This is a genomic window from Cupriavidus phytohabitans, from assembly GCF_000426345.1.
Lineage (GTDB): Bacteria > Pseudomonadota > Gammaproteobacteria > Burkholderiales > Burkholderiaceae > Cupriavidus.
Genome location: NZ_AUFE01000012.1, coordinates 55,552 through 156,709, shown reverse-complemented (window position 1 = coordinate 156,709; position 101,158 = coordinate 55,552). Strand labels below are relative to the sequence as shown.

At 67.0% G+C, this 101,158-nt stretch carries 100 protein-coding genes, 1 tRNA gene and 1 pseudogene (1 of these 102 cut by a window edge); 56 read left to right on the top strand and 46 right to left on the bottom strand.

What is annotated here, in order from left to right; translation table 11 throughout:
- The first annotated feature begins 536 nt into the window (after positions 1-536).
- The 3 genes from K309_RS0112215 (at position 537) to K309_RS0112205 (ending at position 2,946) form a co-directional block, all read left to right on the top strand.
- Positions 537-923: a DUF488 domain-containing protein gene (locus tag K309_RS0112215; protein WP_029046681.1), complete on the top strand. Its 387-nt coding sequence runs from the start codon at positions 537-539 to the stop codon at positions 921-923.
- 56 nt (positions 924-979) lie between these two features.
- On the top strand, positions 980-2,224 hold the full coding sequence (locus tag K309_RS0112210; RefSeq protein ID WP_029046680.1) for a nucleoside recognition domain-containing protein: 1,245 nt from the start codon (positions 980-982) through the stop codon (positions 2,222-2,224).
- A gap of 443 nt (positions 2,225-2,667) precedes the next feature.
- The gene (locus K309_RS0112205) at positions 2,668-2,946 is read left to right on the top strand and encodes a DUF1488 family protein (protein WP_029046679.1); all 279 of its coding nucleotides are present in this window, start codon (positions 2,668-2,670) and stop codon (positions 2,944-2,946) included.
- 63 nt (positions 2,947-3,009) lie between these two features.
- On the opposite strand, the gene K309_RS0112200 is transcribed toward K309_RS0112205, so the two are convergent.
- Positions 3,010-3,480, bottom strand: a complete 471-nt coding sequence (locus K309_RS0112200) for a universal stress protein (protein WP_029046678.1) — start codon at positions 3,478-3,480, stop codon at positions 3,010-3,012.
- Between the two features lie 225 nt (positions 3,481-3,705).
- On the opposite strand from K309_RS0112200, the gene paaA reads away from it, so the two are divergent.
- From paaA to K309_RS0112165, 7 genes are all read left to right on the top strand, one after another.
- On the top strand, positions 3,706-4,722 hold the full coding sequence (gene paaA / locus K309_RS0112195; RefSeq protein ID WP_029046677.1) for a 1,2-phenylacetyl-CoA epoxidase subunit PaaA: 1,017 nt from the start codon (positions 3,706-3,708) through the stop codon (positions 4,720-4,722).
- A gap of 40 nt (positions 4,723-4,762) precedes the next feature.
- Positions 4,763-5,050 (top strand): 1,2-phenylacetyl-CoA epoxidase subunit PaaB, encoded by a 288-nt coding sequence (gene paaB, locus K309_RS0112190; protein ID WP_022536879.1) that lies wholly within the window; start codon positions 4,763-4,765, stop codon positions 5,048-5,050.
- Between the two features lie 12 nt (positions 5,051-5,062).
- On the top strand, positions 5,063-5,905 hold the full coding sequence (paaC, locus tag K309_RS0112185; RefSeq protein WP_029046676.1) for a 1,2-phenylacetyl-CoA epoxidase subunit PaaC: 843 nt from the start codon (positions 5,063-5,065) through the stop codon (positions 5,903-5,905).
- Positions 5,906-5,936: 31 nt separating this feature from the next.
- Positions 5,937-6,497, top strand: a complete 561-nt coding sequence (paaD, locus tag K309_RS0112180; protein WP_029046675.1) for a 1,2-phenylacetyl-CoA epoxidase subunit PaaD — start codon at positions 5,937-5,939, stop codon at positions 6,495-6,497.
- 27 nt (positions 6,498-6,524) lie between these two features.
- A complete protein-coding gene (gene paaE, locus K309_RS0112175) occupies positions 6,525-7,613 on the top strand; it encodes a 1,2-phenylacetyl-CoA epoxidase subunit PaaE (protein ID WP_029046674.1) in 1,089 nt (362 codons plus the stop codon).
- Between the two features lie 234 nt (positions 7,614-7,847).
- Complete coding sequence (locus tag K309_RS0112170) at positions 7,848-8,642, top strand: DUF1835 domain-containing protein (RefSeq protein ID WP_029046673.1); 795 nt, start codon at positions 7,848-7,850, stop codon at positions 8,640-8,642.
- An 11-nt stretch (positions 8,643-8,653) separates the two neighbouring features.
- Entirely contained in the window at positions 8,654-9,271 is a 618-nt protein-coding gene (locus tag K309_RS0112165) for a TetR/AcrR family transcriptional regulator (protein ID WP_029046672.1), read from the top strand.
- Positions 9,272-9,307: 36 nt separating this feature from the next.
- Here K309_RS0112165 and kefC read toward each other — a convergent pair whose 3' ends face one another.
- Positions 9,308-11,122 (bottom strand): glutathione-regulated potassium-efflux system protein KefC, encoded by a 1,815-nt coding sequence (gene kefC, locus K309_RS0112160; protein WP_029046671.1) that lies wholly within the window; start codon positions 11,120-11,122, stop codon positions 9,308-9,310.
- Positions 11,119-11,673 (bottom strand): glutathione-regulated potassium-efflux system oxidoreductase KefF, encoded by a 555-nt coding sequence (gene kefF / locus K309_RS0112155; protein WP_029046670.1) that lies wholly within the window; start codon positions 11,671-11,673, stop codon positions 11,119-11,121. The genes kefC and kefF overlap by 4 nt, the downstream gene beginning before the upstream one ends.
- Positions 11,674-12,006: 333 nt before the next feature.
- Between kefF and K309_RS0112150 the strand changes: the two genes are divergently transcribed.
- Complete coding sequence (locus tag K309_RS0112150) at positions 12,007-12,705, top strand: GNAT family N-acetyltransferase (protein ID WP_029046669.1); 699 nt, start codon at positions 12,007-12,009, stop codon at positions 12,703-12,705.
- Positions 12,706-12,790: 85 nt separating this feature from the next.
- On the opposite strand, the gene K309_RS0112145 is transcribed toward K309_RS0112150, so the two are convergent.
- The 5 genes from K309_RS0112145 to K309_RS0112125 all read right to left on the bottom strand — a co-directional run bounded on the left by K309_RS0112145 (position 12,791) and on the right by K309_RS0112125 (position 17,049).
- Entirely contained in the window at positions 12,791-13,285 is a 495-nt protein-coding gene (locus tag K309_RS0112145; RefSeq protein ID WP_010813460.1) for an Lrp/AsnC family transcriptional regulator, read from the bottom strand.
- Positions 13,286-13,702: 417 nt separating this feature from the next.
- The gene (locus K309_RS0112140; RefSeq protein WP_029046668.1) at positions 13,703-14,299 is read right to left on the bottom strand and encodes an EF-hand domain-containing protein; all 597 of its coding nucleotides are present in this window, start codon (positions 14,297-14,299) and stop codon (positions 13,703-13,705) included.
- Between the two features lie 154 nt (positions 14,300-14,453).
- A complete protein-coding gene (locus K309_RS0112135) occupies positions 14,454-15,185 on the bottom strand; it encodes a type II secretion system protein N (protein WP_029046667.1) in 732 nt (243 codons plus the stop codon).
- A 96-nt stretch (positions 15,186-15,281) separates the two neighbouring features.
- Positions 15,282-16,502, bottom strand: coding sequence for a globin domain-containing protein (locus K309_RS0112130; protein ID WP_029046666.1), 1,221 nt, complete (start codon positions 16,500-16,502; stop codon positions 15,282-15,284).
- 94 nt (positions 16,503-16,596) lie between these two features.
- The gene (locus K309_RS0112125; RefSeq protein WP_029046665.1) at positions 16,597-17,049 is read right to left on the bottom strand and encodes an RrF2 family transcriptional regulator; all 453 of its coding nucleotides are present in this window, start codon (positions 17,047-17,049) and stop codon (positions 16,597-16,599) included.
- Positions 17,050-17,257: 208 nt separating this feature from the next.
- On the opposite strand from K309_RS0112125, the gene gspG reads away from it, so the two are divergent.
- The 11 genes from gspG to gspF all read left to right on the top strand — a co-directional run bounded on the left by gspG (position 17,258) and on the right by gspF (position 28,823).
- Positions 17,258-17,731, top strand: a complete 474-nt coding sequence (gene gspG / locus K309_RS0112120) for a type II secretion system major pseudopilin GspG (protein WP_029046664.1) — start codon at positions 17,258-17,260, stop codon at positions 17,729-17,731.
- A gap of 27 nt (positions 17,732-17,758) precedes the next feature.
- Positions 17,759-18,256: a prepilin-type N-terminal cleavage/methylation domain-containing protein gene (locus K309_RS0112115; RefSeq protein ID WP_029046663.1), complete on the top strand. Its 498-nt coding sequence runs from the start codon at positions 17,759-17,761 to the stop codon at positions 18,254-18,256.
- The gene (gspI, locus tag K309_RS0112110; RefSeq protein WP_029046662.1) at positions 18,253-18,651 is read left to right on the top strand and encodes a type II secretion system minor pseudopilin GspI; all 399 of its coding nucleotides are present in this window, start codon (positions 18,253-18,255) and stop codon (positions 18,649-18,651) included. The genes K309_RS0112115 and gspI overlap by 4 nt, the downstream gene beginning before the upstream one ends.
- A complete protein-coding gene (locus tag K309_RS0112105; RefSeq protein ID WP_029046661.1) occupies positions 18,629-19,336 on the top strand; it encodes a PulJ/GspJ family protein in 708 nt (235 codons plus the stop codon). Before gspI ends, K309_RS0112105 begins: the two co-directional genes overlap by 23 nt.
- The gene (gene gspK / locus K309_RS0112100) at positions 19,333-20,367 is read left to right on the top strand and encodes a type II secretion system minor pseudopilin GspK (protein WP_029046660.1); all 1,035 of its coding nucleotides are present in this window, start codon (positions 19,333-19,335) and stop codon (positions 20,365-20,367) included. Before K309_RS0112105 ends, gspK begins: the two co-directional genes overlap by 4 nt.
- A gap of 219 nt (positions 20,368-20,586) precedes the next feature.
- On the top strand, positions 20,587-22,047 hold the full coding sequence (gene gspL, locus K309_RS0112095; RefSeq protein WP_029046659.1) for a type II secretion system protein GspL: 1,461 nt from the start codon (positions 20,587-20,589) through the stop codon (positions 22,045-22,047).
- A gap of 19 nt (positions 22,048-22,066) precedes the next feature.
- Positions 22,067-22,675 (top strand): type II secretion system protein M, encoded by a 609-nt coding sequence (locus K309_RS0112090; protein ID WP_029046658.1) that lies wholly within the window; start codon positions 22,067-22,069, stop codon positions 22,673-22,675.
- Positions 22,675-23,511, top strand: coding sequence for a type II secretion system protein N (gene gspN, locus K309_RS0112085; protein WP_029046657.1), 837 nt, complete (start codon positions 22,675-22,677; stop codon positions 23,509-23,511). Before K309_RS0112090 ends, gspN begins: the two co-directional genes overlap by 1 nt.
- Before the next feature lie 34 nt (positions 23,512-23,545).
- Entirely contained in the window at positions 23,546-26,038 is a 2,493-nt protein-coding gene (gene gspD, locus K309_RS0112080; RefSeq protein ID WP_029046656.1) for a type II secretion system secretin GspD, read from the top strand.
- An 8-nt stretch (positions 26,039-26,046) separates the two neighbouring features.
- Complete coding sequence (gene gspE, locus K309_RS0112075) at positions 26,047-27,588, top strand: type II secretion system ATPase GspE (protein ID WP_029046655.1); 1,542 nt, start codon at positions 26,047-26,049, stop codon at positions 27,586-27,588.
- Between the two features lie 17 nt (positions 27,589-27,605).
- On the top strand, positions 27,606-28,823 hold the full coding sequence (gene gspF / locus K309_RS0112070; protein ID WP_029046654.1) for a type II secretion system inner membrane protein GspF: 1,218 nt from the start codon (positions 27,606-27,608) through the stop codon (positions 28,821-28,823).
- A gap of 96 nt (positions 28,824-28,919) precedes the next feature.
- Here the strand turns inward: gspF and K309_RS0112065 are convergent, their stop codons facing one another.
- Positions 28,920-30,197 carry an NYN domain-containing protein gene (locus K309_RS0112065; protein ID WP_029046653.1) on the bottom strand — a complete coding sequence of 426 codons (1,278 nt, stop codon included), beginning with the start codon at positions 30,195-30,197 and terminating at the stop codon, positions 28,920-28,922.
- A gap of 343 nt (positions 30,198-30,540) precedes the next feature.
- Between K309_RS0112065 and K309_RS0112060 the strand changes: the two genes are divergently transcribed.
- Positions 30,541-34,134: an indolepyruvate ferredoxin oxidoreductase family protein gene (locus K309_RS0112060; protein WP_029046652.1), complete on the top strand. Its 3,594-nt coding sequence runs from the start codon at positions 30,541-30,543 to the stop codon at positions 34,132-34,134.
- An 82-nt stretch (positions 34,135-34,216) separates the two neighbouring features.
- On the opposite strand, the gene K309_RS0112055 is transcribed toward K309_RS0112060, so the two are convergent.
- Positions 34,217-34,828, bottom strand: a complete 612-nt coding sequence (locus tag K309_RS0112055) for an HD domain-containing protein (RefSeq protein WP_029046651.1) — start codon at positions 34,826-34,828, stop codon at positions 34,217-34,219.
- Positions 34,829-35,001: 173 nt separating this feature from the next.
- Here K309_RS0112055 and K309_RS0112050 point away from each other — a divergent pair, with 173 nt between their 5' ends.
- The 4 genes from K309_RS0112050 (at position 35,002) to K309_RS36445 (ending at position 38,495) form a co-directional block, all read left to right on the top strand.
- Positions 35,002-35,352 (top strand): GFA family protein, encoded by a 351-nt coding sequence (locus tag K309_RS0112050; protein WP_029046650.1) that lies wholly within the window; start codon positions 35,002-35,004, stop codon positions 35,350-35,352.
- Positions 35,353-35,360: 8 nt separating this feature from the next.
- A complete protein-coding gene (locus K309_RS0112045; RefSeq protein WP_029046649.1) occupies positions 35,361-35,795 on the top strand; it encodes a VOC family protein in 435 nt (144 codons plus the stop codon).
- Between the two features lie 97 nt (positions 35,796-35,892).
- Complete coding sequence (locus K309_RS0112040) at positions 35,893-37,191, top strand: MFS transporter (RefSeq protein WP_035877280.1); 1,299 nt, start codon at positions 35,893-35,895, stop codon at positions 37,189-37,191.
- Between the two features lie 86 nt (positions 37,192-37,277).
- Entirely contained in the window at positions 37,278-38,495 is a 1,218-nt protein-coding gene (locus K309_RS36445; RefSeq protein ID WP_051320427.1) for an MFS transporter, read from the top strand.
- Positions 38,496-38,514: 19 nt separating this feature from the next.
- Here the strand turns inward: K309_RS36445 and K309_RS0112030 are convergent, their stop codons facing one another.
- Entirely contained in the window at positions 38,515-39,411 is an 897-nt protein-coding gene (locus K309_RS0112030) for a DODA-type extradiol aromatic ring-opening family dioxygenase (RefSeq protein ID WP_029046647.1), read from the bottom strand.
- A gap of 282 nt (positions 39,412-39,693) precedes the next feature.
- Here K309_RS0112030 and K309_RS0112025 point away from each other — a divergent pair, with 282 nt between their 5' ends.
- Both K309_RS0112025 and K309_RS0112020 read left to right on the top strand, forming a co-directional pair.
- On the top strand, positions 39,694-40,023 hold the full coding sequence (locus tag K309_RS0112025; RefSeq protein WP_369796415.1) for a hypothetical protein: 330 nt from the start codon (positions 39,694-39,696) through the stop codon (positions 40,021-40,023).
- Positions 40,024-40,190: 167 nt separating this feature from the next.
- On the top strand, positions 40,191-41,192 hold the full coding sequence (locus tag K309_RS0112020; protein WP_232232365.1) for a hypothetical protein: 1,002 nt from the start codon (positions 40,191-40,193) through the stop codon (positions 41,190-41,192).
- A 9-nt stretch (positions 41,193-41,201) separates the two neighbouring features.
- On the opposite strand, the gene K309_RS0112015 is transcribed toward K309_RS0112020, so the two are convergent.
- The gene (locus K309_RS0112015) at positions 41,202-41,558 is read right to left on the bottom strand and encodes a DUF2314 domain-containing protein (RefSeq protein ID WP_029046644.1); all 357 of its coding nucleotides are present in this window, start codon (positions 41,556-41,558) and stop codon (positions 41,202-41,204) included.
- Between the two features lie 102 nt (positions 41,559-41,660).
- Here K309_RS0112015 and K309_RS0112010 point away from each other — a divergent pair, with 102 nt between their 5' ends.
- Complete coding sequence (locus K309_RS0112010; RefSeq protein WP_029046643.1) at positions 41,661-42,287, top strand: DNA-3-methyladenine glycosylase I; 627 nt, start codon at positions 41,661-41,663, stop codon at positions 42,285-42,287.
- Positions 42,288-42,662: 375 nt separating this feature from the next.
- On the opposite strand, the gene K309_RS0112005 is transcribed toward K309_RS0112010, so the two are convergent.
- The gene (locus K309_RS0112005; RefSeq protein WP_029046642.1) at positions 42,663-43,625 is read right to left on the bottom strand and encodes a cation diffusion facilitator family transporter; all 963 of its coding nucleotides are present in this window, start codon (positions 43,623-43,625) and stop codon (positions 42,663-42,665) included.
- Between the two features lie 237 nt (positions 43,626-43,862).
- On the opposite strand from K309_RS0112005, the gene K309_RS0112000 reads away from it, so the two are divergent.
- Complete coding sequence (locus tag K309_RS0112000) at positions 43,863-44,114, top strand: hypothetical protein (protein WP_029046641.1); 252 nt, start codon at positions 43,863-43,865, stop codon at positions 44,112-44,114.
- A gap of 163 nt (positions 44,115-44,277) precedes the next feature.
- Here the strand turns inward: K309_RS0112000 and K309_RS0111995 are convergent.
- From K309_RS0111995 to K309_RS0111910, 18 genes are all read right to left on the bottom strand, one after another.
- Positions 44,278-44,353: transfer RNA gene (locus K309_RS0111995), tRNA-Ala, on the bottom strand.
- Positions 44,354-44,427: 74 nt separating this feature from the next.
- A complete protein-coding gene (gene soxB, locus K309_RS0111990) occupies positions 44,428-46,149 on the bottom strand; it encodes a thiosulfohydrolase SoxB (protein WP_029046640.1) in 1,722 nt (573 codons plus the stop codon).
- Positions 46,150-46,206: 57 nt separating this feature from the next.
- Positions 46,207-46,701, bottom strand: coding sequence for a TlpA disulfide reductase family protein (locus K309_RS0111985; protein ID WP_029046639.1), 495 nt, complete (start codon positions 46,699-46,701; stop codon positions 46,207-46,209).
- Positions 46,702-46,706: 5 nt separating this feature from the next.
- The gene (gene soxX, locus K309_RS0111980) at positions 46,707-47,369 is read right to left on the bottom strand and encodes a sulfur oxidation c-type cytochrome SoxX (RefSeq protein WP_029046638.1); all 663 of its coding nucleotides are present in this window, start codon (positions 47,367-47,369) and stop codon (positions 46,707-46,709) included.
- A gap of 19 nt (positions 47,370-47,388) precedes the next feature.
- Entirely contained in the window at positions 47,389-48,216 is an 828-nt protein-coding gene (soxA, locus tag K309_RS0111975) for a sulfur oxidation c-type cytochrome SoxA (RefSeq protein ID WP_029046637.1), read from the bottom strand.
- A gap of 76 nt (positions 48,217-48,292) precedes the next feature.
- On the bottom strand, positions 48,293-48,757 hold the full coding sequence (locus K309_RS0111970; RefSeq protein WP_029046636.1) for a DsrE family protein: 465 nt from the start codon (positions 48,755-48,757) through the stop codon (positions 48,293-48,295).
- Positions 48,758-48,863: 106 nt separating this feature from the next.
- A complete protein-coding gene (soxZ, locus tag K309_RS0111965) occupies positions 48,864-49,175 on the bottom strand; it encodes a thiosulfate oxidation carrier complex protein SoxZ (protein ID WP_029046635.1) in 312 nt (103 codons plus the stop codon).
- Positions 49,176-49,234: 59 nt separating this feature from the next.
- Positions 49,235-49,690, bottom strand: a complete 456-nt coding sequence (gene soxY / locus K309_RS0111960; RefSeq protein ID WP_029046634.1) for a thiosulfate oxidation carrier protein SoxY — start codon at positions 49,688-49,690, stop codon at positions 49,235-49,237.
- Between the two features lie 211 nt (positions 49,691-49,901).
- Positions 49,902-50,228, bottom strand: coding sequence for a c-type cytochrome (locus tag K309_RS0111955; protein WP_029046633.1), 327 nt, complete (start codon positions 50,226-50,228; stop codon positions 49,902-49,904).
- Between the two features lie 120 nt (positions 50,229-50,348).
- Positions 50,349-51,392, bottom strand: coding sequence for a c-type cytochrome (locus K309_RS0111950; RefSeq protein ID WP_029046632.1), 1,044 nt, complete (start codon positions 51,390-51,392; stop codon positions 50,349-50,351).
- The gene (gene soxC, locus K309_RS0111945; protein ID WP_029046631.1) at positions 51,376-52,725 is read right to left on the bottom strand and encodes a sulfite dehydrogenase; all 1,350 of its coding nucleotides are present in this window, start codon (positions 52,723-52,725) and stop codon (positions 51,376-51,378) included. The genes K309_RS0111950 and soxC overlap by 17 nt, the downstream gene beginning before the upstream one ends.
- Positions 52,726-52,833: 108 nt before the next feature.
- Positions 52,834-53,250, bottom strand: coding sequence for an ArsR/SmtB family transcription factor (locus K309_RS0111940; protein ID WP_029046630.1), 417 nt, complete (start codon positions 53,248-53,250; stop codon positions 52,834-52,836).
- A gap of 62 nt (positions 53,251-53,312) precedes the next feature.
- On the bottom strand, positions 53,313-54,242 hold the full coding sequence (locus tag K309_RS36440; protein WP_051320426.1) for an EamA family transporter: 930 nt from the start codon (positions 54,240-54,242) through the stop codon (positions 53,313-53,315).
- A 143-nt stretch (positions 54,243-54,385) separates the two neighbouring features.
- Positions 54,386-55,651 (bottom strand): NAD(P)/FAD-dependent oxidoreductase, encoded by a 1,266-nt coding sequence (locus K309_RS0111930; protein ID WP_029046629.1) that lies wholly within the window; start codon positions 55,649-55,651, stop codon positions 54,386-54,388.
- A gap of 14 nt (positions 55,652-55,665) precedes the next feature.
- A complete protein-coding gene (locus K309_RS0111925) occupies positions 55,666-56,013 on the bottom strand; it encodes a c-type cytochrome (RefSeq protein WP_029046628.1) in 348 nt (115 codons plus the stop codon).
- Positions 56,014-56,174: 161 nt separating this feature from the next.
- A complete protein-coding gene (locus tag K309_RS0111920) occupies positions 56,175-57,014 on the bottom strand; it encodes a BON domain-containing protein (RefSeq protein ID WP_029046627.1) in 840 nt (279 codons plus the stop codon).
- A 55-nt stretch (positions 57,015-57,069) separates the two neighbouring features.
- The gene (locus tag K309_RS0111915) at positions 57,070-57,657 is read right to left on the bottom strand and encodes a phosphoheptose isomerase (protein ID WP_029046626.1); all 588 of its coding nucleotides are present in this window, start codon (positions 57,655-57,657) and stop codon (positions 57,070-57,072) included.
- Between the two features lie 53 nt (positions 57,658-57,710).
- Positions 57,711-58,106, bottom strand: a complete 396-nt coding sequence (locus K309_RS0111910) for a YraN family protein (protein WP_029046625.1) — start codon at positions 58,104-58,106, stop codon at positions 57,711-57,713.
- Between the two features lie 15 nt (positions 58,107-58,121).
- On the opposite strand from K309_RS0111910, the gene rsmI reads away from it, so the two are divergent.
- Positions 58,122-59,030, top strand: coding sequence for a 16S rRNA (cytidine(1402)-2'-O)-methyltransferase (gene rsmI / locus K309_RS0111905; RefSeq protein WP_029046624.1), 909 nt, complete (start codon positions 58,122-58,124; stop codon positions 59,028-59,030).
- 88 nt (positions 59,031-59,118) lie between these two features.
- Here rsmI and K309_RS0111900 read toward each other — a convergent pair whose 3' ends face one another.
- Positions 59,119-59,886: a septal ring lytic transglycosylase RlpA family protein gene (locus K309_RS0111900; protein ID WP_029046623.1), complete on the bottom strand. Its 768-nt coding sequence runs from the start codon at positions 59,884-59,886 to the stop codon at positions 59,119-59,121.
- Positions 59,887-60,180: 294 nt separating this feature from the next.
- On the opposite strand from K309_RS0111900, the gene K309_RS0111895 reads away from it, so the two are divergent.
- The 3 genes from K309_RS0111895 (at position 60,181) to K309_RS0111885 (ending at position 61,934) form a co-directional block, all read left to right on the top strand.
- Entirely contained in the window at positions 60,181-60,831 is a 651-nt protein-coding gene (locus tag K309_RS0111895) for an MBL fold metallo-hydrolase (protein WP_029046622.1), read from the top strand.
- 4 nt (positions 60,832-60,835) lie between these two features.
- Complete coding sequence (locus K309_RS0111890; protein ID WP_029046621.1) at positions 60,836-61,492, top strand: 3'-5' exonuclease family protein; 657 nt, start codon at positions 60,836-60,838, stop codon at positions 61,490-61,492.
- A gap of 208 nt (positions 61,493-61,700) precedes the next feature.
- Entirely contained in the window at positions 61,701-61,934 is a 234-nt protein-coding gene (locus K309_RS0111885) for a hypothetical protein (protein ID WP_029046620.1), read from the top strand.
- Between the two features lie 80 nt (positions 61,935-62,014).
- On the opposite strand, the gene arsC is transcribed toward K309_RS0111885, so the two are convergent.
- Positions 62,015-62,374 carry an arsenate reductase (glutaredoxin) gene (gene arsC / locus K309_RS0111880; RefSeq protein ID WP_029046619.1) on the bottom strand — a complete coding sequence of 120 codons (360 nt, stop codon included), beginning with the start codon at positions 62,372-62,374 and terminating at the stop codon, positions 62,015-62,017.
- Positions 62,375-62,552: 178 nt separating this feature from the next.
- On the opposite strand from arsC, the gene K309_RS0111875 reads away from it, so the two are divergent.
- Entirely contained in the window at positions 62,553-63,128 is a 576-nt protein-coding gene (locus K309_RS0111875; protein WP_029046618.1) for a GNAT family N-acetyltransferase, read from the top strand.
- Positions 63,129-63,288: 160 nt separating this feature from the next.
- Here the strand turns inward: K309_RS0111875 and K309_RS0111870 are convergent, their stop codons facing one another.
- Both K309_RS0111870 and K309_RS0111865 read right to left on the bottom strand, forming a co-directional pair.
- Positions 63,289-64,566, bottom strand: coding sequence for a M20/M25/M40 family metallo-hydrolase (locus tag K309_RS0111870; RefSeq protein WP_029046617.1), 1,278 nt, complete (start codon positions 64,564-64,566; stop codon positions 63,289-63,291).
- A gap of 53 nt (positions 64,567-64,619) precedes the next feature.
- Complete coding sequence (locus K309_RS0111865) at positions 64,620-65,888, bottom strand: allantoate amidohydrolase (RefSeq protein ID WP_029046616.1); 1,269 nt, start codon at positions 65,886-65,888, stop codon at positions 64,620-64,622.
- Between the two features lie 395 nt (positions 65,889-66,283).
- Between K309_RS0111865 and K309_RS0111860 the strand changes: the two genes are divergently transcribed.
- The 5 genes from K309_RS0111860 to K309_RS0111840 all read left to right on the top strand — a co-directional run bounded on the left by K309_RS0111860 (position 66,284) and on the right by K309_RS0111840 (position 71,591).
- The gene (locus K309_RS0111860; RefSeq protein WP_029046615.1) at positions 66,284-67,687 is read left to right on the top strand and encodes a C4-dicarboxylate transporter DctA; all 1,404 of its coding nucleotides are present in this window, start codon (positions 66,284-66,286) and stop codon (positions 67,685-67,687) included.
- Positions 67,688-67,734: 47 nt separating this feature from the next.
- On the top strand, positions 67,735-68,427 hold the full coding sequence (locus K309_RS0111855; RefSeq protein WP_029046614.1) for a GntR family transcriptional regulator: 693 nt from the start codon (positions 67,735-67,737) through the stop codon (positions 68,425-68,427).
- 616 nt (positions 68,428-69,043) lie between these two features.
- Positions 69,044-69,847 (top strand): SDR family oxidoreductase, encoded by an 804-nt coding sequence (locus tag K309_RS0111850; RefSeq protein WP_029046613.1) that lies wholly within the window; start codon positions 69,044-69,046, stop codon positions 69,845-69,847.
- 54 nt (positions 69,848-69,901) lie between these two features.
- Positions 69,902-70,687, top strand: a complete 786-nt coding sequence (locus K309_RS0111845) for an enoyl-CoA hydratase-related protein (RefSeq protein ID WP_029046612.1) — start codon at positions 69,902-69,904, stop codon at positions 70,685-70,687.
- Positions 70,688-70,742: 55 nt separating this feature from the next.
- The gene (locus K309_RS0111840; RefSeq protein ID WP_029046611.1) at positions 70,743-71,591 is read left to right on the top strand and encodes a crotonase/enoyl-CoA hydratase family protein; all 849 of its coding nucleotides are present in this window, start codon (positions 70,743-70,745) and stop codon (positions 71,589-71,591) included.
- Between the two features lie 10 nt (positions 71,592-71,601).
- Here the strand turns inward: K309_RS0111840 and K309_RS0111835 are convergent, their stop codons facing one another.
- From K309_RS0111835 to K309_RS36435, 3 genes are all read right to left on the bottom strand, one after another.
- Positions 71,602-71,976 (bottom strand): DUF2784 domain-containing protein, encoded by a 375-nt coding sequence (locus K309_RS0111835; RefSeq protein WP_029046610.1) that lies wholly within the window; start codon positions 71,974-71,976, stop codon positions 71,602-71,604.
- 19 nt (positions 71,977-71,995) lie between these two features.
- Positions 71,996-72,916 (bottom strand): LysR family transcriptional regulator, encoded by a 921-nt coding sequence (locus K309_RS0111830; RefSeq protein ID WP_029046609.1) that lies wholly within the window; start codon positions 72,914-72,916, stop codon positions 71,996-71,998.
- Positions 72,917-72,979: 63 nt separating this feature from the next.
- Positions 72,980-73,930 carry a LysR family transcriptional regulator gene (locus K309_RS36435; protein ID WP_035877275.1) on the bottom strand — a complete coding sequence of 317 codons (951 nt, stop codon included), beginning with the start codon at positions 73,928-73,930 and terminating at the stop codon, positions 72,980-72,982.
- A 376-nt stretch (positions 73,931-74,306) separates the two neighbouring features.
- Here K309_RS36435 and K309_RS0111820 point away from each other — a divergent pair, with 376 nt between their 5' ends.
- Both K309_RS0111820 and K309_RS0111815 read left to right on the top strand, forming a co-directional pair.
- A complete protein-coding gene (locus K309_RS0111820; protein WP_029046608.1) occupies positions 74,307-75,620 on the top strand; it encodes an MFS transporter in 1,314 nt (437 codons plus the stop codon).
- A 43-nt stretch (positions 75,621-75,663) separates the two neighbouring features.
- The gene (locus K309_RS0111815) at positions 75,664-76,878 is read left to right on the top strand and encodes a M20 aminoacylase family protein (protein ID WP_029046607.1); all 1,215 of its coding nucleotides are present in this window, start codon (positions 75,664-75,666) and stop codon (positions 76,876-76,878) included.
- Here the strand turns inward: K309_RS0111815 and K309_RS0111810 are convergent, their stop codons facing one another.
- A complete protein-coding gene (locus tag K309_RS0111810; protein ID WP_029046606.1) occupies positions 76,879-77,604 on the bottom strand; it encodes a hypothetical protein in 726 nt (241 codons plus the stop codon).
- 294 nt (positions 77,605-77,898) lie between these two features.
- Between K309_RS0111810 and gcl the strand changes: the two genes are divergently transcribed.
- From gcl to ypfJ, 6 genes are all read left to right on the top strand, one after another.
- Complete coding sequence (gene gcl / locus K309_RS0111805) at positions 77,899-79,683, top strand: glyoxylate carboligase (protein ID WP_029046605.1); 1,785 nt, start codon at positions 77,899-77,901, stop codon at positions 79,681-79,683.
- 85 nt (positions 79,684-79,768) lie between these two features.
- Positions 79,769-80,551 (top strand): hydroxypyruvate isomerase, encoded by a 783-nt coding sequence (gene hyi, locus K309_RS0111800; protein WP_029046604.1) that lies wholly within the window; start codon positions 79,769-79,771, stop codon positions 80,549-80,551.
- Positions 80,552-80,632: 81 nt separating this feature from the next.
- On the top strand, positions 80,633-81,547 hold the full coding sequence (locus K309_RS0111795) for a 2-hydroxy-3-oxopropionate reductase (RefSeq protein ID WP_029046603.1): 915 nt from the start codon (positions 80,633-80,635) through the stop codon (positions 81,545-81,547).
- An 81-nt stretch (positions 81,548-81,628) separates the two neighbouring features.
- The gene (locus K309_RS0111790; RefSeq protein ID WP_029046602.1) at positions 81,629-82,951 is read left to right on the top strand and encodes a glycerate kinase type-2 family protein; all 1,323 of its coding nucleotides are present in this window, start codon (positions 81,629-81,631) and stop codon (positions 82,949-82,951) included.
- 74 nt (positions 82,952-83,025) lie between these two features.
- Positions 83,026-84,489: a pyruvate kinase gene (gene pyk / locus K309_RS0111785; RefSeq protein ID WP_029046601.1), complete on the top strand. Its 1,464-nt coding sequence runs from the start codon at positions 83,026-83,028 to the stop codon at positions 84,487-84,489.
- A 236-nt stretch (positions 84,490-84,725) separates the two neighbouring features.
- Positions 84,726-85,595, top strand: coding sequence for a KPN_02809 family neutral zinc metallopeptidase (gene ypfJ, locus K309_RS0111780; protein ID WP_029046600.1), 870 nt, complete (start codon positions 84,726-84,728; stop codon positions 85,593-85,595).
- Positions 85,596-85,787: 192 nt separating this feature from the next.
- Here the strand turns inward: ypfJ and K309_RS0111775 are convergent, their stop codons facing one another.
- From K309_RS0111775 to K309_RS0111765, 3 genes are all read right to left on the bottom strand, one after another.
- Entirely contained in the window at positions 85,788-86,201 is a 414-nt protein-coding gene (locus tag K309_RS0111775) for a hypothetical protein (RefSeq protein WP_029046599.1), read from the bottom strand.
- Positions 86,202-86,470: 269 nt separating this feature from the next.
- Positions 86,471-86,899, bottom strand: coding sequence for a nucleoside diphosphate kinase regulator (gene rnk, locus K309_RS0111770; RefSeq protein WP_029046598.1), 429 nt, complete (start codon positions 86,897-86,899; stop codon positions 86,471-86,473).
- A gap of 482 nt (positions 86,900-87,381) precedes the next feature.
- On the bottom strand, positions 87,382-87,843 hold the full coding sequence (locus tag K309_RS0111765; RefSeq protein WP_029046597.1) for a Cd(II)/Pb(II)-responsive transcriptional regulator: 462 nt from the start codon (positions 87,841-87,843) through the stop codon (positions 87,382-87,384).
- 193 nt (positions 87,844-88,036) lie between these two features.
- On the opposite strand from K309_RS0111765, the gene K309_RS0111760 reads away from it, so the two are divergent.
- Both K309_RS0111760 and htpX read left to right on the top strand, forming a co-directional pair.
- Positions 88,037-88,378: a hypothetical protein gene (locus tag K309_RS0111760; protein WP_035877296.1), complete on the top strand. Its 342-nt coding sequence runs from the start codon at positions 88,037-88,039 to the stop codon at positions 88,376-88,378.
- A gap of 143 nt (positions 88,379-88,521) precedes the next feature.
- Positions 88,522-89,400, top strand: a complete 879-nt coding sequence (htpX, locus tag K309_RS0111755; RefSeq protein ID WP_029046595.1) for a protease HtpX — start codon at positions 88,522-88,524, stop codon at positions 89,398-89,400.
- 25 nt (positions 89,401-89,425) lie between these two features.
- Here the strand turns inward: htpX and arfB are convergent, their stop codons facing one another.
- Complete coding sequence (gene arfB, locus K309_RS0111750) at positions 89,426-89,830, bottom strand: alternative ribosome rescue aminoacyl-tRNA hydrolase ArfB (RefSeq protein ID WP_029046594.1); 405 nt, start codon at positions 89,828-89,830, stop codon at positions 89,426-89,428.
- A 294-nt stretch (positions 89,831-90,124) separates the two neighbouring features.
- Between arfB and K309_RS0111745 the strand changes: the two genes are divergently transcribed.
- The 3 genes from K309_RS0111745 (at position 90,125) to K309_RS36430 (ending at position 94,082) form a co-directional block, all read left to right on the top strand.
- Complete coding sequence (locus tag K309_RS0111745; protein ID WP_029046593.1) at positions 90,125-91,876, top strand: diguanylate cyclase; 1,752 nt, start codon at positions 90,125-90,127, stop codon at positions 91,874-91,876.
- Between the two features lie 533 nt (positions 91,877-92,409).
- On the top strand, positions 92,410-93,210 hold the full coding sequence (locus K309_RS0111740; RefSeq protein ID WP_029046592.1) for a HipA family kinase: 801 nt from the start codon (positions 92,410-92,412) through the stop codon (positions 93,208-93,210).
- Positions 93,207-94,082, top strand: coding sequence for a DUF3037 domain-containing protein (locus K309_RS36430; protein WP_035877270.1), 876 nt, complete (start codon positions 93,207-93,209; stop codon positions 94,080-94,082). Before K309_RS0111740 ends, K309_RS36430 begins: the two co-directional genes overlap by 4 nt.
- Positions 94,083-94,139: 57 nt before the next feature.
- On the opposite strand, the gene K309_RS0111730 is transcribed toward K309_RS36430, so the two are convergent.
- A complete protein-coding gene (locus K309_RS0111730) occupies positions 94,140-94,772 on the bottom strand; it encodes a hypothetical protein (RefSeq protein ID WP_029046590.1) in 633 nt (210 codons plus the stop codon).
- Positions 94,773-96,211: 1,439 nt separating this feature from the next.
- Between K309_RS0111730 and K309_RS43945 the strand changes: the two are divergent.
- A pseudogene (locus tag K309_RS43945) lies at positions 96,212-96,292 on the top strand (SEC-C metal-binding domain-containing protein); the annotation flags it as partial.
- A gap of 1,550 nt (positions 96,293-97,842) precedes the next feature.
- On the opposite strand, the gene K309_RS0111715 reads toward K309_RS43945, so the two are convergent.
- Together K309_RS0111715 and K309_RS0111710 are read right to left on the bottom strand one after the other, a co-directional pair.
- The gene (locus K309_RS0111715) at positions 97,843-98,871 is read right to left on the bottom strand and encodes a phage portal protein (RefSeq protein WP_029046589.1); all 1,029 of its coding nucleotides are present in this window, start codon (positions 98,869-98,871) and stop codon (positions 97,843-97,845) included.
- Positions 98,868-100,649, bottom strand: a complete 1,782-nt coding sequence (locus K309_RS0111710) for a terminase ATPase subunit family protein (protein WP_029046588.1) — start codon at positions 100,647-100,649, stop codon at positions 98,868-98,870. The genes K309_RS0111715 and K309_RS0111710 overlap by 4 nt, the downstream gene beginning before the upstream one ends.
- A 137-nt stretch (positions 100,650-100,786) precedes the next feature.
- On the opposite strand from K309_RS0111710, the gene K309_RS0111705 reads away from it, so the two are divergent.
- Positions 100,787-101,158: the start of a GPO family capsid scaffolding protein gene (locus K309_RS0111705; protein WP_029046587.1), read on the top strand. Its footprint extends 462 nt past the window's final position; only the first 372 of its 834 coding nucleotides appear in the window; its start codon is at positions 100,787-100,789; the stop codon falls past the right edge of the window.

Genomic DNA, 101,158 nt, shown 5'->3' with positions numbered 1-101,158 from the left:
CACGTTTTGCTGTGCGAGCACTGTATAACTTGTGAAGCAACACTGTCCGAAGACAGCGGCGTCCGCTACCCAGCGCCCACACTTATCGGTTGTTTGTTTGTTAAAGAACTTCGCTCACCGGCTTTGCCGTTCAGCGCGCTGCGTTGTCTGCAGCAGAGAAACGAGATTATGCAGAGCTTTCTTCGTTTCGTCAACCGTTTCAGCAATCTTTTTTTGCTGCAGCCAGCGCGCCAACTTCGCCGCGCCAACCCTCCCGGTCGACCCCGCAACCCTTGCTGCGTCTGCCTTTGCAGCGCCGCGTTGTGTTGCGAGGGGGCGAATATTAAGGGACGCCGAGGGGCTTGGCAAGGGGTTCCAGGAAATAATTCGAATCGACCACAAACGTGGCTCGAGCTGCTCTTTATGGCACAGGAGCTTCCTCCTATATAGACGTCACAGAAACGTGCAGATGTTTGTCATGCACGACCCCATGATTCATGATCTGGTCTTCAGCCTCGCGCAGCCGCGCAGGCAGTCCGGACCGCGGGACCTCCTCCATGACCATTCGAATCGTAAGACTGGGAACACCACGCGCAGGTGACGAAGGGCTTCGCATCGGTACAGTGCGGCGACCACCACGCGGCGTGCCGAAGTCCGAGTTCGCCAGCCGTGACTATTACGACGTTTGGTACCCTGCCCTGTCTCCTACCCCAGAGTTGGTCTCACAGGCGCAGGGCGCCACAGACGATAAGGCATGGAGAGCATTCGTCCGCCATTTCCGCAAGGAAATGGGCGAGCCGGAGCCGAGCCGCACGCTCGACCTGCTGGCTGCGCTGTCGCACCAGACCAATTTCTCACTTGGCTGCTATTGCGAAGACGAGGCGCACTGCCACAGGTCGGTCCTGCGCGAACTGCTGGCCGAGCGCGGCGCAAAAATCGCCTGATCGGCCCTGCCTGGCGGGTGACTTTCCCGCTTTGACCTTTTCGTTTGCGCAATCCGATGGCCCTGAACGTTGTCTGGCTCGGCTTTTTCCTGGTTTCCTTTGCCGCCGCATGCATTCGCCTCGCCAGCGGCGACCTGGCTGTCTTCCCCGCCATGCTGTCGAGCCTGTTCGACAGTGCCCGCACGGCCTTCGAGATTGCGCTCGGACTGGCGGGCGTGATGAGCCTGTGGCTGGGCATCATGCGCGTCGGCGAGCGCGCCGGAGTCGTCGACGCCTTTGCGCGGCTGGTGAATCCATTGCTGCGGCATTTTTTCCCCGGTGTGCCGCAGGGCCATCCGGCGCAAGGCGCCATGATGATGAATGTGTCGGCTAACCTGCTGGGCCTGGATAACGCGGCGACGCCTCTCGGGCTGAATGCCATGCGCGAGCTGCAGGCGCTGAACCGTCGCCCGGACGTGGCCACCGATGCGCAGATCATGTTCATCGTGCTGAATACGGCCGGACTAACGCTGATCCCGACCTCGGTCATCGCGATCCGACAGGCCATTGCCGTCAAGCAGGGGCTGGTGGGCTTCAATGCGGCGGACATTTTCCTGCCGACGCTGCTGGCTACCGGTGGCTCGTGCCTTGCCGGTTTGCTGGCTGTCGCCTGGGTGCAGCGGCTCAATCTGCTGCGGCCCGCCGTGCTGGTCGCTTTCGGCATGGTTGCCGCGGCGCTCTCCGGCATGTTCGCCTGGCTGAAGCATGCGCCGCCCGAGCAGGTCGGCAGTGTGACGGCATTGGCAGGCGCGGGCTTTATCCTGTCGCTGATCATGCTGTTCCTGGTCTGCGGTGCCCTGCGGAGGGTCAACGTCTACGAGGCCTTTATCGATGGCGCGAAGGAAGGTTTCGGCGTGGCCGTGCAGATCATCCCTTATCTGGTTGCCATTCTGGTTGCGATCGGCTTGTTCCGGGCGACCGGCTGCATGGACGTGTTGATGGGGTGGCTGACGTTGGGCTTTGCGCATCTCGGCATCAATACTGATTTTGTCCCGGCCTTGCCGGTCGGCCTGATGAAAATCCTGTCAGGTGCCGGCGCACGCGGGCTGATGGTCGATGTGATGACGACTTATGGCGTCGACTCATTCCAGGGACGCCTTGCGGCCATCATCCAGGGATCGACCGAAACCACCTTCTATGTCTTGGCGGTCTACTTTGGCAGCATCAATGTGCGGAATACCCGGCATGCGCTGGGATGCGCACTGGTGGCCGACACCGTCGGCATTTTTTCTGCCGTAGGCGCTGCTTATTTGTTTCGCTAGCGCCGGCGATTCGATCGTTGTTGTACGGGCACAACATCATTGTGTGCATCGCCAGACATTGACACAATTGAGCTTGGTGCGACGCAGCAAACCATGTATAGTGAAGTCTGTCTCCTCCACCACCTCGGTGGATTCCAACCCACGCATAACCTGCGTGGGTTTTTTTTCTTGAAACCGGCCATTGCAACAAAACATTGCGCAGCAAGCGCCGGCAAGGCCCGCGCTTTGTGCATCACGCACCACGGATGCCTTTTGACACGCCCGCCCAGGGTGTCGCATGGCAGCGCGGTTCCACCCGCGCCGCCTTTGCTGCAATGCACCAACCCATGACAGCCGGGCGCACCGCAGTCCGCACAGTCCGCGCAGTCCGTTCAAGGACCTTTACGGGAGACCACGGCGACCTACAATAATCGAATACGTCCGTCGCCAGCACGAGGTACGCCATGCCTGAGATCACGTTCCCTCGCAGCGTCCCGACCTACTGCGCAGCCAGCCTCACGCTGTCCTGTCCCGCTACGGTCAATGGCAGCCCGACCCAGTATTCCGTCACCGCGGAAGCCCTTGAGGCCCACTTCGGTGCGCGCTCGCCGCGCGAGGAAGACCTGGTTGCCGCCTTCACCAGTAATCGCCAGCGCATCGAAAGCCTCGCCGAAAGCCTGTTCGAGCTGACACAGGCGCGCGAGATCGTGCTGCGCAGTGGCCATTTCCGCTTCGCCGGCTGACCCGCCGCGATTGACACCGCATCCAAGCCGAGACGCCGGGCCAGCCCGGCGTCTTGCGCATGCTCAGTCGGCCTTGGCTTCGCCACGCACCAGCAGCACCGGCGTGGTCGACTGCCGGATCACGGCTTCCGCCACGCTGCCCAGTACCAGCCGGCGCACGCCACGCCGCCCGTGCGTGCCAATTACCAGCAGATCCGCGCCCCACTGGCGCGCGGCTTCATTGATCGATGCGCCAATATCGCCGGGCACCGGCGCCTCGCTGACCAGCCGGGTTTCATGCGGCACGCCGGCCGCCGACAGTTGCTGCGCGGCGTCCTGCAGCGCGCGCTGGCCGCTTTCCTCGAATGCCTTCTGCAGCTGGCTCGGATCGTAGTAGCCGACGTCGAACATCGGCGTACCCGTGTCGACGACATAGAGCGCCAGCACCATGGCACCGCCCGGCGCCGCTACGCGGATGGCTTCGGCCAGCGCCAGTCCCGACGTGCTGCTGCCATCCACCGCCACCACGATCTTGCTGTATGCCGCGCTTGCCATTTTCGTAACCTCCGTAGACAAAGGGAATAAGGAGTTGGACGGCAGAAGGCCGCTCCGCCTTAGATACTACACGTGCGCAGACCGTCACGCCCAGCGCTGCCACGGCGACAGTCAGCACAAACCCGGCTCGCCTTAAATTGACCGACCGGTCGGCTTATATATAATAGGGCCAGCCGCCGCGCCAACGGTCCCCCACCGTCCGCGGCCCCCGCCAGAGGAGGCGCTATGTACACCCAAAGCCTGGACGTTCCCGGCCACTCGGACTCCGCACAGATCGCCACCCCTCGGGACGATGACGTCCGCCAGGCCGCTTTCGACGCGCGTATGTCAGCCGACGGCAAGATCGAGCCGCAGGACTGGATGCCGGCGGCCTACCGCAAGACACTGGTGCGGCAGATTTCCCAGCACGCGCATTCAGAGATTGTCGGCATGCTGCCCGAGGGCAACTGGATCAGCCGCGCGCCGTCACTCAAGCGCAAGGCGATCTTGCTGGCCAAGGTGCAGGACGAAGGCGGCCACGGCCTGTACCTGTACTCCGCGGCCGAAACGCTGGATGTCTCCCGCGACGAGCTGGTCGACGCGCTGCACAGCGGCAAGGCCAAGTATTCGTCGATCTTCAACTACCCGACGCTGAGTTGGGCCGACGTCGGCGTGATCGGCTGGCTGGTGGACGGGGCGGCGATCATGAACCAGATCCCATTGTGCCGCTGCTCATATGGGCCGTATGCACGCGCCATGATCCGCATCTGCAAGGAGGAGTCGTTCCACCAGCGCCAGGGCTTCGACGCGCTGCTCGCGATGATGCGTGGCACCGACGCCCAGCGCGAGATGGTGCAGGACGCGGTCAACCGCTGGTGGTTCCCGGTGCTGATGATGTTCGGCCCGCCCGACGCGGCCTCGACCAACAGCGCGCAGACCATGGCCTGGGGCATCAAGCGCATCTCGAATGACGATCTGCGCCAGAAGTTCGTCGATGCCACGGTGGAGCAAGCGCGGGTGCTGGGTGTGACGCTGCCCGACCCGGGACTGCAATGGAACGCCGAGCGCGCCCACTATGACTACAGCCCGCTGGACTGGGACGAGTTCTGGCGCGTGATCAACGGCGACGGTCCCTGCAATAAGGAACGCCTGGCCACGCGCGTCAAGGCGCACGAGGAAGGCGCCTGGGTCCGCGAAGCCGCGCTCGCCCACGCCGCCAAGCTGGCCGAGCGCGAAGCGGGCGAGCGCCGCGCCGCCGCCTGACCAATGCTGCATCCCGGGCACGAGGATTGAGGAGACAACAATGAACCGCAAGGAATGGCCGCTGTGGGAAGTGTTCGTGCGCAGCAAGCAAGGCCTGGAGCACAAGCATTGCGGCAGCCTGCACGCCGCCGATGCGCAACAGGCGCTGCACATGGCGCGAGATGTCTACACGCGGCGTCAGGAAGGCGTGTCGATCTGGGTGGTGCCGTCCGCCGCCATTACGGCGAGCGTGCCGGAGGAAAAGCCGGAGCTGTTCGACCCCATGGCTGACAAGATCTACCGGCATCCGACGTTCTACCAGCTGCCCGACGAAGTCAACCATATGTAAGGGCCACGCACGATGACCGCGTCCCCGCAACCCGCCTCCCTGGATCATCTGCCGCCGGCCCGCGCCGCCGCGCTGCGCTACGTGCTGCGCCTGGCCGACAACGCGCTGGTGCTCGGCCAGCGCAATGCCGAGTGGTGCGGCCACGGCCCGGTGCTGGAAGAAGACATTGCGCTGGCCAACATCAGCCTCGACCTGATCGGCCAGTCGCGCCTGCTGTATGGGCGCGCCGGCGAACTGGAAGGCGAGCTGACCGGCCTGCCGCGCCATGAAGACGACTATGCCTATTGGCGCGCCGAGCGCGATTTCCGCAACTGGACGCTGGTGGAACTGCCCCATCGCGGCCCGCTGGCCGGCACCGCCGCCGCGGAGCGCGACTACGCGGTCACCATCATGCGCAACTTCCTGTACAGCGCGCTGATGGTGGAGCTGTGGGAAGCGCTGCAGTCCAGCAGCGACGCGCAACTCGCCGCCATCGCCGCAAAGTCAGTCAAGGAGGCGCGCTACCACCTGCACCATGCCGCCGGCTGGGTAGTGCGCCTGGGCGACGGCACCGAAGCGTCGCACGTCCGCATGCAGCGGGCCCTGGACCACCTGCTGCCCTATATGAATGAGTGCTTTGCCGAAGACCCGGTGGAAGCCGAAGCCGCGGCACAGGGAATCGGCATCGTCACCGCCTCGCTGCGCTCGGCCTGGGATGCGACCGTTGCCGAGACCCTGCAAGCCGCCACGCTGGCGCTACCGCCTGCGAGCAGCTTTGTCTCGACCGGCAAGCTCGGCGTGCATTCCGAACACATGAGCTACCTGCTGGGCGAGATGCAGGGGCTGGCGCGAGCCCATCCGGGCGCCCAATGGTAAGCGCCCGCTTCGCCGCAAAGGATTGACCGGCATGAACGTCACCACCCTGCCCCACCCAGCGAAAGCTGCCGGCGATGCGCGCGTCGCGAAGGCGTGGGCGGCGCTCGAAGCGGTTCCCGACCCGGAGATCCCGGTGGTGTCGATCCGCGACCTCGGCATCCTGCGCGGCATCGCCGCCGATGCCGACGGCACGCTGGAAGTCACGATTACACCCACCTACTCCGGCTGCCCGGCGATGTCACAGATCGCAGAAGACATCGGCCAGGCGCTCGACGCCGCCGGCCTGGCGCCGTGGCGCCTGCGCACCGTGCTGGCGCCGGCGTGGACCACCGACTGGATCACCCCAGCCGCGCGTGAACGATTGCGCGAATTCGGTATCGCGCCGCCCGGCCAGTGCGACGCACCGGCGACGGCGCAACCGTTGCGCTTCGTCCCGCGTGCCGCGCGCGCCGGCGCCCCGGACCGCGTCGCCTGCCCGCGCTGCGGCAGCTTGCACACGCAGGAAATCTCGCGCTTCGCCTCGACGGCGTGCAAGGCGCTGTACCGCTGCCTGGATTGCCGCGAGCCGTTCGACTATTTCAAACCCTATTGAGCCCCGCCGGGCCAAAGCCAGGCTGCCATGACCCCACAGTTCCACCCGCTGCGCGTGGCGCAGGTACGCCCCGAGACTGCCGACACCATCTCGATCGCGTTCGAGGTGCCGGAAACGCTGCGCGCCGCCTACCGCTTCACCCAGGGCCAGTTCCTGACGCTGAAGGCGCCGGTCGACGGCAAGGACTTGCGGCGCTCATATTCGATCTGCTCGGCGGTGCAGGACTACGACGCACAGGGCGAACTGCGCGTGGCGGTGAAGCTGGTAGAGGACGGGCTGTTTTCGTCCCACCTCCATGACTCCATCGCACCCGGCCAGGTGATCGACGTGATGACGCCGGACGGCCGCTTCCATGTACCGCTGGATCCGGCCACGGCGCGCCACTATGTTGCCTTTGCCGCGGGCAGCGGCATCACGCCGGTGCTGTCGCTGATCCGCACCACGCTGCAAGCCGAGCCGCGCAGCCGGTTCACGCTGGTCTACGGCAACCGCAATGTCGACAGCATAATCTTTTCCGAGGCGCTGGAAGACCTGAAGAACCAGTACCTTTCGCGCTTCACGCTGTACCACGTGCTGTCGCGCCAGCCGCAGGAGGTCGACCTGCTGCACGGACGGCTTGACCACGACCGCGTCACCGCCTTCCTCCAGACCCTGATCCCGGTGGATGACATCGATGCGGCGTTCGTTTGCGGGCCTGCTTCGATGATCGACGAAGCCGAGGCGGCACTGCGCGACGCTGGCGTGGATCCGCACCGCATCCACGCCGAGCGCTTCGGCGTGCCGCTCGCGCAGGCCAGGCCCAAGCCTGCGCACACGCATGCCGACCACGCGGGCACCGCAGAGCTGGTGGTCGTGCTCGACGGCAAGCAGCACAGCATGCGCCTGCCGCTGGAAGACGCCAACGTGCTCGATACCGCGCTGGCCGCCGGGCTCGACCTGCCATACGCCTGCAAGGGCGGCGTCTGTTGCACCTGCCGTGCCAAGGTGCTGGAAGGCAAGGTCGAGATGGAGAAGAACTACACGCTCGAGCCGTGGGAGATGGAAAAGGGCTTCGTGCTCACCTGCCAGGCGCGCGCGCTGACGCCGCGGGTGGTGGTCAGCTACGACGAACGCTGATCCAGGTACGCGGCGGCAGGCGGCCGGCGCCCCGTGCGCGTGCCGACGCTCGCCGCCATTGGCCAGGCCCGGCCGTGATTACAATGACGGCAGGCCGGCAGCGGCCTGGCGCGATGCTTGCGGGGGGGGGTAAAACAGCGGCTTGCGCATGGCCTTGCACGGCAGCACCCGCCGACTGTGGCGCCGGTGCCGCCCGGTGCCAGCGAACCGTCCCACCCATATACAATCACGGCCATGCAATATATCCACGTCGTCAACGGTGATGTAGCAGGCACGACCCTGCGCCAGGCGCTGGCGCAGGCCGCGCGGCCGGACCCTGTCGTGGTGCTGCGCGACGACCTGGCCGTGGGGCCGCTGGCCGACATCGACAGCACCGGGCTGATCCGTTCCGGCTTCTGGCAGCGGGTCGCCCCGCACACCGACATCGATTTCGCCGCCGAGATGCGCCAGGCGCTGGACCAGCTCCAGAGGCTGCGCCAGGACGAACTGGAAATAGCCATCTGGCACGGCCAGAGCGCGGCCGACCAGCTGATGCTGCGCCGGGTCGTGTTCCACCTGTACCAGGCGCCGCAACGGATCAATGAAGTCGCGATGGACCTGCGCGAGCTGGAGATGCCCGCCCAAGGCAACCTGGCCGCCATCGGCATGTATTCGGCGGCACGGCTGGCGCGGCGCTTTTCCACGATCGCGCCGGTTTCGGTGCTGCGGCTGGGACGGCTGGGCTACGAGTGGCAGCAGAACGTCAAGGAAAATGCCGACGTCCGCCTGTGGAAAGGCAACACGCTGGTTCCCGCCGCCTACCACACCATCGACGACATCATCATGGATCGCGCGCCGGCGGAATGGACCCCCGCGGCTCAGGTGGTGGGCAGCGTGATGGGGGCGATCGAAGGCCTGCTGGCCAGCGACTGGTTCGTGTTCTGGCGCTGCCGCGAGCTGATTGCCTCCGGCCAGATGGTGCTGCGCGGCAATTCCGACTCGCTCGAGACCTGCGAGTTGCGCCGCCGCGCCGGCGGCGGTGGCGAGTAACCCCGATACACATGGCCCGTACCAAGGCACCCGATTTCGAGGCCCAGCGCGAACAGATCCTGGACCTGGCCGCCGCCGCCTTCGCCAACAGCAGCTACCCCAGCACCTCGATGGCCGACCTGGCCGCCGCCTGCGGCACGTCCAAGGCGCGCCTCTACCACTATTACGAGAGCAAGGAAGCGATCCTGTTCGACCTGCTGGACCGCTACACGCGGCGGCTGATGCTGCTGGTCACCGAGGTGGAGGCCGACGCCGAGCGCCATGCGCGCACCGACAAGGAGGCGTTCGCCAACCTGATCCGCGCCTTCCTGGCCGAATACGAAACCTCGCAGACACGCCATATCGCGCTGATCAACGACGTCAAGTTCCTCGCCGAAAGCCAGCGCGACGTGATCCTGGGCCGCGAGCGCGACGTGGTGGCGGCCTTCTCGCGCCTGCTGCGCCGGGCCTACCCGGAGCGTGTCACGCGCGATAACCAGACCGCCCTGACCATGACCGTGTTCGGCATGATCAACTGGACCTTTACCTGGCTCAAGCCGGGCGGCCGGCTGTCGTACGCGGACTTTGCCGAGACAGTGCTCGACCTGCTCGAAGGCGGGCTGCCGGGCCGCGCCGCCACGATCCGCTGACGCAGGCGGGCCCGCCGCGGCCCGCCCCCGCCATCGTCAGGACCACCCTGCCTCTTCGCGCTGCCGGCGTTGCTCGCGGTCCTGCCTGAACATTTCCTCCAGCTCGTCGCGGGCCTGGCGCGCCAGCGAGACCAGCTTCTTCTGGTCGGTGTAGTGCGGGTAGAAGCGGTCGATCGCCTGGATGTTGTGCCGGCGGAAGCGCAGCGCGACGTTGCGCGCCTCGGCGGGGTCGAAGCCCAGCCCTTCCAGGACACTCCGCCCCATCCTCAGCGAACCCTCGAACATCTCGCGCTCGAACAATTGCACGCCGCGGTCCATTAGCTGGTAGATATGCGACACATGGCGCGCCCGCGCATAGATCTGCAGTTCCGGATAGCGCTCGCGCACCCGGTCGATCAGCTGCAGGCTCTCGTCCATGCCGTCGATCGCCACCACCAGGATGCGCGCGCGGGCGATGCCGGCGGCTTCGAGCAGATCCAGCCGCGTGGCATCGCCATAGAAGATCTTGAAGCCGTACTGGCGCAGGAACTCGATCTGGTCCGGATCGTGGTCGAGCACCGTGACGCCGATGCCCTGGCTATACAGCAGCCGCCCGATGATCTGTCCGAAACGGCCGAAGCCGGCGATCAGCACCGGGTTGTCCTGCGGCGTGATGGCCTCGTCCGGACGAGCCCTGGCGCCACCCAGCCGAGGCGCCACCAGCTGGTCATAGGCCAGCAGCAGCAACGGCGTGGCCACCATCGACAGCGCCACCACCAGCACCAGCAAGGCCTCGGTCTCGCGCGGCAGCAAACCCGCGCCGCCGGCCACGCCGAACACCACGAAGGCAAACTCGCCGCCCTGCGAGATCAACAGCGCAAACAGCAGCCGCTGGCCCCGCGCGATGGCGAACTCACGCGCCAGCAGCATCAGCACCGCGGTCTTGGCGACGACGAAGGCCACCACCAGCCCGAGCACCAGCCAGGGCGAGCGCGCCAGCACGGCAAAATCGATCGACATGCCGACCGCCATGAAGAACAGGCCCAGCAGCAGCCCCTTGAACGGCTCCAGGTCAGCCTCCAGCGCATGGCGGTATTCCGAATCGGCCAGCAGCACGCCGGCCAGAAAGGTCCCCAGCGCCATCGACAGCCCGACCGCATCCATCATCAGCGCGATGCCCACCACCAGCAGCAACGCAAACGCGGTGAACATCTCGCGCATGTCGGTGCGCGCGATAAAGCGCAGCGCCGGCCGCACCAGGTAGCGGCCGCCGGCCACTACCGCACCGATCACCGCCACTGCCTTCACGCCCGCCAGCCAGCCGGCGGCGCCGGCACCGGCACCTTCGGCTCCTTCGACGGCAAGCAGCGGCAATAGCGCGATCATCGGGATGGCGGCAATGTCCTGGAATAGCAGGATGCCGAAGCTGGCCGCACCGGCCGGCGTACCGAACAGGTTGCGCTCGGTCAGCGTCGCCAGCGCGATCGCGGTGGACGACAGCGCCAGGCCCAGGCCCGCGACCAGCGCCACCTGCCATGACGCCCCCGCCAGCGCGGCGGCCGCTCCGATCACCAGCGCGCAGGCGGCAAGCTGGGCGCCACCGTAGCCGAATATGCTCCGCCGCAAGGCCCACAGCTTGCGCGGCTCCAGTTCCAGGCCGATGACGAACATCATCAGCACCACGCCGAACTCGGAGAAATGCAGGATCGATTCGACATCGGAAACCAGGCGCAGCGCAAACGGGCCGATCGCCGCCCCTGCCAGCAGATAGCCCAGCACGGCGCCCAGGCCGCTGCGCCGCGCCAGCGGCACCGCCACCACCGCCGCTACCAGGAACACCAGCAGCGCAATCAGGAAGTCATGCTGGTTCATGCGCGCACCTCCGCGGGCATGGCGTCGGCGCCCAGGCGCCCGCAGACGTGTGCGATATGATCGGCCAGGGCCTGCGCATCGGCGTTGTCGGCACCATGCAGCACCACCGGCGGCAGCCAGGTCATGCCGCAAAGGAGCGCGGTCTGCTCCAGCGGCAACAGGAATTCGCCGATCGGGTGGCCATGGTTGCCGTCGGGACCGTAGGCATCAGCGCTGCCGCCGGTACTGACCACCGCCAGCATCGACTTGCCGCGCAGCGCCGTGCCGCTAGGGCCATAGGCCCACCCGTGCTCGAGCACCTCATCCAGCCATAGCTTGAGCAGCGCGGGCACGCTGTACCAGCGCACCGGAAACTGCAACACGACGGTGTCCGCGACCGCCAGCACGCGCTGCTCGGCGACGACGTCGATGTCGTAATCCACATAGGAACGGTAAAGATCGCGTACCTGGACCTGCGGCAGCGAGGCCAGGGCGTCGGCAAGCGGCCGGTTGACGCGCGATCGGCTGGGCGTGGGATGCGCGTAGATCACTGCAATGGGAGACTCGGTCATCGAAGACGGGGCGGCTTGGCGAAGGGAGGTGGATCGTGGCGCGAGCATGGCTCGATTGCGGCGTTGCAACATATCCACAGTTGATCCCGCGCAACAATTCATCACATTTTTTTAGGCCATTGATTTTATTGCATTTTTCGAAGCGATGCGGCGGCGCGGCCGGCTGCTGCGGCGCAGGAAGCTTACGCCAGACTGACAATTCCACTACAATACTTTTCACGCTGCATCAAGATGGTGTTTCCCCGAATCACGCACCGAGCCAGGGAAAAGTGCCTGGCGAAACACCAACGCAGTGCCTATTTTTATCTGTGATCGCACCAGGAAGGAATTAACGTGAACCCGCTCGAACTGAGCAAGGCTGTCGGCGCACTGACCGACGAAGATCTGCGCAAGGCAGCTGCAGCGACGCAGGCCGCCCATCGCGCCACCGTTCTGGTGCGCGAGCTGGCGGCCCATCACCGTTCGCGCCTGCTGAAGCATTTCCTCGCCCTGGGCGAGGAGGATCGCCTGCTCCGTTTCGGCCAGTCGGTGGGCGACCACGTGATCGAAGCCTACGTAGACAGCATCGACTTCGACCACGACACCGTGTTCGGCGTCTACGACGACAAGCTCGAGCTGGTCGGCGTGGGCCACTTCGCCAACCTGCGCGACAACGCCCAGGGCCGCGTGGCGGAGTTCGGCGTGTCGGTGTCGCGCAGCGCCCGTGGCCGCGGTATCGGCAGCGCGCTGTTCGAGCGTGCGGCCATGCATGGCCGCAATACCAGCGTGCGCACGCTGTACATGCACTGCCTGTCGCGCAACGCCGCGATGATGCACATTGCCAAGAAGGCCGGCATGAAGGTCCAGTACGCCTACGGCGAGGCCGACGCGTACCTGGAACTGCCGCCGGCGGACACCGTCAGCCGCCTGACCGAGGCGCTGGACGAGCAGATGGCCGACCTGGACTACGCAGTCCGTCGCAACCTGCGCGACGCGCGCCGCTTCGGCCTGCGCTTCTGGCGCTCGATGGTGCCGCAAAAGCACACCGCCTGAGGCACACCGCCTGAGCGCGCTTCGCCGCACGGCCACCACGGCGCATCGCAACGATGCGCCGTTTTTGCATGTGCGCCCGGACCGTTCAGGCCGCGCCGCCAACCGGCAGTGCCGTGGTGTCCTTGATGCTTTCCAGCGCAAAGCTGGAGCGCACGTCGATCACCGACGGATGGGCCAGCAGTTGCTCCTGCATGAAGCGCGCGAAGTGCTCCATGTCCTCGACATAGACCTTGAGCAGCAGGTCCATCTCTCCGGTCATGGCATGGCATGCCGCCACCTCGGGCCATACCGCGATAGAAGCGCGGAACAGGTCCAGCGGCGCCTTGCCCTTGGGCGCGCCCCCGTGCTTCTCCAGCCGGACATTGATATAGGCCAGCAGGCCGAGCCCGATCTTGTTCGGCTCCAGCAGCGCCGCGTATTGCCGGATCACGCCGATCTCCTCCAGCCGCCGGATGCGGCGCAGGCAGGGACTGGGCGACAGGTTGACGCGCTCGGCCACCTCCAGGTTGGTCAACCGGCCGTTGGTCTGCAGCACTTCCAGGATCTTCCGGTCGATCTTGTCCAACTCCACCTTGCTCACGATATTGTTGCTCCGCAATATGTTTATTGGCAATTTTTTTGCGCAAATTTAGCAAGCCGTGCACAAGTACGCAATTTTTTGTGTGATTGCGTCCGCTACGGGCCGGTTTTCCGACGAATCGGCAGCCTTTTGGGTCACTCGCGCTGCAGCCGGTCGGGCTGGGCAAACCTGTCTGCCGGCACGGCCGCGGTGTTGCGGTCGCGCCTGCGCCGACCCGAGAAGGCAAGGATGGTGCCAAGCCGGCCGCACAGGGAAGCGGCATTCTACGGGCGTTTGCCGCCGGGGTCAGATACTTCCTGGTCGATGCACGGTCCGACGCGGTGACGGACCGGGCCAAAGCAAAAGCGCGCGGCCCGGAGGCACGCGCGCTGAACAGCGGTTTCAGGACAGGACAGCCATGACCGTCCTGCTGCGGCATCAGCCGCCGCTGGTGGATGGGGCACCCGGTGAAGACGGGTTCGCGGGAGCCGGCTGGCTGCCCGGAGCGCCCTGGCCCTGCGGGCCACGGCGATGGTGGTCGCGGTGCATCTTCTGCATGCCGGCGCGGATTTCGTCGCGGGTCAGCTTGCCGTCGCGGTTGGCGTCGAGCTGGTCGAAGCGGTTGCCCAGCCGCGGCAGGCCGGCATTGGCCTCGGCCTTGGTCAGGGCGCCGTCGCCGTTCTTGTCGGCTGCCTTGAATTTCTCGTCGAAGGCGGCCTGCATGCGGGCGTGGCGCTCGGCCATGACGGTCTTGCGGTGCGCGTCCATCTCGGCCTTGTCGATCTTGCCGTCACGGTTGGTGTCCAGCTTGTTGAAGTAGGCGTCGGCCTCGGCCTTCGAGATCGTGCCGTCGTTGTCGGTATCGACCGCCTTCATCCAGCCGCCGCCATGGCCCATATGGTGGTGGCCGGGGCCGGGCTTGCCGGCCGGTGCGGCGGGCGCGCTGGCCTGGGCGAAGGCGCCGCCGGCAACCAGCAGGGCGGCCGAGGCGGCCAGGAACTGCTTCAGGATCTGCTGCTTGTGATTGCGTTGCATGTCTTGCTCCTTGTCATCACGTTGGCATGTACGGATTAGAACGCAGACGATGCAGGGAGGTTGGCGCTTTTAATACGATGTTACCCGCCTCACAGAAAGGCTGGCGGCCCGTAAGGGAACGCAACGGGAGGCGAATATTCGCGGCCTTGCCAGCTTATTTCTTGGGGACCAGCATCCCGTCCTGGCTGGGCGGCGGCGCCATCATGGGCTGATGCTGGGCCGCGGGTTGCGGCTGGGATTGGGTCTGGACTTGCGGCTGCGGGGGCTGGCCTGGAGCCGGCTGGATGGGTTGGGCCTGCTGGATAGGTTGCGCCGGGGCCGGCTGGCTTGCCACCGGGGCCACCGGAGCCGGCGGCGGCATCGGCGTCGCCATAGGCGCGGCGGCGCCGGCTGGCGGCGTCGGCAGCGCGGGAGCCGGCGCACCGGCGGCGGGTGCGCGCGCGGCGCCCTGCTGCACCGGCAACGCGATCTCCTGGCGCACGCCGCTGCGGTCGATCACTACCGAACGCTGGCGGATCTCCACCAGCCGGATCTGCTGCGACAGCTCGGCGCCGGACCGCACCGCCTTGGGCGGCCCGCCGTCCAGTGAAACGATCGCCGCGCCGGCCCCGCCATCGATTTCGGCCACCACGCCGAGCAGTTGCACGTCGCGCGGACCGCCCTGGGCCGAGCCGCCGAACAGTGTCGCCACGGCGCCGGTCTCGACAGCCTCGGTCTGGGCAACACGCGCGCTCTGCGGCACCGGCAGGGTGCGCATCGCGCTGAAGGTCAGAACCCAGTATGTGGCCAGCGCGCACAGCGCGACAAACAGCGCTACGCTCGCCAGGCGCGGCAGCCACGGCGCCGCGGCGTTGAAGCGAAGGACAGGCCGGAGGGAGAGTTGCACGGGAACGGTACCCCTGACGCGGATTGGAGGATCGCGCCAAGCGTACCAGAGCCACATGACACTGTCGCCATCACCGGCCAAGCCGTGGCAACGGGCTCAGAGCAGGTGGTCGAGCAGGTCCGGGCCGAAGACTTCGCGGTCGATGTGCGCCACCGGCACGCCGGCGCTGACCAGCGCATGGCGCTGCGCCTGCATGAAGCCCAGCGGCCCGCACAGGTAGAAGCGGCCGTCGATGAAGCGCTGCAGCTCCGGCCGGGCCAGCAACTCGGCCATCGGCATGGTGCCGGCGTGATCGTAGTCGCGGCCGATGGCGTCGCCGGCCTCGGGCTCTTCATAGCTGATATGCGTCACCAGTTGGGGCAACCGCTCGCGCGCCCACTGCAGGTCGGCGCGATGTGCGTGGTGGCGGCCGCTGCGCGAGGCGTGGGCGAACAGGATCGGACGCTGCGAGCTTTGGGCGGCAAGCGTGCGCAGCACCGAGATCATCGGCGTGATGCCGATGCCGCCCGACAGCAGCACCAGGGGGCGATGGCCGTCGAGCGCCGGGGTGAAATCGCCGAACGGCGCGCTGACCTTCAGCTCGGTGCCTTCCTGCGCGTTCGCATGCAGCCAGTTGGAAACCGCGCCAGCCGGCGTCGACTGGTCGCCATCCTCGCGCTTGACCGAAATGCGCCAGGTGGGCAGGCCGGTCTCGCCCGACAGCGAATACTGGCGCAGCTGGCGCGTGCCGTTATCGAGACGCGCCTCGACGCTGATGTACTGGCCGGGGCGGAAGTCGCGCAGGGGGCCGCCGTCGGCGGCCGCCAGCGTCAGCGACACCACTTGCTCGCCCTGCGCTTCGCGGCGCACCACGCGCACCGCCGTGAGCTCGCCGGCGGCAACGCCGGTGCGCTGGTACAGCCGTGCCTCGGCGGAGATCAGCTCGCCGGCCAGCAGCCAATAGGCTTCGTCCCAGGCAGCCAGCAGCGGCGGCGTGGCGGCATCGCCCAGCACGGCCTTGATCGCGCCCAGCAGGTGGCGGCCGACGATCGGGTAATGCGACGGAGTCAGACCCACTGACGCATGCTTGTGCACGATGCGGTCGACCACCGGCGCCAGCGCGGCGCCATTGTCGATGTTGGCGGCGTAGGCGAACACGGCCGACGCCAGCGATTGCTGCTGGCTACCGTTGGCCTGGTTGCCCATGTTGAACATCTGCGTGAGCTCAGGACGGTCGGAGAACATCTCGCGGTAGAAATGGGTGGTGATGGCCAGGCCATGCTCGCGCAGCACGGGGACGCTCGCATCGATATAGGGGCGGGAAGCGGCGGACAGCATCAAATAACACTCCGTTTAATTCATGCATGCAATATGCATGTTTTTTCGCACAATAAAACCGGCGCTCGTGGGCGCCTGCACGGACAAAGTCCACTCAGGCCGAACGCCGGTTCAGGAAATCGCGATGCAGCCGGATGATCGACTCGGCAGTCTTGCTGCCCGTGACATCGGCAAGCGTGACATCGTCCAGCGCGCGGTAGAACGCCTGCTCGGCCACGTCCAGCGCGCGCTTCAGGCGGCAGTTGCCGTTCAGCGCGCAAGGCGGGTTGTCGCAGTCGATGATGGCCTTGTGGCCTTCCAGCTCGCGCAGGATGGTACCGATGGTCAGCTTGTCGGCACCCGGCCCGAGCTGCAGGCCGCCGTGGCGGCCGCGCGTGGCCGTGATCCAGCCCAGCTTCGACAGCCGCGCCGCCACCTTGACCAGGTGGTTGTGCGAGATGTCGAACTGCTGGCCCACTTCCGCAATGGTGATGGGCCGGCTGCCGTCGCCACGGGCGACGTACATCAGCAGGCGCAGTGCATAGTCGGAAAAACGGGTCAGTTGCATCGTGGCGGCATCTTAAAAAATATGCATTCAGGATGCAAGTTAAATCAGGCCACAGGGAACCGGTAGTGACTTGCATCGCACATTGCTGCGGCGCCGACGCCACCCCCCATAAAACAGTCATGTGGCGCCGGTTATACTGACTGGCGAAACCGGCCCGCCGCCAGCCCGGCCGCGAGCCCAGCCATTCCAGCAACGAGGTTCACAGACGATGCGCATTTTCCCTACCCGTTCCGCCAGCCCTGCCCGTTCCCGGCCCGCACGCGCCCGCCGCGCGCGCGGCTTCACCCTGATCGAAATCATGGTGGTGATCGTGATCCTTGGCGTGCTGGCGGCGCTGGTAGTGCCCAAGATCATGAGCCGTCCGGACGAAGCGCGCATCGTCGCGGCACGCCAGGATATCTCGTCGATCATGCAGGCGCTCAAGCTGTACCGGCTCGACAACAGCCGCTACCCTGCCACCGAGCAAGGCCTGGCAGCGCTGGTGACCAAGCCCACCACCGAGCCGGTGCCGAACAACTGGAAGGGCGGCGGCTACCTGGAAAAGCTGCCCAAGGACCCCTGGGGCCATCCGTACCAGTACCTGAACCCGGGCGTGCGCGGCGAGATCGACGTGTTCAGCTTCGGCGCCGACGGCCAGGCCGGCGGCAACGGCAACGACGCCGATATCGGCAACTGGGAATAGATCCCGCGCCCACATCTTCCCTGACCCATGACCACGGCGCCGCACCGCCGCGCGCCCTTGCGGCGCCGGGGCTTTACCCTGCTCGAGCTGCTGGTGGTCATGGTGATCGCCGGCATCGTGATCTCGCTGGTTGCGGTCAACGCCTCGCCCAACGAGCGTGGACGCGTGCTGGATGACGGCCAGCGCATCGCGCGGCTGTTCGAGCTGGCGCAGGAAGAGGCGCAGCTCGGCGCCCGCCCGATCGCCTGGGAAGGCGACGCCGGCGGCTGGCGCTTCCTGGAATCGACTCCGAACGGCTGGATCCCCATGCGCACCGACGTGTTCGCGCCGGGCCATTGGCGGCTGGCGCTGGACCAGGTGGTGGTTGCCGAAGGCGGCCGGCCCACCGGCACCGGCGGCCCGCTGAGGCTGGTCTTCGGGCGCGAGTTGATCGATATGCCACAGCGGCTGGTCCTGGTGCGCGGCGATATCCGCGTGGACATTACCGGCGATGGTGGCGGCCGTTACTTCGCCAGCACGCCATGACCCGCACTCCCCGCCGCCGCCGCGCCGGCTTCACGCTGATCGAGGTACTGGTCGCGCTGACCATCCTGGCGGTCGCGCTGACCGCGGCGATGCGCGCCATGGGCTCGATGGTCGACGCCGGCGCCGCGCTGCAGACCCGCATGCTGGCCGAATGGAGCGCCGAGAACCACCTGGCCGCGCTGCGCCTGTCCAAGACCTGGCCCGAGCCCGGCGTCAGCGGTTATGCGTGCCCGCAAGGCGGCACCCCGCTGTACTGCGAGCAATCGGTCTCGGGCACGCCCAACCCGGTTTTCCGCCGCGTCGAGATCGCGGTCTACCCGTCCGCCGCCGACAAGTCCGTGCGGCTGGCGTGGCTGGTCACCATCGTTCCCAATGAAGCCCGCAACGTGCTCTGAGCGCCAACGCCCGGGCCAGCGCACCCGCGGCTTCACGCTGCTGGAGATGCTGGTCGCGATCACGCTGCTGGCGGTGATGGCGGTGATCGGCTGGCGCGCGCTCGACAGCCTGACGCGCAGCCGCGAGCGCCTGACCGACCACGATGCGCGCCTGGATGCGCTTAAGATTCTCTACGGCCAGTTCCAGGCTGACTGCGAGCATCTTGCCAACCCCACGCTGCTGCAGGGCAGCCCGGTCGAGGTCGGCCCGGACCGGCTGTTGCTGGTGCGCGACCGCCGCGACGAGGGGCAGCCGCCCACGTGGCAGGTGCTCTCATACCAGATCGATGGCAATACGCTGGTGCGGGTGGCCGCGCCGCCGGTGGCCGACCGGGCCGGGCTGCAGTCGGCGCTGCTGTCGCTGCGCCAGGGCGGCAACAATGCGGCGCAGGTGCGGCGCGTGCTGCCCGACGTCGCCGGCATGAGCGCGCGCGCCTGGGTGGAGCCTGCCGGCTGGCAGGCCGACACCGGCCGCATCCGCAACGTCCTGTTCGCCGGCAACGCCGCCAGCGCGGTGGCGGCTTCGGACGCCGGCACGGCGCAGCCCGACACCGCGGTGCGCGCGGTCGAACTGACCGTGCTCGCGCGCATGGGCGACGGCGACGCGCCGCGGCAGTTCCGGAAGATCTGCATGACCGGGCTATGAGGCGCGTCCCCGTCCACTCCCGCCCGACCTTCGCGCGGCGCCGCGCCCGCGGTGCCGCCGTGGTCACCGCGCTGCTGATGGTGACGCTGGCCGTGGTGGTGGTGTCCGGCATGCTGTGGCGCCAGCAGGTGCAGATCCGTGCCATCGAGAACCAGCGGCTGCTGGCGCAGGCGACCTGGATCGAGCGCGCCGCGGTCGACTGGGCGCGGCTGATCCTGCGCGACGACCAGCGCCGCACCAATGTCGACCAGCTCGGCGAGCCCTGGGCGGTGCCGATCGCCGAAACCCGGCTGTCGGATTTCCTCGGCGCTTCGCTGCGCACCGACGTGGCCGGCGAAAACTCGTTCCTGTCCGGCCGCATTCTCGATGCCCAGGCCCGCTTCAACCTCGCCAACCTGGTGATCTGGACCGCCACCGCTGGCCAGGGGCGCGCCGCTTCGGTCGATCCCGCGGCCGAGGCCGCCTACCGCCGCCTGCTGCAGACGGTAGGCCTGAACCCGCAACTGGCCGAGTCCACCGCGCGCGCCATGCTGCAGGCGGCGCAAGGCGGTAGCGGCGATGGCGGCGGCCGAGCGGCGCCGCGCCCGCTCGACAGCGTGCAGGGGCTGCTGTCCCTGCCCGGCTATACGCCGGAAATGGTCGCCGTGCTGGAGCCGTTTGTCACCGTGCTGCCCGCGCGCACCCTGGTCAACGCCAACACCGCCGAGGCCGAGGTGCTGGCCGCCGTGATCGACAAGCTGCCACTGGAGCGCGCCCGCGAACTGGTACGCCAGCGCGACCGCGCCTATTTCAACAACATCGGCAACGTGCAGACCCAGCTGGCAGCGGTCGCGCCCCAGGCCGACAGCGCCAGCCTGGCCAATATGATCGACGTGCGCACGCACTATTTCCTGGTCTACGGGCTGGTTCGCCACGAACGCGCCAGCCGGCTGCAGGTGTCGCTGGTCTTCCGTGGCGAGCCACTGGGTGCCACCAATACGACGCGGGTGGTCTGGATACAGGACGCCGACCGGCTGCCGGACCTGCGCTGAATGTCTGATACAACGCGCACGCAGCCCGCATAGGCGACGCAATTTGCGGGGTATTGGCAACCGGGGAGAATGGTATTGACGCGGTTTAGTCACACAGGCAAGGTATGCTGCGAGGCTGGCGCGAGCGAGGCGCCACGCGGCAATGCGCCTTCCCCGGTTTTTTCCCCCATGTCCCGCCACTGACGCCATTGACGCCACTGACGCCACGTTAAGGAAAACTTGAGCACCACCCTGTACGTCCGCCTGCCGCACCGGCCGCACGATCAACCGCAACCCTGGCAGTTCGGCGCCCTGCCGTTCGCCCTTGCGCGCACTGGCACGGATGCCGCACGGCGCGGGGCTGGCAGCACGGTCCCTGAAGTGTTGCGCGAAGGCCACGCCCGCATCGCCGACCTGCCCGCTGCCGAACGGCTGGTGCTGATCCTGGCCGCCAGCGACGTACTGCTGACCACAGCCACCGTGCCGCCGCTGCCGCCGGCGCGCTTGAAACAGGCGCTGCCCAACCTGATCGAGGACGCGCTCGCCACCGACGCCCAGCCCTGCCATATCGGCGTGGGGCCCGCGCTCGACGGCAGCGCCGCGGTTCGCGGCCCGCGCCGGCGACTGCTGATGGTGGCCGACCGCGCCTGGCTGCGGGCCGTGCTCGACGCCTTTGCCGAACACCGCCATCGCCGCCGCCATGTGTTGCCGGCGCAGCTGTGCCTGCCGTTGGCAGAGGCAGAGGCAGCCGCAACCGAGGCGCCCGGCGCCGAGCCCACGCTGCGCCCGGCGGAGGAAGCCGGACGGGAGGAGCCAGCAACGCTGGTGGTCGAGGCGGCCGCCAGCGCCCTGGCAGCCGGCGGCGAACTGCTCGACAGCGCCACCGTCGGCACCACCGGGCCAGCTTCTGCGCTGGCCAGCCAGTGGCAACTGACCGTGCGCACCGGCGCACACGCCGGCTACGGCCTGCTGCTGGGCGACGACGCGCTCGCGGCCTGGCAGGCGCTGGCGCCCGACGGCACCTGGTACGCCGACGCCGATGCCGCCGCCGCAGCGCCGGTTCCCGCATTGCGCAACGCCGCCCGCGCCGGCTGGCCGCTGTGGATCGAAGGCGCGCAGGCGTGCCTGCGCGAGCCGGCACTGGACCTGGCGCAGTTCGAGTTCGCGCAGGGCCGCGCCGACCGCTGGAACCTGGCTGCATGGCGGATTCCGCTGGCGCTTCTGGCCGGCATCGTGCTGGTGCAGGTGCTGGGCATGAACATCCACTGGCTGCTGCTGCGCAACGAGCAGCAGCGCGTGGAAGCCGCGCAGCAGCAGGCCTTGCGCAGCGCCTTCCCGCAGACCCAGGCCATCCTCGACGCGCCGCTGCAGATGCGCCGGCAGGTCGAGCAGCTGCGCATCGCCAGCGGCCGCAGCACGCCGGAAGACTTCCTGCCGCTGGCCGACCGCTTTGCCCAGGCCGCGCGCCGGCTGCCGCCCGATGCGCTGCAGGCGCTGGAATACCGCGGCCGCATGCTGGTGGTGACGCTCAAGCCGGGCACGGACATTGCCAGTTTGCGCAATGCCGCGCGCCAGGCCGGCCTGCAGATGGAAGAGGACAAGACCGGCGGCAGCGCACCGGGCAGTGCAGGAGGCGGTGCTGCAGGTGGCGCGACGCCGGTGACGCCGGGCTCGCGCTGGACCGTCAGGCCAGGCCTGTGAGCGCGGCAGCACGATACGCATGGACGCCATGAAAGACTCCGCCCGAAACCAGAGCTCCCGCCAAGCCCGATCCGCCAGCACCACCGCCGTGCGCTCGCGCCTGGCGCGGCTGCGCCCGAGCGTGCCGCAGGCCTGGCAGGAACGCTTCAATGCGTTCTGGTCCGCGCGCAACCCGCGCGAGCAGGCCATCCTGGCCGGCGGCGCCGCAGTGCTGGTGCTGGTGATCGGATACACGCTGCTGTGGGAGCCGGCCGCCGAAGGCCGCCAGCGCCTGGCGCGCAGCCTGCCGCAGATGCGCGCCGACCTGGCCGAAATGGAAACGCTGGCGCAGGAAGCGCGCGGCCTCAAGGCCACGCCGGCACCGGCGCTGCGCGGCGACGCGCTGACGCAGGCGCTGCAGGACAGCCTGGGCCAGCATGGCCTGAAGGCGACCCGGCTCGCCGCCGCTGCCGACAACAATGTCCAGGTGCAGCTCGACAAGGTGCCCTTCGGCGCGTTCAGCAGCTGGCTGCAGGACGTGCGCCAGCAGCAGCGCATGAAAGTGATCGACGCCCGCGTCGTTTATGTCGGCGCCACGGCGCTGGTCAATGTCAGCGCGACCCTGCAGGGTCCGGGCGGCCGCAGCTGATGGTACGGCTGGAAACGCTGCGGCTGCCGCGCCGCAAGCTGCGCCAGCCGGGTGTGTGGCGGCGCCTGCGCTGGCTCGCGCTGGGACTCGCCAGCGCCGCGGTAACAGTGGTGGCAATGCTGCCGGCCGCGTGGATCGCCGAGCGCGTGGCCACGCAGACGCAGGGACGGATCCTGCTGGCCGATGCCAGCGGCTCGCTGTGGCGCGGCAGCGCCACGCTGGCGCTGTCGGCCGGCGCCGGCAGCCAGACCGCCACGGTACTGCCGGGCCGGCTGCAATGGACGCTGGCCTTCTGGCCGCTGCTGGCCGGCACCGCGCGCGCGGTGGTGACGCACACCGAAGCCATGGCCGCGCCGGTGGCGATCACCGCGACCCCGGGCGGCTGGACCGTGCAGTCCGGGGCGATGCGGCTGCCGGCATCGCTGCTGGAAGGTATCGGCGCGCCGTTCAATACGCTGCGCCCGGATGGCCTGATGCGCGCGGACTGGTCGACGCTGCAAGGCCGCTTTTCCGGCCGGAATGGCAACGGAAGCGGAAATGGCAATGGCATGCGCGGCCATGTCACGCTGCGCATCGAGCAGGTGTCGTCCGCGGTCAGCCGGCTGCGCCCGCTCGGCAGCTACCGCGCCGAGATCGACTGGAGCGGCGCCGGCGGCGGCAAGCTGCAACTGAGCACGATCGCCGGGCCGCTGCACCTGGAGGGTAGCGGCACGCTTGGCCGGCAGGCGCGCTTCGAGGGCACCGCCCATGCCGAGCCCGATGCAGAGACGCAACTGACCAGCCTGCTGAGCCTGCTGGGACGACGAGACAACAACGTGACAAGGCTGCGCTTCTGATGCCAGGCAGCGCCAGGAGCGTACGGAAATGACTATGACAACCCATGCCACCCGACCTGTTTTCCAGACCGCCTGCGCCCGCGCCGTGGCCCTGCTGTGCGGACTCTCGCTGCTGGCACCCGCGCCGCTGTGGGCCCAGCCAGGCGCACCAGGCGCACGCCCCGCGGCCACGCCGCCGGCGCCGCCCGACATCACGCCGGCCAACCGCGACCAGGTGGTGCTCAACTTCGTCAATGCCGACCTGGACTCGGTGATCAAGGCGGTCGGGCAGGCCACCGGCAAGAATTTCGTGATCGACCCGCGCGTGAAGGGCACGGTGAACCTGGTCACCGAGCAGCCGGTGTCGCGCGCGCAGGCGCTGCAGACGCTGGGCTCGGTGCTGCGCATGCAGGGCTACGCGATGGTCGAAAGCAACGGCTTCACCAAGGTCGTGCCTGAGGCCGACGCCAAGCTGCAGGGCTCGCCCACGGTGATCGGCGCGGCGCCGAGCCGCGGCGACCAGGTGGTGACGCAGGTGTTCCGGCTCAACTACGAGTCGGCCAACAACCTGGTGCCGGTGCTGCGGCCGATGATCGCGCCCAACAACACCATCACCGCCTACCCGGCCAACAACACGCTGGTCATCACCGACTACGCCGACAACCTGCGCCGGCTGGCGCGCATCATCGCCGCGATCGACGCGCCCGCTTCGGGCGAGGTCGAACTGGTACCGCTGCGCCATGCGCTGGCCAGCGACACCGCGCAGGTGCTGCAGAAGCTGCTCGACCCCGCCGCCGCGGGTGCGGCCGGCGGCGGCGCGGCGCCGGGCGTCGATGCCTCGCTGCGCACGTCCGTGGTGGCCGAGCCGCGCAGCAACGCGCTGATGATCCGCGCCTCCAGCCGCGCGCGGCTGCAGCAAGCGCGCCATCTGATCGAGAAGCTCGACCAGCCTTACGCCCGCCCCGGCAATATCTGGGTGGTGCCGCTGAAGAATGCCGATGCGGTAAAGCTGGCCGCCACGCTGCGCGCCATCGTCGCGGCCGACAGCAGCTTTGCCTCCTCGACCCAGCCCGGCGCCGGCGGCGCCGGTGCGGCGGGCGGCATCGCCGGCGCGGCCGGCATGACCAATGTCTCCACGCCGGCCGGCGGGCAGTTCACCGGCGGCACCACCGGCACGCAGACCGGCATGCGCAACGGCTCCAGCGGCATGGGCGGCGGCGGTGCTTATGGCAGCTCGGCCTTCGCCGCCTCGTTCGGCACCAGCACGCAGCCGACCACCGGCGGCATCATCCAGGCCGACCCGTCGACCAACTCGCTGATCATCACCGCCAGCGAGCCGGTCTACCGCAACCTGCGCGGGGTGATCGACGACCTCGACGCGCGCCGCGCGCAGGTCTACATCGAGTCGATGATCGTCGAAGTGACCGCCACCCAGGCGAGCGAGCTTGGCATCCAGTGGCAAGGCCTGATCAGCTCGTCAAGCGGCAACAACAACGTCTTTGCCGGCACCAACTTCGGCACCGGCGGGCAGAACATCCTCAACCTGACCCTGGCCGGCGCCCTGGCCGACAGCAACCGCGCCGCCGGCATCGTCGCCGCGCAGCAGCTGGTCCCCGACATCGGCGGCCTGAACCTGGGCATCGTCAACCGGGCCATGGGCCTGGGCGCCCTGCTGCGCGCTCTGGGCACCAATGGCAGCGTCAACCTCCTGTCCACGCCGAACCTGATCACGCTCGAGAACGAGGAAGCCAAGATCCTGATCGGCCAGAACATCCCGATCACCACCGGCTCCTATGCGCAGACCGGCGGCGCCGCGTCGGTGACGCCGTTCCAGACCTTCGACCGCAAGGACGTCGGCATCACGCTGCGCGTGAAGCCCCAGATCACCGACGGCGGGCTGGTCAAGATGCAGATCTTCCAGGAGTCGTCGTCGGTGGTGGCCGGCACGCTGTCGCAGGTGCAGGGCCCGACCACCAATGTGCGCTCGATCGAGACCAACGTGCTGGTCGACGATGGCCAGATCATCGTGCTCGGCGGCCTGATCGAGGATTCGTACGGCGACGGCGTGCAGAAGGTACCGCTGCTGGGCGACATCCCGCTGATCGGCGGCCTGTTCCGCTACGAGAACAAGAACCGCTCCAAGACCAACCTGCTGGTGTTCCTGCGCCCGTATGTGATGCGCACGACGGGCGCCGCCGACCGCCTGACCGCGGACCGCTACGACTATATGCGCGCGCAGCAGCAGGGCTTTGTATCGCCTAACATCATGGTGCGTGACACCAACACGCCGCTGCTGCCGCCGGCGGATGCGCCGACCACGCCGTTCATCGATCCGCGCGCCAACGGCCCCGTGGCGGCGCCGCTGCCGTTGCCGCAGACGCTGCCGCAGAATCCGCAGAATCCGCAGAATCCGCAGAATCCGCAGAATCCGCAGAATCCGCAGCAGCCCGGCGTGCCGGCACAGCCGCAACCGGTGCCGCCCGCAACCTTTCAGCAGCCGCTGAGCCAGCGCGGCGAAGCCGCCACGCCGGGCGCTGTCCAGAACTGAGGCCTGCCATGGCGAGCGAAGTCCAGACCCCTGCCCCCGATACCCTCGAGCCGCCCTCGCCGATGGCGGCGCGCCTGGTTTCGTACGGCTTTGCGCGCGAAGCGCCGCTGCTGATCGCGCACCAGCGCCCCGACGGCCTGGAGGTATGGGTCAGCCGCGCCACCTCCCCGACCGCGCTGGCGGAGATCGCCCGGGTGCACGGCGCGCTGCGGCTGCGCGTGCTGGAGCCCGAGGCGCTCGAGCGCGCCATGTCCGACGCCTATAACCGCCAGGACGGCAGCGCCGCGCAGGTGGTGGGTGAAGTCGAGGGCGAGGTCGACCTGTCGCGCCTGATGCAGGACATTCCCGCCGTGGAAGACCTGCTCGAGTCCGAGGACGACGCGCCGATCATCCGCATGATCAACGCGCTGCTGACGCAGGCGGCGCGCGAAGGCGCATCGGATATCCACATCGAGCCGTTCGAGTCGTCGTCGGTGGTGCGCTTCCGCGTCGACGGCACGCTGCGCGATGTGGTGCGGCCCAAGAAGGCGCTGCACGGCGCGCTGATTTCGCGCATCAAGATCATGGCGCAGCTCGATATCGCCGAGAAACGCCTGCCGCAGGACGGCCGCATCACCCTGCGCGTGGGCGGGCGCCCGGTGGATGTGCGCGTGTCGACGCTGCCCACCGGCCACGGCGAGCGCGCGGTGCTGCGCCTGCTCGACAAGGAAGCGGGCCGGCTCGACCTGGCCAGGCTCGGCATGTCGCCCAATACGCTGCGCGGCTTCGACCACCTGATCCGGCAGCCGCACGGCATCGTGCTTGTGACCGGCCCGACCGGCTCGGGCAAGACCACCACGCTGTATGCCGCGCTGTCGCGGCTGGATGCGCGCACCACCAACATCATGACGGTGGAAGACCCGGTCGAGTACGACCTCGACGGCATCGGCCAGACCCAGGTCAACCCGCGCATCGACATGACTTTCGGCAAGGCCCTGCGCGCGATCCTGCGCCAGGACCCAGACGTGGTGATGATCGGCGAGATCCGCGACCTGGAAACCGCGCAGATCGCGGTGCAGGCCTCGCTGACCGGCCACCTGGTGCTGGCGACGCTGCACACCAACGATTCGGCCTCGGCGGTGACGCGGCTGGTCGACATGGGGATCGAGCCGTTCCTGCTGTCGTCGTCGCTGCTGGGCGTGCTGGCACAGCGGCTGGTACGGCGCCTGTGCCCGCACTGCAAGCGCGAGGAAGTGATCGAGCTGCCCGAGGAAATAGCCGCCGCCGATGCCGAAGCGCTGCGGGCGCAGGGCAAGCCGCTGCAGCATGTGTGGCATCCGGTTGGCTGCGACAAGTGCGGCCAGTCGGGCTACCAGGGCCGCATGGGTGTCTACGAGCTGCTGACCGTCGGCGACGAGATCCGCACCATGATCCACCGGCAGGCGCCGGAATCGGAGATCAAGCAGGTGGCGCTGGCGCATGGCATGCACACCATGCGCGGCGACGCGCAGCGCTGGATCGACAGCGGCGCGACCTCGCTTGAGGAAGTGTTGCGCGTGACGCGCGACTAAGGCGGAGCAGACACCGGATGCCAGCCTTCCGCTACGAAGCCGCCGACGCCGCCGGCAAGACCGACCGCGGCGTCATCGAGGCCGACAGTCCGCGCCAGGCGCGCTCGCAACTGCGCGCGCGGGGGCTGACGCCGCTGACCGTCGATGCGCTGGCCGGTGCCGGCCTTGCGCCGCGCAGCGGTGGCCAGCTGTTCGCGCGCAAGCTGTCGACGCAGGAGCAGGCGCTGTTCACGCGCCAGCTCGCCAGCCTGATCGTCGCCGGCCTGCCGCTGGACGAAGCGCTCGGCGCACTGGCCGACCAGGCCGAACGGCCCTATGTGCACGAACTGCTGGCCGGCATCCGCGCCGAGGTGATGGGCGGCAGCTCGCTGTCGGTGGCGCTGGCGCAGCATCCGCGCGACTTTCCGGACATCTATCGCGCGCTGGTTTCCGCCGGCGAGCATTCTGGCCATCTCGGGCTGGTGCTGGAGCGGCTGGCGGGGTATATCGAGTCACGCAATACGCTGACGTCGAAGATCCGGCTTGCGTTCACCTATCCGGCGATCGTCACGGTGGTCGCATTCGCGATCGTGATCTTCCTGCTGTCCTATGTCGTGCCGCAGGTGGTGAGCGTGTTTGCGAACACCAAGCAGAAGCTGCCGACGCTCACCATCATCATGCTGTGGCTGTCGGATTTCGTGCGCAACTGGTGGTGGGCAGCGCTGGCCTTCACCGCCGTGGTTGCCCTGGCGATCCGCAGCCTGCTGAAGCAGCCGGCGGTGCGGCTGGAATGGCACCGGTGGCTTCTGACCGCGCCCCTGTTCGGCAAGCTGATCCGCGGCTATAACACCGCGCGCTTTGCCGGCACGCTGGCGATCCTGGTGTCGGCGGGCGTGCCGATCCTGCGCAGCCTGCAGGCGGCCGGCGAGACGCTGACCAACGAGGCATTGCGTGCCAATGTGGAAGACGCCAATACGCGCGTGCGTGAAGGGGCGTCGCTGGCGCGAGCGCTGGCGGCGCAGAACCAGTTTCCGCCGGTGCTGGTGCATTTGATCCGGTCAGGCGAGGCGACCGGCAACTTGCCGGTGATGCTGGACCGGGCTGCGCAGGGCGAGGCGCAGGAGCTGGAACGGCGCACGCTGTTCCTGACCAGCTTGCTCGAGCCGCTGCTGATCCTGACGATGGGGGTGGTGGTGCTGTTGATCGTGCTGGCGGTGTTAATGCCGATTATCGAGATCAACCAGTTGGTGCGGTAGGCGGTGATATCGCGATAGCGACTGCATGGCCTGACGCCGCTCGCACAAGCTTCCCTCTCCCGCGTGCGGGAGAGGGAAGCAAACAGAGCGGCCTATTTACTCGATAGTGGTTTCCTTTTTCTTGGCAGTCCGCTTGCGGGGCTTCCGCGCCGGCGCCGGCGCCGGGGAAGGCGCTGCCTCGGCTTCCACTTCCGGCTGCGCCGGCACTTCAGGCTCCGCCTCCACCGTCGCCGTCAACACCGTCGCCCCCGGCGCGGCAAACACCGACTGGTCGATCGGCCATGGCGTCTCGCTCAGCGTCACCTCTGGACGGCGCGCCGGGCGCTTGCGGCTGCGCGTCTTCGGTTCGGTGTCGGGCTTGGGTTCGGGGTCGGGCTGGGGCGCCGCTTCCAGCGGCGGCACCGGCTCGGGCTCGGGCTGCACCGCGTCGGCGGCGACGAATGGGGGCTCGTCATCGGCCGGCAGCTGCGGTTCAGCCTGGACCACGACCCGCTCCGGCGCCGGCGCCGGCTCGGGAATTGCAGCCGGCGCGGAGGCCGGCGTGCGGCGCAGGGCTTCCGCCTGCTGCGCGGGTTGTTGCTGCGGCGGACGCTGTTGCTGCTCGCCGCCGCCCTTGCCGCGCTTCTTCAGCCGCACCCAGATCGTCTTGTTGTTGCCGCCGTTGCGCGTTTCCACCTCGAACAGCCCGGTCGCCGCCACCAGCTCGGAGAGCTTGCCGTAGCCATAGTTGCGCGAGTCGAATTCCGGCGCCTGCTTGGCAATGTGGTTGCCCATGCTGCCCAGCGTCAGCCAGCCGTCCTCGTCGGACACCGCCTGCGCCGCGCTCTGCAGCAGGCGCACCAGGCGCGAGTCCTGGCGCAGTTCGCCGGTGCTGCGCTTGCGCGTGGGCGCAGCCGCTTCGTCGGCGCCTTCGGTATCGGCCTCGGCACGCAGCACGTCGGAGTAGATGAACTTGTCGCAGGCGGTGACGAAGGGCTTGGGCGTCTTGCGCTCGCCGAAGCCGTAGACGATCAGCCCCTGCTCGCGGATGCGCGATGCCAGCCTCGTGAAGTCGCTGTCGCTGGAGACGATGCAGAAGCCGTCGAAGCGCCCGGTGTACAGCAGGTCCATGGCGTCGATGATCATGGCGCTGTCGGTGGCGTTCTTGCCGACGGTGTAGCGGAACTGCTGGATCGGCTGGATCGAATGCGACAGCAGCCGCTCCTTCCAGCCGGCCAGGTTGGGCCGGGTCCAGTCGCCATAGATGCGCTTGACGGCGGCCACGCCGTACTTGGCGACTTCGGCCAGCAGGCCTTCGACGATGGCGGGCGCCGCGTTGTCGGCGTCGATCAGCACGGCCAGGGTCGCGGTGCCCTGGCGGGGGGAATTGGTCATGTTCGGGTATTCGCTGGTTTGCCCGTGCATGAGACGGGCAATCGGAAAGCAGGTTGCACCAGGCTGGCGCGGCAGATGTGGTGCATCGAAGACTGCGGGGCGGCATCGCCGACGTTCTCGATGCAACGCAGTGTACACGCGAACCCCCATCCGTACGGGAAAACACGGTTGCGACGGGCACGTTTCGTGCTGCGCTGCAAGGTACCGCCGACCGCACGGCGGTGCTACCATGCCGCGCAGAGACACAGCCGCCCAACGCCTCCACAAGAGGCCGCGAGGCGGTTGCCCACAACTGCAGGTGTCGGTGATCCCGACAACACGCCCCATAGAGGAAGGAGCACCTATGAATGCCCCCCTGACCACCCCGGTCAGCGACGCCATCCGCCGCGCGCTCGCCAATGTTTCCCTCGACGACAAATACACGCTGGAGCGTGGCCGCATCTACATCAGCGGCACGCAGGCGCTGGTACGCCTGCCCATGCTGCAGCAGGAGCGCGATCACGCCGCCGGGCTGAACACCGCCGGCTTTATCTCCGGCTACCGGGGGTCGCCGCTGGGCGCGCTGGACCAGTCGCTGTGGAAGGCCAAGAAGCACCTGGCCGCGCACAACATCGTGTTCCAGGCGGGGCTGAACGAGGATCTCGCCGCGACCTCGGTATGGGGCTCGCAACAGGTCAACATGTACCCGGACGCCAAATTCGATGGCGTGTTCGGCATGTGGTACGGCAAGGGGCCGGGGGTGGACCGCACCGGCGACGTGTTCAAGCATGCCAACTCGGCCGGCTCGTCGCCGCACGGCGGCGTGCTGGTGCTGGCCGGTGACGACCACTCGGCCAAGTCGTCAACGCTGGCGCACCAGTCGGAGCACATCTTCAAGGCCTGCGGCCTGCCGGTGCTGTATCCGTCGAACGTGCAGGAGTATCTCGACTACGGCCTGCACGGCTGGGCCATGAGCCGCTATTCCGGCCTGTGGGTGGCGATGAAGTGCGTGACCGACGTGGTGGAATCGTCGGCTTCGGTCGAGCTGGACCCGCACCGCGTGCAGATCGCGCTGCCGGACGATTTCATCATGCCGCCGGGCGGCCTGAATATCCGCTGGCCCGACCCGCCGCTGGAACAGGAAGCGCGCCTGCTCGACTTCAAGTGGTACGCCGGCCTGGCCTACGTGCGCGCCAACAAGCTGGACCGCATCGAGATCGATTCGCCGCACGCGCGCTTCGGCATCATGACCGGCGGCAAGGCCTACCTCGATACGCGCCAGGCGCTGGCCGACCTGGGCCTGGACGATGCCACCTGCGCACAGATCGGCATCCGCCTGTACAAGGTCGGCTGCGTGTGGCCGCTGGAAGCGCATGGCGCGCGCGCCTTTGCCGAAGGGCTACAGGAAATCCTGGTGGTCGAAGAGAAGCGCCAGATCATGGAGTACGCGCTCAAGGAAGAGCTGTACAACTGGCGCGACGATGTCCGTCCCAAGGTCTACGGCAAGTTCGACGAGAAGGACAACGCCGGCGGCGAATGGTCGATCCCGCAGAGCAACTGGCTGCTGCCGGCGCACTATGAGCTGTCGCCGGCGATCATCGCCAAGGCCATCGCCACGCGGCTGGACAAGTTCGAGCTGCCGATGGACGTGCGCGCGCGCATCACCGCGCGCCTGGCCATCATCGAGGCCAAGGAAAAGGCGCTGGCCACGCCGCGCGTGACCGCCGAACGCAAACCCTGGTTCTGCTCGGGCTGCCCGCACAACACCTCGACCAACGTGCCGGAGGGTTCGCGTGCGCTGGCGGGCATCGGCTGCCACTACATGACGGTGTGGATGGACCGCAATACCAGCACCTTCAGCCAGATGGGCGGCGAAGGCGTGGCATGGATCGGCCAGGCACCGTTCGCGGGCGACAAGCATGTGTTCGCCAACCTGGGCGACGGCACCTACTTCCACTCCGGGCTGCTGGCGATACGCGCTTCCATTTCAGCGGGCGTCAACATCACCTACAAGATCCTGTACAACGATGCGGTGGCCATGACCGGCGGCCAGCCGGTGGACGGCCAGCTGTCGGTGCAGGACATCGCCTGGCAGGTGCACAGCGAGGGCGCGAAGAAGATCGTCATCGTCACCGACCAGCCCGAGAAGTACAACGCGGCGATCAAGCTGCCACAGGGCATCGACATCCATCACCGCGACCAGCTCGACAGCGTGCAGCGCGAGCTGCGCGAAGTGCCGGGCTGCACCATCCTGATCTACGACCAGACCTGCGCCACCGAAAAGCGCCGCCGCCGCAAGCGCGGCACGATGGAAGACCCGGCACGTCGCGTCTTCATCAACGACGCGGTGTGCGAAGGCTGCGGCGATTGCTCGGTCAAGTCGAACTGTTTGTCGGTGGAGCCGCTGGAGACGGATTTCGGCACCAAGCGCCAGATCAACCAGTCGTCGTGCAACAAGGACTTCTCGTGCCTGAACGGCTTCTGCCCGAGCTTTGTCTCGGCCGAAGGCGCACAGGTGCGCAAGCCCGAGCAGCACGGCGTGTCCATGGACAGCCTGCCCGCGCTGCCTGCGCCGGAGCTGCCGCCGATCCGCCGCGCCTACGGCATCCTGGTGACCGGCGTGGGCGGTACCGGCGTGGTGACCATCGGCGGCCTGCTGGGGATGGCGGCGCACCTGGAAAACAAGGGCGTGACCGTGCTCGACATGGCCGGCCTGGCGCAGAAAGGCGGCGCGGTGCTGTCGCACGTGCAGCTGGCCGCGCGCCCCGATGACCTGCACGCAACGCGCATCGCGATGGGAGAAGCCGACCTGGTGATCGGCTGCGATGCCATCGTGTCGGCCACCGACGAAGTCATCTCCAAGACCCAGGCGGGCCGCACGCGCGCCGTGGTCAACACCGCGCAGACGCCAACCGCCGAGTTCATCAAGAACCCGAAGTGGCAGTTCCCCGGCGTGTCGGCCGAGCAGGACGTGCGCAACGCCGTCGGCGAGAAGTGCGACTTCATCAACGCCAGCGGCCTCGCCGTGGCGCTGCTGGGCGATGCCATCTACACCAACCCGCTGGTACTCGGCTATGCGTGGCAAAAGGGCTGGATCCCGCTGACACTGCAGGCACTGGAACGCGCCATCGAACTCAACGGCGTGGCCGTCGAGAAGAACAAGGCCGCGTTCGACTGGGGCCGCCATATGGCGCACGACCCGGAGCACGTGCTGTCGCTGACCGGCAAGCTGCAGTCAACCGCCGAGGGCGCGGAAGTGGTCAAGCTGCCCACCTCGACCGGCGCGATGCTGGAGAAGCTGGTCGCCCGCCGCATGGAACACCTGACGGCCTACCAGGATGCCGCCTACGCGCGCACCTACCGCGAAGCCATCGACCGCGTGCGCGCGGCCGAAAGCGCGCTGGCAGGCAGCGGCAAGCCGCTGCCGCTGACCGAGGCCGCGGCGCGCAACCTGGCCAAGCTGATGGCGTACAAGGACGAGTACGAGGTGGCGCGGCTCTATACCGATCCCGTCTTCCTCGACAAGCTGCGCGCGCAGTTCGAAGGCGAACCGGGCAAGGACTACCAGCTCAATTTCTGGCTGGCGCCGCCGACGACGGCCAAGCGCGACGACAAGGGTCATCTGGTCAAGCGCAGGTTCGGTCCGTCGACGATGACGCTGTTCCGCGTGCTGGCGAAGATGAAGGGCCTGCGCGGCGGCATGTTCGATGTCTTTGGCAAGACCAGGGAACGCCGCACCGAGCGCGCGCTGATCGGCGAATACCGTGCCCTGCTGGATGAGCTGGTGGCGGGCCTGAGTGCCGCCAACTACGACACCGCCGTGGCGCTGGCCAACCTGCCGGACGATATCCGGGGCTTCGGGCACGTGAAGGAGAACAACCTGAAGGCGGTACGCGGGCGCTGGCAAAAACTGCTGGAGCAGTTCAGGCATCCGGAAACGGCACAGCGGGCTGCGTAAGGCGCGCGGTTCCTGCCCTCTCCCGCTTGCGGGAGAGGGCTCGGGTGAGAGCGAACGCAGGCGGTCCGCTCGCGGCATCGCACTACGGCTGCGCCAGCTCCTTCTCCCCCGGCTTCACATACATCGAGTTTTTCGGCTGCGACAACACCCGGCGCACCATCGGCTCGAAGAACGACAACGGCAGCGTGTTGTAGTCCGTCATGAACGCCGCGGCATCGTACTTGCGGCAGAACTCGGCAGTGCGCTCGAACAGCTCCGGCTGATTGCGATACTGCTCGCGCAGGTTGCGATCGAGCCCGAGGTGATGGAAGAAGTAATAGCCCTGGAACACGCCATGCTTTTCCACCATCCACAGATTCTCGGCACTGGCAAACGGCTTCAGGATCGCCGCCGCGATATCGGGATGGTTGAAGCTGCCGAGCGTATCGCCGATATCGTGCAGCAGCGCGCAGACCACGTATTCCTCATCCTGCCCGTCCCGGTGCGCCAGCGTCGCGGTCTGCAGCGAGTGCGTCAGCCGGTCCACCGGGAAGCCTCCGCAATCGCCATCGAGCAGCCGCAGGTGGGCCAGCACGCGGTCGGGCAGCGCCCGCGCATACGGCATGAACTCGGCGGAAATCGCCGCCCAGTCCTCGCGGGTGCCGTGTTCCATATGGCTGAAGCTCGCGCGCGCGGGCGCGTGGGTGTCGCTCATGCTGGTCTCCTTTTGTGGGAGGGTGCGCGCGGGCCGCGCATCCGCTCGTCATGTTGTGCGGGCATTGTGGCACCCGCAGCGGCGCTACACTGTCAAAAAGCTAACAATGTGCCGGCATATTGCGGCGCACCACCGGTTCACAGCAGCAACAGACTGACGATCAAGGAGACGACATGACGTTCCACGGAAGCTGCCACTGCGGCAACATTGCCTTCGAGGTCGAGGCCGAAAGCATCCCGAGCGTGATCCGCTGCAATTGCTCGATCTGCCGCCGTCGCGGCCACCTGCTGTGGTTCGTGCCACGCGCGACCTTCAAGCTGGAGACGCCCGACAGCAACGCGTCGACGTACCGCTTCAACACCATGAAGATCGCGCACCGCTTCTGCCCGGTGTGCGGCTGCGGCCCGTACGCCGATGGCCAGGACAAGGACGGCAAGCCGATGGCGGCGGTGAACGTGCGCTGCCTGGACAATGTCGACCTGGACAGCCTGAAGGTCGTCGACTACGACGGCCTGCACCACTGACGCCCGCCATGTTCCGCATCCTCGATCTCGACCACCTGGTGCTGCGCACAGCCGATGTCGAAGCGCTGCGACGGTTCTATGTCGACGTGCTGGGCTGCAGCGTCGAGCGCGAACAGCCCGACTTCGGACTCACGCAGCTGCGCGCGGGCAGCGCGCTGATCGACCTGGTCTCGCTGGACGGCCCGCTGGGCCGCGCCGGCGGCGCGGGGCCGGGCGCGGAGGGGCGCAACCTCGACCATTTCTGCCTGCGCATCGAACCGTTCGACGAGTCCGCGCTGCGCGCCTGGCTGTCCCGGCACGGCGTACAGGCCAGCGAGGTCGCGCAGCGCTTCGGGGCCGAAGGCAAGGGCCCGTCACTCTACGTCAGCGACCCGGACGGTAACGTGGTCGAACTGAAGGGTCCGCCTGCACCAGTCATCGGCGATGCGATGACCGCGCAGTAAGGCGCGTACCGTCGCGCAGCGTGCGCGCAGGATCGCTACAATTTGCCACTGGCCCCGCGCGCCGCCAGCCATGGCGACTCCCCCGCCGGGACCCGCCATGACAACGCTAGAAGCCAGCTCCGATCCGGACGCCGCCAGTACCGCTGATTCTTCCGCAGACGCCAGCCCGGCACGCGCCGGCCCCGCGCAGCCGGCCACGCCGCCACGCCGGCTGGTCTGGATCCTAGGCCTGACCGAAACCATCTCCTGGGGCACGCTGTTTTTCGCCTTCACCGTCTTCATCGAGCCGATGATCCGCGGCACTGGCTGGTCCAGGCCATTCCTCGCGGGCGGCTATTCGCTGGGCCTGCTGGTGTGGGCGATGTGCTCCTTCGCGGTAGGCCGGCTGCTGGACCGCGCGCCGGCGCGCAGGGTGATGGGCGCGGGTTCGGTGCTGGCCGGACTGGGGCTGCTGCTATGGGCGTGGTCGCCCTCCCCCGCGATGTTCCTGCTGATGTGGGTGCCGATCGGGCTGGCCATGTCCACCACGCTGTACGAGCCCGCCTTCGTGGTGCTGCGCCAGGCCTACGGCGACCAGTACCAGAAGCCGATCATGGTGGTCACGCTGATGGCCGGCTTCGCCAGCACGATCTTCGTGCCGCTGGCGCAATGGCTGGTGCTGCATGTCGGCTGGCGCCCCACGCTGGTTGGCTTCGCGCTGCTGAACCTGCTGGTCTGTGCGCCGCTGCACGCGCGCATGCGCTATGCCATGCATCCCACCTACACCGGCACGCCAACGGCCGGCGCCGACGCGGGCAGCGCCGGCATCGCGCGCACCACGCTGCGCCAGCCGGTGTTCTGGGCCGTGGTGCTGGCGTTCACCGCGACCGCGGTGGTGGCCTCGCTGCTGGGCGCGCACCTGATCCCGATGCTGACCGAGAAAGGCCTGCCGGTGTCGCAGCAACTGGTGGTGGCAGCGCTGATCGGCCCGGCCCAGGTCGTGGGCCGCATGCTGATGATGCGCGCGGCGGTGCGCCACCCGGTGCGGCTGTCGCTGCCGGTCTACCTGCTGATGAGCACGGGAGTGCTTTGTTTCGCGCTGGGCCACGGCGCCTGGCTGATGGTGGCCGCGGTGCTGTATGGCTGCGCCAACGGCGTCAATACGATGCTGCGAGCAATGGCCATGCCCGAACTGATCTCGCGCCACCACTACGCCACGCTGAACGGCCTGATGATGACGCCGGTGCTGCTGATGCAGGCCGCCGCGCCGTGGCTGGGCGCGCTGCTGTGGCGGGCCGCGGGCGGCTACTGGCTGATGCTGTGGGTCATGCTGGCGCTGGCACTGGCCGCGCTGCTGGCGTTCGGCTACGCGCTGCACCGGCGCGGGCTGCTGCGCCTGGCGGGTGCCGCGCCGTAGCGCTGCCAGGCCCCGGTCGCGCGGATGCACGACAATAAGGGCTTCTGCGGCCGGCACGACGGCGCCGGCCGCGCCCCTGCATCACCATGTCCGATCCCAGCTCGCCACCCGGCACCGCCCCGCTCGCCATTGCCCCTTCCACGCCGGGCGCGATCGCGCGCGCCACGCGCGGCACCATGGCGCTGTTCTTCGTCAACGGCGCCACCTTTGCCACCTGGGGCGTGCATATCCCCACCATCAAGGCGCGTTTCGGCCTGTCCGACGCGATGCTGTCGCTGGCGATGCTCGCGGTCGCCGGCGGCGCCCTGCTGGCAATGGGGCCGGTCGGGCGCTGGATCACGCGCGTCGGCAGCGCACGCGCGGCGACGGCCAGCGGCCTGGTGTTCGCGCTGGCCACGATGGCGATCCTCGCCATGCCGTCGTTCTGGTGGCTGCTTCCCGCGCTGTTGACGTTCGGCATGGCCAATGCCGGCTTCGACGTGGCCATGAACGCGCAGGCCGCCACGGTGGAGGCCAGCCGCCCGCGTCCGGTGATGTCGGCGCTGCATGGCATGTTCAGCCTCGGCGGCATGGCAGGCGCGGCCTTCGGCGGCCTGATGCTGGCGCTGGAGGTGGCGCCGCTGGCGCACGCGGCGATGATGGCGGGGGTGACCGCGCTGGCCGCGCTCGCGGCCATGCCCGGGCTGCTGCCCGACCACCCGGTGATGCCTGGCGCCGGGCACCATCGCGACCACGCGGTGCGCGCGCTGTGGCTGCTGGGCGTGCTGGCGTTCCTGGGACTGATCGGCGAAGGCGCAATGTATGACTGGACCAGCGTCTACATGCGCGATGTGACCGCCGCGCCGGCCGGCTGGATCAGCCTGGGGTATGCGGCTTTCTCCGGCGGCATGGCGTGCGGGCGCTTCGGCGGCGACCGCCTGCGCGCGCGCCTGGGCGATGGCGCCACGCTTGCCGGCAGCGCCTGGCTGGGCTTTGCCGGCATCGTGCTGGCGCTGGTGGTACCGCTGCCGCTGGCGGCGCTGGCGGGCTTCACGCTGATGGGACTGGGCGCGGCCAACATGGTGCCGATCTTCTTTGTGGCCGCGTCGCGGCTGCCTGGGGTGGCACCGGCCGAGGCGATTGCGCGCGTGGCCCGTTTCGCCTACCTGGGGCTGCTGCTGGGGCCGGTGCTGATCGGCGGCGTGGCACACCTGGCCGACCTGCGCGTGGGGCTGGCCGTGGTGGCGCTCACGATGGGCTGGATCGCGCTGGCCGGCGCGCGCTCGGCGCGGCGCTACCTGCCGCCGCGCAAGGATGGCCGCTGAGCCGCGGCGGGAGCAACACTCAGGCGGCCGCGCGCAGCGGCGGCGTGCCGGCGCCTATCCCCTCGAACACGAAGCTGTCCATCGCCAGCACGCCATAGGTGACTTCATCTGCCACCCTGGCCACCCGGGCCGCACTGCCCGCCGGCATACCCGCGCCTGCGGTGAGCGGCCCCAGCGCCGCGCCCAGTGCCACGTAGAACGGCAGCAGATGCTCGTCGGTCGGGTGCGCGCGGCGCGCGTACGGGGCCTGGGCGCGGTAGTCGGCAAGGCGGCGGGTGTCGCCGGTGGCCAGCGCCTCGTCCAGCGCGTCGTGCATCCAGCCGCGGAAGGCCTCGACATAGGGCTCGGCCTGCGGCCCATGCTGGTCGCGGCGGCCATCGCTGCCGAACACCTCCTGCAGGTTGTGCGTGAAGCTGCCCGAAGCCAGCACCAGCACGCCTTCCGCGCGCAGCGGCGCCAGGGCGCGGCCGATCTCGATCTGGACGGCGGGTGACAGGTAGGGATTCAGCGCCAGCTGCACCACCGGCACATCGGCGTCGGGGAAGAAGTGCCGCATCGGCATCCAGGCGCCGTGGTCGAGCGGGCGCTCGTCGTCCTCGCCGACAAACCCGGCGCCGGGAATGGCGGCGGCCTCGACCCGCGCCTTGACGCGCGCGGCCAGTTCCGGCGAACCCGGAGCATCGTAGCGCAGTGCGTACAGCTCGCGCGGAAAGCCGCCGAAGTCGTGCCAGGCTTCCTGCCGCTCGCGGCTGCCGACCGCCAGCGTGCTGTAGATCCAGTGCGCCGACACCACCAGCACCGCGCGCGGCGGTTGCGCGCGCAGGCGCTCGCCAAGTGCGTCGAAAGCCGCGCCGGTGGGGCCGGGGTCGATGGCCAGCATGGGCGAACCGTGCGAGATAAACAATGCGGGGAGCATGGCGTCGGGTCTCATTGATCTGCTCAGTGTCCTGTGGGCTTGCCATTGAGTTTGGCAAAGATCGGCTCCCGGCACGCCCCGCTTTTGCGCATCTTTCATGCAAAAAAACTGAACTGGCGTGCGCGGCGTGGGCTGGGCCACACTCCGCCGCGGGCGTGCCGGGACGCAGCCGGGCACCGCACCCTATGATGCAGCCGAGGGGCAAGTGCCGCGTCGGGCAAGCCCCGCGGCCAACGCATGACGCCGCCAGCACGCCACGCGTGCAGGATGGCCGGAGACTCCGTGGTACCGAACCCGCTGCGCCGCCCCGGGCGGCGCTTCCTTCTTCCCGCGCATTGGTGGCAGCCGGGCGTCTACGGCAGCGTGCCGGCGGTCGCGCTGTGGATCTCGGCCAGGCTGCCGGCGCAGTGGCTGTGGTCGCTCGCCGGCCAGCCGGATGCCGGTGAGTGGCTGAACCAGGCGGGCGATACGGTGTTTGTTGCCGGCTGGGCCGGCAGCGCGCTGATGCTGTGGCTGGGCCGCCACCGGCCCCCACCGCCTGCCAGCCCTGAAGCGGCCGACGAGAGCGATACTGCCGCGCAGCGCACGCCCCGCCGCCATCCGGCAGCCTGATCCAGGCTTTGCCGCCTGCGCGCCCGATTCAACGCCTCGGCTAACCGATCTGAAAACTTTTGCGCATCGTTCCCACGCCCACCCGCATGGATAGAATTGCGTCGGACGGCTGCCGCCTCGCGGCGCGCCACGTGAGCCGTGTAAGCCGTGAGCAAGGGGGAACACCCATGTCCGTACGCCTGCCGACTGCCCGGCTTCGCGCCAGCCTGCGCCGCGCTGTCCGCTGGCGCGCCGCTGTAGCGGCGCTTGGCTTGCTGGCCGCGGGAACCGCGCACGGGCAGGCCGGCAACGGGCTGCAGCTGGTCGGGGCCAACGTGCAGCGGCACGCCAATGCCGTCCTGTCGCTGATGGCGTATTCGGTGGTGCCCGACCTGACTTCCAGCTCGCTGTCGATCAACAACGCCAGCACCGACGACCCCGGCATCGTCATGTCGCAGCTGGGCGGGGGCTTCACCATCAGCAAGTCGTTCCCGCTCTACCTGGAAGGCGCGATCGCCTACAGCCGCTACGATCCCACCTTCATTGCCAGCAACGGCACCGAATCGCGCTCCATCCCGACCCGCTGGAACACGTTCTCCGGCACCATCGGCATCGGCTGGGATTTCCCGATCACCGCCAACAAGGAACTGGTATTCAGGCCGATCTTCAATGCCTCGCTTGGCAATGTGTCCAGTGACCTGTCGATCGGCAAGTTTGCGCTCGAGCAGGTTACCGACCGCAACATCGACTTCCTGGACGGCGGCAGCCTGAACGCCTATGGCCTGGGCGGCGCGGTGATGCTGGACTGGGAGCACTACCGCGAAACCTATGAGGTCGACGTCGAGTTGCGCTACACCAACATCCACCTGCAGAGCTTCGGCGGCACGGCCAGCTCGGTCACCGGCACGGCGACGGCGCAGACCGCCAACCTGTGGGCCCGCTGGCGGGCGCCGACCGGACTGCGCGCGCTCGACCGGCCGGTGCGCTACGTGCTCGAGCTGTCACACTCGCAGTACCTCGGCAGCCAGGCGGGCATCCTTGGCTTCAACCATCTGACCACGCTCGGCACCGGGCTGGAACTCGATACCAGCGCGCATGAAGTGTTCGTGACGCGCATCAGGGCCGTGGTGCGCTATGTATTCGGCAACAACGTGTCCGGGGTGTCGCTCGGGCTGGCCGCCAGCTTTTAGGAATCGCGCCTACGACTCGTCCTGTCCTTCCCGGAAGATATTGATCACATGCCTTGCCTCGAAGCACATTGGCATGCCGGGGTTCATCTCGTCGGTGCAGTAGGGCTGGTTATCGAGTTCGCCGGTGTAGAGGCTGCCTTGGCGCCCGGTCACGCTGACCCACATCCGCTCGACATGGATCTCCTCGCGGCCGGTTTCGTCCCCGACCCGGATGCGGAAGATCAGCTTGGCTTGCTGGCCGGGAAGCAAGGCCTCGCGTTCGTCGCGCGGCGGCATCCAGAAGGTGTCGGGGTGGGCGGCCGCGATGGGCTCGGCGTCGTCCAGCTCCCATCCGTCTTCGTCGATTGTTGCCAGTTGCATGTCCATTTCCAGCCTTCCGCAATTGATCGGGTGCGGGCATGATCGCAGCAAATGGCCCGGATGGCGACAGGCTGGCCGGCGCCGGGACTCTCAACGGGAATCTTGACTATGACAAGCAGGAAGGACGCACCGGATGCGCCGGTGCGCTGCGGCTGGTGCGGCACGCTCGAAGATTACTGCCACTACCACGACAATGAATGGGGGTTTCCGGTCGCGGATGACCGGCGCCTGTTCGAGAAGCTGTGCCTGGAAGGCTTCCAGTCAGGGCTGAGCTGGCTCACCATCCTGCGCAAGCGCGAGGCCTTCCGCAAGGCCTTTGCCAATTTCGATATCGACAAGGTGGCGCGCTTCGGTGAGCGCGACATCCAGCGCCTGCTGGGCGACGCCGGTATCGTGCGCCACCGCGGCAAGATCGAAGCCGCCATCAACAATGCGCGGCGGGCGCGCGAACTGCTGGAGACCGAGTCGTCGCTGGCCGCCTATTTCTGGCGCTTCGAGCCAGATCCCGACAGCCGGCCCAAGGTGCTGACGCCGGAAGTGCTGCGCACCATGGCGACCTCGCCGGAATCGACTGCTTTGTCCAAGGATCTGAAGAAGCGCGGCTGGCGCTTTGTCGGCCCGACCACCATGTACGCGCTGATGCAGGCGATGGGGCTGGTCAACGACCATCAGGAAGGCTGTGCGACGCGCGCGGAGGTGATGCGCGCCCGCAAGGCGTTCAAGGTGCCGTGTTAACGCGGGGACGGCAGGACGGGCAGGACGTATACGCGGCCAATGCAGTTCGTGGCCGGTATACGTTCTGAGCAACTACAGTCTCTATGTCTTTTGTATTGTTTACGTATGTAAACATAGTAGTAGTAGGTAAACCGCCCGCGGCACGGTGGATAAGTCACCTTTTCGCTTCTGGCTCAGGGACTTGCAGCAAAGATAACCGGCGCAGGACATCCCCGCTTTCCCGGGATAGCTGAAGGCCGACGTATACGTGGCCGGCAATGAAGCCAGAGTTGTCCCGGTGTTTTCCGTATACATCCCACAGCACACCCCCAGGCAGGGCACAGCTTGTCCTGCAGGTTATCCCCAGTCGCAGGCCAAGATGTCCACACCCGCCGCTCACCGGGCTGCTGCCGGCACAGCGCTGACGTATACGGGGTCGACGTGTGTCATCACGTTAAGCACGTGATGGTGTTCGAGCGCGCGGCGCCGTGCCTCGACGGCGATCGCATGGCCTTGCCTCACCGTGAGCGTGCCGTCGATCTCCAGGTGCACATCCACCAGCACCTGGTCGCCCATCTTGCGCGTGCGCAGGTCATGCAGGCCGCGCACGCCGGGCGTAGCCAGCAAGGTCGCGCGGATCGCGGCGACGGTTTCCTCGTCGGCGGCGCGGTCCACCAGGTCGCTGAGCGCGTCCCAGCCGAAGCGCAGGCCCATGCGCGCGACCATCAGCCCCACCACGATGGCCGCCACCGGATCCAGCATGTGGTAGCCCATCAAGTTGCCGCCGATGCCCAGCGCGACCACCAGCGAGGACGCCGCATCCGAGCGCGCATGCCAGGCGTTGGCCGCGAGCATGCCGGAGCGCACGCGCCGCGCCACCGCAAGCAGGTAGCGGAACAGCAGTTCCTTGAACAACAGCGTTGACAGCGCTACCCACAGGGCCACCGGCTGCACCGGCTGGGCGCCGGACGGATGCTGCAGCTTGCCCACCGCCGCCCACAGCATGCCCGCGCCCACCGCCAGCAGCAGCCCGCCAAGCGCCAGCGAGGCCGCAGTCTCAAAGCGCTGGTGGCCGTACTGGTGATCGGTGTCGGCATCCTTGCGGCTCTGCCAGGCAGCCAGCAGCACCACGAAGTCGGAGAGCAGGTCGGACAGTGAATGCGCCGCGTCGGCCAGCAACGCCTGCGAGCCGGCCATCACGCCCGCCACGGCCTGCGCTGCGGTCAGGACGATGTTGACCGCCACGCTGACCAGCGTGCTGCGCCGGCCAGCCTGGTGGCGGGCGTCGGCTTCGGCGGCGGTATCACCGGGTCCGTCCGAAAAGCCTGCGGCCTCGTCTTGCATGGGGTCGGGTCGCATGCCGTCAGCCTCCCACTCCGGCGCACGGGGCGTCAACGCGTTCTTCGGATTCCGGTTCCATCGCGCGACTATAGCCCAGGATGAGACGGCGGCACCACCCGCCGCCGCTGGCAGTAATAGAGGCGCGGCGCACGGCCGCCATCGTGCCGATTTCGTAACAGCGCTGGCGAAGTTCATCCGACGCCCTTACCGTAAAGGATGACTGGCTTGCCGGTCACTGCAAGGAGGACCCACACGATGGCGATTCGGTCACTTGCCTCGCACAGCACCTCGCAACTGCGCCGCCTGATCGGCCAGATGCAGGCAGAAGTCGACGCACTGGAGCAACTGGCAACGCCGGATGCCGATGCGCAAACCCGGCTCGGCTATGCCACGGCGCGCCTGCGCGACGGCATCGAGGCCGTGGAAGACGCGCTGCAGTCGCTGCGAGCGCTGCAACAGGTACGCCCGTCCGCCATGAAGGCGCGGCGGCCGACGCGGGTGGCCTGACATGGCCGGCGGACGCACGGGGTGCGGACAAGACACAGCGCTACCGTAAGGCGCCTCGCTACCGCACACCGCAACATTGCACCCTGAAAACCACAAAGCCCCGGAAAGTTTGCCTTTCCGGGGCTTTGTGAAGCGCTTGAAACAGCGTTTGAAACGCCAGATCTGGTGGACCGAAGGAGGATCGAACTCCCGACCTCTGCATTGCGAACGCAGCGCTCTCCCAGCTGAGCTATCGGCCCGTCGCGGAGGATTGTAGCCTACTTCGGCAGCGGCCTTCAATCCTCCCCGGCTGGCATGAGGATGCTGCACAACATCAGGCAGCGATGCCAGGGTTGCCGTCCATCCCACGCACTTTGGGCTGGTTCAGCGGCCGCGCCGTAACCTCCTTCGTGCTGCGCAGCCACTGCGCCATCACGTCCCAGACCGGCGCCCCGCCGGCCTCCCGCGCTTCTTCCGCCACCGGCGCCCAGCCCGCCACCTTGTAGGTCTTGCCTGCCTCCAGCGGCTTGCCCGCGAGGCGCATGTCGGTGATGCGCTTGCCCATGCCGGCGGTGGGATCGATGGTGTACTGCAGGCCGCCGACGCGCACCATGTCGCCGCCCTGCTGGTAGTACGGGTCGGGGTTGAACAGGTTGTCGGCCACGTCTTCGAGGATGGTCTTGATGGTCTCGCCGCTCATTGCCGTCACGGTCGTGTACGGGTAGGTGATGGCGGTCTGGTCCATCAGGTGTTCCATGGTGATGGCCTGGCCAGGCAGCAGCGTGGTGCCCCAGCGGAAGCCGGGCGAGAAGGCGATCTGCGCGCCCTGCACCTGCATCAGGCCGTCCAGGATCAGCTGGTCGAAGGTGCCGTTGAAGTTGCCGCGGCGGTACAGCAGGCCGCGGTTGACGGCGAGGACTTCGCCGAGCTTCTGTTCGTACGGTGCCCGTACCTTCCTGATGAGCGAGTCCATGGCCGGATCGGCCGGCAGGTAATTGGCGAAGACCGGCAGCAGCCGGTAGCGGAAATCTGCCACCTTGCCGCCCCTCACATCGAAATCCAGCACCCCCAGGAACTTGCCGTTGGAGCCGGCATTGGTCACCAGCGTGGTGCCGCCGGCGTTCTTCACCGCCACCGGCGCCGGCACGCCATCATGGGTGTGGCCGCCGAGGATGGCGTCGAGCCCGCGCACGCGCGAGGCCAGCTTCAGGTCGACGTCCATGCCGTTGTGCGACAGCAGCACCACCGCCTGCGCGCCCTTGCCGCGCGCCGCGTCGATGACCTGCTGCAGGTTTTCCTCCTGGATGCCGAAGGTCCAGTCCGGCACGAAGTAGCGCGGGTTCGCGATCGGCGTGTAGGGGAAGGCCTGGCCGATGATGGCCACCGGTACGCCGTTGATCTCGCGGATCACGTACGGATCGAACACCGGGTCGCCGAAATCGTTGGTCTTGATGTTCTGCGCCAGGAAGGCGATCTTGCCCTTGAAGTCCTTGTCGACGATTTCCCTGACACGGTCCGCGCCGAGCGTCATTTCCCAGTGCGGCGTCATCACGTCGACGCCGAGCGCCAGCGCCGCATCGACCATGTCCTGCCCCTTGGTCCAGAGTGCCGTGGCCGAGCCCTGCCAGGTATCGCCGCCATCGAGCAGCAGCGCGCCCGGCCGGCCCGCCTTGAGCCGCTTGACCAGCGTGGCGAGGTGCGCAAACCCGCCGACCTTGCCGTAGCGGCGCGCGGCCTCGCTGAAATCGAGATAGGTCAAGGCATGTGCCTGCGGCGTGCCGGGGCGGATGCCATAGTGGCGCAGCAACGCGTCGCCGATCAGGTGCGGCGGCTTGCCGGCGTAGTCGCCGATGCCGAGGTTGACGTTGGGTTCGCGGAAATACACCGGCCGCAGCTGCGCGTGGCAGTCGGTGAAATGCAGCAGGTGGACGTTGCCGAAGCGCGGCAGGTCGTACATCGACCCGGCGGCCTGCGCCGCGTGCGCGTCCTGATGGGGGAAAGTCATGCCGCCGGCGCCGGCGATGGCCAGCACCTGCAGGAACTCGCGTCGGTTCATGTCTCTTCCTGTGGATAAGTGTGTGCCGGTGCGCGCCTGGCGTCCGGCATCGCATGGCTATGGCTTCGCGTAACGCTCCAGCGCGGCCACGTCGTCTTCGAGCATCTCGCCCACTTCCTTCTGCACCACGCGCCCGCGCGCGTCGATCACGTACAGCTCGGGCAGGCCCTTGCGCTTGCCGAACACCGCCTGCAGCGCGGCCGAATCCATCGTCGCCGGGAAGGTATAGCCGCGCTTCTTCATGTAATCGGCGGCTTCGCGCGGCTCCTTGTCGATGCTGATGGCCAGCACCTGCAGCGGCGTGCCGCGCGTGCGCTCGTACAGCTTCTGCAGGCGCGGGTTCTGCATCGCGCAGAACGGGCACCACGAGGCCCAGTATTCGACGACCAGCGGCTTGCCGGCCAGTGTGGCGGCGCGCAACGTGCGGCCGTCGAGTGTCTGCATGTCGGGCAGGCGCACGCTGTCACCCACTTCGAGGGCGACAGCGCTGCCGGCGGCGCCGGCCAGGCCAGCGGCCAGCAGCCAGCGCAGCAGGACGGCACACGCGCGCATCGAGCTTACTGGTTGACCGGCGAGGCCGGGTCGAGCAGCAGCGCCATCACGTCGCGGATCTGGGCCTCGGTCAGGATGCCCTTGTGGCCGAAGCGCGGCATGTTGGAGCAGGCGGAATAGGCGTTCGAATCCCAGATCTTGCCCCAGGTGTACTTGACCACTTCCTGCGAGTTGCCGCGCAGCTTGCCGTACTGGTACAGCGACGGGCCGATATTGCCGAACGAGATCTCGGCCTTGGTCATCTGGTGGCAGGCGTAGCAGTTGCCGCCGTTGGTGCCGCCGACCTGGTCGGTGAACTGCATGCCGCGGCCGTTCTGGGCGACCTTCTCGCCTTCCTTCCAGTCGCCGAGCCAGTTGCTGTCGGCGGGATATTTCACCTGCTTGAGCTCGGCGGCCTCGATCTTCTTCGCCACCTTGCCCGGCACCTTGCTGCGGTCCGGGTACTGGCTGCAGGCCTGCTGCATGGCGTCCTGGTTCAGCACGCCCTCCACGGTGGCCGGCCCCCTGGACGAGAACGAATCCTCGATCAGGTGCTTCATGTCGGCGTTGCTGACGGTGACGGGCTTACCCTTGGCGGGGCGGGCCTTCGCATTGTCCTGCGCGTACGCGCCGGTTGCCAGCAGGGTGGCCAGGGCCGCGACGGCCAGTGCCTTGGTGTGTCGTTGCATGTTGTCTCTCCCGTACTGGTCAGCGCTTCATCGCCGGGCCATCGTAGGTGCCGCCATTGGCGTTCTTGGCCAGGAACATGGTCAGCGCGGTGATCACGTCCGAGCCATAGGCGGGTTCGGGAAAGCGTTGCTGGCGCAGGCAGTCGTACAGGCGATGCTGCATCGAGCGGACCTCGCCCTGCGACACGCGGTAGGCCGGCCAGGTGGTGTAGGCAGCCTGCGCGCCCTTGTCGGTCAGCAGGTTGGGCAGGTCCTGCAGGCGGATGCGCTGGCCGTCGACCGCATGGCAGGTGGCGCAGGCAAAGTCATAGGCGCCGCCGCGGTAGAAGAACATCTTCTGGCCGAGGGCGTAGGTGCGCTTCTCTTCCGGGTGGTTGAGCTGCACGTTCATTTTCACGCCGCGCGATTCGCCGGTCAGGTAGGCGACCAGGCGTTCGATATCGGACGGCTTGCCCGAGGCCGAGAACGGGTTCCTGGTCGCTTCTTCTTTCGTGAGGCCCTGCAGCGTCACGCGGCACCAGGCCAGCCGCTGCTCCAGGTCCATCACCTTGTTGGCGTCCTTGAAGTAGCGCGGCAGCTCGGCGTAAGCGCCCTTGGTCACGCCCGGGCCCTTGCCCAGGTCGCATTGCTCGAGCGAGGCGTTTTTCGGGCCGGCCGGCTTTTTCCACAGCTCTTCACCGGCGGCTTCCCACAGCTCGGCGGGATTGCCTTCGGCCAGCATCTGCCGGTACTTGGCGATTTCGTCGGCGGTGCTGCCCTGCGCGTGCACGGCGGCAGCGCCTGCGGCCGCCGCGGTGGCGGCCAGGGCCAGCGCAGCGCGCCGGGCCAGGCTTCGGATCGGTTTCATGGGGCTTCTCCTCGCGGCCGCGCCTCGGGACGGGCCGTTCTTCTCTTGTCTTGCCTTCAGGCACCGCCAGCCCGGCTCAGGGCTTGATATAGGCGTAACCTTCCTCGGCCTGCAGGCGGGCGATCTCGACCACACCGGCCTGTACTACTTTTGCTTCCATCAACAGCTGCGATTCAGTAATCCTGCGTGCGGTCAGCGTATTGCGGCACACGCGGAACTCCACGCCTTCGGCGGCCAGCGCGCCCACCGGGCTCTCGAAGCTGTTGCCGCGCGCATCCTTTGCGCCTTCGAGCAGGAAATCGATGCCGTAGCCGAACGCGACCACCACGATCCTGGTGCCGGGGGCGCCATTCAGGTGGTTGCGCAGATTGCCCATCGCGCGCACCGCCTGGTCGATGCCTTCCGACAGCTGGTACACCACCTTCACGCGCCCGCCCTTGCCGGCACCGGCCGGCGTCGACTGGCCGGATTGTGCAGAGGCCTTTGCCGCCAGGCCGATGGCTGCCAGGGCCGCCGATGCTCGAATAAATGCTCGCCGCATAATGCTCCTTCCGGCCGGGTCCGTCCCGGCATTTCGCCCCGAACCTTAGCAGAGGACGGCGCGGCGTGCCGGCAACATGTCGGGCAACGGCCGGGATCGCGCGGCCTCAGGCGATGGTCGCTTCGTCGGTGCGCTTGTCGCCCTTGTTGTCGACCCAGGTCACGGCGACCTTGTCGCCCTTGGCGCCGACCTTGAACTTGAAATTCAGGAACGGGTCCTTGGACACCGCCGGGCCGAACTGGGCGCGGAACACTTCCTTGCCCTTGCACTGGGCGGTCACGGTCTGGATATGCCAGGCCGGGATGACCTTGCCGGACGCATCCTTGCGCTGGCCGGTCTCCATGTCGTGCTTCATCAGGATCTTTACATCAACCACGCCGCCGTTCTCGGTGGCGCGTACGCGCATCGGGTCTGCCATGTGTTTCTCCGGTTGCAGTTGGCGGAAATCTCGGTAATGGGGGTGAGGGCGTGCCGGCGTCAGCCGCCGCAGCCGCCCAGCGTGACCTTGATTTCCTTCGATGCCACGTACCACTTGCCGCCGGCCTTGACCGCGGCGTGCACCACCGAGGTCTGGCCCATCTTCACGCGCGTGGAGACGAACGGCTCGGTGCCGGCCGGGATGATGAAGTCGGCGGCCAGGGTATTGGGGTTCTTTTCCACCAGGATCGCGATCTGCTCGGTATCCGGGATGGTGCTGGTCACGGCCACCGGCACCACGGCGCCGTTCTCGGCGATGTCGGGGGCGTTGAAGGTGATGGCGGTGCTTTTCTCGGTGCCGCTGCCGCCGAGCGCCTTGATCACGTCGGCAACGCTCTTGCCGTCAAAGGCGGTCTTGTTCCACCCGGCCGCCTGCGCTTCGCTGATCAGGCCGGTTGCGGCCATCAGGGACAGGACAGCGGTGACCCGCAGCACTTCTCGTCGTTTGGAATTCATGTCTTTGCTCTCCGGCTACTCCGTCCCAATCGGTTTGCGTGACCGCTTTGGCGGTACTCGTTGGTGTGTCTGTCCAGCTTGTGCCCTGCTTGTACTGCGTGTGTCCTGCTCGCGGCCGGTACATTGCCGGCCGCTGGATCTGTCCAGGTCGGGTCGGCTTGCGCCGTCCGGCCCGTTGCATCGGTGGACTGCCCCTTCGGGCGGTCAGGCTTTACTTGGCGGGCGCGCCTGCGAGCACCCACTCGACCACGGTCTTCAGCTCGGCGTCGCTGATGGCGGCGTTGGCCGGCATCGGCACCGGGCCCCAGACGCCCGAACCACCGCTCTTGACCTTCTTGCTCAGGGTCGCCAGGGCGTTCTTGTCGCCCTTGTACTTGGTGGCGACTTCCTTGTAGGAAGGACCGACCAGCTTCTTGTCGACCTGGTGGCAACCCATGCAGGCGTTCTTGTTGGCGATCTCCTGTGCCTTGGCGGCATCGACCGCGTGGGCCGATGCGGCGGCGCCCAGCATCAGCGCTGCGATGACAAACTGCTTCATTGTTAAGCTCTCCAAGCTCTGTAAAGCCGTGGGGACGGCAAAGGCCGCTCGGCACGTACTGCAAACGGCTTCGCGGCATACACCGGCCGCCGCCTCGGGGGCACTGCGGCGGCCAGCCCGCTATTTTGCCTCAAGAATCCACCCCACCATGGCATGGACGTCCGAATCGGGAATCTGCGGCTGCGGCGGCATCGGCACGCTGCCCCAGGCGCCCTGCCCGCCTGCCTTGACCTTCCTGGCCAGCGCGGCGTGCGCGTCCTGGCCCTTGTACTTGCCGGCGATGTCCGCGAACGAAGGGCCGACCAGCTTCCTGTCCATCGCGTGGCAGGCCACGCACTGGTACTGGCTGGCCAGCCTGGCGCCGGCCGGCGCGGGCAATGAAGCGTCTGATGCCGCACTCGCAGGCGCCGTCGAGCTTGCTGCCACGCCAACGCCGCGTACCGGGCCAAAGGCGCGCTGCTGCTGCGCCAGGTCGCCGTGCGCGCCGCGGGCATGGTCAGGCATCGCCGAGGCGATCGAAACCTGCCCCGAGCAGTCCTTCATGCAGGCGGTATTGCGCGTGTCCGGGCGGCCGCGGCCGGGCCACAGGCCGTGGTTTGTGGTCATGCCGTCGCGGTTGGGCATGTGCGCCTGCACCCTGGCGATGTTGGCGTCCGACAGCGTGAAGTCGGCCGGCACGATTTCGCCCAGGTGCAGCATGTAGGCGGTGACGGCATAGACCTCGTCGACGGACAGGCTCTTGGGCGCATTCCACGGCATGGCGCGGTGGATGTAGTCCCACAGCGTACTGACCGTGCTGACCTTCATCAGCGTGGTGCGATACGGCTGGTTGCCAGTCATGGCGGCGACGCGGCCGCGCCGGATGTCCTCGGCCGTAGTGCCGCCTACGAGTGGCGTGAAGACCTCGTTGGACTCGCCGAAATCGCCGTGGCAGGACGCGCACTTGCCGTCCCAGACCTTCTGCCCTTGCGCCACGGTGCCGCTGCCCTTGGGCAGGCCCTTGAAATCCGGGCGCACGTCGATATCCCAGGCGGCCACTTCGGCCGGGGTGGCGGTGCGGCCAATTGCCGCACGAGCGTCGGCCGTGGCGGCGGCCCAGCATGGCGCCACGCAGGCGGCAGCCAGCGCCAGCATGGCGGCGCAGCGTTCAGCCCACGTGGACATTGGACACCTCCCCGCCCGCTGCCACCTGCCAGCTCTGGATCGCGTTGTTGTGATAGATCGAGCGCGTGCCGCGCACGGCGCGCAACTGGGCCATCTTCGGCTGCACGTAGCCGGTCTCGTCGATGGCGCGGCTCTGCAGGATCGCGGGACCGCCGTCCCAGACCCAGTCCAGGTTGAAGCGCGTCAGGCACTTCGACAGCACCGGCGATTCCAGCCGCGCGGTGCGCCAGTTGCGGCCGCCGTCGGCCGAGACATCGACCCGCGTAATGCGCCCGCGCCCCGACCATGCCAGCCCGCTGATGTTGTAGAACCCCTTGCCCACCAGCTGCTGGCCGCCCGACGGCGTGGTGATCACTGACTTGCACTCCTGGATCGAGGTGTACTGGCGCAGCTTGCCGTCCGGCATCATGTCCACGTAATGGATGGTCTCGTCCTTGGCGTTCCACGGCCGGTCGCCGAGTTCAAGCCGGCGCAGCCACTTGACCCACGACACGCCCTGCACGCCCGGCACGACCAGCCGAAGCGGGTAGCCGTTCTCGGGGCGCAGCATCTCGCCGTTCATGCCCCAGGCGACGATGATCTCGTCGGCCAGCTCCATCGGGATGGTGCGGGTCATCGACGAGCCGTCGCCGCCCTCTGCCAGCAGGTAGCGGCCGCGGCGCAGGTCGGCGCCGGCATCATCCAGCAGTACCCTGAGCGGCACGCCGGTGAACTCGCAGCACGACAGCATGCCGTGCGAGTACTGCACCGTCGGCACGGCGACGTTGCCCCACTCCATGCCCGTATTGGCGCCGCACTCGATGAAATGCATGCGCGATACCGCCGGCAGGCGCATCAGGTCGTCCATGGTGTAGACGCGCGGCGCGCGCACCAGGCCGTTGATCATCAGGCGGTGGCGGGCCGGGTCGATATCGTGCCAGCCCTGGTGGTGGCGCTCGAAATGCAGGCCGTTGGGGGTGATGATGCCGAAGAAACCCTGCAGCGGCGCGAACGCGACCGACGCCGCCGCTACGCGCGTCAGGCCCGGCGACTCGCGCCGGGTCAGGTTTTTCTCATGGACCGAGGGCTGGCCATAGGGCCGGGCCGCGACCGACTGGCCGAGCGAAGTGGCCCAGGGCTGGGGCTCCAGGATGGCGGGATCGCCGTCCGCCGCCAGCGCGTGCCGGCCGGCCGTGGCGGCGGTGATGCCTGCCGCGGCGCCGAGGAAGCTCTTGCGCAGGAAATCCCGCCGCGGCGCGTCCAGGCCGTGCCGGCCGATGTCCTGCTGCAGCGATGCGCTGACGAAGTGCTCGGGCGCGGGCACGATGCGCCCGGGCCGGTTCCGTTCCTGCAATGCCGTCTCCTCCGGCAGCTTGCGTCCGTGGGGCCGCGCCGCCTTTTATTCGTGCCGCCGCGCGCCTCGCGCGACAGCGATCGATGGGCCGGAAGAGCCGGATCGCGTTCAGCCTGCTGCCCGGCGCCTGCGCGCGGGCGTTGCCTCGGGCTGCGCCATGAAGCGGTCGACCGCCCCGGAGGCCAGAGCGTTGTCCTCCAGCCGGCTGGCCACCTGCACGCACACGGTGCGGCACAGCTCGATCACGCTTTCGTCCGCAATCGCGTAGAAGACCAGGTTGGCTTCCTTGCGGCGCGACAGCACGCCCGAGCGGTACATCGCGTTGAGATGCCGCGACACGTTGGTCTGCGACGAACCCACCGTCTCGACCACCGTGCTGACCGGCTTCTCGCCATCGCACAAGGCGTGCAGGATCTTCAGCCGCGTTGGCTCCGCCAGCAGGCTGAAGTAGCCCGACACCTTCTCGAATACGCGATCCAGCTCTTCCATGCCGTCCAATATATTCGTATATGCGTGAGTGCGCATATAGTGTTTACCCAATGATGCAGAACAGCATGATTGTGCCCGGCATGGCTGCCCGGCACCAATCATGGTTTGCCAGCGGCGGCGCCCCTGCTGGTTGCCTGTCTGCGCATCAGCGCCCTGCCCACCCACAAGCGCTGGCCGAACACATTGAGCAGCAGGCCGGCCATCACCACCGCCGCGCCCGCCCATTGTGCCGGCGACAGGTGCTCGCCCAGCAGCACATGCGCCGACACCAGCCCTACCACCGGCACCAGCAGCGTCAGCGGCGCCACCTGGCTGGCGGGATAGCGCGTCAGCAGCCGGCCCCACATGGTGTAGCCGAACACGGTGGCGGCAAAGGCCAGATACGCCACGGCGAACATGCCCATGGCCGACACATGCGTGACGCTCTGCACGATGCGGGCCGGCCCCTCCACCCACAGCGACAGCAGCGCGAACGGCACGATCGGCACCAGCGCGCCCCAGATCACCAGGCCCAGCAGGTCGACCGGCCCGATCTTCTTGCTGACGATATTGCCGCTGGCCCAGCAGAACGCCGCGCACAGCGTCAGCACGAAGCCGGCCACGCTCATGCCGCCGGCGCTGGCGGCGGCACCCGAGCCGATCAGCGCCAGCCCGGCCGCGGCCACCGCCATGCCGGCGATGTTGTGCCAGCGCACCGGCTCGCCCAGCCACAGCGCGGCGATCGCCAGCGTGAAGAACGCCTGCGACTGGAGCACCAGCGAAGCCAGCCCGGCCGGCATGCCGACCGCCATCGCGTAGAACAGGAAGGCGAACTGGCCCAGGCTGATGGTCACGCCGTACGCCAGCAGCAGGCGCCACGGCACGCGCGGGCGCGGCACGAAGAAGATGGCGGGGAAGACCACCAGCAGGAAACGGAGCGCGCCGAGCAGCATCGGCGGCACGCCCGCCAGCCCTACCTTGATGACGACGAAGTTGACACCCCAGACGCAGACGATGGCGAGGGCGAGGAGACGGTCTCTGGCTTGCATGGCGGGGGCAGGCGTAATGGCGATGGGGAGTTGCGATCAAACCCCCAGCCTACCAGCCGCCCCGCTCCCGGCATTGCACGTTCTTGCGGTTTTGTCATGGGGCGCTCCTGGCAGTGCCCCGAACTGCCTGTGCCGCCGATGCCCTATCCCAGCATCTCCGACCAGATGCCCTTGGCCCACGACAGCGCGTACACCCCCTCCAGCGTAGTGGGCGCGTCCGACAACCCACCCGAGCCCGGCACGGTCAGCATGGTCTTCTGGGCGGCATCGTAGCGGTGCACGCTCGCCACATGCACCGCCTCGCGGTCCGAGGTGAAGCTGTAGCAGGTGTTGTTATAGAGCGGCTGCGGGTCCGGCGCGCGGCCCGATAGCAGCGCGACGATCGCCGCTGCCGCCACCTTGCCATGCTGGTTGGCCATATGGCCGGACTTGGGCATCAGCGGCGCGATCTGGATGGCGTCGCCGATCACATGGATATCGGGCGCCGCGCGCGACTCGAAGGTGACGAAATCGATCTCGCACCACTTGGCGTTGGCCGTGGCCAGTCCGGTCGCCACCGCGATCGCGCCCGCGCGCTGCGGCGGCAGCACGTTGATCACGTCCGCGCGCACATCCTCCTGCACCTCGAACTTGAGCGTGCGCGTGGCCGGGTCGACATCGACCGTGTTGTACTGTGGCCGGTACTCGACCATGCCGGCGTAATGCCCCGCCCATACCTTGCGGAACAGTCCGGCCTTGGAGGTGATGTCCGGGTTGGCGTCCAGGACCAGCACCTTGCTGCGCGGCTTGTGCTGCTTGAAATAGTGCGCAACCTGGCAAACACGCTCGTACGGGCCGGGCGGGCAGCGGTACGGCGCCGTGGGGATGGTGATGGCGTAGGTGCCGCCGTCGGGCATCGCCTCCAGCTGGCGGCGCAGCGCCACGGTCTGCGGGCCGGCCTTCCAGGCGTGCAGCACCTGGTCGCCGCCGGGCCGCTTCAGGCCGGGCAGCGCGTCGCTCATCAGGTCGATGCCAGGCGACAGCAGCAGCCGGTCGTAGCGCAGCGTGCCGCCGCCGGCCAGCCGCACCGTGCGCTTGCCGGGATCGATGGCGGCGGCGGTGTCGCGCACCAGCTTGACGCCGTGGCGGCGCACCAGCTGGTCGTACGGCAGCGTGATCTCGGCCATCTGCCGGCTGCCGCCGATCACCAGGTTGGACAACGGGCAGGAAATGAACGCAGGATTGGGTTCGACCAGCGTGACTTCGATGGCGTTGCCGCTCCACTCGCGCAGGTAGCGCGCGGCGGTGGCGCCGCCGTAACCGCCGCCGATCACCACCACCCTGGCCGGCGCCGCGGCCCTCGCCGCGCGCACGCCCATCGAGCCCAGCACCGTGGCGCCGGCGGCGCCCAGGAAATGTCGTCGTTGCATGGCGTTTTCCCCCCTCAACGCACGTTGGCGAACCATGCCGCGATCGCGGCGAGCTGTTCGTCGGTGTAGCCCCTGGCGATCTGGTGCATCACCGTGGCCGGGCGCGTTCCGGAACGGAACGCCTGCAACTGCGCCAGCAGTTCGGCCTGCTGGCGCCCTGCCAGCGACGCAATGGTGCTGCCTTCGGGCGCTCGGCCGGATGGGCCGTGACAGCTGGTGCAGGCAGAGGCATGGGCGCGCACATGCTGGGCCGCCGGGGCGGAGGCCGCGGGCTCGGCCGACAGCGCGGGCTGGGCGCCGCAAAGCGCCGAGGCCAGCAGTGCCAGCCGCACGAACACAGCGGGCCGGGGGATGGTTGTCATGGTCTCGCTCCGTGTGGGGTGCCGGGCGCCGGCATCGGCAAGATGCCTGCGGGCGTGGCAACCGTATCACGTCGTGTGCGGACGGTGTGCAGTGAAAACCGCAGATGGAAAAACGGCGCCCGCATGCGCGGGCGCCGTGGCGCGTCGGCGAGCGAGCCCGCTCAGGGCAGGTTCCGGCCCGGCGGCAGGGCAACCGGCGAGGCAGCCGGCGAGCTCACCGGGCTGGTAGTCGCCTGGCTTGGCGTGCTGGCCGGCGCATCGACCGGACCGCCCACGCCCGGCACCGACTGCACCGGCGCCGGCGTGCCGATGTTGCCGTCGATCGACGGGTTCTGCGCCGTCGAGGCCGCATCCAGGCGCGCGCGCTCGGTGTCGTTGACGTAGTCGAACGCCTTGACCACCTTGGTCACGCCGGAGGCATTGCGCGCCACGTCGGTGGCGCGGTCGCCTTCCTGCTGGGTGACCACGCCGAGCATGTAGACCACGCTTTTCTCGGTGGTGATCTTGATCGAGTTCGACGGCACGCCGTCGGCTGTCATCAGCAGAGTCTTGACCTTGCTGGTCAGGTACGCGTCCTGGCTCTGCGTCATGAAGCCGGGCGAATTGACCACCTCAAGCTCGTTGATCACCACGCGCGCATTCTGCAGGCCGCGCACATATTGCTCGACCTGCTGCTTGACGCTGTCATTGCTGGCCTCGCCCGTGAGCAGCACCTTGCGGTTGAACACGGTCACGTTGACGCGGGCCTGGCCGCTGTAGCGCGAGTTGATGGTGCTCTCCGCTTCCATCTGCAGGCCGCGGTCGACGGTCTGGGTGGCGGCCGGACGGCGGTCGGTAGCCATGGTCACGCCGGTGCCCACGGCGCCGGCGATCACGGGAAAGCAGCCGGCCAGCTGGGTGGCGGAAACCAGCACCGCCGCGGCGGTCAGCGTGGCGCGAAGGATGCGGCCGGTGCCGGCGGCGCCGGTCCGGGTTTCAGGCGTAGTGGGCAGGTTCGTCATGCGGTCCTTGCTGTGGCTGGATGTTGGGAATGGGGAGTGCGGGACGATTGCGGGCTCAGGCTTCCCCGAGCAATGCCTCGTCGATGCCGTCGCACAGGCAATGCAGCGTCAGCAGGTGCACTTCCTGAATGCGTGCGGTGCGCTCGCTCGGCACGCACACGTGGATATCGAATTCGTCGAGCAGGCCGCCGATGACGCCGCCGCCCTTGCCGGTCAGAGCAATCACGGCCATCTCGCGCTGGCGCGCCGCCTCGATCGCCGCGATCACATTGGCCGAGTTGCCCGAGGTGGAAATCGCCAGCAGGATGTCGCCGGGCACGCCCAGCGCCTCGACCTGCTTGGAAAACACCTTGCTGAAGTCATAGTCGTTGCCGATCGCGGTCAGGATCGAGCTGTCGGTGGTCAGTGCCATCGCCGCCAGGCCCGGCCGCTCGCGCTCGAAGCGCCCCACAAGCTCGGCCGCGAAATGCTGCGCATCGGCCGCCGAGCCGCCGTTGCCGCACGCCAGGATCTTGTTGCCGCTGGTCAGCGCGCCGACCATGCGTTCCACGGCGGCGTCGATATAGGGGGCCATTACCGCCGCGGCCTGTTGCTTGGTCTCGGCGCTGTCTAGGAATTGTTGCTGGATACTCTCGATACTCATGGCTCTGTGGCCTTTCATTGGCAGTTACGCGCCACCTTGCGCGCCAGCGCGCATTATGAACCAGCCGCTGCGGCATCCAGGTCGAACGCGTGCTGCAACCACTCCAGACGCCCCGGCTCCAGCGCCACCACGTCGAAGCGGCATGGCGGCAGCTGCGCCAGCGTGGCGAGGTAGTGGGCCGCGGCCAGCAGCACGCGGCGCTGCTTGGCCGGCGTGACGCTGGCGGCAGCGCCGCCGAAACCGCGTCCGCTGCGCTGGCGCACCTCCACGAACACCAGCGTGCCGTCCGGCGCGCGCATCACCAGGTCGATCTCGCCGCCTTTGCAGCGATAATTGCGGACCACGGGCTGCAGGCCCTGGCGCCGCAGGTGCGCCAGCGCCCGGTCCTCCGCCCGCATCCCGCGCGCCTGCGCGTCGCTCGGCTGCGTGGTGGATTTGAATGATGGCATCGACGGAAGTTCTCAATGAGTGACTGGATCTCGCTGGCGGCCAGCCAGTCGTACCCGGGCGGCACGCTGTATGTCGTGGCCACGCCCATCGGCAATGTCGCGGACCTGTCGCTGCGGGCGCTGCATGTGCTCGGCCTGGCCGACGCGGTGGCCTGCGAAGACACCCGCAATACGGCCCAGCTGCTGTCGCGCGTGGGCCTGCAGCGGCCGCTGGTGGCCGTGCACGAGCACAACGAGCGCGAGGCTGCCGGCCGTATCGCCGCGCGGCTGGCCGCGGGGGAGCGTATCGCCTATGTCTCGGACGCCGGCACGCCGGGCATATCGGATCCGGGCGCGCGGCTGGTCGAGGCGGTGCGCGCTGCCGGCCACCCGGTGGTGCCCCTGCCCGGCCCCAGCGCCGCGGTGGCCGCGTTGTCGGTGGCGGGCGACATGCTCGATACCGGCGAAGGCCGTTTCACCTTCGTCGGCTTCCTGCCGAGCAAACCCAAGGTGCGTGGCGAGGCTATCGCGCGGCTCGCCGCGCTGGACCATGCCTGGGTCTGCTATGAGGCGCCGCACCGCATTGCCGACACGCTGGCCGCGCTCGCCGCCGGGCTGCCGGCCGAGCGCCGGCTGCTGATCGGGCGCGAATTGACCAAGCTGTTCGAGGACATCGCGGTGGTGACCGCGGCGCAGGCACCGGCATGGCTGGCGGCCGACCCGAACCGGGCCAAGGGGGAATTCGTGCTGGTGGTGGAAGGCGCCGGCGGCGATGCGGCCGCGGACGGTGCGCCCGATGCCGAGGCGCAGCGCGTGCTGGGGCTGCTGCTGGCGGAACTGCCGGCCAAGCGCGCCGCCAAGCTGGCGGCCGCGATCACCGGTGCGAACACCGGCGCGCTCTACCAGCTGGCGCTGGCGCAACGATCCGGCGATAGCGGAGACTGAAGCCGCCCGGGCGACGACGCCGGGGTGATGCGGGGAAAGTAACGGAGAGGTGTCAGCGCGCGGTGGCATGCATCGGGCGCTGCCGGTCTCAGCGGCGCTTGCGCTTGACCGCCTTGCCGCTGGCCTTGGTTGCCTTGCGCGCCTTGGCGGGCGCCAGCGAGTTGGCGAGTTCGGGCACGGACACATCGTCGTCACCGGTGCCATCGCCGGCCTCGGTGCCGCCGGCATCGAACTGCGGGCCCAGCGCCGCGACTTCGGTGCGCGTCAGCCGGCGGATCTCGACGTTGACCGCGCCGCGCTCGACGAAGCCAAGCCGGCGCGCGGCGCCGTAGGACACGTCCAGCACGCGGTTGCCGTGGTACGGACCGCGGTCGTTGATACGCAGCACCGCGACCTTGTTGTTGCGCAGGTTGCGCACCAGCACCCAGCTGTCGAGCGGCAGCGAAGGATGGGCGGCGGTCATCGCGCGCATGTCGAAGCGCTCGCCATTGGCGGTCTTGCGGCCATGGAAGCCCTTGCCGTACCAGGATGCGACGCCGCGCTGCTCGAACGTGCCGATGTCTGCGCGCAGGCCGTCAAGCGAACTGCCGCTGCGGCCTTCGTCCGCGTCGTAGCCGAACAGGTTCCAGCTGCCGCCTTCGGACGATGCGCGGGCGCTCTTGTCCGCCTCGTTGCGGGCGGCCTTGCCGGCGTTCTTCGCGGCGCGCGTAGGCACCGCGTTCGACGTATCGGCGACGTCCGCGTTGTCGCCCCCGGGGGGCGTGGCACAAGCGGCCAGCACCAGGGCGCATGCAGTGCATGTCCCGAGCTTGGCCAGCCGTTGCCAGCGCTTGGTGAGGGCGGTCAAATTCAGCATGGGCGCGAGTCTAGCATTGACTACTGCTGACTATCTCTTTCATTTTGTTACGAAATCTGTTCGATCTCGCACGAACGGGGACGATCTTGCCCGCGATCCACGGTGTGGCAAGGGATTGCGGGGGATCGGGCTATTTTGTAACGGAGTGCCTTAAAAAGCATATTACGGTATGCGCCGCAACAATTTTCCGCCCGGCGCTACAATGCAAAGCATGAATGCCCGGCAGCTTTTCGCCGCTGCCGAGGCGCGTGCGGCGCGCTGTGAAAATGCCGCAACGATCACAAAAATACACCGATGAAAGTCCTCCTTATCCCGGTCACCCCCTTCCAGCAAAACTGTTCGCTGCTGATCGACGAAAGTACCGGCACCGCTGCCGTCTGCGATCCGGGCGGCGACCTCGAACGCATCCGCGAAGCGCTCCGGGAGCAAGGGGTCACGCTGCAGAAGATCTTCCTGACGCACGGCCACGTCGACCACTGCGCCGGTGCCGCGGCGCTGGCGCGCGAATTCGGCATCCCCATCGAAGGGCCGCAGCAGGACGAACGCTTCTGGATCGAGCAGCTGCCCGAACAGACGCGGCGCTTCGGCTTCGGCCATGCGGAAAGCTTCGAGCCTGACCGCTGGCTGGAGAACGGCGACACCGTGCAGTTCGGCAACGAAACGCTGGAGGTCTACCACTGCCCGGGCCACACGCCCGGCCACGTGGTGTTCTTTTCGCGCCCCAACAAGCTGGCGGTGGTGGGCGACGTGCTGTTCGCCGGCTCGATCGGCCGCACCGACTTCCCGCGCGGCAACCATGCCGACCTGGTCCGCTCGATCCGCACGCGGCTCTGGCCGCTGGGCGAGGACGTGACCTTCATTCCCGGCCACGGCCCGGTTTCGACCTTCGGCGAGGAGCGCCGCAACAACCCCTTCGTGGCGGACCACCTGATCGACGTGGGCTGACGCCATGGCCAAGCGACAGGCGCCCGACACCCGGCCGGAAATCTACGTCAGCACCGACGTCGAGGCCGATGGCCCCATTCCGGGCCCGCATTCGATGCTGTCGTTCGCTTCGGCCGCCATGCTGGCGGACAAGACTGTGATCGGCACGTTTTCGGCGAACCTGGAGACGCTGCCCGGCGCCGCGGGGCACCCGGTGCAGATGCAGTGGTGGCAGACCCAGCCCGAGGCCTGGAGCGCCTGCCGGCGCGACCTGCAGCGCCCGGAGGACGCCATGGTGCGCTACGTGGAGTGGGTCGAGAGCCTGCCCGGCAAGCCGGTCTTCGTGGCCTTCCCGGCCGGCTTCGATTTCACCTGGATGTTCTGGTACATGATGCGCTTCGCCGGGCGCTCGCCGTTCGGCTGGGCCGCGCTGGACATCAAGACGCTGGGCTTTGCGCTGACGGGCCGGCCTTACCGCAAGACCGTGAAGGCGGCATTCCCAAAGGAATGGATGGATCCGCTACCCCACACCCATGTGGCGCTGGACGATGCGCTGGAACAGGGCGCGCTGTTCTGCAACATGCTGGCAACGCAACGCGCGCGGGAAGCGGCGCTGGCCGGCTTGGCGCCCGCCATGGATGATAGCGCGAGCGAGTCCTCACAACCTGATCCAAAGCCATGAGGCGTTGCTGCAGCGCAGCGTGTCCCGCGGCACGCCCCTTGCAGACCGCGCTCACGCATCTGCCGCCAACCCGCCTATAGTAGAAGCGGATGTGGCGCACCGGGCGAAACGAGCCAACCGATTATTCGGCGCACTTGCGCAACCCGCCACCATCCGCCTGACCGATGATGCCCGGAGCCGCGCGGCGCCCGCCGAGGAGGTGTCGATCATGCGTTTTCCTACCGACCTGCACTTGAGAGACCTGGCCGGCCGGATTCACTGGCCGCATGGGTCGCACGCGAAGGGCGCCACGCCCATCACCCATCACCACACCTCGGATGAAGACGCCGAAGTCGCCAAGGCCACCCTGTACGTCAGTACGGTGACGCTGGTAGTGCTGCTGGTCGTGCTCGCGGCCATTGCTTTCGGTCAGGAGGCCATGCACTGGCTGGGTGTTCATTGAACGACCCGCCTGAAGCAGTTTGTCTCGCAGACCGGCCGGCCCCCACAGTTCGTGGGGGCCGGTTCTATTCCGGGCCCGCTTCAGGCCAGCAGCGGCACCACGTTCTCGGGCGGCCGGCCGATGACGGCGCGCCGGTTGCGCACGACCACGGGGCGCTGCAGCAGGATCGGGTTGTCGGCCACGGCAGCCAGCAGCTCGGCATCGGTCAGGCCCGGGTCGGCCAGGCCCAGTTCCGCGTACGCCGCCTCGTTGTCGCGGATCATCTCGCGCACCGGCACGCCCAGCATTGTGTTGAGCTGGCGCAGCGTCGCCACCGATGGCGGGTTCTTCAGGTACTCGACGATTTCCACTGGCTCGCCAAGGCGCCCGGCGGCTTCCTCGACCATGGCAAGCGTCTCGCGCGACTTGGAGCAGCGGGGGTTGTGGTAGATCGTGATCATGGCAGGTGTCCTTTCTTGTTGATGCGCCCTGAACTGGGGCGGTGGCACTAATGCGGTGCAAATCCAACGGCACTATATACAACGTATCCGGTTGCGCGCAGGCACAAAGACGCAAGTGTCGGGCACGCATCCTGCGTTGCCCCAGGTCCATGCATCCGGCCACTGGCCTGCGCTCCCGATGACCTCCGCCACCGCCTCCCTCCGCTCCGTCGCCGCTCGCAAGCCGTTCACGCTGCGCGACGCCACCGCCTCGGACGTCCCGGCCATCCACGCCATCTATGCGCACCATGTCCTGCACGGCGGCGCTTCCTTCGAGGAAGTGCCGCCGACCGTCGACGACATGCAGCTGCGCTTCGCCGAGGTGCGCCGCAAGAACCTGCCCTACCTGGTCGCCGAGCGCGATGGCGCGGTGCTGGGCTACGCCTATGCATCGGCCTACCGCGCCCGCAGCGCCTATCGCTTCGCCATCGAGGACTCGATCTATATCGACCACCGCTGCGTTGGCGAGGGTCTGGGACAGGCGCTGCTCGCCGAGCTGGTGGCGCAGTGCGAAACCGGCCCGTGGCGCCAGATGGTCGCGGTGATCGCTTGTACCGCGGGCGGCGAAGGCGCCGGCTCGCTGGCGGTGCATGAGCGGCTGGGCTTCCGGACCGTGGGCCGGCTGGAAGCGGTCGGCTTCAAGCATGGGCAGTGGATCGATACGGTGTTGATGCAGCGGATGCTGGGGGCGGGAGCGGATACGCTGCCGGAATAGGCAAAAGCGGCGGAAGCTGCCGCCGCGATCTCAGCTCACGCGGACCCGAACGCTCCGCCGGACAGTTGCCTGGCCCCTTTCGCATACAAAAAAACGCCACGGCCAAAGCCGTGGCGTTTCTGTCGCCGATCCATCACCGGCGCGCAAATTCCTTCTCCGCTTACTTCATCAGGTCGGACAACGCCAGTGCCACCACCTTGGTCGCGCGGTTCAGGTCGTTCAGGCGCAGGTTCTCGTCCGAGTTATGGCCGCGCGCTTCCATCAGCGTGCGCGGGCCGGCTCCGTACAGCACGGTCGGGATGCCGCGCTTGGTGTAGTGGCGGGCGTCGGTGTAGAGGGGCACGCCCTGCACCGGGATTTCCACGCCGAACACCGACTCGGCACGGCTCTTCAGCGCGCCGATCAGCTTCTCCACGCCCGGCAGTTCCGACAGCGGCTCGGCCAGGATGATGCGCTCGACCTTCACTTCGATGCCCGGGCGGTCCTTGGCCGCCTTCTCGACCACGGCGCGGATCTCGCCTTCGGCGTCAAAGCCGATTTCCTCGGGGATCATGCGGCGGTCGACGCGGAAGGTCACCAGGTCCGGCACCACGTTGGTGTTGATGCCGCCCTTGATCAGGCCGACGTTCAGCGTGGCGGTGTCGATGCCCGGCACCTTCGACTTGCGCGTGGCCAGCTCGGCGCGCAGGCCGTAGATGGCCTGCAGGATGTGGGTGGCGGCCTCGATCGCGTCGACGCCGGTGTGCGGCATGGCAGCGTGTCCCTGCTTGCCCTTGACCGTCACTTCGACGTGCAGGCAGCCATTGTGCGACGAGGTGATGCCATACGAGAAGCCCGCCGAGATGGCGTAGTCGGCCTTGCTCAGGTTGTTGTCGAGCAGGAACTTGGGACCGATATCGCCGCCGGTTTCCTCGTCATAGGTGAACTGCAGCTCGACCGCGCCGTTGATCTTCGCGCCCTGCTTCTCGGCTTCCATCAGCGCCAGCACCGCGTAGGTATAGGTAGCGAAGTCAGACTTGGACACCGCCACGCCGCGGCCGTACATGACCGGGCCGTGTTCGCTGTCGGCGCTATCGACAATTTCGCCGCCGTACGGGTCCTTGGTCCAGCCCAGGCCCGGGGGCACCACGTCGCCGTGGGCGTTCATGGCGATGGTCGGGCCGCCCGTGCCGAACTGCTTGCGCACGATCAGGTTGGTGGCGCTGATCATGCCGGCGGCCTTCACCTGCGCGTCGGGCACCTTGTGCGCCTCCACCGTGAAGCCCAGGCCCTCCAGCAGTTCCTTGGCGCGCTTGCCGTGGGCATCGCAATCGCCGGCCGGGTTGTCCGAAGGCACCTTGACCAGCTCGGCCAGGAAGGCTTCCTGCTGCGGGCGGTGCTGGTCGATGAACTGCGTCAGCGTGGTTTCGATGGGGTTCATATTGTCTCGTGCGGTCATGACTTGTTCTCGTAACTTCTCAGGAGGGTTCGGGTGGGCTTCCGGGCGCTGGCTTACTGCTGCAGCCGGAAGTGCTCGACGAAATCGCTGAACACGCGCGCGGACAGTGCTGCGTCCTCCGCGGTCATGGTTTCGGTGGGATGGTGGCTGATGCCGCCGTTGCCGCAGCGCACGAACAGCATGGCGACATCGGCGATGGCGGCAATGGCCATGGAGTCATGGCCGGCACCGGACGGCAGATGGCGCACCGGCACGCCCTGGCGGGCGATGGCGGCGGCCCATTGCTCTTGCAGCCACGGGGCGCACGGCACGCTGTTCGCCTCGTGGGTCTTGCGCACCTGCACGCGCACGTTGCGGCGCGCGCACACGCTTTCGATCTCGGCAAGCACGTCGTTGACGGCGGCCTCGCGCTCGGCGTCGATGCCCGAGCGAATGTCGATGGAGAACACCGCGTGGCCCGGCACCACGTTGGTGGCGCCATTGGGCACGTTGAACTGGCCGACGGTGCCGACCAGGCCCGGCTTGCCGCCGCAGCGCTTCTCGATGTACAGGCCGATCTCGGCACCGGCCATGGCGGCATCGCGGCGCATGTCCATCGGCACCGTGCCGGCGTGGCCGGCCAGGCCTTCCAGCTCGACGATAAAGCGCGTGGCGCCGGAGATCGCGGTGACCACGCCGACCGGCAGGCCCTCGTTCAGCAGCACCGGACCTTGCTCGATATGCACCTCGATGAAGGCGGCGACCTTGCTGCGCTCATGCCTGGCGGCAGGCAGGTCGGCGGCGTCGAAGCCAGCCTCGCGCATCACTTCGCGCATGGTCTTGCCGCTGTCGTCGACGTTGTCCAGCACCTTGTTGTCGAAGGTGCCGGCAATGGCGCGGCTGCCCAGCAGCGTGGCCTTGAAGCGCACGCCCTCTTCCTCGGCGAAGCCGACCACCTCGAGCGCGAACGGGAAGCGCTTGCCCTGGCGGTTCCACTCCGCCACGCAGGCGATCGGCAGGATCACGCCCAGATTGCCGTCATAGCGGCCGGCGTCGCGCACGGTGTCGAAGTGCGAGCCGGTCAGCAGCGCCGGCGCGTCGGGCGTGGTGCCCTCGTAGCGGCCGATCACGTTGCCGGCGGCATCGCGCCGCACCGTCATGCCGGCTTGCTGCATCCATTCGGTCAGCTGCGCGGCGGCGCCGTGGTGGGCCTCGGTCAGGTAGGTGCGGGTGAGCATGCCGGGCTGCTCGGTGTGGACGGCCAGGGCATCGGCCCAGGCCATGATGCGCGTGCCTACCTCTGCGGCTGCCGGCAAACTGGCCGACGACGGATTTGCTGCCATGCGTGTCTCCTGCTGGAAGTCGTGAAAGCCGCGGCGGCGTGGCTGGCGAGGGTGCCAGTGCGGGCGGGGCGCCCATGGCCGAAGCTCTATTCTGTGCGATTCATGGTAGCACAGTGAATTCAAAAATTGCATACAAAAATGATATGCACTATATTCGGTTCCACGTTCAGACAATCCGCTGCGGACAATCCGGTCCGTACAACGGATTGCGTGGGTTCCGCCCCAACAGGGGGGCTGTCCACGCGGTGGCGCGCTCCCGACCCGGAGCCCTGCCCGAGAACGTAAGGCCGGCAGCCCACCCAGCCGTCAGAGCAGTACGGGGCCGCCGGTGATTCCTGGATCGAAATGGGCCAGCCAGCGCACATGCGCAGGGCCGGCCCGGCACGGAGACAACCATGCAGCACGCAGTTCCCTCGCACCGCCCGGGCACCCCACGCCTGCACACCCGCTTTACCCGCTCGCTGTTCGGCCAGGTGCTGATCGCCCTGGTGATCGGCACGGCACTCGGTCTTGCCTTCCCCGAATTCGCCGCCAAGCTCAAGCCGCTCGGCGACGCCTTTATCAAGCTGATCAAGATGCTGATCGGCCCGATCGTGTTCTGCGTGGTGGTGGCCGGCATCTGCGGCGCCGGCGAGCTGAAGAAGGTTGGCCGCGTCGGCATCAAGGCGGTGGTGTATTTCGAGATCGTCACCACCATCGCGCTGGCGCTGGGCATCCTGCTGGCTTATGTGTTCCAGCCCGGCGTCGGCATGAACGTGGATCCGCGCTCGCTCGACGCGTCGGCCATTGCGGGCTTTATCGACAACGCCACCAAGGTCAAGGACCAGGGCACGGTCGACTTCCTGCTCAAGCTGATCCCCAATACCGTGTTCGGCGCCTTTGCCAACGGCGACGTGCTGCAGGTGCTGCTGGTGTCGATCCTGTTCGGCTGCGCGCTGTCGCTGGTGGGCGAGCCGGGCCGGCCGCTGGTCAAGCTGATCGATACGTTCTCGCACACGCTGTTCAAGATGATGGGCTTCATCATCAAGCTGGCGCCGCTGGGCGTGCTGGGCGCGGTGGCCTTCACCGTCGGCAAGTACGGCATCGGCTCGCTCAAGCAGCTGGGCTTCCTGGTGTTCCTGTTCTACGGCGCGGTGATCGTGTTCGTGCTGGTGGTGCTGGGCACCATCATGCGCGTGTGCGGCTTCTCGGTGATCAAGCTGATCCGCTACCTGCGCGCCGAGCTGCTGGTGGTGCTTGGCACCGCTTCGTCCGACAGCGTGCTGCCGCAGGTAATGAAGAAGCTGGAGTTCATGGGCATCAAGAAGTCGGTGGTGGGCCTGGTGATCCCGACGGGCTATTCGTTCAACCTGGATGCGTTCTCGATCTACCTGACGCTGGCTGCGGTGTTTATCGCCCAGGCCACCAACACGCCGCTGGCAATGGCCGACCTGCTCGGCATCCTGGCGGTGGCGCTGGTCACCTCCAAGGGCGCGCACGGCATCCCGGGCTCGGCCATCGTGATCCTGGCGGCGACGCTGTCGGCGCATCCGGCAATCCCGGCGATCGGCCTGGTGCTGGTGCTGTCGGTGGACTGGTTCATCGGCATCGCACGCGCGCTCGGCAACCTGATCGGCAACTGCGTGGCGACCGTGGTGGTGGCCGCGTGGGAGAAGGATATCGACCGCGAACGGGCGCGCGGCGTGCTCAACGGCACGATCGAGGCGACCGACCTGGATGCCGGCCTCGCCGCCATGGCGGATGACACTGCCGTGGCCGGTTCGCCCGCCGCCGTGCCGGGGACTGTCGCGGGGCGCTAGAATCACGGCATTTCCCCAACGCGCAGCCCCTGCGCAAGTGCGCTGCCATGCCCGAGCATATCGATCCCGACATGACCGCTGAAGCGATCGCCGACGACATCGTCGCGGCGATCGTCTCGCACCGCCTGCCGCCCGGCACCAAGCTGCGCGAGGAGGCGCTGGCCAGCGTCTACCGCGTCAGCCGCACCAAGGTGCGCGCGGCGCTGCTGATGCTGAGCAAGGACAAGGTCATCCAGATCGTGCCGGACAAGGGGGCGTTCGTCGCCAAGCCCAGCGCGGAAGAAGCGCGCGAGGTCTTCGCCGTGCGCCGCATCCTGGAAGCGGCGCTGGCGCGCGAGTTCGTCGCCAAGGCAACCGCGGCCGACTACAAACGCATCGACAAGCACCTGGCGGCCGAGCGCAAGTCGGTGGGCGGCAATGATGCGCAGGTGCGCACCCGGCTGCTGGGCGACTTCCATATCGTGCTGGCCGAAGTGGTCGGCAACAACGTGCTGACCGAGATGATGCGCGAGCTGTCGACGCGCAGCGCGGTCATCACCATGCTGTACCAGTCCCGGCGCGATGCGGCGTGCTCGTCGGACGAGCACCGCGAATTCATCGAAGCCGCGCGCGCGGGCGATGCCGAGCGCGCCGTCGCGCTGATGGTGGACCACCTCAGCCATGTCGAAAGCGCGCTGCATTTCGAGGAAACCGCGCCGGTGGCGCGAGGCAAGGACCTGGTCGCGGCGCTGCTGGCGTAGGACTCGAGCAGGCCGTTGAGCAGCGCTTGACGTTGGTCAAAGCGGCCTGGGCCGCGCCCGGGCACACTTGTCCTCGCCATGAAGACGCGGGGGCGCACTTCATGAGCACTCCGCCTTTCGCGCATCATCGCCGGAAGGCCGCCCGCACGCTGCAACGGTGTGCGGGCTTTCTTTTTTCTGAGGGCTGGCTTTTGCAGCGCTGAGCATCGGAGGCCAGCGGGTCCTCGCGAACAATGCCGCAGCGCGGCAAATTCCCTTTCCGGCCAATCACTTGCGCAAGCGCGTGCGGCTGCAATGCCGTGCGGGGTTGCGCACATTGACGCACCGCCTCCCTTCCATCGCTGACGAAACGCGGCCATAACCGAATGCGTGCTTCGGGTTAGGATCGCGAGGGCCCAACACAGAGGCCTGCGCCGCGACACCGCCGCGGACGCGCACCAGAACAACCGTCATGGAGACCCATCATGCGTGATCGCACCGCGCCCGCGCGGCCGTCCGGCCTGCGTTCGCACCCTCTCCCGGTTTTCATTTCCTGAGCGCCGCATCCGCAGGCTCCTCCTGCCTGCGGATGCGGCCGCCCCTCGCATTGCCTGACCATCGATCAAGAGGACTATCCATGCCCAGTGCCTTTCGCGCAGACGCCTTCGCCGGCAAGACAGTATTCATCGCCGGCGCTTCTTCCGGCATCAACCTCGGCATCGCGCACGGCTTCGCCCGCGCCGGCGCGAAGCTGGCGCTGATCAGCCGTACCGAGGACCGTATCCAGGCCGCCGCCGACGGCATCGCCGCCGCGGGCGGCACCGCGATCGGCATGGCGGCCGACGTGCGCGACTATGCCGCGGTGGAGGCGGCACTGGCGCGCACGCGCCAGGAGCTGGGTCCGATCGACGTGGTGATCTCCGGCGCCGCCGGCAACTTCCTCGCGCCGGTGGTTGGCATGTCGGCCAATGCGTTCAAGACCGTGGTCGACATCGACCTGCTCGGCACCTTCAACGTATTCCGCGCCAGCTTCGACTACCTGAGCAAGCCCGGTGCGTCGCTGATCGCCATCACCGCGCCGCAGGGCGTCAACGCCATGATGTTCCAGGCCCATGCCTGCGCGGCCAAGGCCGGCATCAACATGCTGATCAAGTGCCTGGCAATGGAGTGGGGCCCGGCCGGCGTGCGCGTCAACGGCATCTCGCCCGGGCCGATCGCCGATACAGAAGGCATGGCGCGGCTGGCGCCGACGCCCGAAGCCGAAGCGCGCTACAAGGCACGCCTGGCGCTGCGCGACTACGGCACCAAGGAAGATATCGCCGACGCCGCCATGTACCTGAGCAGCGACAACGCGCACTTCGTGACCGGCACCATCCTTGACTGCGATGGCGGCAGCAAGCTGGGTGACGCTTCGGCCGACGCGCTCAAACCCATGCGCTGACGTGCGTCCCCAAAAAACTCAAGAGCAACCACAACGATACATGGAGAACCAACGATGACAGCATCCGTGCTCTACCAAACCAGCGCAGGCGTGGCGACGCTGACCCTGAACCGCCCGGACGTGCTCAACGCAATGAACGCCGACCTGATGCGCGAGCTGCGCGAAGGCGTGGACCGCGCCGCCGCGGATGCCCAGGTGCGCGCCGTGCTGATTACCGGTGCTGGGCGCGGTTTCTGCGCCGGCGCCGACCTGGCCGCGCGCCAGTCGGGCGGCAATGGCCTGCAGGATTCCGGCCAGATGCTGCGCGAGCGCTATCACCCGATCATCCTTGCGCTGCGCCAGATGCCCAAGCCGGTCATCACCGCGGTCAACGGCGTGGCCGCCGGTGCGGGCATGAGCCTGGCGCTGGCCGGCGACGTGGTGCTGGCAGCGCGCTCGGCCAGCTTCCTGCAGGCGTTCTCCAAGATCGGCCTGATTCCCGATGCCGGCAGCACCTACTTCCTGCCGCGCTACGCCGGCGAGATGCGCGCCCGCGCGCTGGCCATCCTGGCCGAGAAGATCGATGCCGAGGAAGCGCACCGCATCGGGCTGGTGTGGAAGGTCCATGACGATGCCGCGTTGCAGGATGAAGCCGGCAAGCTCGCGCAGCACCTTGCCACCATGCCGACGGCGGCCTACGGCATGATCAAGGAAGCGCTGAACCAGAGCTTCGGCAACGATCTCGCCGCGCAGCTGGAAGTCGAAGCCACGCTGCAGTCGCGCGCCAGCCGCAGCGACGATTGCAAGGAAGGCGTCGCTGCCTTCGTGGAGAAGCGCAAGCCGCAGTTCAAGGGCCGCTGAGCAGCGTCCTCGCCGTTTGCACCACACCCGGCATACCAACCCAAGGAGCCCGCGCATGAGCGCCAGCAGCAATGAACGGATCATCGTCACCATCGAAGGCGGCGTCGCCGACGTGCGCCTGAACCGTCCTGACAAGATGAATGCGCTCGACCAGGCGATGTTCGACGCGCTGATCGAGACCGGCGAGCAGCTGGCCCGCATGCCGGACCTGCGCGCCGTGGTGCTGTCAGGTGAAGGCCGAGCCTTCTGCGCGGGCCTGGACATGGGCCGCATGGCCGGCATGCTGTCCGGCGATGGCGGCAGCAGCGAAAACGGCAGCGACGGCGACAGCATTGGCGGCGGACGGCTCGGCAAGCGCACCAACGGCATTTCCAACCGCCCGCAGTACGCCTGCATGGTGTGGCGCGAGCTGCCGGTGCCGGTGTTCGCGGCGGTGCACGGCGTGGCCTTCGGCGGCGGCCTGCAGGTGGCGCTGGGCGCGGATGTGCGCTACGTCGCGCCCGATACGAAGCTATCGGTGATGGAGATGAAGTGGGGCCTCGTGCCCGACATGGCCGGCATGGTGCTGACGCGCGGGCTGGTGCGCCCCGACGTGCTGCGCGAACTGGTCTACAGCGCGCGCGTGCTCAGCGGCACCGAAGCGTGCGAGCTGGGGCTCGCCACCTACGTCGCCGACGACCCGCGCGCCGCGGCGCTGGAAGCGGCGCGCCAGGTCGCGCAGAAGAACCCGGATGCGATCCGCGCGGCCAAGCGGCTGATGGCCGTGGTCGAGCGCGGCGACAATGCCGCCATCCTGCAGGCCGAGTCGGACGAGCAGGACCGCCTGGTCGGCTCGCCCAACCAGCGCGAGGCGGTGCTGGCCAACATGGAGAAACGCGCGCCGCGTTTTGACCCGGCGCGTTGAAGCCTTTCGCTCAACGGTGGCGCCGTCGGCGCCACCACCTCGCATAGACCGCCGCGTAGACCGTCACGTTGACCACCAGCACAATCAGGCCAAGCCAAAGCTGCACGGCAGGCGTCAGTCCCACCGGATAGATCAGCGGCAACAGGTAGCGCTCGACAAAGCCCTCGCTGTAGCCCGCCTCTCCCGCGGCACGGCGCAGCGCATTCTCCAGCGGCGTCAGCGGGCAGATCCAGCCGGACCACTCGATCATCACGCCCCACGCCGCGGCCGGCAGGTGTACCCATGCCAGCCGGGGCCAGCGCAGCACCAGCAGGCCGCCGGCCACCACGAACACGATAAACAGGCCGTGCACGATGACGACGAGGTCGGCGAGCCAGGCTGCCATGGCATCGGCGCAAAGGCCTTCAGTCGCCGTTACCGCCGGCCATCCAGTAGCCGGGACGCGCGAACTGCGCTTTCAGGTGCTCGATAAAGAAGCGGATCTTGGCCGGCACCGGGCGCTGCTGCGGGTACACCGCGAGGATGTCGTAGTCGGGCAGCGCGTATTCGTCGAGCACGGTAATCAGCTCGCCGCTCTCCAGCTGCGGCAGGATCTCCCAGGTCGAGCGCCAGCCCAGCCCGAGTCCCTCGCCGGTCCAGCGGTGCAGCAGCTCGCCGTCGTTGCAGTCGAGGTTGCCGTTGACGCGCACCGTCACGGCCTTGCCGTTCTGGCTGAAGTACCAGCCGCGCTGCTGGCCGCCCTGCAGGTTGAACGCCAGGCAGTTGTGGTGCTCGAGGTCGTCCAGCGTCTGCGGCACGCCGTATTTGGCAAAGTACGCGGGCGTGCCGCACACCACGCGCTTGTTCTGCGCCAGCTTGATCGCGACGAAGTTGGGGTCGATCGCGCCGCCGATGCGGATGCCCACGTCATAGCCCTCGCGCACCAGGTCGACCACGCGGTCGGTCAGGTTGAACGAGATCTGCACTTCCGGGTTCGCGGCCAGGAAGGCCGGCGCGTGCGGCGCCACGTGCTTGCGGCCGAACGCGGCCGGCGCCGACACGATCAGGTGGCCGGTGGCCTTGTGCTTGCCTTCGGCGATCAGCATCTCGGCGCGGTCCAGGTCGGCGAGCGCCTTCTTGCATTGCTCCATGAACACCGCGCCCTGCTCGGTCACGGCGATGCGGCGCGTGGAGCGGTGCAGCAGCTTGACGCCGATACGCGCTTCCAGCGCGTTGATGCGGCGGCCGATCATCACCGGCGTGACGTTCTGCGTCAACGCCGCGGCCGCCATGCTGCCGTGCTCCACCACGGCGATAAAGGCTTCGATTTGCTTGAGTTTGTCCATCGGATATCAGTCTCCCGGGCGCCATTGTGCGGCATCGGCGCCGCCGTGGCATCCCGGCGGCGCTTATGAAGCGGATCGGGCCCGGCGCATGGCGGGCGGCGCATCGCGGCGCTCGCGGGCACAATGCCGCACTTCGCGGCTGAATTCGGCACACGCGTGCGTCATCAGGTCGACCGAGCGATAGACCAGGAATACGCGGAAATCCGGCAGCTCGTCCTGGATCGGCAGCGGCACCAGCTGGTCGCTGGCCAGCTGCAGTGGGCCGCCGGTGCCGTGGAAGACAAAGTCCGACCACATGCTGATCAGGTCGGTGCGCGTGGCCAGCTGCAGGCCGAGCAGGTTCGATGCGCTCTGCACCACCCGGCGCGGCATCTCCATCCGGTGCAGCCGCATCAGGCTGGCGAGCGGGCTGCCGGCATCGTCGACCGGGTCGAGCACCAGCCAGTCGGCATCCAGCAGCGGCCGCAGCCGGCGCGTGCGGCGCAGCGGGTGGCCGGCGCGCACGGCCAGTTTCATGCCGACCGAGAACAGCGGCTCCCATTGCAGCGAGGCCGAGCCGGGGCCGCTGTTGGTGGAGATCAGCCCCAGGTCGAGGCGCCCTTCGCGCAGGCCTTCCTGGATCTGCTGGGGGCGCAGTTCGAACCCGCGCAGCGCGACATTCGGGAAGCGCTGCCGGAACGCCGCGATGGCCGCCGGCAGCGGGCCGCTGGAGGCCACCGCGGTGAAGCCGATGTTCAGTTCGGCCTCGGCATGGCCGCGGATCGACTCGATGTCTTCCAGCGCGTGCCGCAGCTCTTGCTCGACCACGCTGGCGCGCTTGACCAGCGCCAGGCCGTAGGCAGTCAGGCTGACGCCGCGCACCGAGCGCGACAGCAGCGTCACGCCGAGCTCGCGCTCCAGCTCGGCGATGGCCTTGGACAGCGCCGGCTGCGAGATATGCAGCGCGCGCGCCGCTTCATGGATGCTGCCGTGCTCGGCCACGGCAAGCAGGACCCGCAGTTGGTGCAGTTTCATCGCTTCTGTTTCCGTTTCTGTTTCCTGTTCCATGATGCCGTGCGCAATGCCCCGGCGCGGGGCCACACGCCCCATCCGCGGGCGCAAACGCCGACGCGCGTCGCGGGCCGCACTTCCGGCCCTTACCCCCTCCGCCCAAGGCTTTGCCGGCATCCTTCAGTAGTTTTCCCGATACCGGGACGCCACCGGTTATGACGGTGATTCGATCTGGTTATCAGGATGAAAATATATGATTTTTTGTCCCGGTCCGTTTGCCTGAATACTCAGCGCCACAGGTTGCCAACCTGACTGCCGCGCGAGCCGCTCCTGCTCACCGGGCCCCGACAACACCGGTCCGCCGTGCGTGCAGCCCCCCACCAGTTCGTGGAGACCTTGCATGAACGACGCCACCTTCGCGACGCCTGCCAGCGTCGCGGCCGCCCCCGCCAGTACCGCCAGCACACCTCGCAACCAGAGCCAGTTCCGCCTGATCGCGGCGTGCTCGCTGGGCAATGCGCTGGAGATGTTCGATTTCACCGTCTACAGCTTCTTCTCGCTGCTGATCGGCAAGCTGTTCTTCCCCTCCGACAGTCCTTATGGCTCGCTGCTGCTGGCGGTGGCCACCTTCGGCATCGGCTTCGTGATGCGCCCGCTCGGCGGCGTGGTGATCGGCAGCTACGCCGACCGGCGCGGCCGCAAGGCGGCGATGACGCTGACCATCGGCCTGATGGTGCTCGGCACGCTGTGCATCGCGCTGGCGCCGCCATATGCGTCGGCCGGCATCGCCGGCTCGCTGATGATCGTCGCGGGCCGCTTGCTGCAGGGCTTTTCGCTCGGCGGCGAGATCGGTGCCTCGACCGCGATGCTGATGGAGGCAGGCGGGGTCAAGGGCCGCGGCTGGCGCGTCAGCTGGCAGCTCGGCAGCCAGGGCATTTCGGCGCTGCTGGGCGCGCTGACCGGCGCCACGCTGTATGCCGTGCTGCCGGCCGCGTCGCTGGAAAGCTGGGGCTGGCGCCTGCCCTTCCTGGTCGGCCTGCTGATCGCGCCGGTGGGACTCTATATCCGCGCGCACCTCGACGAAACCCACCAGGCCGACGCCCACGCGCCGAGCCCGCTCGGCGAGCTGTTCCGCAACCACTGGGCCACCGTGCTCAAAGGCATTTTGGCAACCACGGCCGGCACCGCGACGATGTACCTGGTGGTGTTCTTCATGCCGACCTACATGATCCGCGTGCTGCATATGCCGGCGTCGCTGTCGTTCCTGTCGGGCTGTGTCACCGGGCTGACGCTGACGGTGGTGTCGCTGTTCGCCGGCCGCCTCGCTGACCGCCTGGTCGCGCGCAAGCCGCTGGTGGTGGCCTCGCTGGTGCTCAGCATGCTGGCGGTGTACCCGGCGTTCTGGCTGATCAATGCCTATCCGAGCGTGCCGCTGGTGCTGTGCGTGTCGGCGCTGCTGACCGCGCTGGTCAATCTCGGCACCACGCCGATGTTCCTGATGATGCTGGAGATGCTGCCCGCCGGCGTGCGCGCCAGCGGCCTGTCGGTGATCTACAGCGTGGGCGTGACCGTGTTCGGCGGCTCGTCGCAATTCATCGTCACGTGGATGCTGGCCCGCACCGGCAACCCGATGTCGCCGGCCCTCTACATGCTGGTCTGCGGCGTGATCACGCTGCTGGCCGTGCTGCGCATCCGCGAGAACCGCATCCACTGAGCCGCGCCCACTGAACCCTGACCATTTTCCGGAGACCGCTCCCATGACCCGCGCACCGACGCTCCAGCCATTCCAGTACCTGCCGCACCTGCTGCCGGCCATCGGCATCGACGCCGAGACCTTCGTCGGCATCCGCCGCCAGATCCACGCGCAGCCCGAGCTGGGCTTCGAGGTGGGGGCGACCAGCAGGCTGGTGGCGACGCTGCTGGCCGACTGGGGCTACGAGGTCCACACCGGCATCGGCAAGAGCGGCGTGGTTGGCCAACTGAAGCGCGGCCGCGGCACGCGCCGCCTCGGCATCCGCGCCGACATGGACGCGCTGCCGATCACCGAAGCGACCGGCTTGCCCTACGCCAGCCGGGTACCCGGAAAAATGCATGCGTGCGGCCACGACGGCCATACCGCGATCCTGCTGGCGGCGGCCAGGGCAATTGCCGACCAGCCTGATTTCGACGGCACGCTCAACCTGATCTTCCAGCCCGATGAAGAGAACCTGTGCGGCGCGCGCGCGATGATCGAGGACGGGCTGTTCAAGCGCTTCCCGTGCGATGCAATCTTCGCGCTGCACAACATGCCGGGCGTGCCGGCGGGTTCGTTCCGCGTGCTGCCAGGGCCGGTGAGCCTGTCGTCGGACGTGGCCGACGTGACCGTGCGCGGCGTGGGCGGCCACGGCGCGATGCCGCACCGCGCACGCGACCCGATCGCCGCGGCGGCGGCCATCGTCACCGCGCTGCAGACGGTGGTGGCGCGCAACGTCGCGCCGGACGATACCGCGGTGGTGTCGGTCGGCTTTATCCGCGGCGGCGCCACGCACAACGTGATTCCGGAAGCCGTGACGCTGGGGCTCAACGTGCGCGCCGCGCGGCCAGAGACGCGCGCGCTGGTCGAACAGCGCATCCGCGAGATCGTCGCGCTGACAGCACAGGCGCATGGTGTTGAAGCGGAAATCGACTACCGCCAGCTGACGCCGCCGATGGTCAACGCCGAAGCCGAAACGCTGCTGGCGCAGCGTGTCTGCACCGAGCTGGTCGGCGCGGACAACGTGGTCACGCAGGCGCCGAAGGGACTCAACGGCAGCGAGGATTTCGCGTGGATGCTCAACGCAGTGCCGGGGTGCTACCTGATCCTTGGCAACGGCGAAGGCGAATTCGGCGGCTGCATGGTGCACAACCCCGGCTACGACTTCAACGACGCGGTGCTGCCACTGGGCGCGGCGGCATGGGTGCGGCTGGTGCAGACCTATCTGGCCGCGGCCTGATCACGCCTCCTGCCGGACGGCGGCCCGTTGCGCGCGCCGCGCGTCCAGTTCGGCATTCATCCGCGCGGCTTCTCCCAGCACGTAGGCCAGCCGCCGCAACGGCCGGCTGCACTGCACATGCAGGTACAGGTAGCTGGCACCGCCGGCTACCAGCATCACGCCATAGCCCCACAGCAGCATCGGCACCATCTGCTCCGGACGCGGCAAGGCGCGCCACGCGCTGGCCAGCACCACCGCGGCGGGCGCCAGCGCCAGCAGCAGGCCCACGGTACGTGCCGCCCCTTCCCAAAGCCGCAGCTGCAGGGCCACGCGCCGCTGGCGCGCTTCCAGCTGCGCCGGCGGGATGCGCGCCAGCTGCCGCAGCAGCGCGTCTTCGGCTGCGCGCTGGCGGTCCATTTCCCGGGCTTGCCAGCGCAGCGGGTTGCGCAGCCTGGCCAGCACCGAGCGCGTGCGCGCCAGCCCGGCGCCCACATAACAGGCGGCTGCCGTAGCCAGGAATGCCTCGAACGCGCGCAGCGACCACGGTGGCACCGGATGCTTCAGCCACAGCCGCCACACGGCCAGCGCCCCGCCGCCAAGCAGGGTCGCCACCAGCGCGACGATAAAGCCGATCCACAGCAAGCGGGCCAGCCCGCCGGCCGGCGGGCTGGCCGATGGCGGCGTGGGCGCGCTGGGGGCTTCGAGCGCGTCAAGCAGTTCGTAGGTCGGCGGCAGCCTGGAATACATGGTCGGCTCGGGCAACGGGATGGCGCCATTTTCGCCGCTCAGGCACGTGCCGGATAGCCACCTCGGCGGGCAGTGCCGGCAGCGTACCTACTGCTGCGCTGCGTGGCCGTTTCATCACACCACATATCCAATTGCATACGCTGGCGTGCCATCGGCGACCGTCTCATCGGCCTTCCAAGGTCATATTGCATACCGGAAGTATCGAATCAACTGATCGTCCTTCTGTTTATCCCAGGCCGGTCGGGGAATAGGATCGACTCCAATGCGAATCCCACCACCATTGGAGACAAGATCATGGCAAAGATGAGAGCAATCGACGCGGCCATCGCGGTTCTGGAGAAGGAAGGCGTGACCACGGCGTTCGGCGTGCCGGGCGCGGCGATCAACCCGTTCTACTCGGCGATGCGCAAGTCGGGCAACATCAGCCACGTGCTGGCCCGCCACGTCGAAGGCGCCTCGCACATGGCCGAGGGCTACACCCGTGCCGAGCCGGGCAATATCGGCGTCTGCGTCGGCACCTCGGGCCCCGCCGGCACCGACATGATCACCGGCCTGTACTCGGCCTGGGCGGATTCGATTCCCATCCTCTGCATCACCGGCCAGGCGCCGCGCGCGCGCCTGTACAAGGAAGACTTCCAGGCCGTCGACATCGAGTCGATCGCCAAGCCCGTGACCAAGTGGGCCGTGACCGTGCGCGAGCCGGCACTGGTGCCGCAAGTGTTCCAGCAGGCGTTCCACATCATGCGCTCGGGCCGCCCGGGTCCGGTGCTGATCGACCTGCCGTTCGATGTGCAGGTTGCCGAGATCGAATTCGATCCCGAGACCTACCAGCCGCTGCAGCCGTACAAGCCGGCCGCATCGCGCGCCCAGATCGAGAAGGCCATCTCCATGCTCAACGCGGCCGAGCGCCCGCTGATCGTGTGCGGCGGCGGCGTCATCAACGCTGACGCTTCGGACCTGCTGGTCGAGTTCGCCGAGCTGGTCAACGTGCCGGTGGTGCCGACACTGATGGGCTGGGGCGTGCTGGCCGACGACCACCCGCTGCAAGCCGGCATGGTCGGCCTGCAGACCTCGCACCGCTACGGCAACGCCACGCTGCTGGCCTCCGACTTCGTGATGGGCATCGGCAACCGCTGGGCCAACCGCCACACCGGCAGCGTCGACGTCTACACCAAGGGCCGCAAGTTCGTGCACGTCGATATCGAGCCCACCCAGATCGGCCGCGTGTTCGGCCCGGACCTGGGCATCGTCTCCGACGCCAAGGCCGCGCTGGAGCTGTTCGTCGAAGTCGCCCGCGAAATGAAGATGGCCGGCCGCCTGCCGTGCCGCAAGTCGTGGGTGGCCGACGTGCAGAAGCGCCGCCGCACCATGCAGCGCAAGAGCGACTTCGACAACGTGCCGGTCAAGCCGCAGCGCGTGTACCGCGAGATGAACCAGTACTTCCCGCGTGACGTGCGCTACGTCAGCACCATCGGCCTGTCGCAGATCGCCGCGGCGCAGTTCCTGTCGGTCAACGAGCCGCGCCACTGGATCAACTGCGGCCAGGCCGGCCCGCTGGGCTGGACCATCCCGGCCGCGATCGGCGTGAAGACCGCTTCGCCGGATTCGGACGTGGTAGCGATCTCGGGCGACTACGACTTCCAGTTCATGATCGAAGAACTGGCCGTGGCCGCGCAGTTCAAGGTGCCGTACATCCACGTGGTGGTGAACAACTCCTACCTCGGCCTGATCCGCCAGGCGCAGCGCGGCTTCGAGATGGATTACTGCGTGCAGCTGGCCTTCGACAACGTCAACTCGCCCGAGCTGAACGGCTATGGCGTGGACCACGTCAAGGTGGTGGAAGGCCTGGGCTGCAAGGCGATCCGCGTGTTCAAGCCGGAAGACATCGCCCCCGCCTTCGCCGAGGCGCGCGACCTGATGGCCGAGTTCTCGGTGCCGGTGGTGGTCGAGGTGATCCTGGAGCGCGTGACCAATATCGCGATGGGCACCGAGATCGACAACATCAACGAATTCGAGCCGATCGAGGATATCGAGGACGCTGACGAGGCGATCCTGACCGAAGAAGTGGAAACGGCGTAAGACCTTCCCGCCCCCTGCAGGACCAGAACGCCATCCCCGCGCCAGCGGGGATGGCGCACAAAAACCAAGTCACAGGAGATGACAAATGACCAAACTTGCGGCCAACCTCACCATGCTGTTCAACGAAGTGGGCTTTCTCGACCGCTTCGAAGCCGCCGCGCGCGCGGGCTTCCGCGGCGTGGAGTTCCTCTTCCCGTATGCATTCCACGCGGACCAGATCGCTGACCGCCTGAACCGCTTCCAGCTGGACCTGGTGCTGCACAACCTGCCCGCCGGCAAGTGGGACGCGGGCGAGCGCGGCATTGCCTGCCACCCGGACCGCGTCGGCGAGTTCCAGGACGGCGTGGGCGAGGCCATCAAGTACGCCAAGGTGCTGGGCGTGCGCCAGCTGAACTGCCTGGTCGGCATCCTGCCGCAGAACGTGAAGCGCGAGCAGGCGCAGGAGACGCTGGTGGAAAACCTGCGCTTCGCCGCCGGCGCGCTTGCCGCCGAGCATATCGACCTGCTGGTCGAGCCGATCAACACCTTCGACATCCCCGGCTTCTTCCTGTCGCGCACTCAGCAGGCGCTGGACCTGATCAACCAGGTCAACGCGCCCAACCTGTACGTGCAGTACGACATCTACCACATGCAGCGGATGGAAGGCGAGATCGCCAACACCATCAAGGCCAACCTGCCGAAGATCAGGCACATCCAGCTGGCCGACAACCCGGGCCGCAACGAACCGGGCACGGGCGAGCTGAACTACCAGTACCTGTTCAAGTTCCTGGACGAGATCGGCTACACCGGCTGGATCGGGTGCGAGTACAAGCCGAAGACCACCACCGAAGCCGGCCTGGGCTGGCGCGCCGCGCACGGCGTGCAGTAACCGCTACGGTATTCCCGGTGGTAACCCGTTACCACCTACGCGAACCAAGACAGACTTACTCTCAAGCAAGGAGACATCAATATGGCAAACCAACGCAACGTCGGCTTCATCGGCCTGGGCATCATGGGCGCACCGATGGCGGGCCACCTGCGTGCCGCCGGCCACACGCTGTTCGTGCATGACGTCAACCCGGCCCCGCAAGCGCTGGTCGATGCAGGCGTGACCGTCTGCACCAGCGCCGAGGAAGTCGCCAAGCGTGCCGACATCATCGTCATCATGGTGCCGGACACGCCGCACGTCGAAGCCGTGCTGTTTGCCGACAAGGGCGTTGCCGCCGCGCTGAAGGCCGCCGGCAAGGAAGCCAGCTACAGCAAGATCGTGGTCGACATGAGCTCGATCTCGCCGATCGCCACCAAGGACTTCGCCGCGCGTATCAACAAGCTGGGCGCCTCGTACCTGGATGCACCGGTGTCGGGCGGTGAAGTCGGCGCCAAGGCCGCATCGCTGACGATCATGGTCGGCGGCCCGCAAGAGGCCTTCGACCAGGTCAAGCCGCTGTTCGAGCTGATGGGCAAGAACGTCACGCTGGTGGGCGGCAACGGCGACGGCCAGACCACCAAGGTGGCCAACCAGATCATCGTCGCGCTGAACATCCAGGCGGTGTCCGAAGCCCTGCTGTTTGCCTCCAAGGCCGGCGCCGATCCGGCCAAGGTGCGCGAGGCGCTGATGGGCGGCTTCGCTGCCTCGCGCATCCTGGAAGTGCACGGCGACCGCATGGTCAAGCGCACCTTCGATCCGGGCTTCCGCATCGAACTGCACCAGAAGGACCTGAACCTGGCGCTGCAGGGTGCCAAGGCGCTGGGCGTGGCACTGCCCAACACCGCCACCGCGCAGGAGCTGTTCAACACCTGTTCGGCCAACGGCCTGGGCAAGCAGGACCACTCGGCCCTGTGCCGCGCGATCGAGATCATGTCTAACCACCAGATCGCCAAGTAAGCAGTGCCCCAGTCGTCCCCGCCCCGCGGGGACGACTAGCTTTCGCAGTCAGCCAGTACCCCGTCAGCACCAGGATTCTTCATGCTCGTCACCGAACCCCAAGCCGCCCTGCTGTCGCCCCAGCGCACGGCAGCCCATCCCGGACAGATCCATCCGCGCGCGCTGCTGCGCGACCTGTTCGATACCGCGGTCGCTTCCGTCAGCGCCAGCCACTGCCTGCCGCCGCACCTGCCCGCGCCGCCCAGGGGCCGCACCGTGGTGATCGGCGCCGGCAAGGCCGCCGCAGCGATGGCGCAGGCAGTGGAAGCGAACTGGCAAGGCGAGCTGTCGGGCCTGGTGGTGACGCGCTATGGCCACGGCGCGGAGTGCAAGCGGATCGAGGTGGTCGAAGCCGCCCACCCCGTTCCCGATGAAGCCGGTGCGCGCGCCGCGCAGCGCATGGTGGAACTGGTGCAGGGCCTGGGCGCCGACGACCTGGTGCTGTGCCTGATTTCCGGCGGCGGCTCCGCGCTGCTGGCCGCTCCGGCGCCGGGCCTGACGCTGGCCGACAAGCAGTCCGTGAACAAGGCGCTGCTCAAGAGCGGCGCGAGCATCGGCGAGATGAACTGCGTGCGCAAGCACCTGTCCGCGCTCAAGGGCGGACGCCTGGCGCTGCACTGCGCGCCGGCGCGCGTGGAAACGCTGCTGATTTCCGATATTCCCGGCGATGACCCGACCCTCATCGCCAGCGGCCCGACGCTGCCGGATGCGACCACCTGCGCCGATGCGCTGGCCGTGATCGCCAAGTACGGCATCGACGTGCCCGCCAACGTGCGCGCCCACCTGGAGAGCGGTGCCGGCGAGACGCCCAAGCCGGGCGATGCGCGTTTCGAAGGCCATCGCAATGTGACGCTGGCCACCGCGCAGCAATCGCTGGAGGCCGCCGCTGCGCGTGCGCGCGAACTGGGCTTCGAGGCCCATATCCTGTCCGACTGCATTGAAGGCGAAGCGCGCGAAGTGGCCGAAGTCCACGCCGCCATCGCGCGCCAGGTCGCGCAGCGCGGCCAGCCCTTCAGCAAGCCGTGCGTGCTGCTGTCCGGCGGCGAAACCACCGTGACCGTGCGCGGCAAGGGCCGCGGCGGGCGCAATGCCGAGTTCCTGCTGGCGCTGGCGGTGGCGCTCGACGGCCTGCCCGGCGTGCATGCGATCGCCGGCGATACCGATGGCATCGATGGCTCGGAAGACAACGCCGGCGCGCTGCTGTCGCCCGACACGCTGACCCGCGCCGCAGCGCGTGGACTGAACGCGCGCGCTCACCTTGAGAACAACGACGGCTACGGCTTCTTCGCCGGCGTGGACTACCTGATCGTCACCGGCCCGACCCGCACCAACGTGAACGACTTCCGCGCGATCCTGATCGTCTGACGATCGCCGCCAACGTAGTACCGACTGACTCGCGGCGCCGACGCGCCGCTACCGAGAATGGAAGAGGAGACATCATGAGACGCCAGCGCAAAGCGAAGATCGTGGCCACGCTCGGCCCCGCCAGCACCGACATCGCGTTGATCCGCGCGCTGTTCGATGCCGGCGCGGACGTGTTCCGCCTGAACTTCAGCCACGGCACGCACGAGGACCACCGCGCGCGCTACGACGCGGTGCGCCAGGTCGAGGCCGAGACCGGCCGCCCCATCGCCGTGCTGGCCGACCTGCAAGGCCCCAAGCTGCGCATTGGCACCTTCGCCGCGGGCAAGGTCGCGGTGCGCACCGGCGACGTGTTCGTGCTCGACAGCGATCCCACGCCGGGCGACGGCACCCGCGTCTACCTGCCGCACCCCGAGCTGTTCGAAGCCGCGCAGCCGGGCCAGTCGCTGCTGATCGATGACGGCAAGGTGCGCCTGGCGATCGAGTCGGTGACCACCGGCACCATCACCACGCGCGTGGCCAACAACGGCACGCTGTCCGATCGCAAGGGCGTGAACGTGCCCGACGCGGTGATCCCCATCCCCGCGCTGACGGCGAAGGACCGCAAGGACCTGGACTTCGCGCTGTCGCTGGGTGCTGACTGGATCGGCCTGTCGTTCGTGCAGCGTCCGTCCGATATCGTCGAGGCGCGCGAGATCGTCGGCACCCGTGCCGGCATCCTGTCCAAGATCGAGAAGCCGGCCGCGCTGCAGCAGCTGGAAGAGATCGTGCGCGTGTCCGATTCGGTGATGGTGGCGCGCGGCGACCTCGGCGTGGAACTGCCGCCCGAGCGCGTGCCCGGCGTGCAGAAGCGCATCCTGCGCGTGTGCCGCCAGCTGGGCAAGCCGGTCGTCATCGCCACGCAGATGCTGGAATCGATGATCGACTCGCCGGTGCCGACGCGCGCCGAAGCGTCGGACGTGGCCAGCGCGATCTACGAAGGCGCCGATGCGGTGATGCTGTCGGCCGAGTCGGCCAACGGCCGCTACCCGGTGCAGGCGGTGTCGATGATGAACCGCATCGTCACCGAGGTCGAGCGCGACCCGCTGTACCGCAACCTGCTCGACGCGCAGCACGAGACGCCGCTGAACACGCGCCAGGATGCGATCTGCGCCGCGCTGCGCGAAGTCACGCAGATCATCGGCGCGGCGGCGACGGTGACCTATACGTCGTCGGGCGCCACCGCGCTGCGCGCCGCGCGCGAGCGGCCGTGCGCGCCGATCGTCAGCATCACGCCGAACCTGGAGATCGCGCGCCGGCTGGCGATCGCATGGGGCATCCACTCCACCGTGAGCCCGGACGTGCAGAGCGTCGACGAGATGGTCGATGCCGCGACGCGCGCGGCACTGGCGGAGGGCTACGCCGCGCCTGGCGACCAGATCACCATCGCGGCTGGCATGCCGTTCGGCCAGGGCGGCACGACCAACCTGCTGCGCGTGGCGGAAGTCGGCGCCAGCGCGGTGGCCACGACCTCGTCCACGCGGGAAGCCGCATTGGCCTAGCCCCCGCACCAACGTTCCGTCCCGGAACGTTCAGGCAGTGACCGGACCGGGCGCAAGCCCGGTTTCTTATGTTTGCCGCACACCGCCCGCGTTGCCCGTCTCCAGGGTGATCGGGTGGTGTTTTTTTTGGGACGTGCAATGCTCCGAAGGTGCCCTGCGGCGCCGTTGCTATACTGACTCCTACCCGGCCCAGCGCCGGATTCACACATCACATTTCCGCCCCAGGAGCCCGCAACATGCGTCTCGATGACGAAGCCGAAAGCCAGCACGTAGAAGACCGCCGCGGCGGATTCGGCGGGTTGGGCGGCAAGTCGATCGGCATCGGCACGGTCATCATCGCACTGGCCGCGTCGTATTTCTTCGGCATCGACCCGATGCTGATCATGCAGGGCGCATCGGTGCTGCAAGGCTCGGGGCCGCAGCAGCAGCAACAGCAGGCCAGCCGCCCGCCGGCCACCGACCAGATGACGGTCTTCACGCGCAAGGTGCTGGGCAATACCGAGCGCACCTGGCAACACATCTTCGAAACCGAGCTGAACCGGCGCTACGCGCCCCCGACGCTGGTACTGTTCTCCGGCGCCACGCCGACCGCGTGCGGCACCGGCCAGTCTGCGATGGGCCCGTTCTACTGCCCCGGCGACCAGAAGGTCTATATCGACCTGGCGTTCTATGACGAACTGCGCAAGCGCTTCGGCGCCGGTGGCGACTTTGCCCAGGCTTACGTGATCGCGCACGAGATCGGCCATCATGTGCAGAACTTGCTGGGTGTGTCCGAAAAGGTCGACGCCGCCCGCCGCCGCATGGGCGAGGCGCAGTTCAACCAGCTGTCGGTGCGCATGGAACTGCAGGCCGACTGCCTGGCCGGCGTCTGGGCCGCCACCGCACAGCGCGCCAACCAGCAACTGCTGGAACCGGGCGATATCGAGGAAGGCCTGAAGGCCGCCGCCGCGATCGGCGATGACCGGCTGCAGCGCCAGTCGCAGGGCTATGTCGTGCCCGAGGCCTTTACCCACGGCTCCAGCGAGCAGCGCGTGCGCTGGCTGCGCCGCGGCATCGAATCGGGCGACGTCCGCAAGTGCGACACCTTCGCCGCGCGCGAACCATGAGGCCTTAGCCCGGCACGGCACCCGCCCCGCAGGCGTGCGGCAAACAGGAAAGGGGGAGAAAAACGCCTGCCAGGCGAAGAGAGAAGGAGGAGGAGGTCGGCCGGGCAGGCGGGAGAGAAAACGTGCGGCCACCGTGGGTGGCCGCTTCAGGTCGGGTGAGGACCGGAAAGTTCAGGCGTTCGGCTGCGCCGCTCAGACGCGATAGCCGTACAGCGAGCCGTCACCGGTGCGCGAGTTGTCGAGCGCGCGGTCAGCGATATCGCCGCTGAAGGTGTGCGTCCCTTCGCTGAAGGTGTCGAACTTGCCTTGCTTGGAGATCTCGCCGCTGAAGGTATGCGTGCCTTCGGTAAAGGTGTCGAACTTGCCACCCTGGCGCGAGCCTTCCGAGTACACATCGAAGCGGCCAGTGCGGGCGCCATCGGTGTATGTATCGAACTTGCCTTGCTTGGCGCCGTCCGTGTACACGTCATACTTGCCGGCGCGCAGCGCATCGGCATACACATCAAACTTGCCGACCTTGCTGGTGGCGGGGGCAGCCAACGCCGCAGCGGACGCGGCCACTGCCGCGAACACAAGCGCGCCGCCAAGGATACGTCTGGCGATCATTTCGGGACTCCTTCAACTGATTTCGTCTGTCTTATTTTCTGGCCGGGTGAAGCTCCGACCGCCCGGCAATCTACGTTGCGATACGAGCACGGACTGAAGATTAGTCACAGTGCGCGCAAGCAGAAATGCCGCTGCGACGAATGGTGCGTTGCGAGTCGTGAAACGACTCGCTTGCCGATGAATGGTGTCCAGGGAGCGCCGGTCGCACGCACGCGGCGCGGCGTGCGTGTGGCTTGTCCGGCATGTGCTGGCGCTGGCGCGGCGGCCGCTCAGAGTGTGTACTGTCCGCTGGCCTCCGGCTGGAAAGCGATCTCGCTGATCGTCACCTGCTGCTCGCGGCCGTCGGGGAGGCGGTAGCCGACGGTCTGGCCGGCGCGAGCGCCCAGCAACGCCTGGCCGACCGGCGACAGCACCGACAGCCGGCCGGCGTCGAAGTCGGCCGCATCCGGATAGACCAAGGTCCAGTTGCGCGGCGACGGATCGCCCGGCAGGGTGCACACCAGCCGCGAGTTCATGGTGACCACATCGGTCGGGATTTCATCCGGCGCGACGATGGTGGCGCGCGCCAGCAGGCTGTCGAGCATGTCCTCGAGCTGGGCAGAGCCGGCGCGGCTGGCGATGCGCTCAAGGCGCGTGACATCGAGTTCGGTCAGGTACAGCGACACGGATTGTGCGGATTGCTTCTTGGTGGACTTCACGGCGGATCCTCCGGCAGTCATGGGTTGGCGCGGCCCGGCCGCATGACAAGTGGCAGGCGGCAGCGCGGTCAAGTCTTGGCTTTGCGCAGCAGCGCGGATATCAACGGTGCCGGCGACGGTATATCAGTCGCCGGCAACCATGGAGAGGCTGGCTCGGGCCCGGTTCGGCCCGGGCCCCGTGGTGGGAGACAGTCAGGCTGGGAACCGGGCGGATGCAGGCGGTGCGCTGATCCGGCGGGGGGACATGGCGAACGCGGACGCGCCCGGACGGCCGGTCCGCTGCAGGCGGACAGGCACGTCATTCATCGGCGTCAGGCGATCGTTCACGGTCATGCGGAAAGGATTGGTGTGCGGCGGCCATTCAGCCGTAAGGCCTGCGAGGCAAGTCATCACTTACTATGCAAGGCGCCGACCGGGTTCGTGCACTGCTGTGGTGCGGTCACGGTGACAGCCATCGTAGCACAGGGGCGCGCCCGCGTACCTCACCCATTGGCGGCATGCCCGGCATCCTGCGCGGGCGAATGGCATTCACAGGCGGCCCCGGCGGCGGCCTGCTGCAGGTTCTGCAGGATGCCGCACTCGCTGGCGGGCTGGTGGTGATGGTGGTGGCAGGTTTCGCGCAGTGCGCGCAGCTGGCCTTCCAGCGCCTCCAGCGCCACCCGTTGCGCGTGGATCTGCGCGATCTGGCGGTCAAGCAGCGTGTTGATGTCGTCACAGTCCTGCGACGGGTTGCGCTCGAACTCGCGCAGCCGCCGCACGTCCGACAGGCTCATGCCGAGCGAGCGGCAATGGCGCACAAAATTCAGCTGCACCAGGTGGCCGTCGTCATAGCGCCGGTAGCCGTTGGCCTCGCGCCGCGGGGCGTCGAGCAGCCCCTCGCGCTCGTAATAGCGGATGGTCTCGACATCGCAGCCGCTGGTACGGGAAAGTTCGCCGATACGCATGGTAGAAGTCCTGTCTTGGGTGGCCAAATCCCTGTAATCACTCCAGGGTTTTGGCTAGTGTAGGGCAGTCCGAGCAAGCTTGCAGCGGCGTGCCGCAACCGGCGCCGCCGTCTTGGCGCATCCTGTAGAATCCCTCAACACCTACCGATAAGTCGTCCCCCAAGTGCGTTCGCTCCGGCTTCTGCTGCTGGTCATGATGCTGGCCTTCCTGCCCCTTCCGGGCTGGGCGGGTGCGCTCGCGCACGCCGTGGGTACGATGAGCGACGGGCTGGTGGCGTCCGCCGCCGCACCGGCTGCAAGCGCTGCCGACGACATGGCCGGCGATGCCGAACAAGCCGCACCGGCAGATGCTGCGCCTGCGCCCGAATCCTCCGAACCGCAACCGCTGCCCGGCGCCGACCTTGCCGAGCAGTTGCTGCCGGCATCTCCTCTGCGCCTCGCAGCGTGGGCGGGCCGCTCCGGCCCGCCGCGCTACGCCGGCGCCCCGCTGCCCGAACCCGACCTGCCGCTGCTGCCCCGCCCGCCGCGGGCCTGAGCGTGCGGCCGCGGTTGTCCGCGTCCGCCGTTTCCCGCGCGCCGTGCCGCGAGTGCGGTGCGCACTTGCGACTTGCCGCATCCCGCCGCAGTTGCTCTACTGTTGCTCCACTTCGATTGCACTCGACTGCATTCCATACACACATGAAACGCGTACTGCTTTTCCTGGCGACCAACATCGCCGTCATGATCGTCCTCAGCATCACCGCCAGCGTGCTCGGCGTGAACCGGTTCCTGACCGCCAACGGCTTGAACCTGGGTACGCTGCTGGCCTTTGCGGCACTGATGGGCTTTGGCGGCGCGTTTATCTCGCTGCTGATGTCCAAGACCATCGCCAAGTGGTCCACCGGCGCGCAGGTCATCACCCACCCGAGCACCAGCACCGAGCTGTGGCTGGTGCAGACGGTGGAAAAGCTGGCGCAGCGCGCCGGCCTGCCCATGCCAGAGGTGGCGATCTACGACGGCGAGCCCAACGCCTTCGCCACCGGCGCGACCAAGAACAGCTCGCTGGTGGCGGTGTCCACCGGCCTGCTGCAATCGATGTCGCACGAGGAAGTGGAGGCGGTGCTGGCACACGAGGTCGCGCACGTGGCCAACGGCGACATGGTCACGCTGACGCTGATCCAGGGCGTGGTCAACACCTTCGTCATCTTCCTGGCGCGCGTGGTCGGCTACTTCGTCGATTCGATGCTGCGCAAGAACGACGAGGAATCGAGCGGCCCCGGCATCGGCTACATGGTGACGGTGATCGTCTGCGAGATCGTGTTCGGCATCCTGGCCAGCATCATCGTGGCGTGGTTCTCGCGACACCGCGAATTCCGCGCCGATGCCGGCGCCGCGGGCCTGATGGGATCGCCCACGCCGATGGTCTCGGCGTTGCGCCGGCTGGGCGGCCTGGAGCCGGACGGATTGCCGCAGAACATGCAGGCCATGGGCATTGCCGGCGGCAAATCGTGGATGGCGCTGTTCTCCAGCCATCCGCCGATCGAGGAACGCATTGCCGCGCTGCAGTCCGCGCGCTGACCTGAGGCTTGCCCCATAAGCGGGGCTAGTCGAACACCCTGCCGCGCAGCGCCTTGACCTGGCTGCGCTGGCTCTTGCCTTCCAGCCTGCGCTGGCGCGATGCCAGCGTCGGACGCGTGGCACGCCGCACGCGCGGCGGCGTGGCCGCGCTGCGCACCAGCTCATGCAGGCGCCGCACCGCTTCGTCGCGGTTCTGCTCGAGGCTGCGGAATTGCTGCGCCTTGATCACCACCACGCCATCGCGGGTGATGCGGTGATCGTGCAAGGCCAGAAGACGTTCCTTATGGTCAGGTGGCAGCGAGGAAGTCCGCACGTCATAACGCAGATGCACGGCGTTGGACACCTTGTTGATGTTCTGGCCGCCTGCGCCTTGCGCGCGGATCGCAGTGATCTGGAATTCGTGGTGGGGAATGACTAGTTCGTCGACCATGGCTGCATCATAGCAAGCCGGCCCCGCGCGCAGTTGACGCGGCAAGCTCCTTGGGTCATGAAGCTTTTCGCGTCGGGATAAAGTGCGCGTCGCGATTTCCGTGCCTGTAGTGACGATATCCATTTCCGGATAGTCTCGATCATTTCTTATTTGGCAATGACATATCAATGTCCTTTGCCTTTTATTCCAGATGACACATGATAAGTTCAGCTTTCGCTGAACTCCGCGCCCACGAACCCGATCGCGAATGCTACAGGCTGCGTGCACGGATTCAGGAAACCCCTGGAGTCACTCATGCGCCCCCGCCTTTCCGCACTGCTCGACCGCCTATGGGAGCAGGCAGTGCGTACGCCGCAACGCTTCGTGGTGCTGTCCTTTGCTGCCGCTTCCGTGCTACTGCTGGTCATTTCCGTACACGGCCTGGTAGTGCTGCGCGACCACGAAGTGCAGACCCTGCAGCAAACCCAGCAACTGCAAGTGGCTGGCATCAGCTCGGTGCTGAACGTGGAATCCGAGCGGCTGCGCAGCGTGCGCAATTTCGCCCAGCACCTGATCCGCCTGCAGATGGGCCCGCACGCGGTTGAAGTCGACCCGCCGCTGCAAGCTGCCTACGCGCACCGCAACGATGACCTGTGGCAACTGCCGGCACCTGAAGGCGATGCGGCGCTGCTGGGCGTCGGCCCGCGCCTGCTGGAAGGCATGGACGGCTTTTACCGCCGCGACGAAGACCTGCTGCCCGGCCTGTACGTGGCACGCGGCCTCAGCCAGCTGTTGAGCGCGGAGCCGGTCAACCCACTGGTCACGCGCAAGCTCATGTACGTGTCCACCAACGGCTTCTTTGTTACCTATCCGCCGGTGCCGCCCGCGCGCGCCGCCGCCGTATTGCGACGCGTCAGCAACGCAGGCTTCATGCGCGAGCACCAGCCACACAACAATCCCGACCGCACCCTGCGCTGGCAGATAGTGCCGGCTGACGATGGCAGCGGCGACATGTACCTGACGCTGAGCCTGCCGGTCTACCTGCACGCGCAGTTCCGCGGCGTGGCAATTTCCGGCATTTCGCAACGCAGCCTGGACGCCTACCTGACCAACACCACGCGCAAGGGCGTGCGCAGCTTCCTGATCGATATCGACGGCCACCTGATCGGCGCCAGCACGCGCAACGTCAATGGTGTCGAAAAGATTGCCTCGGTCGTGCCACCCTCGTCGCGCGCCGCCACGCCCGAGGAGATGTTCAGTCGCGGCGCCGGCACGATACACCTGGCCGACGGCAGCCGCCTGATGTTCCAGCGCATCGGCAACAGCAACCTGATGCTGGTGGACTACTTCTCCGCCACGGACCTGCTGCTGCGCGCCGCCTCGCGCCTGAGCGCGGTGCTGGCGGCCAGCGCGCTGTCGCTGGCGGTGCTGCTGTGGGTCACGCTGCAGGGCTTTCGCAAGCTGTTCTCGCACTACCTCGCCCGCGGCGAAGCGCTGCGCGAACTGGCCGAGACCGACGCGCTGACGGGGCTGGCCAACCGCCGCGTGTTCGAGGCGCGATTTGCCGTCGAGCACAACCGCAGCCTGCGCGAGAAGACGCCGATGTCGATGCTGATGATAGATATCGACCGCTTCAAGCGCATCAACGACAACTGGGGCCACGCCAGCGGCGACCGCGTGCTGAGGAAGCTTGCCGATGTGGCGCGCGCGACCGTGCGGGCCATCGACGTGCCGGCGCGCATTGGCGGCGAGGAATTCGCCGTGCTGCTGCCGCACACCGGCATCGAGGAAGCGGCCCAGGCCGCCGAGCGGCTGCGCGGCATCCTTGGCCAGGCAGTATGCGAGCCGGCCCCCGATGCGGCCCACAAGGGCGAGATTCGATTTACGGTTTCCATCGGCGTATCGGATCTCGGCGCCGACGGCACCGACAACCTCGACACCATGCTGATGGTGGCGGACCGACGTCTCTACGCCGCCAAGAACGCGGGCCGCGACCGGGTAGTCAGCGACGACCGGGTGCCGGAACCGGTGGGCGACAGCGTGCCCGCCCCTGCGCCGACAGCCTGAGCGCAGCGGGAACCACCTGGTTGTTGTTGTTCGTCGTTCTGGAAATGCGGGAACCCGGATGGGATTGGCGCGCCCGGCTGGGATCGAACCAGCAACCCCTGCCTTCGGAGTTTTGGTGACGAACCAGAACGCGTTATAAATCAATGCCTTGCGCAACTCGCAAATTGCAAAATCAAGGCCAATCAAGGTCAGCAAGGGCCAATCCAGCCCAGCCTAGGTGCAATTTAGGTGCAGTCCAATTAGGGCGGTGTGATAGCGCAGAGCTTCCCGGCATCACCGCGCGCCCGGCCGCTTGATCTCCAGGTTGTCCCCGCGACCGCTCGCCCGATCGATAGGCTGACCCGGCGCGCTTGCCGACCACACCTCCATTCCAAGGGCCAGGACGTGCCCGAACAGCCACGCGCCGTCATCCACGCTATCGACTTGAAGCAGCCCGTCCGACGGGCCGCGGGACGCACTACTGACACTTCAGGGGTATGTGCCGGGCGACTCAGAAATGTAAAATTGAAGTTTTGCCTTACGGGGCTTGGCAGATGCTCGAACTGGTGACAGCCACCCGCTTCATCAAACCGATGGAAAGCGGCCGTACCGCTCCCCTACTTCTCGAGTGTGAAGGCGACGACGAACGGCCGATCGAAATCGTTACAAAGTGTTCCGCAGGGACAATGGAGGGCGTCCAAAATTTGGCGATCGAAGCTGTAGCAAGTATGCTAGCGGCCGATCTGGCTCTACCGGTTCCTGAGCCGTTCATTGTCTCGCTCACGCCAGAATTCATAGACTTGATGGCGCAGCAGGATGCTGAACGTGCTGAATTCATGCGTCGAAGCCATGCGCTGGCATTCGGTTCCCGCCGATTGCCCAATGGCTTTGTGGTGTGGGTAAAGGGCCAGACGGTTCCTGCAAATCTATGTACGGAGGCCGCGGAGATCTTCGCCTTCGATGGCATCATTGTGAACGCTGACCGACGCCCCGAAAACCCAAACTGCCTGTTCTCAGGGAGCAACCTGGCCATCTTCGATCATGAGTTGACGTTCAACTCCCACCAGGTTCTCTTTTGGCGGGCGCCGTGGGAAGACGGCGGTTTTGATAACTATGCGTCGCCTGAGCGCCACATCTTCGCCAAACCGAACCTTGCTACCTGCCCGGAGAATTTGGACAGATTCGTCCAAGCATGGGAAGATCTCCCGGACGAGCGCTTTGAAGCCTACTTCAGCGCGCTGCCGCCTGACTGGCTGCCAAGCAATGATGTTGCTGCACGGGTTATCCCTTACCTTGCTGACGTCAAGCAGAACATTCGTATCTTGGTGGATGAAGCATTAGGAGTCCTGAGATGAAAGCACGCACTCCTTATTTTTATTCTGTTCTTCGCTATATCCACGATATTGCCACCGGCGAATTTGTTAACGTCGGGGTGGTTTTACTTTCACCTCGGGAAAAGCGCGTACATTTCAAATTTCGGAAATCTCTCGGCCGAATCAGCGAAATCCTTCCGGACGTGTCCCACAGCTCGTTTAGGACGGTGATTCGTGGCGTTACCCAGAGGTTTGAATCCGTGAGAAAAGCTTACGAAGCTCCTTTAGAGCTTGACTCGCGCGAAAGCGGACTCCAAGAAATACTCATGTCCGTAGTGCCGAAAGACGACAGCGGCCTGCAATGGAGTACGATTTCTTCCGGCCTGAGTGCGGACACGGAGGCTACATTCGCGCGTCTCTATGAGCGTTATGCCGGCAAATACGACAGAGTCAAAGGCAAGCTTGGACGAACCGACGATGATGTTTGGCGCTCGTTCAAGAAGCAATTAGAAAAGCGCCATCTCCTTTCCTACTTCGAAGAGAAGACTATTCACGGGAAAAACGATGACGTGAAATTCGATCTCGCCTGGAAAAACGGTCTATGGCATTGTGTAGAGCCAGTCTCCTTTGATCTGGTGGCGGCCGATTCGATTCGTGAAAAGGCACAGAAATGCGCCGGCGAGATTGTCGGAGTGAGCGATGCTTCTGAGAAGTTCAAAATCTACCTACTATTAGCAAAGCCAAGCTCACCAGATTTAAATGATGCCTTCCATCGCGCGGTTGGTATTCTTAAGAATGTCCAAAGCGTTCCGATGGAGATCTTTCTTGAGGAAGACGAGGGGAAACTGATAGATTCGCTTGGCGAGCAAATTGAAGCGCATTCGCCCCATTCGGATGGAGCGAGACCCCATTAGGAATTGAGACAAGATCTGCGGGCCCTTAGGGCCCTTTTTTTTCCTTTCCCTTTCCTTTTACTGCGACGGCCTTCGTCCGATGCGCCCCTTCTCCCCCACTGTGAGACCCAGCGAACAAAGCATCGGCATAACGATCTGGTGATAAACCGCAGCCGCGACGTCAATGGCGTGATCTGTGGCAGCAGCTTCGCACCGGATGCCTTTATGAATAATTTCGTTTCTAAGTTCCTGAACCTTGCGACTCTCGTTGATAAGAGCGTCCTTCACCCCTTCGCGTGCCACTTGCGCAAGTTCTATGCCGGCCAGTTCTTCAAACAGCCGGGACAATAGTGCGCGATATCGGTCAAAACCAGTCTGCCCGACGGCGTACTTAACTATGACGTCTGCCAAGGCGGGACTATGTATGAGCCCATGCACGACGGGCTGTAAAACTGTTGCCTTCAGGAATAGTTCGATCGTAGTTGCGCAGTACACCACGGCCGCAGCGGCGTGTCCGTTTCCCCGAAGCTTTAGCGCTTCCTGAAGCGATTCCACCGCGGGTTGCATGACCATCGGATTGGATAGGTAGTAAGAGCAGAGGCGTTCCGTTGTGAACTCGTTTAGAGCCTGCTGCTTGTGCTCGGGATAGAGTTCCTCAGCGATGCGGTCGTACATCTCGTCCATCGCTGCGTCTGTCGCGTCATAGCTCATTGTTTTCTCCCATATTGGTAGTGCGACACGGCGGAGGTGAATTACGCTCAATCATCCGTGACGCTGCGAATGCATGCTCTTCCTTCATTGGGCTCCGAACAGCGCTTTTCATTTGGCGGCAGCTCGTGCTCGCGGGGCCGGTTCCACGCCGAACACACCGCGCAGGAACTGCTGCTGTACGGGGGCGTAGTTCGTACTCATAAGCGTCTCTTGGCCAGTCATCCCTGGCGCCGGCGGCCACCTCGGGCGATAGCCGTATCTACGTTGTCGAAAACCTCTTCTGCCCTGAGTTCGTTGCGGCCTCGCACGTCGACGTGCAGGCACGGTTCCTCGGGCAGCTCGCGCCGCAGCGCCCCAAGGATGATGTGGTAGGCCGAACTGGTCAACTTGCTGTCATACAGTGGCACGCACCTCCGGTGTCCTGTTGCGCCGGTACACGGAGCGCATCTCAGCAATCGTCAGAGGCGGCAGGAAATGGTGACCAGCCGCGCGCCGCGGCCGCGGGTCGGTCTCGCCGCCGTCGACCACCTCTTGCGCCCAAGAATGCTGTTGTGAGCGTCGGGATATCAATCGTCCGTCGGGAATAACCACTGTATAAAAACACAGTATATTCAAAGGGTGCGGCTAAAATTCGTGGGGGGTCGGGAAAAAGGTAACCTTGGTAACCTAGGCGCCGAAATCGCCCGCAAAGCCTTGCCAGATAAGGGATTGCGGGATCCAGCAAAAAGGTAATAGCGGGGTAACTTTAGGGTAACCAGATTACCTTTTCAAAAGGTAACCTTCATAGAATCCGATCCTCAATAAAATCAAAGACTTAGCGAAAGGTTACCTTTTTGGTTACCTCAGATTACCTTTTCAAGGTAACTACCCGGCCCCTTATAAATCAAAGACTTACGGCTGATTTTCGGGACTGGTTACCAAGGTTACCTTGTTCCCGACCCCCACCCGATCCTCAACTTGCCAATGACGCCACTGGCGGTGGAGGGCTCCCAGACGCACGCCAGGCAGAGGAGCACCGTCGGTATGCCGGTCGGTGCGTGCCAAGGTGCATAAATCCGCATAGATCGATGCACCCTTCCAACTGTCCGCGGCGCTAGTACTGGGGCCACGCTGGGCCGTCTATGCAGGCGCATAAAAACCACTCGATGAAGCGGGCGGGTGAGGCGGGGTCTCCACCGCGCGCCAAGGGTCAAGGTCCGAGGTCGCGGCAAAAATGAGGCGCCGTGCCCGGATGCCTCTGCCAGCTCGAAAGCGTGGCGCCACGCGGGCGTGGTGGTTGGTGACCAGGTAGTGCAGGAATCCAAAGGGATAGAGGCGCTCTACGCGCGACTATGGGAGGCCGTCAACGACTTACCGGCGACCAGGTTTTAGAACAGGTCGCACTGTGCGAAGCGGTGTGCAAGAATTCGCAGCGAACCTTCTACCAAGGAGCGGCTGCTGTGATATCAAAAGTGGGACGCAATAAACCCTGCCCATGTGGAAGCGGGAAGAAGTACAAGCGCTGCCACGGATCAATAGCATCGGCCCAGCACCGCGACATCCCAATTGGCGACTTTGCGAAAGCCATTGCTGAAATGCAAGCACAACACCAGGCAAAGGAAGCGCAGCGTATAGCGCAGCAGGGCCTAGGTAGACCGATCATCAGCACCGAGTTCGCCGGCGGTCAAGTCGTCGCTGTACGGAACAAGATCTATCACATCAAAGGGAAAACTTTCCACGATTTCCTAGGCTCGTACCTTATGGGCGTGCTCGAGCCTGCTTGGGGCAACGCTGAGTTGAAGAAACCACTGGGTGATAGACACCCCATTCTTCAGTGGTATGACAGCCTCTGTAGGCTACAGCAGCGATCTGGGCTCGATGGAAAGCGGGTACAGCAAGCAGAAGCGAATGGCGCAGCAGCTGCATGGTTACGCCTGGCATATGATCTCTATGCGATGGACCACAACGCCGAACTCCAGAGAAAGTTGGTCGGCCGACTCAAGAATCCGGACATGTTTCCCGGCGCCCGATACGAAGCCTATGTGGCAGCCGCCATGATCCGCGCGGGATTCGATATCGAGTTCGAGGATGAAGACGACCGCGCCACCACTCATTGTGAGTTCGTCGCGACGTGCAAGGCAAGTGGTAACAAGTACTCGGTAGAGGCAAAACACCGCAACCGCGGCGACGCAACAGGTGTACTGAAATTCAGGCTCGGCAAGCGGCTTCAGAAGGCGCTTCGAAAGCAAGCGGCATACCCTAGGATTGTCTTTCTCGACGTTGGCGTGCCTGACAATCAGAAAGGCAACACATTGCCGGATTTTATGCGGCACGCGTTGCAGGATCTACGTCGCTTCGAAGGCCGTTCTCTTCATGGGGAACCGCTTCCGCCGGCCTATGTGTTCCTGACGAATACGCCGTCAGAGCAAGACTTAGATGGCGAGGTGAGACGCACCGTCGTGCTCGGCGAGGGTTTCCAGATCCCGGAATTCAAGCTGGACACACCGTTCCATTCGCTGCGACAGGCATATTCAGCCTTGCAAAGGCATCAAGACATCCACAACCTGGTCGACTCAATGCGCGATCACAGTGGGGTGCCTGCGACGTTTGACGGTCAGGATCCCGAGGTCGCTTTCGGCGAAGGTCAGACGCGTCTAACTGTTGGCAACTGGTACGACATTCCGACAAGCCCGTCTGGTGATTGGGCCAAAGGGAGGCTTGTCCAGGCAGTGGTGATGGAAGCGGACCAGGCGGCAGCCGGAATTTACCAGTTGGAAGATGGAAGACAATTTATCGTGAACACACCGCTTTCTGACGCAGAGCTGCGCGCCTACAAAAGACATCCCACAACCTTCTTTGGGCGAATCGACTCCTCAGCAGGCCGCACAATCAAGGATCCGCTCGAGATGTTCATGTGGCTCCTTGACACCCATAAAGGCCTCACGCGTGAACAGCTGCTGGAAAGGATCTCCGGCTGGCCAACGTTCAACGACTACAAAGACATGCCGACTCAGGACCTTCTTGAGCTCTACGCCGAATCGATGACTTGGTCTATCTGGACAACCGAATCGAGTGCCCAGCGGACGGCCACTTAGAGCTGATAGTCTTCGAAGCGCACGATTTCCCGCCCTATCCAATCATTCACTTCCATCAACCGATCTTGCAGCGGCTTGACCTCATTCCGGGCGAAAACCATTGCCGCTTTCTCAGCGTCACCAAATCCGCCCGTGTTGTTCGGGATGATCCCAATCAACTGCGGTGGCACGCGGTGCGCGGCTAACTGGTCGTCGCGGGTCACATTCTTGATGTTCCAGAACTCATCCTTGGCGGCCACCTCCGACACCGGCAGCAGCTGAATGCCATCCTTCTTCCCACCTGGCGCGTACATGAACAGATTGCGGAAATTGCCTGGCCCTTTGGACTCCTTGAGCGCCTTGCGCAGGGTGTCTACGTCCTCCTGCTTCTGCGCGGCATCGGTCATGTACAGGATGAAGCCAGCGTGGCTGCCGTTCTTGTAGTAGCGTCGGCGGAAAAGCGTCGCAGACTCGTTGAGCCAGGTGGCATTGAGTGCTGACAGGTACTCCGGCAGGCCGTACACCTCCTGGTTGATGTCCGGCTCCAGCAAGTGAAAGATGCTACCGCCCTTGAAGGTGTGCTTGTCCTGCCAGTTCTGCACGAAGTGGTAGGTCTCCAGATCCACGCCGCGGCGCACGTACTTGGCCATGGCCGGTTCCAGTCCGACGGGCTGGCCCAGCACGTTGTCACGCCGTTCCAGATAGCCGTTGCCGAACACCAGGAAATCCTGCACCCAGCGTGCGAACGCCGAGCGCGATAAGAGTTTGTGCGGGATGAAGGTGGAGACCAGGATGTTGCGCTTCACGTAGATCGGCGAGCTGTTGTGCACGGCGGCACGGAAACTGCGCGCCAGGCCATCCCACGGCAGCGGCGGCTCGTACCAGTCGCGGACGCGCATGCATTCCACGTAATCGAGCAGCTCGCGGCGGTCCAGGACTGCCACCGGATCGCCGAAGCTGAACGCCTCCACAGAGGCGGTGCGCGCCGGTTCGGCCGTCACAGCGGCGGCGCCATTAGACGCGCCGCGGTATTTCTTGCGGGTCATGAGAACTCCAGAATGCTGGTGTTGGTGGTGGTCACGCCCTCGATCGGCTCATGGGCCAGCGCGTGCATGCACGCCCAGGCCAGATCGGCGTGGCTGGTTTCTTCCGAGCGGCCGGCCTGGTATGTCACGCGGCCGCCCGCGGCGGTGGTGGTCTTGCGGATCGACATAAACGACGCGGCAAAGTCCGTCCAGCCAGCATCGAACTCCAGCCTGCCCTTGCTGATCACGTCAGTGGCCTTGAGCACTAGGCTGGTCTTTACGTCGACCGAGTAGGTAAAGCCCTGCGCGTCGGGGCGCGCCTTGAGCACCACCTTGTAGACGGCATCACCCACGCCGGTGCGGTCGATGCCGATATAGGTCACGTTGTAGCGATCGCAGACCTTGAGGATGGCGGCGCCCTGCTCTTCATAGTCGATGCCGCGGAACTGGTGTTTCTCCAACACCCGGAACTTACCGCCGGCCACCAGCGGCGGCGCGACGACGACCAGCGCCGCGCTGTCCCCGCCCCCGCCGTTAGGGTCGTAGCCGACCCACACTTCGCGGTTGCCGAGTGGCCGCGGCGACCAGTGCCGGAAGTCATCCCACACCTCCCAGCTGTCCACCATGCACCGCATCAGCATCGACAGCGGGAACACCGATGCGGTGTCGTCAATGAAGCCGCACATCAGCAGGTTCTCGAAGTCCGCGTCGCTGTACTCGCGGCGCAGCTGCTCCAGGTCGAATAGGTTGCAGCCACCGTGCACGGCGTCCTCGACGGTCACGATCTGGCGCCACTGGCCATCGGCGCAATGCCGACCCGCGAGCAGATTGGCGTGGCTGACGTCAACCTGCACATGTTGGTCCTTCCTCCGGCCGCGGTTGAACAGCGCGCCGGACCAGAACGGGTATGCCTCATGCGCAAGGCTCGATGGCGTTGAGAAATACGTCTGCCGCCACTTCGCATGGATGGCCATGCCGGAGGCCACCTTGCGAAGCTCCTGGAAGCGCTGGATCCAGAAGTACTCGTCCAGATAAAGGTTGCCGTGGTAGCTCTGTGCCGTACGCGCGTTGGTGCCGAGGAAGTACAGCGTGGCGCCGTTGGGCAGCACGATCGGATCACCCTTCAGCTCGACCCCGGCGGCGTCCTTGGCGAACTGGATGATGTAGTGCTTGAAAACGTGGGCCTGCGCCTTGCTGGCTGACAGGAAGATCTGGTTGCGGCCGGTGGTCAGCGCGTCGATGAACGCTTCGCGGGCAAAGAACCAGGTGGCGCCGATCTGCCGGCTCTTCAGGATGTTGCGGATACGCTCGACCAGGCCGGCCTCATACCAGACGCGCTGATAGGCGAACATCGAATCCAAGAAGGCGTCGACCAGTTGCTCCTGCTCTTCATCACTGATCGCATTGCGCTCGGGCTTCTTGCGCGGCCCCTTGTTCCGGTTCGCCACCTTCGGGTTGAGATCTGCCTCGTTCCCGCTGTCCTCGTAGCGGCGCACGCGCGCCAGGCGCTCGATCTGCCGGCCCAGCAAATCGATCTCCTTGTAGTCCTTGCCCTCCTTGATCTCCTTCGCCACCAGCTGCGCCATGCGTACCTCGATGCTGGTGCCGATGCGTTCCACGGCATCCACCTTGTCCCATCCCTCGCGGCGCTTCCAGCTGTGCAAGGTCACCGGCTTGACGCCCAGCATTTCGGCGATACGCGCGACGCGATAGCCCTGCCAATAGAGCGTGCGCGCGATGCGCCGCGGTTCCATTTCAGGGTCGAACGAGTGCAGGGAAAGCGGGGGAAGCGTAGTCATGCCGCAACGCTACCGGTCGCGCGCGCGCGTGCCACGTCGCCCATGTTGTGCCAGGGATGCCCACAACAGCCCAGCGTTGCCCGCGCGCGGCACGCCGCCCAAGATGGCAGCACGACCGAACCACCAATGAGGAACCCATGGCCGGCAAGAATCCGAAGTTTTTCCGCATTGCCACCGAAGGCGCGACCAGCGACGGCCGCGTGATCGACCGCGAGATGCTGGTGCAGATGGCGGCCAGCTATGACCCCAACACCTACGGGGCACGCATCAACCTGGAACACATCCGCGGCATCGTGCCCGATGGCCCGTTCAAAGCATATGGCGACGTGCTGGCGCTCAAGACCGCAGAGGAAGGCGGCAAGATGCGCCTGTATGCGCAACTCGACCCGACGGCCGAACTGATCGCCTTCAACAAAGCGCGGCAGAAGGTCTTCTGCTCGATGGAAGTGAATCCCGATTTCGCCGACTCCGGTGAAGCGTATCTGGTCGGCCTGGCTGTTACCGACAAC

Excerpts from the sequence above, each read along its gene's own strand:
- K309_RS0112205 (WP_029046679.1), top strand. The coding sequence starts at position 2,668 with ATGCCTGAGATCACGTTCCCTCGCAGCGTCCCGACCTACTGCGCAGCC.
- K309_RS0111795 (WP_029046603.1), top strand. The coding sequence starts at position 80,633 with ATGGCAAACCAACGCAACGTCGGCTTCATCGGCCTGGGCATCATGGGC.
- K309_RS0111740 (WP_029046592.1), top strand. The coding sequence starts at position 92,410 with ATGCTCGAACTGGTGACAGCCACCCGCTTCATCAAACCGATGGAAAGC.
- K309_RS0112050 (WP_029046650.1), top strand. The coding sequence starts at position 35,002 with ATGACGTTCCACGGAAGCTGCCACTGCGGCAACATTGCCTTCGAGGTC.
- gspI (WP_029046662.1), top strand. The coding sequence starts at position 18,253 with ATGACCCGCACTCCCCGCCGCCGCCGCGCCGGCTTCACGCTGATCGAG.
- K309_RS0112215 (WP_029046681.1), top strand. The coding sequence starts at position 537 with ATGACCATTCGAATCGTAAGACTGGGAACACCACGCGCAGGTGACGAA.
- K309_RS0111920 (WP_029046627.1), bottom strand. The coding sequence starts at position 57,014 with ATGACGAACCTGCCCACTACGCCTGAAACCCGGACCGGCGCCGCCGGC.
- paaE (WP_029046674.1), top strand. The coding sequence starts at position 6,525 with ATGACCCCACAGTTCCACCCGCTGCGCGTGGCGCAGGTACGCCCCGAG.
- hyi (WP_029046604.1), top strand. The coding sequence starts at position 79,769 with ATGACCAAACTTGCGGCCAACCTCACCATGCTGTTCAACGAAGTGGGC.
- K309_RS0112045 (WP_029046649.1), top strand. The coding sequence starts at position 35,361 with ATGTTCCGCATCCTCGATCTCGACCACCTGGTGCTGCGCACAGCCGAT.
- K309_RS0112140 (WP_029046668.1), bottom strand. The coding sequence starts at position 14,299 with ATGCAACGCAATCACAAGCAGCAGATCCTGAAGCAGTTCCTGGCCGCC.
- htpX (WP_029046595.1), top strand. The coding sequence starts at position 88,522 with ATGAAACGCGTACTGCTTTTCCTGGCGACCAACATCGCCGTCATGATC.
- K309_RS0111790 (WP_029046602.1), top strand. The coding sequence starts at position 81,629 with ATGCTCGTCACCGAACCCCAAGCCGCCCTGCTGTCGCCCCAGCGCACG.
- K309_RS0112060 (WP_029046652.1), top strand. The coding sequence starts at position 30,541 with ATGAATGCCCCCCTGACCACCCCGGTCAGCGACGCCATCCGCCGCGCG.
- K309_RS36445 (WP_051320427.1), top strand. The coding sequence starts at position 37,278 with ATGTCCGATCCCAGCTCGCCACCCGGCACCGCCCCGCTCGCCATTGCC.
- K309_RS0112010 (WP_029046643.1), top strand. The coding sequence starts at position 41,661 with ATGACAAGCAGGAAGGACGCACCGGATGCGCCGGTGCGCTGCGGCTGG.
- K309_RS0111765 (WP_029046597.1), bottom strand. The coding sequence starts at position 87,843 with ATGCGTATCGGCGAACTTTCCCGTACCAGCGGCTGCGATGTCGAGACC.
- K309_RS36435 (WP_035877275.1), bottom strand. The coding sequence starts at position 73,930 with ATGAAACTGCACCAACTGCGGGTCCTGCTTGCCGTGGCCGAGCACGGC.
- K309_RS0111900 (WP_029046623.1), bottom strand. The coding sequence starts at position 59,886 with ATGCTGAATTTGACCGCCCTCACCAAGCGCTGGCAACGGCTGGCCAAG.
- K309_RS0111850 (WP_029046613.1), top strand. The coding sequence starts at position 69,044 with ATGCCCAGTGCCTTTCGCGCAGACGCCTTCGCCGGCAAGACAGTATTC.
- K309_RS0111925 (WP_029046628.1), bottom strand. The coding sequence starts at position 56,013 with ATGACAACCATCCCCCGGCCCGCTGTGTTCGTGCGGCTGGCACTGCTG.
- K309_RS0111860 (WP_029046615.1), top strand. The coding sequence starts at position 66,284 with ATGCAGCACGCAGTTCCCTCGCACCGCCCGGGCACCCCACGCCTGCAC.
- K309_RS0111950 (WP_029046632.1), bottom strand. The coding sequence starts at position 51,392 with ATGTCCACGTGGGCTGAACGCTGCGCCGCCATGCTGGCGCTGGCTGCC.
- K309_RS0112200 (WP_029046678.1), bottom strand. The coding sequence starts at position 3,480 with ATGGCAAGCGCGGCATACAGCAAGATCGTGGTGGCGGTGGATGGCAGC.
- gspF (WP_029046654.1), top strand. The coding sequence starts at position 27,606 with ATGCCAGCCTTCCGCTACGAAGCCGCCGACGCCGCCGGCAAGACCGAC.
- K309_RS0112105 (WP_029046661.1), top strand. The coding sequence starts at position 18,629 with ATGAAGCCCGCAACGTGCTCTGAGCGCCAACGCCCGGGCCAGCGCACC.
- K309_RS0111810 (WP_029046606.1), bottom strand. The coding sequence starts at position 77,604 with ATGTATTCCAGGCTGCCGCCGACCTACGAACTGCTTGACGCGCTCGAA.
- arsC (WP_029046619.1), bottom strand. The coding sequence starts at position 62,374 with ATGATCACGATCTACCACAACCCCCGCTGCTCCAAGTCGCGCGAGACG.
- K309_RS0112015 (WP_029046644.1), bottom strand. The coding sequence starts at position 41,558 with ATGGACATGCAACTGGCAACAATCGACGAAGACGGATGGGAGCTGGAC.
- gspG (WP_029046664.1), top strand. The coding sequence starts at position 17,258 with ATGCGCATTTTCCCTACCCGTTCCGCCAGCCCTGCCCGTTCCCGGCCC.
- K309_RS0112170 (WP_029046673.1), top strand. The coding sequence starts at position 7,848 with ATGCAATATATCCACGTCGTCAACGGTGATGTAGCAGGCACGACCCTG.
- K309_RS0111930 (WP_029046629.1), bottom strand. The coding sequence starts at position 55,651 with ATGCAACGACGACATTTCCTGGGCGCCGCCGGCGCCACGGTGCTGGGC.
- K309_RS0112000 (WP_029046641.1), top strand. The coding sequence starts at position 43,863 with ATGGCGATTCGGTCACTTGCCTCGCACAGCACCTCGCAACTGCGCCGC.
- gcl (WP_029046605.1), top strand. The coding sequence starts at position 77,899 with ATGGCAAAGATGAGAGCAATCGACGCGGCCATCGCGGTTCTGGAGAAG.
- K309_RS0111715 (WP_029046589.1), bottom strand. The coding sequence starts at position 98,871 with ATGACCCGCAAGAAATACCGCGGCGCGTCTAATGGCGCCGCCGCTGTG.
- K309_RS0112030 (WP_029046647.1), bottom strand. The coding sequence starts at position 39,411 with ATGCTCCCCGCATTGTTTATCTCGCACGGTTCGCCCATGCTGGCCATC.
- K309_RS0111730 (WP_029046590.1), bottom strand. The coding sequence starts at position 94,772 with ATGAGCTATGACGCGACAGACGCAGCGATGGACGAGATGTACGACCGC.
- K309_RS0112115 (WP_029046663.1), top strand. The coding sequence starts at position 17,759 with ATGACCACGGCGCCGCACCGCCGCGCGCCCTTGCGGCGCCGGGGCTTT.
- K309_RS0111865 (WP_029046616.1), bottom strand. The coding sequence starts at position 65,888 with ATGGCAGCAAATCCGTCGTCGGCCAGTTTGCCGGCAGCCGCAGAGGTA.
- soxY (WP_029046634.1), bottom strand. The coding sequence starts at position 49,690 with ATGAATTCCAAACGACGAGAAGTGCTGCGGGTCACCGCTGTCCTGTCC.
- K309_RS0111885 (WP_029046620.1), top strand. The coding sequence starts at position 61,701 with ATGCGTTTTCCTACCGACCTGCACTTGAGAGACCTGGCCGGCCGGATT.
- K309_RS0111845 (WP_029046612.1), top strand. The coding sequence starts at position 69,902 with ATGACAGCATCCGTGCTCTACCAAACCAGCGCAGGCGTGGCGACGCTG.
- K309_RS0111915 (WP_029046626.1), bottom strand. The coding sequence starts at position 57,657 with ATGAGTATCGAGAGTATCCAGCAACAATTCCTAGACAGCGCCGAGACC.
- K309_RS0111910 (WP_029046625.1), bottom strand. The coding sequence starts at position 58,106 with ATGCCATCATTCAAATCCACCACGCAGCCGAGCGACGCGCAGGCGCGC.
- K309_RS36440 (WP_051320426.1), bottom strand. The coding sequence starts at position 54,242 with ATGCAAGCCAGAGACCGTCTCCTCGCCCTCGCCATCGTCTGCGTCTGG.
- K309_RS0111745 (WP_029046593.1), top strand. The coding sequence starts at position 90,125 with ATGCGCCCCCGCCTTTCCGCACTGCTCGACCGCCTATGGGAGCAGGCA.
- K309_RS0111970 (WP_029046636.1), bottom strand. The coding sequence starts at position 48,757 with ATGCGGCGAGCATTTATTCGAGCATCGGCGGCCCTGGCAGCCATCGGC.
- K309_RS0111815 (WP_029046607.1), top strand. The coding sequence starts at position 75,664 with ATGACCCGCGCACCGACGCTCCAGCCATTCCAGTACCTGCCGCACCTG.
- K309_RS0112005 (WP_029046642.1), bottom strand. The coding sequence starts at position 43,625 with ATGCGACCCGACCCCATGCAAGACGAGGCCGCAGGCTTTTCGGACGGA.
- K309_RS0111890 (WP_029046621.1), top strand. The coding sequence starts at position 60,836 with ATGGCCAAGCGACAGGCGCCCGACACCCGGCCGGAAATCTACGTCAGC.
- kefC (WP_029046671.1), bottom strand. The coding sequence starts at position 11,122 with ATGAACCAGCATGACTTCCTGATTGCGCTGCTGGTGTTCCTGGTAGCG.
- pyk (WP_029046601.1), top strand. The coding sequence starts at position 83,026 with ATGAGACGCCAGCGCAAAGCGAAGATCGTGGCCACGCTCGGCCCCGCC.
- K309_RS0111855 (WP_029046614.1), top strand. The coding sequence starts at position 67,735 with ATGCCCGAGCATATCGATCCCGACATGACCGCTGAAGCGATCGCCGAC.
- K309_RS0111875 (WP_029046618.1), top strand. The coding sequence starts at position 62,553 with ATGACCTCCGCCACCGCCTCCCTCCGCTCCGTCGCCGCTCGCAAGCCG.
- K309_RS0111895 (WP_029046622.1), top strand. The coding sequence starts at position 60,181 with ATGAAAGTCCTCCTTATCCCGGTCACCCCCTTCCAGCAAAACTGTTCG.
- soxA (WP_029046637.1), bottom strand. The coding sequence starts at position 48,216 with ATGAAACCGATCCGAAGCCTGGCCCGGCGCGCTGCGCTGGCCCTGGCC.
- gspE (WP_029046655.1), top strand. The coding sequence starts at position 26,047 with ATGGCGAGCGAAGTCCAGACCCCTGCCCCCGATACCCTCGAGCCGCCC.
- gspN (WP_029046657.1), top strand. The coding sequence starts at position 22,675 with ATGGTACGGCTGGAAACGCTGCGGCTGCCGCGCCGCAAGCTGCGCCAG.
- soxZ (WP_029046635.1), bottom strand. The coding sequence starts at position 49,175 with ATGGCAGACCCGATGCGCGTACGCGCCACCGAGAACGGCGGCGTGGTT.
- paaD (WP_029046675.1), top strand. The coding sequence starts at position 5,937 with ATGAACGTCACCACCCTGCCCCACCCAGCGAAAGCTGCCGGCGATGCG.
- K309_RS36430 (WP_035877270.1), top strand. The coding sequence starts at position 93,207 with ATGAAAGCACGCACTCCTTATTTTTATTCTGTTCTTCGCTATATCCAC.
- K309_RS0112065 (WP_029046653.1), bottom strand. The coding sequence starts at position 30,197 with ATGACCAATTCCCCCCGCCAGGGCACCGCGACCCTGGCCGTGCTGATC.
- K309_RS0111820 (WP_029046608.1), top strand. The coding sequence starts at position 74,307 with ATGAACGACGCCACCTTCGCGACGCCTGCCAGCGTCGCGGCCGCCCCC.
- soxB (WP_029046640.1), bottom strand. The coding sequence starts at position 46,149 with ATGAACCGACGCGAGTTCCTGCAGGTGCTGGCCATCGCCGGCGCCGGC.
- gspD (WP_029046656.1), top strand. The coding sequence starts at position 23,546 with ATGACAACCCATGCCACCCGACCTGTTTTCCAGACCGCCTGCGCCCGC.
- K309_RS0111835 (WP_029046610.1), bottom strand. The coding sequence starts at position 71,976 with ATGGCAGCCTGGCTCGCCGACCTCGTCGTCATCGTGCACGGCCTGTTT.
- gspK (WP_029046660.1), top strand. The coding sequence starts at position 19,333 with ATGAGGCGCGTCCCCGTCCACTCCCGCCCGACCTTCGCGCGGCGCCGC.
- K309_RS0111840 (WP_029046611.1), top strand. The coding sequence starts at position 70,743 with ATGAGCGCCAGCAGCAATGAACGGATCATCGTCACCATCGAAGGCGGC.
- K309_RS0112020 (WP_232232365.1), top strand. The coding sequence starts at position 40,191 with ATGTCCGTACGCCTGCCGACTGCCCGGCTTCGCGCCAGCCTGCGCCGC.
- soxX (WP_029046638.1), bottom strand. The coding sequence starts at position 47,369 with ATGCAACGACACACCAAGGCACTGGCCGTCGCGGCCCTGGCCACCCTG.
- K309_RS0112130 (WP_029046666.1), bottom strand. The coding sequence starts at position 16,502 with ATGCTGTCCGCCGCTTCCCGCCCCTATATCGATGCGAGCGTCCCCGTG.
- K309_RS0111760 (WP_035877296.1), top strand. The coding sequence starts at position 88,037 with ATGATGCTGGCCTTCCTGCCCCTTCCGGGCTGGGCGGGTGCGCTCGCG.
- K309_RS0111940 (WP_029046630.1), bottom strand. The coding sequence starts at position 53,250 with ATGCGCACTCACGCATATACGAATATATTGGACGGCATGGAAGAGCTG.
- K309_RS0111985 (WP_029046639.1), bottom strand. The coding sequence starts at position 46,701 with ATGCGCGCGTGTGCCGTCCTGCTGCGCTGGCTGCTGGCCGCTGGCCTG.
- paaC (WP_029046676.1), top strand. The coding sequence starts at position 5,063 with ATGACCGCGTCCCCGCAACCCGCCTCCCTGGATCATCTGCCGCCGGCC.
- K309_RS0111870 (WP_029046617.1), bottom strand. The coding sequence starts at position 64,566 with ATGACCGCACGAGACAATATGAACCCCATCGAAACCACGCTGACGCAG.
- paaB (WP_022536879.1), top strand. The coding sequence starts at position 4,763 with ATGAACCGCAAGGAATGGCCGCTGTGGGAAGTGTTCGTGCGCAGCAAG.
- K309_RS0111710 (WP_029046588.1), bottom strand. The coding sequence starts at position 100,649 with ATGACTACGCTTCCCCCGCTTTCCCTGCACTCGTTCGACCCTGAAATG.
- K309_RS0111955 (WP_029046633.1), bottom strand. The coding sequence starts at position 50,228 with ATGAAGCAGTTTGTCATCGCAGCGCTGATGCTGGGCGCCGCCGCATCG.
- K309_RS0112210 (WP_029046680.1), top strand. The coding sequence starts at position 980 with ATGGCCCTGAACGTTGTCTGGCTCGGCTTTTTCCTGGTTTCCTTTGCC.
- ypfJ (WP_029046600.1), top strand. The coding sequence starts at position 84,726 with ATGCGTCTCGATGACGAAGCCGAAAGCCAGCACGTAGAAGACCGCCGC.
- K309_RS0112165 (WP_029046672.1), top strand. The coding sequence starts at position 8,654 with ATGGCCCGTACCAAGGCACCCGATTTCGAGGCCCAGCGCGAACAGATC.
- K309_RS0112090 (WP_029046658.1), top strand. The coding sequence starts at position 22,067 with ATGGACGCCATGAAAGACTCCGCCCGAAACCAGAGCTCCCGCCAAGCC.
- K309_RS0112125 (WP_029046665.1), bottom strand. The coding sequence starts at position 17,049 with ATGCAACTGACCCGTTTTTCCGACTATGCACTGCGCCTGCTGATGTAC.
- rsmI (WP_029046624.1), top strand. The coding sequence starts at position 58,122 with ATGAGTGACTGGATCTCGCTGGCGGCCAGCCAGTCGTACCCGGGCGGC.
- K309_RS0112040 (WP_035877280.1), top strand. The coding sequence starts at position 35,893 with ATGACAACGCTAGAAGCCAGCTCCGATCCGGACGCCGCCAGTACCGCT.
- K309_RS0111830 (WP_029046609.1), bottom strand. The coding sequence starts at position 72,916 with ATGGACAAACTCAAGCAAATCGAAGCCTTTATCGCCGTGGTGGAGCAC.
- paaA (WP_029046677.1), top strand. The coding sequence starts at position 3,706 with ATGTACACCCAAAGCCTGGACGTTCCCGGCCACTCGGACTCCGCACAG.
- kefF (WP_029046670.1), bottom strand. The coding sequence starts at position 11,673 with ATGACCGAGTCTCCCATTGCAGTGATCTACGCGCATCCCACGCCCAGC.
- K309_RS0112055 (WP_029046651.1), bottom strand. The coding sequence starts at position 34,828 with ATGAGCGACACCCACGCGCCCGCGCGCGCGAGCTTCAGCCATATGGAA.
- K309_RS0111775 (WP_029046599.1), bottom strand. The coding sequence starts at position 86,201 with ATGATCGCCAGACGTATCCTTGGCGGCGCGCTTGTGTTCGCGGCAGTG.
- arfB (WP_029046594.1), bottom strand. The coding sequence starts at position 89,830 with ATGGTCGACGAACTAGTCATTCCCCACCACGAATTCCAGATCACTGCG.